Below are 111,162 nucleotides of genomic sequence, written 5' to 3'. Positions count from 1 at the left end.
GCGCGGCGAACGCGCTCCGGCGGAACCGTCGACAACGCCGTTCCCCCCACCAGCGGCAACGGTGCCGTGCACGCGGCGCAGACCGGCCGCGCGGTGTTCCTGCGGGCACTGCTCACCGACGTGCTCAACCCCAAGGTCATGCTGACCTTCCTGACCCTGCTGCCGCAGGCCATGGACCCCGGCGCAGCGCCGATGCCGCAGGCCGCCCTGCTCAGCGCGGTCGCGGTGAGCGCCTTCGCCTCGTGGTGGCTCGTCGTCGTGCCCTCGGTGCAGCGGCTCTCCGCGCTGCTGGCGAAGCCGCGGCGGCGGCGCGTGTTCGAACGCTGCTGCGGCGGTGCGCTGCTGGTGATGGCCGGGTCCATCGCCATGGGCTGAGCGGCCGCCCCGGGCCGGCGGCGCCGTTCGCGGCGCCGGCCGGTCGCTCCGCCGCGGATGCGACCGCCCCGATCCGCGGGAGCTCCCGCGGGGGCTGCTGGAACGCCGCACCCGCGCGGGCGCTCCCGCGGGCTCCCCGACGCGGTGGTGGCCGTGTTGTTGACCACGCTCCGGGGACGTGCTTCGGTGAGTCGCCGACGGTGGCGGGCTCCTCGGAGAGGGTGTGCGATGCGAACGCGGTGGAACTGGGCGGGGGTCGCCGGTCGTTCCCCTCGTGCGGCGGAGGGCGCGGTGCGCGCGAAGAACGGGCTGCTGAGCGGGGTGTCGGCGTTGCCCGGCTGCGTCGCGGCGGCACGCGGACGTGATCCGGTGTTCGCGGTCGTGCTCAACGACTTCGTCACACCGCGGGCGCCGAGCGAGGCGGAAGACGCCCTCGCGCCCCGGCCCGCTGCGTACGGTGGAGAGCGTGACCGCCTCGCCTCCCCCGCGGTCTCCGGGCACCGTTCGGAAGTGGAGAGGGGCGAGGAGGTGCGCGCACCCGTGCCGTGAGGGCACCGCGAGCCGCGCCACCGCGGCCGCACAGCCGGAGAAAGTCGGGAACGTTCCCCGTGCGCGGTGTCCGGGCGGATCCGTGCCCAGGTGGGGGACATCCCTGAGTGTGCTCGAGCACGTGGCCGGTAGCGTTGCGGGAAGATGCCTGCCGGTGTGCTCCCCGAGGTGATTGCGTGGCGTTCATCAGCGACTTCCTGGCCCTCGTCGCCGGGTTGCCCAGACCACTGCTGGTACTGGTGACAGGTGGGCTGGTCCTCGCCGAGTGCACGCTGGGCCTCGGGTTCCTCGTGCCCGGGGAGAGCGGGCTGCTCATCTCGGCGGCCACGGTCGACAGCTGGGGCTTCTTCCTCACCCTCGCGTTGGTGGTGACCCTCTGCGCCGCCGTCGGCGACAACATCGGCTACTGGCTGGGCAGGCGCTACGGCATCCGCGTGCGCGAGACCAAAGCCGTGCGCAAGCTCGGCCAGCAGCACTGGGACCGGGCCACCCGCCTGCTGCGGCGCTTCGGCATCGGCGCGGTGCTCGTGGCCCGCTTCCTGCCGGTCGTGCGCACGCTCGTGCCCGCCGCCGCGGGCACGAGCCAGCTCGGCTACGGCCGCTTCCTCCTCGCCTCCGTGGTCGGCGCCGCCGGCTGGTCCGGGATGCACGTGGGTGTCGGCTGGGCGGCGGGCACCTCGGTCAAGGCGATCGAGCACGCGCTGGGGCAGGCGAGCTGGCTGTTCGCCACGGTGCTGGTCGTCGGGGGCGTGTCGATCTGGTACTGGCGCCACCGGCGCGCCCGCAAGCAGGAGGCCGCGCTGCAGCAGGAGACCGGTGGACCCGTCGCGGCCGACGAGGACGTCGAGCAGGCCGCCTGAGCGCGGTGCCCGCCGCTGCGCTTCGGCCCCGTTCAGCTGGGACGCACGCCGCGCGTGCGGACCGCTCGCGGGCGCGACCCCACCGGCCGGCGCGCCTCGGGCGGGTCGACCGCCGGCCGAGCTCTGCGAGGAGCTCGCCTGATCAGCTCTTGAGCCGCGCCGTGTTGCCGCTGAGCTGCATCAGGGTTCGCCGCAGCTCGTGCGGTGGTGGTGCGTCGGCGCCCAGCGGCACGAACAGGCCGTTGCACCGGGCGCTGCCCCGCGGGGCGTTCAGCCGCACGTGCAGGGAGGTGCCGAGCACGGGCCGGTGACCGAGGCGGATCCAGCGCACGTCCGGCCAGCGCACGGTCCGCCGGGTCTCCCGCGTGCGGTAGGTCAACCCGCCGGCGGTGAACGTGATCGACAGGTCCCGCATCCGCAGCACCGGCAGCCACGCGACGGCCTGCAGCACGGCTGGCAGGGCGGTGCAGAGGAAGGCGAAGATGCCGAACCACCACCCGTACGACCAGGTCTCGCCCTGCTGCGAGGTGATCAGCAGGCTCGCGGCGAAGCAGGCGGCCAGAGCGGGTCCGCCGACGGCCGTTCCCGCCAACCACCACATCCGCCGCGCGGCGGAGGGCTCGCGCGCGATTCGCACGTCGGGGGTGATCGTCTCCATGGCGCGTCAGGATGGCACCCGCGACCACGTCCGCGGGGCGTTTCGCGGGCGATGTCGTCGAATCGTCCCGCGATCGAGGCCGCGCCCCCGGTCGGGAGCGCGGCCCCGCCACGATCGGGCCGCGGTCCCCTCCGGTGGAGCGGAGGGGACCGGCAGATCAGCAGCTGTTGCTCACGGCCTCGGGCGGATCACAGGCCCGGGTAGAGCGGTTTGGCCGCGGCGAGGGCCTCGACGCGGGCCCGCAGCTTCTTCGTGCTCGCCTCGTCGAGGTTCGGCTGCAGCGCTTCGGCGATGACGTCGGCGACCTCGCCGAACTCCTCGGCGCCGAAGCCGCGGGTGGCCAGCGCGGACGTGCCGATCCGCAGCCCGGAGGTCACCATCGGCGGCCGCGGATCGTTCGGCACCGCGTTGCGGTTGACCGTGATCCCGATCTCGTGCAGCCGGTCCTCGGCCTGCTTGCCGTCCAGCTCGGCGTTGCGCAGGTCCACCAGCACCAGGTGCACGTCGGTCCCACCGGAGACCAGCTGCACCCCCGCGGCGGTCGCATCGCCCTGCTGCAAGCGCTGCGCCAGGACCTGCGCCCCCTCGACGGTGCGCCGCTGCCGGTCGACGAACTCCTCGCCGCGTGCGGCCTTGAACAGCACCGCCTTGCCCGCGATCACGTGCTCCAGCGGACCGCCCTGCTGCCCCGGGAACACCGCCGAGTTGAACTTCTTGGTGAGCTCCTCGTCAGCAGAGAGGATCACCCCGCCCCGCGGACCCCCCAGGGTCTTGTGCGTGGTGGTGGTGACCACGTGCGCGTGCGGCACCGGGTTGGGGTGCAGCCCCGCGGCGACCAGACCGGCGAAGTGCGCCATGTCCACCATCAGGTACGCCCCGACCTCGTCGGCGATCTCCCGGAAGCGGGCGAAGTCCAACTGCCGCGGGTACGCCGACCAGCCGGCGATGATCATGTTCGGCCGGTTCTCCCGCGCCAGCCGGGCCACCTCGTCCATGTCGATGCGGTGGTCCGACTCGTCGACGTGGTACGGCACGACGTTGTAGAGCTTGCCGGAGAAGTTGATCCGCATGCCGTGGGTGAGGTGGCCACCGTGGGCCAGGTCCAGCCCCATGATCGTGTCGCCCGGCTTGAGCAGCGCGAACATCGCAGAGGCGTTGGCCTGCGCACCCGAGTGCGGCTGCACGTTCGCGAACGACGCGCCGAACAGCTCCTTGGCCCGGTCGATCGCCAACTGCTCGATCACGTCGACGTTCTCGCAGCCGCCGTAGTAGCGCTTGCCCGGATACCCCTCGGCGTACTTGTTCGTCAGCACCGACCCCTGAGCCTCCAGGACGGAGCGCGGTGCGAAGTTCTCCGAAGCGATCATCTCCAACGTGTTCTGCTGGCGACGCAACTCAGAACCCACCGCAGCAGCGACCTCCGGGTCGACCGCGGCAAGCTGGTCGTTGAACAGGTCCGGTGTGGACATTTGGTGTTGCCTCCTGTTTTCTGTCTGCGACGGCCCTGCGGATCGGTCGAACGGCGCGGTTGTCACGTGCCGCGGCGGTAGAACGGCAGTTCCACCACCTCCACCGGCAGCGACCTGCCGCGCACGTCCACGTTCAGCGCCGTGCCCGGTTGGCTGTGCGCGCGGTCCACATAGGCCATCGCGATCGGGTGCCCCAGAGTGGGGGAGGGCGCACCGCTGGTGACCTCGCCGATCTCGTTGCCCCCGGGGTCGAGCACGGAGTAGCCGTGCCGCGGCGCGCGCCGCTGGTCGGTGCTCAGCCCCACCAGTGTCCGGTCGGTGGGAACTTCGGCGACCTTCGCCAGCGCGGCCTTGCCCACGAAGTCGTCGGGTTTGTCGAGCTTGACCACCCGGCCGAGATTGGCGTGGTACGGCGTCAACTCGGCGCTGAGCTCGTTGCCGTACAACGGCATACCCGCTTCCAGCCGCAACGTGTCCCGGCAGGACAGTCCGGCGGGCTTGAGGTCGTGGTCCGCGCCGGCCTCGGCGAGCGCCCGCCAGATCGGCTCGGCGTCCTCCGGCGCGGTGAACAGTTCGAAACCGTCCTCGCCGGTGTAACCGGTGCGGGCGAGCATGACCTCGCGACCAGCCACGGTGCTGTAGTACCCGGCGAAGTACTTGACGGTCGACAGGTCGGTGTCGGTCAGCGGCCCGAGGATCGCCGCCGCGTTCGGCCCCTGCAGCGCGATGAGCGCGTACTCGTGCGAGGTGTCGTGGAACTCGACCTCGAAGCCGGAGACGCGGTCGGCCAGCGCTTCGGAGACGGTGCCGGCGTTGGCGGCGTTGGCGACGACGAGGTACTCGTCCTCGCGCAGCCGGTAGACGATGAGGTCGTCGAGCACGCCGCCGTCGCTGTTGCAGATCATCGTGTAGCGCGCGCGGCCGGGCGTGATCGCCGAGGTGTTGGCCAGCAGGGCGTAGTCCATGGCCTCCGCGGCCTGCGGCCCGCGGATGTGGAGCTCACCCATGTGCGACAGGTCGAACAGGCCGGCGCTGTTGCGCACCGCGTTGTGCTCGGCGGTGTCACTGGTGTACCGCACCGGCATGTGCCAGCCGGCGAAGTCGGTGAACGTCGCACCCAGCTCCTCGTGGACCTGGTGCAGGGGCGTCTGCCTCGGTGAGGTCATCGTGTCTGACTCCTCCTGGGGGCGGCGCCGGTCGGCGGTCGCGGGTCCGGAACTGCACGCAATCGGATCCTGCCAGCGTAGCCGGACCACTTCGATCGCCACCCGCGCGGTCGTACGCACGTCGGGCGATCTCCCCTGGAGTCATGGGCCTGAGAGTTTCACCGTCGCTGGACGGCTTGCACCGTGGGCGAGAAGCGGTCCGCTCCTGCTTTCCTCCCGTTCCGCCTCGTACCGTGCGGTAGGTGGTGCCTGAGAGTTTGCTGGGGAGTGCTTGCTCCTTCGGCGTCCCGACGGGCCGGGATCTCTCCCGCACGGAGTCAACGGCGCGGTATTCGGTTGTGCGGTCTGCTGTCCGCTGCTGTCCGGTTGTGGCCTGGTCAGAGCGTGACGCTACGGAGGACCCCGCGGGCAGTCAACCGCAACGCGAGGCTGATCTCACTCGGTTGCGCGTGCAGGTCAGCGCGGGGTGTGCGGCATCGCCGCTCCGCCCTCGCGCGCCGCTGCGGTGAGGGTGCGGTGGACCTCGCGCAACCCGTCGATGAGCGCTCCGAGGGCGAGTTCGAAGCTGTCCGCGTCGATCTCGGTGTGCTGCGGCAGCAGGTGGGCGCGGTCGAGGTGGGGGAACCGCTCGTCGTAGACGCTCGCGTCGGCGGGGAAGCCCTCGGCGAACGAGGCCATGGCCGAGCCGACGACGAGGTACTTCGTCGACGCGCCGATCATCGTGGCGTACCGCTGCGGCCAGCCGGCGCGCACGAGGCCGCCGTGCACCCGGTCGGCGCGGCGCAGCGCGTTCTCCCGGCGGGCCGGTCCGCCGGCCAGGAACGGCACGAGGTTGGGGTGCGCGCGCAGGGCGGCGCGGTAGGACCGCGCCCACGTGCGCAGGCCGGTGGGCCAGTCGACCTCGAAGCCGGAGACGTCGACCTGGGCCATGACCTCGTCGGAGATCGTGTGCAGCAGGTCGTCCTTGTTCGGCACGTGGTTGTACAGCGACGCCGCGCGGACGTCGAGGCGCTCGGCCAGGCGGCGCATGGACAGCGCCTCGAGCCCCTCGGCGTCGATGATCTCGAGGCCGACCCGGGCGATGCGCTCGGTCGTCAGGCGGGGACGGCTCGGACGGGGCACGGTTTCTCCACGGTCGGGACGGGGTGGCCTGGGGTGGACGCCTCTTGCGAAGGCTGCGCGGCCGACTCTAGGCTGCCATAAAACTAACGTTGTTAGTTAGTAGCTCACGCGGAAGGGTGCAGGTCAATGGTCGACTTCTCGTTGTCCGATACCGAGCGCGACGTGCGCGACTGGGTGCGCCAGTTCGTCCAGCGCGAGCTCATGCCGCTGGAGCAGCAGGTGCTGCACCGGGAGCGCGCCGGTGAGCGGGGGCTGACCGAGCAGGAGCAGGCGGACCTGCGGAACAAGGCGCGCGAGGCGGGGTTCTGGGGCGTGCAGACCCCCGAGGAGTACGGCGGGATGGGCCTGCCGGCCGTGCTGACGGCGCTGATCCAGATCGAGCTGGGGCGCACGTTCGTGCCGTTCCAGTTCGGCGGTGACGCGGACAACATCCTCTACCGCGGCAACGAGGAGCAGCAGCGGCGCTACCTGCTGCCCACCATCGAAGGCACCCGGAAGTCCTGCTTCGCCATCACCGAGCCCGGTGCCGGATCGGACGCGAAGAACATCCGCACCACCGCCCGCAAGGAGGGCGGCGAGTGGGTGATCAACGGCGAGAAGACCTTCATCACCGGCGGCATCGACGCCGACTTCGCCATGGTGTTCGCCGTCACCGACAAGTCCAAGGGCGCCGACGGCGGAGTGACCTGCTTCCTCGTCGACCGCGACATGGGCTGGACCTCCGAACCCATCGACATCATGGGCGAGTGGGAGCGCCAACCCGCCTCGCTGGTGTTCGACGAGGTGCGCGTGCCCGAGGAGAACGTGCTCGGCGAGGTCGGTCAGGGCTTCCAGCTCGCGATGCAGTGGATCGGCCGCGGGCGCTACATGCTGCCCGCGCACGCGCTCGGCGCCTGCGAGCGGCTCGTCGGGATGGCCACCGAGTACGCCAACAACCGCCAGACCTTCGGCGCGCCCATCGCCGACCGGCAGGCCATCCAGTGGATGATCGCCGACTCGGCCGTGGAGATCGAGGCGCTGCGGTGGCTCGTGCTGCAAGCGGCCTGGCAGGTCGACCAGGGGATGGACTCGCGGCACGCGCAGTCCATGGCCAAGCTCTACGGCGGGACCCGCGCCAACGAGATCGTCGACCGCGTGATGCAGATCCACGGCGGCATGGGCTACACCCGCGAGCTGCCGGTCGAGCGCTGGTTCCGCGACCTGCGGTTGCTGCGCATCTTCGAGGGCACCGACGAGATCCAGCGCCGCACCATCGCCCGCAACATCCTCAAGGGGCACAGCTCGGTCAGCGGGGTGCTCGGCTGAGGTCCCCGCGCCGGGGCCCGCCGCGCGCGGTGTCGTCCCCGCGATCACCTCGGTAGGCTGGTGGACGCCTGATCCCCAGGTGACGCGCCGGTCTGCCGTTCGACGGGCAGGACTTCGGCGGACAGGCCGCGTGCTGAGGACCGACCAGGAGCGGACATGTCGCTGATGAAGAAGATCGTCGGACTCGCCAGCAGCCCCCAGGGGCGCCGGGCGATCCGGCAGGCGAAGAAGTACGCCCAGGACCCCAAGACCCGGGCCAAGATCGACGAGGCGAAGAACAAGCTGCTCAAGGGCAACAAGCCGAGCCGGTGACGCCCTGCGGCCCGCCGTTCCCCGCGGATCGGCGGGCCGTTCTTCCGCGCGGGCAGCGCGGACGTGACCGGTGCCGCGGCCGTGTTCCCGGGCGCTTCCGGGCACGGCACCATGGGCGCGATGTCATCCGAGACCGTGCGCTCCGAGAACGCGGGGAGCGCCGCTCCTCCACCGCTGGCGAAGTGGGAGCAGCGCACCGAGTGGCCGCTCATCGCGCTGTCGGTGCTGTTCTTCGCGCTGTACGCGTGGACGGTGCTCGAACCCGGCATGCAGCCGGGCGTGCGCCGCGGCGTCGGAGTGGCCATGTGGGTCACGTGGGGCGCGTTCGCCGTGGACTACGCCGTGCGCCTCGCCCTGGCCAGGCAGCGCGGCCGGTTCGTGCTGCACAACCTGTTCGACCTGGTGGTCATCCTCGTCCCGGTGCTGCGCCAGCTGCGCGTGCTGCGGCTGGTGACGGTGCTGGTGCTGATGAACCGCAGGATCCAGGCGCGGGTGCGCGGGCAGGTCGTGCTGTACGTCTCCGGCGCGACCGCGCTGCTCGGCGTCTCGGCCGCCCTCGCCGTGCTGGACGCCGAACGCGGCGCCGGCGAGGCCACGATCACGAGCTTCGCTGATGCGCTGTGGTGGACCATGGCGACGATCACCACGGTCGGCTACGGCGACTACTACCCCGTGACCGGGCAGGGCAAGCTCATCGCCGTGGGGTTGATGCTCGCGGGCATCGCCCTGCTCGGCGTCGTCACCGGCAGCATCGCCTCCTGGTTCGTGGAGAAGTTCGGCGGTGTGGAGAACTCCGTCGAGCGCGCCGGCCGGGCCACGGCCGACAGCGCCGCGGAGGCCGAACGGCTGCGCGGCGAGGTCGCCTCCCTCAAGACCGAGATCACCGCGCTGCGCGCGCAGCTGCCCGCCGTCCCGGACGAGGGCCGGTCGTCGTGAGCCGCTGACGCGGCGGACGCGCGCCTCTGGGCAGAGCAGGCGCTGGCGCAGTAGCATCCGCGATGATCACGCAGCCGTGTACGGAGGGCGCCGTGACCGGAGGGCACCGCACGCCGAGGGCCTACGTGGTGGGCACGTTCGACACGAAGGGGGACGATCTGCGCTACGTGGCGGAGCTGCTCGCCCCGCACTGCGCCGTGACCACCGTCGACGTCGGCACCGGCCCCGCTGCGCGGAGCGCGGCACCGGACGTCCCCGCCCGGGACGTCGCCGCGCACCACCCCGAGGGGGCGGACGCGGTGTTCACCGCCGACCGCGGCACGGCGGTGGCCGCCATGGCCCTCGCGCTCGAGCGCTTCCTGGCCGAGCGGCCGGCGGACGGGGTGCTCGGCCTCGGCGGCTCCGGCGGCACCGCGCTGATCTCCCGCGGTCTGCGCGCCCTCCCGGTGGGCGTGCCGAAGATGATCGTGTCCACAGTGGCATCCGGTGACACCTCCTCCTACGTGGACTCCTCGGACCTGGTGCTGTTCCCCTCGGTGACCGACGTCGCCGGGCTGAACCGCATCTCCCGCCGCGTGCTCGGCAACGCCGCGCACGCGCTGCTCGGCGCGCTCACGCACGAGGTCCCCGAAGCCGAGCACGAACCCGCGCTCGCGCTGAGCATGTTCGGCGTGACCACCCCGTGCGTGACCGCCGTCGCCGACAGGATGCGCGCCACCCACGACCCGCTGGTCTTCCACGCCACCGGGACGGGCGGGCGGGCCATGGAGAAGCTCGTCGACGACGGCTACGTCGAAGCGGTCGTCGACATCACCACCACCGAGATCGCCGATCTGCTCGTCGGCGGTGTGATGAGCGCCGGCGAGCAGCGCCTCGACGCGATCGCGCGCACCCGGGTGCCCTACGTCGGCTCGTGCGGTGCGCTGGACATGGTGAACTTCGGTGCGCGCGGCACCGTGCCGGAGGAGTTCCGCGACCGGTTGCTGTACGAGCACAACCCGCAGGTGACGCTGATGCGCACCACCGCCGAGGAGTGCGAGCGCATCGGCGAGTTCCTCGCCGGCAAGATCAACGCCTGCGCGGGGCCCGTGCGGTTCCTGCTGCCCGAGGGCGGGGTGTCCCTGCTGGACTCCCCCGGTGCCGCGTTCCGCGATGCCGCCGCCGACGAGCGGCTGTTCGGCGCGATCGAGCGGAACGTGCGCGACGCCGAGCGGGTGCGGCGCGTGCCGCACAACATCAACGACGCGGAGTTCACCGACGCCGTGGTGGCCGCCGCGGCGGAAGTGGGCATCGGTACCGCTCCGCGGTCGTCGTGAACGACCGAGGCACCGGCCCGCGCGGGGACGCCCCCCGGGGGATGACCCGTGCACGGGGAGGGAAGGGGATATGACGAAGCGTGTCGAACGCCCGGAACTGCTGTCCCGGCTGCGCGGCAAGGTCGACCGCGGAGAGCCGGTCGTCGGCGGCGGCGCGGGCACCGGCCTGTCCGCCAAGGCCGAGGAGAGCGGCGGCATCGACCTGATCGTGCTGTACAACTCGGGGCGCTACCGCATGGCCGGGCGCGGCTCGCTGGCCGGGCTGCTGGCCTACGGCAACGCCAACGACATCGTCGTGGAGATGGCGCGGGAAGTGCTGCCGGTCGTGCGCAGCACCCCCGTGCTCGCCGGTGTCAACGGGACCGACCCGTTCCTCATGCCCGAGCGCTTCCTCGGCCAACTCGCCGACCTCGGCTTCTCCGGTGTTCAGAACTTCCCCACGGTGGGGCTCATCGACGGCACGTTCCGGACCAACCTCGAGGAGACCGGCATGAGCTACGACCGCGAGGTCGAGCTCATCGCCACGGCGCACGAGGCCGGCCTGCTGACCACGCCGTACGTGTTCTCCGCCGCGGACGCGCGCGAGATGACCCGCGCCGGCGCCGACGTCGTCGTCTGCCACATGGGGCTGACCACCGGCGGCAGCATCGGTGCGGAGACCGCGCGCACCCTCGACGACTGCGTCGCCGACATCGACGCCTGGGCGCGCGCGGCCCGGCAGGTGCGCGAGGACGTGATCGTGCTCTGCCACGGCGGCCCGATCTCCGAGCCGGAGGACGCCGCGTACGTGCTGTCGGCGACCAGCGGTTGCCACGGCTTCTTCGGCGCCTCGAGCATGGAGCGGCTGCCCGCGGAGAAGGCGATCGCCGAGACGACCCGGTCCTTCACCCGCCGGAGCGGCGAGTAGCTCCGGCCCGATCCGAGGAGGAAACCCCATGGCGCGTTCGTACGCCAGTGCCACCGTCGACGCCCCGGCCGACGCGGTGTGGCGGGTGGTGCGCGACTTCGACGGGCTGCCGCAGTGGCACCCGGCGATCGCGACCAGCCGCATCGAGGACGGCAGGCCCGCCGACGCGGTCGGCTGCGTCCGCCACCTGACGATGCCCGACGGGTCCGTCGTCCGGGAACGGCTGGTGGACCTCGACGACGTGGCGCGCTCCTACACCTACGAGATCGTCGAGGGGCCGTTCCCGGTGCGGAAGTACCGCGCGACCCTGCACGTCGCCCCCGTCACGGTCGACGACGCCTCGTTCGTCGAGTGGTACGCGGACTTCGACGCCGAGGCGGCCGACGAGGAGGAGCTCGACGGGACCTTCAGCCGCGACGTGTTCGCAGCGGGGCTGCAGGCCCTCCGCGCGCACTTCGAGCGGTGAAGTGCGCGCGGAGGGCGGATCACACGCCGAGGACGAGGTGGGCCATGAGGAAGTAGATGATCAGCCCCGTCGCGTCCACGAGGGTGGTGACCAGCGGAGCGGAGACGACCGCGGGGTCGATCCCGACGCGCTTGGCCAGCAGCGGCATGGCCGCGCCGACCATGGCCGCCCACGTGCAGATGACCACGATGGACAGCGCGACGGTCAGCGTGACCTGGAAGCCGACCAGCAGCGTGCCGATGACCAGGCCCACGGTGGCGAGCATGACGCCGAGCAGCACCCCCACGCGGCACTCGCGCCAGACCACCCGCAGCACGTCGCCGGTGCGCAGCTGGCCCACCGCCAGTGCGCGGACGGTGGCCGTGGCGGCCTGCGCCCCCGCGTTGCCCCCCGTTCCGGTGAGCAGCGGGATGAACAGCGCCAGCGCGGTCACCTCCGCCAGCGTCGCCTCGAAGAACTGCATCACGTTGACCGTGAGCGTGGCGGCGACCAGCAGCAGCAACAGCCACGCGATGCGCGAACGGGCGATCTGGAAGACGCTGGCGGCCACGTAGTGGCCCTGCCACGGCGTGGTCGCCGACTGCCGCACGAAGTCCTCGGTCTCGGCCGATTCCAGCACTTCCATGGCGTCATCGATGGTGAGCAGCCCGACAACGCGCTGTTCACTATCGACGACGGGAAGGGCCAGCAGGTTGGACTCGCGCATCAGCCGCGCTGCCTGCTCGGCGTCGTCGGTGGCGGTGGCGGCCACCGGCTCCTCGCCGAGGAGCTCCTGCAGGGGCCGTCCGGGGGCGCTGAGCACCAGGTCCCGGAGGCTGACGACGCTGACCAGGCGCCGCTCGTCGTCCACCACGGGCAGGGTGTAGACGGTCTCGGCGCTGAGCCCCTTGCCGCGGACGACGTCCAGGGCCTGGCCGGCGGTGAGGTCGTGGCGGACGATCACCACCTCCGGGCTCATGTACCGGCCGACCGAGCCCTCCGGGTAGCCGAGCAGCTCGGCCGTGGTGTCGCGTTCCCGCTGGCTGAGCCCGGCCAGCACGCGCTGGGCCACCTTGGCGGGGGCCTCGCCGAGCAACCGCACCCGGTCGTCGGGGTCCATGGCCTCGACGAGCTCGCGGAAGGCGTGGTCGCGCAGGCCGTCGAGGATCTTCTGCTGGGCGATCGGGTCCAGCTCCTCGAAGACCTCGATGGCCTCGTCCTTGCTCAGCAGGCGGAACAGCAGCACCGCCTCGACCGCGTCCTGGCGGCCGATCTCGTCGGCGATCTCATAGGGCCTCCGTTCGGAAATCCAGTGCTGCATTCCCGCGATGTCGTTGCGATCGAGCAGAGTCTGCAGCGACTCGGTGGACATGGGGCAACCTCCCATCCGGCGGCGCGCGTCCGGCGGCACCGGGGCGGGCACCGCTTCGCGCCGTGCCCGCATTCGCCGGAGGCGCTGCCGCCCTGTTGCGACCAACAGCGGTTAGAGTTTGGCCGTGCCAACCATGAATCCGTCCAAAACTGACACCCCCCAGGCAAGCCGCGTCGTGGTCACTGGTGGTTCCGGGTTCGTCGGACGTGCCGTTGTGCGCGCCTTCGCCGAGCGCGGCACCCCGGTGACCCTCGTCGACCGCGTGGAACCACCCTGCCTGGAAGGCCGGGGTGACGATCCGGAGCGTCCCGGAAGTGATCTCGTCACGTTCCTCCACGGCGATCTGCGCGACCCGGAGGTCCGCGAGGCCGCCGTCACCGAGGACACCGCGGGTGTGGTGCACCTCGCGGCGATCACGTCCGTGCTGCGTTCGATGGATCACCCGCAGGACACCTACGAGACTAACGTGGCCGCTACCCAGGGGTTGCTCGAGGTGGCCCGACAGCGCGGCGTGGGGCGGTTCGTGCTGGCCTCCACGAACGCGGTGGTCGGCGACATCGGGCACGGGACCATCTCCGAGGAGCTGCCGGTGCGTCCGCTCACCCCGTACGGCGCGACCAAGGCCGCGGCCGAGATGCTGCTGGCCGGTTACGCCGGGGCTTACGGGATGAGCACCTGCGCGTTGCGATTCACCAACATCTACGGCCCGGGGATGGGACGCAAGGACAGCTTCGTGCCCCGGCTGATGCGCGCGGCGCTGGCCGACTCGGGCGTCGAGGTCTACGGCGACGGCGGGCAGCGCAGGGACTTCGTCCACCTCTCCGACGTCGTGCGCGGCGTCCTCGCCGCGTGGGACCACCAGTACAGTGGTACGGCGATCATCGGGGCCGGCCGGTCGGTGTCGGTGCTCGAGCTGATCGACGCGGTCCGCGCGACCACCGGGCGCGCGGTGCCGAGCACGCACGTGCCCGCCAAGCAGGGCGAGATGCCGGCGGTGATCGTGGACGTCGGCCGGGCGCGGCGGGAACTGGGGTTCGCTCCGGTGACCCCGCTGAAGGAAGGGCTGCGCACCGTCTGGGACGACTTCACCGCCGCGGAGTAGCGCCGGGCCGCTCGTCCGGTGGTCGCGCTCGGCGCCGGCGGTGTCGACGAGGAGGAGGGCTGGATGCTGCGACGGCACTGGTTGCTGGGTCTGCTGCTGCTCGCGGGACTGGCGCTCCGGGTGGTGGCGCAGCTGGCCTACCAGCCGGCGCTGCTGTACATCGACTCCTTCCGCTACCTCAACGACCTCGGCGTCTTCTTCCCCGGCGGGATCAACCCCATCGGCTACGAGGTGCTGCTGCTCGGGCCGGTGCTGCTGGTGGGCGACCTCGCCGGGGTCGTCGCCGTGCAGCACCTGCTCGGGTTGGCCCTCGGTGCGGGGATCTACGCCCTGCTGCGGCGGCACGGCGTGCGCACGTGGCTCGCCGCCGCGGCCGCCGCACCGGTGCTGCTCGACGCGTACCAGCTGCAGCTGGAGCAGATGGTCATGTCCGACCTGCTGTTCCAGGTGCTGCTGCTGCTCGCGGTCTACGTGCTGACCTGGTGGGGCACTCCCGGGCCGCGGTTGGCGGCGCTGGCGGGCGTGGTGCTCGCGGTGTCCATGATCGTGCGCATCGTGGGGATCACGCTGGTGGTGCCGGCGGTCGTGTTCGTCGTGCTCGCCGCGGGGCTGCGCCCCGCGGACGGATGGGGGCGGCGGCTGCGCGCCGGCGGTGCGCTGGTGCTCGGCTTCGTCCTCGTGGTGGGCGGGTACGGGGTGTACCACCTGGCCTGGACGGGGTTGTTCGCCTTCGGCGGCGGCACCGGCAACGTCGTGTACGGGCGGACCGCCGTCGTCGCGCGCTGCGAGCAGCTCGACCTCACCCCGCGGGAGCAGGTGCTGTGCCCGGACGAGTCCGTGCCCGAGCGGCACGCCCGGGGCATCGACTACTACATCCACCACTACAAACCGGTCGAGGAGTTCCACAGCGCGCCGGGCGCGGAGTCCCTCGTGCAGGCGCAGGGCACGTTCGCGCGCAAGGTCCTGCTGCACCAGCCGGGGGACGTGATCTACGGTGCGGCGCACGACTTCCTCAAGGGGTTCGCGCCGCTGCGCACGCAGGTTCCCGGGGACGTTCCGCTGGAACGGTGGCACTTCCAGGCGGAGTACCCGATGTACGGCGAGGAGTGGTACGTGGCCGAGTGGGTGGAGGTCGCAGGCGGCGGCCCGATCACCGCGGATCCCGGCCTGGCCGCGTTCCTGCGCGGATACCAGCTCAACGGTGGTTACACGCCGGGGATCCTGCTCGGTGGGATGGGAGTGCTCGCGGTGGTGGCCGTGTGCGGCGCGGGAGCCGCCCGCGGATCCGGCCTGCGCGGTGCCTGTCTGCTCACGGCGGGGTTGGCGGTTACCGTTGTCGGCACTGCCGCGGGGATGGAGTTCTCGTGGCGGTACCAGCTGCCCGGGCTGGTGCTGCTGCCGCTCGCCGGGGCGTTCGCGCTCACCGCGGTGACCGGCTACCGCGATCCGCGCGGGAGCGGTGCGCCGACCACGGCGGTCGGGAGTGCGGAAGGGGAGAGGGATGCTTGAGGAGTTCCCGGACACCGTGGACCGCGAGGCTCTCGACGAGTACGAGCGCAGCCACGGCGCGCACCGGTTCGGGCCGGTGGTGGTCGTCATCGCCGCCTACGACGAGCAGGACGCGATCGGCGGCGTGCTCCGGCAGCTGCCCGAGCAGTGCTGCGGCCTGCCCGTCGAGCCGCTCGTCGTCGTGGACGGGGCCACCGACGCGACGGCCGAGGTGGCGCGGAGCTGCGGCGCGCAGGTGTGCGTCGCACCGGTGAACCGCGGTCAGGGGGCCGCGCTGCGCCTGGGTTACCACATCGCCGCCACTCGCGGGGCGCAGTACGTCGTCACCACCGACGCGGACGGGCAGTACGACCAGGCCGAGATCGCCACGCTGCTGCGGCCGCTGATCGCCGACGAGGCCGACTTCGTCACCGGTTCGCGCCGGCTCGGCCGCAACGAGCGCCCGGCCCTGCTGCGCCGCATCGGCACGCACGTGTTCGCCGGCTTAGTCAGTCTGCTCACCAGGACGCAGCTGACCGACACCACGTTCGGGTTCCGCGGCATGAAGGCGGAGGTGCCGATGAGCGTGGCGCTGCGGCAGGAGCAGTACCAGGCGTCCGAACTGCTCATCGGCGTCCTGCTGCGCGGCTACCGGGTGGCCGAGCAGCCGATGACGATGCGCCCGCGCGCTGCCGGCGAGAGCAAGAAGGGCGGTGACCTGCTGTACGGCGTCCGGTTCGGCCGGGTGGTGCTGGCGACCTGGTGGCGGGAGAGCCGGGCCGCGGGGGTGCGTTCTAGCGCGTCGAGGACTCCGAGCGCTGCGCACGGCGACCGGGGAACACGAGATGGTCGATGAGCAGGAACTTCACGACGAACATCGCGGCGTAGGTGCCGGCGAAGGCGCTCCAGACGATGGCCACGCGGATGGCGTGGGCATCGGACAGCCGCACCGCGAGCACCTCCGCGCCGCTGGTGGCCAGGGCCGCCACAACGGCGGTCGCCGCGGACACGAGGGCGAAGCGCAGGACTTCCCCGCCCAGCGCGCCGCGCCCGCCGCCGCCCCACGTGCGGCGGTTGAGCAGGAAGTTGGGCACGGCGCCGGAGATCTGGGCCAGCACGGTCGCGACGGCGGGCGCTGCTCCGAGGGCGTAGCTGCTGAGGAAGACCAGCTGGCTGATCGCGGTGGCGAGGAGGGAGGCCGCGGCGAAGCGCGTGACGAGCCGGCGGTAGCGACCGCCGCGTCCGCGAGCGGTTCCCGCCCCGCCAGGACGCGGCGTGCTGCCGGTGCTGTCCTGCGCCATCATTGTCCTCTCAGGGTAGGGAGGGCACGTGCTCGTCGCACCGGAGGGTGTCGTGCCGGACCTGCTGGGACGGTCGATGCGAGGGGAGTGCCCGCACAGGCCCGCGGGGATGAGATTATCTTCCCGCCTCATCTGATCGGCGAGGGCATGTCGGGTGCTCGGGGAATCACGCACCCGGTGTGCGGGAAGCCGCATTACGACGCGAAGGAGTAGGCGTGCGAATTCTCGTTCTCGGGGGAGACGGTTATCTCGGGTGGCCGACCGCTCTCCACCTGTCCGACTGTGGTCACGAGGTCGCGATCGCGGACAACTGCGCCCGGCGCGGTTACGATCACGAGCTCGGTGTGCAGAGCCTGGTGCCGATCGAACCCATGCGCACGCGCGTCGACGCGTGGCACGAGGTTTCCGGCAAGACCATCCAGTGCTACTACGGGGACCTCGTCGACGACGAGTTCACCGTCGAGTTGCTTCGGGATTTCCGCCCGGACACAATTGTGCATTTCGCGGAGCAGCGGGCTGCGCCCTACTCCATGATCGACCGCAAGCACGCGGTGTACACGCAGCACAACAACGTGATCAACACGTTGAATCTGCTGTTCGCGATTCAGCAGGTGGACCCCGAAATCCATCTGGTGAAACTGGGGACGATGGGGGAGTACGGCACCCCGAACATCGACATCGAGGAGGGCTGGCTGGAGGTCACCCACAACGGGCGGACCGACCGCGTGCTCTACCCGAAGAAGCCGGGGTCCTTCTACCACCTGAGCAAGGTGCACGACAGCCACAACATCGAGTTCGCCTGCCGCATCTGGAACCTGCGGGCCACGGACCTGAACCAGGGCATCGTCTACGGCCAGGAGACGCCGCAGACGACGCGGGACGCCCGCTTGACCACGCGGTTCGACTACGACGCCGTGTTCGGCACGGTGCTGAACCGCTTCGTCATCCAGGCCGTGCTGGGACACCCGCTGACCGTCTACGGCAGCGGCGGGCAGACCCGCGGCATGATCGACATCCGCGACACGGTGGAGTGCATCCGCCTGGCCGCGGAGAACCCGGCTGACCGCGGCGAGTTCCGGGTGTTCAACCAGATGACCGAGAGCTTCTCGGTCGAGGAGATCGCCAAGGTCGTGGCCGAGAGCTACGGCAGCGAGGTCAAGATCGAGTACCTGGACAACCCGCGCGTCGAGCAGGGCCAGCACTACTACAACGTGCGGCACACCGGCCTGGTGGACCTCGGTCTGCAGCCGCACCACCTGTCGAACACGCTCATCGACTCGCTGTTCGGCGTCGTGGACAAGCACCGGGACCGCGTGGACCTCGCGGCGATGCGTCCGACGGTGAACTGGCGGAGCGCCTCGAGCCCCGTGCGCGAGGAGGGCTGACCGTCCGGGCGGACCGCGGCAGCGGTGCGCGGGCCGCCGTCGGCGGCCTCCAGCGCTGAACCCGCCTGCGCTGCGTGCGCGGCCGGTTCCCGCGCGGCGCACCGCGCCGCGGGTGTCCGCCGTTCGGTGCAGAGCGCACCCCCGTGCGCCGGTGAGCCTGACTCCGGCGCGGGGGAGCTGTGTGCGCCGGCCGGGGGACTGGAATATTCCACAGGCCCGGGGCAGACTGACGTCACGGCCGCAGCCCGCGCTCGGCCGGCGGCCGGTGGTCACGCGGTACGGGGAGCGGTGTCCCGGGCACGGACGGCGGTCCGGTACCCGGGGCGCCTACCGCGGCCGGACCGCTCCAACTCCTCTTCCCCCGTCCGCAGCGGACGAGTGCTGCCCTGCGAATCCTCTTGTCACCACGGCTTTTTCGCCGCCCGCTCGGTCTGTTCTGCGATGTCGCCGGGCCGGGTTTCGCCCGATCGGGCAGATTCTCCGAGCGGTTCCGTTTCCGGTTGCCGCCGGCTGCGCGCCGTGATCCGATGTTCCCCACGACGGCAACTCTGAGTAGTTGATCTGTCGTCGCGAGTGGGCGTGATCTGCATCAACATTGATCAGTTTGCGCTAGTTGATAACTCTCAGCTACTTTCACGACGCGATATCACGGTTCGGTTACGAATGCGTCTCGATCCCCCGCGAGGCGCGCCCGCCTCCCCCGACGGGTAGTGGCCGGCCGTGCCCCCGAAATCGAAAGGTGAACATTGGGCAAGCACCGGATGGAGGCGGACCATCCCCCGACTGGCCGCCTCCACGTCTCCGAGCTGACAGGAACAACCGACGGTGCCCGCGAGCGGACCCCCGGGTCCCGGCGCGGCCGCAGCGGGCTGCCCGCGCGCAACAAGCTCATGGCCGCCGTCGTCGCCACCGGTGCCTTCGCGGCGATCGGGCAACCGTTCGCCCACGCCGCGGGCGGCTCCGCCGAGGGCGTCGAGCGGCAGGCGCACGAGCAGCAGGCCCAGGCCGAACCGCAGCACCAGCTGCAGGACGCGGTCACGGGCAACCGGTACGGACCAGGTTCGGTGCGGCTGCTCGCGCTGCAGCAACCCACCGACGGCAACTTCGAGCTGCAGCGCCTGGTCAAGAGCAAGGCCGTCCAGCAGGAGCGGGAACGGGCCGCGGCCGAACGCCGCGCCCGGGCCGAGGCCGAGCGGAAGGCGCGGGCCGAGGCCGAACGCCGCGCCGAGCAGCAGCGGCAGGCGGAGGCCGAGCGGCAGGCCGCCGAGGAGCAGGCCGCCGAGCAGAGCAGCGCCGAGTTCGTCAAACCGACGGAGGGCGAGCTCACCTCCACCTACGGCATGCGGGGCGGCAGCATGCACAACGGGATCGACCTCGCCAACTCGATCGGCACCCCGATCCACTCCGTCGCCGCCGGCGAGGTCATCAACGCCGGTCCGGCCAGCGGCTTCGGCCAGTGGGTGCGCGTGCAGCACGACGACGGCACGATCACCGTCTACGGGCACGTGGCGTCGTTCACCGTGAGCGTCGGCGAGCGCGTCGAGGCCGGTCAGCAGATCGCCACGATGGGCAACGAGGGGCAGTCCACCGGCCCCCACCTGCACTTCGAGGTGATCGAGGACGGCACGAAGATCGACCCGCTGCCGTGGCTGGAGGAGCGCGGCATCACCGTCTGACGAAGCGGGACGGGACTCCCGGAACGCGGGGCGCGCACCTCGCACGAGCGGTGCACCCCGCGTTCCGCCCCCGGTGCCGGGCGTCGAGGAGTGCGGCTGCCGGGCAGCGGCAGGCCGGCAGCGGCAGGGGCCGGCAGCAGGGCGGGCTCGGCCGCCGGGCTCAGTCCTCGGCCGGGGCCGGCGTCTCCTGCTCGAGCCGCTGCCGCAACCAGGCGAGCGTGCGAGCCAGCAGCCGGGAGACGTGCATCTGCGAGATCCCCACCTGCTCGGCGATCTGGGTCTGGGTCATCCCCCGGAAGAAGCGCATGAGCACGATCCGGCGCTCCCGCTCGGGCAGTTCGCGCAGCAGCGGGCGGATGACCTCCCGGGTCTCGACCTCGGCCAGCTCGGCGTCATCGGTGCCGATGGCCGAGCCGAGCGGGATCTCGTCGGTGTCGCTGAGCAGCTCGTCCAGCGATGCGCTGCGGTAGGCGTCCCCGGCCTCGAGCCCCTTGTAGACCGCGTCGGTGCTCAGCCCGAGATGGGTGGCGATCTCGCTGGGCGTGGGCGCGCGCCCGAGGTTCTGCGACAGCGTGGCGATCGCGGCGGAGACGGACAGGTGCAGCTCCTGCAGGCGCCGCGGCATCCGCACGGCCCACCCCGTGTCCCGGAAGTGCCTGCGCACCTCGCCCATGATCGTGGGCACCGCGTAGGACAGGAAGTCCACCCCGCGGCCCGGGTCAAAGCGGTCGACCGCGTTGATCAACCCGAGGGTGGCGACCTGCATGAGGTCCTCGTGCGACTCCCCGCGGTGGCTGAAGCGCCGCGCGATGTGCTCGGCCACCGGCAGGTGCTCGGTGACGAGCCGGTCCCGCAGCTCCTCGTAGCGGGAGTCCTGCCTGCTCAGGTCCGAGAGCTCCCGGAACAGGGGGACCAGTTCGTCGTAGCGTTCGTCGCGCGAGTGAACAGCTGGTTCTGAATCCGCTCGCTTCACACGTGCGCCGTCCGTCCCTTGGTCAGCTCGATGCGTACCCGGTACCGACCGTTGGTGCTGGTGTCGGCCTCAACCGAGGCTGACACACTGTCGGCCAACGCGCTGAGTACGCGCCAGCTGAACGTGTCCTTCCGCGGTCCGAAGCCGTCCTCGCTGGCGACTTCGGCGCTCAGGGACAGGGCGTCCTCCCAGGTGCGGAACCGGCAGTGCAGCTGGGTGTCGCTGTTGGCCAGCCGAACCAGGCAGGAGCAGGCTTCGTCGACGGCGAGGCGCAGGTCGGCGACCGAGTCGACGTCGAAGTCGGCGCGCATCGCGAGGTCGGCGACGACCGCCCGCAGCACGGGCAGCTGCGTCGGGTCAGCGGCCACCCGGACCTCGACGAGGTTCGTCGTCGACTCCGGTTCGACCTGCACGGTCTCCCGTTCCACGCTCATTCCCGGGCCACCTCTACCTCGGTCGTGGCGAAGGTGCTCGCGCACCTCACTCGCAGTCATCTGGTACCCATCGTGAACATCGGACAAACGAAGATCGTCGACTCCGTCGTCCGCGCCACATGATCCACGCCGAGTGGGCCGAGTTGAAACCGGGCGCGCGAAGCGCCCGGCCGCCGGGTGTCACACCAGGGTGATCCAGAAGTCCCAGAACCGCTGCAGGATCAGCACGACGATCACCAGGAACCACACCGCCAGCACCAGGCTGTGGAACCGGGCGAGCACCGCGCCCGCGGCGCGGCCGCCGCCGAAGTTCCCGGCGCGCAGGTTGTGCAGCGTCGTGTACCAGAAGGTCGGGATGACCACGACCCACACGACCATGCAGTAGGGGCACAGCGCGCCGATGCTGTACAGCGTGCTCCAGATCAGCCAGTGGATGAAGACCAGGGCCAGCGTCGTGCCCGCCTGCATGCCCAGCCAGAACCACCGGGGAGCGGCGTAGCCGGAGAGCAGGGCCACACCCGCGGTGACGACCACGGGGAACGCGGCGATGCCGATCAGCGGGTTGGGGAACCCGAACAGCGCGGCCTGCGAGCTGTCCATCACCGAGCCGCAGGAGACGATCGGGTTGACGCTGCACGAGGGCACGTAGTCCGAGTTCGTCAGCGAGTGCAGCTTCTCGATGATCAGCGCGAACGAGGACACCAGCCCGATCGCGCCGCCGACCACGTACAACCAGCCGAGCCCCGCGGGCCGCGCCGGCGGCGTGGCCGGCGCGGCCTCCGAGCGGGCGGACGTCGTCATGCTCGCGGTCACTTCTGCAGCTCCTGGTCCAACCGGTCGGTGAAGGACTGCTTCAGCTGCTCGTAGTTCTGCGCCTGCGGTTCGAACTTCTTGCCGTTGATGAATATCGTCGGCGTGCCGCTGACCTGGGCCTTGTTCGCGTCGGCGAGGTCGGATTCGATGCGCTGCTTGACCTCGTCGGACTTGCGGTCGGAGTTGAAGCGCTGCACGTCCAGGCCGATGCTCTGCGCGTACTGCGTGAACTGCTGGTTCGCGCGCGCGGCGTCACCGGAGGGCTTGCCGTCCGAGCCGACGGCCCAGGACTGGTAGTTGTCGAACAGCTGGTGGTACATCTCCGTGAACTTGCCCTGCAGCGCCGCGGCCTCGGCGGCCTGCGCGGCCGGGCGCGCCAGCGGGTGCATCTGGTCCATCGGCTTGTTGCGCACGACGAAGGTGATCTTGCCGTCGTACTCCTGCTCGATCTGCTTGGTCAGGCCCCGGTAGTACTGGTAGCAGGCGGGGCACTGGTAATCGAGGAACTCGGTGACGACGACCTTGTCGTCCTGCGAATCGAGGACCTTGTTCGCGTTCGGCGGGTTGAGCACTTCGGAGGAAACGGTCTCGCCGTTCGCGCCGCCTCCCCGGTTGAACAGCAGGATGCCACCGATCACCAGCACCGCGACCACCACGACGATCACGGTCAGGAGGATGTTGGTGGACAGGCCGCTCTTCTTCGTCAGCGGGTTCGTCGTTTTCGACATCGGGGACTACACCTTCGTCTGTCGGCTCGCGCGGCGGACGTCCACGCGGGGTGACAAGAGCACGTTCAGTCTCGCGCACTCACCCGATCGGTGATGGCACTGGGGTGCGGTTTCACAGGTGATGCACAGCGAAATCTCAGGAAACCGGATTCCGGGGCGAAACGGGCTCGTTCCGCCTCCGCCGCGCGCCCGGGCGTGATCGCGGAGCGTGGTGGTTCCCCGGGCGATCGGCAGCGCGTTCCGCGGCCAGCGGCGGCGCGGCGGGTCGTGTCGGGCGGGCGCCCGCACCCGGGAGCGTTCACCGCCGGGCGGGCGCCCGTTCACCGGGGCGGCTCGGGGGGCGTCAGGAGGCCCAGAAGCCGCTGAGGATCGTCAGGGCGACCATCGACATCGTGCCGATGATGGACAGCGCCGTGCTGTTGAACCGCGCCATGACAACCCCCGGGATGCGACTCGCCGGTCTCCGCCGGACCTCTCACCGTTGATGTCGCCGCGCCGGGGTGCGGCGTTACCGCCGCGAGGGGCGAGAAGGAGCGGATCTCGGCCGTGCCGACCGGTACCGTGGGAGGGGTGAGAGCGGAGCGCGCGAACGACGAGGACGCGGGTGGGGACGCGGTCGCCGGTGCCCTGCCCGGTGCGGCTGACGGGGTTGTCCGCGCGGCTGACGGGGTCGCCCGCGCGGACGGTGTGACCCACGCGCTCGCCGCGGCTCGGCTGGACGACGTGGAACCGCTGACCGAGCAGCTCATGGCGGCGATCTTCACCGACAACCCGGAGTGGACGGACTACAGCCCGGTCCCCCGCGAAGAGCTGTGGGAGGGCTGCCTGCACTACCTGGAGCGGGTGCTGCAGATCCTCTCCGGCGAGGCCCGCGGCCCCGAGGGCGACGACGTGGCCGCGGAGATCGGCCGGCGTCGCGCCGAGCAGGGGGTGCCGCTGGAGGTCATGCTGCGCACCTTCCGCCTCGGCGGGCGCATCGTCTGGGAGGCGCTCGTCGAGCAGGCCCACCGCGACGGCGCCGACCCGGATGCGGTGCTCGGGGTCGCCACGGCGATGTGGACCGTGATCGACGGGCTGTCCTCGACGCTGTCCACCGCCTACCGGACCACGGAGCTGGAACGGCTGCGCCGCAACGACCAGCGCCGCCACGCCCTGGTCGAGGACCTGCTCAGCGGGCGCGCCCGGGACACGGCGTTCGCGCAGCGCACCGCGAAGGAGCTCGACCTGCCCACCGGGGGGCGCTACCTCGCCGTGGTGGCGGAGATGTGCGGGGACGGCGGGTTCGCCCTGCGCGGTCAGCAGGACGCGCTGACGGCGGGGCACGTCCGCTCGGTCTGGCAGGTCCGCGCCGACACCCTGGTCGGTCTGGTCGCCCTGGAGCAGCGGGAGCCGCAGCAGGCGCTCGACGTGCTGCGCCCGCTCGCCCGCGGGCGCGTGGGCGTGTCACCGCAGGTGCGCGGTCTGGCCGAGGTGGGGCTGGCGCACCAGCTCGCGCTGACCGCTCTCGGCACCCAGTCGTACGGCGACGTGGGCCTGGTGGCGTTGGAGGAGCGCTTCCCGGAGGCGCTGCTGGTGCAGTCGCCGGACCTCGCCCAGCGGTTGCTCGAGTCCCAGCTCGGCCCGGTGCTGCGGCTCCCCGTCAAGGAGCGCGAGATGCTGCTGGACACGCTCAGCGCGTGGCTGGAGGAGAACTGCTCCACCGCGAACGCGGCTGTGCGGCTGCACTGCCACCGCAACACGGTGCTCAACCGCCTCAACCGCATCACCACCCTCGTGGGGCGACCGCTGCACGGGCGGGCCGCGTACGTGTCGCTGTCGCTGGCCCTGTCGGCGCTGCGGCTGCGCGAGTGACCCGCGGCGCGGACGCGCTCCGCTGAGCAGGGGGTCCTCTCCTCCGGCGCTGCCCGCGCGGCGGTCGCGCCGGCTGTTCCGGCCCGCGCGGAGGTCCGGTGCCCGGGCCGCGCGGTGTGACGAGACTCCCGCCCACGGTGCGTGGCGGATCGGCGCCGCGCCGGGCCCGGCTCCGGGGCGAATGTGCGTTCTGCACAGTTGCGCCGCCCGAACTCTGGGCGAGCGGGCATGGCGCGCACGTGGGCGTTGTCACGACACTCGTCCCGAGGATCGCCCGGCTGCGCGCCGGGTCGGAGCGCAAACGACGCGTGCGGCACAAAAGGAGCACAGCGAAGTGCAGGAGTTCGACCTTCTCGTGGTGGGCGGCGGCCCCGGTGGGTACGTCGCCGCTATCCGGGCCGCGCAGCGCGGCCTGTCGGTCGGGGTCGTGGAAAAGGAGCGGCCCGGCGGTGTGTGCCTGAACTGGGGGTGCATCCCGACCAAGGCGATGTTGCGCTCGGCCGAGGTGTACGAAACCGTGCTGCACGCGGCCGAGTTCGGTGTGCAGGTGGACGGCGTCAGCCTCGACTACGGCACCGTCACCAAGCGCAAGGACAGCGTCGTCAAGGGCCTCACCGACGGCGTGGCCGGGCTGCTCAAGGCCAACGGCGTCACCGTGATCAACGGCCACGCGCGGTTCACCGGACCGACCACGGTGGACGTGCACGACGTCGGTGAGCCGGAGTCCGGCCCCGACGCCCCGCGCTACGCCACCGAACCGGCCGGATCCGTGAAGGACCGGGTGCGCGCCTCCGACGTGATCATCGCGACCGGCTCCGTCCCGGTCCGCCTGCCGCTGCCCGGTGCGGATCTGCCCGGGGTGATCACTTCGGACGGTGCGTTCGGGCTCGAGGAGGTGCCGCGGCGGATCGCCGTCATCGGCGGGAGCGCGGTCGGCGCCGAGTGGGCGAGCCTGTTCGCCACGCTCGGCAGCGAGGTCAGCCTCATCGAGATGCAGTCCACCCTGGTCCCCGCTGAGGACGCCGAGGTCGGCAAGGCCCTCGGCCGCTCCTTCAGCAAGCGCGGCATCAAGGTGCTCACCGACTCCACCGTTTCGCGCATCGACGAGGGCGAGGACGGGCTGCGGGTTTCCGTCGACGGCAAGAAGCCGCAGGCGGTGGACGCCGACGTGGTGCTCGTCGGTGTGGGCCGCAAGCCCAACACGGCGCAGCTGGACCTCGAAGCGGCCGGCGTGGCGACCGACGAGCGCGGTTTCGTCCCGGTGGACGGCGCGCTGCGCACCAACGTCGAGCACGTCCACGCGATCGGCGATGTCACCGGCAAGGCGCTGCTGGCGCACGTCGCCTCGCACCAGGGCGTGGTGGCCGCCGAGACGATCGCCGGCAACCACGCGGCGATCGACTACGGCGTCATTCCCGCGGCGACGTTCACCCACCCCGAGATCGCCAGCGTCGGGCTGACCGAGGCCCAGGCGACCGAAGCGGGCCACGAGGTGGTCACCGCGCGGTTCCCGTTCGCCGCGCTCGGGCGGTCCCAGACCTTCGGCGACACCGAAGGATTCATGAAGATCGTCGCCGGCAAGCAGTACGGCGAGGTTCTCGGCGTGCACATCATCGGCCCGTCGGCCAGCGATCTGATCACCGAGGGCGCGCTCGCGCTCACGCTCGAGGCCACGTTGGACGAACTGGCCGACACCATCCACGCCCACCCCACGCTCGGCGAGGTCGGCATGGAGGCATCGATGGCCGCACTGGGACTTCCCATCCACACCGCGCCGGCCAAGCAACGCTGAGGCGAGCTCACCGAAAAGGAGCGATCCGAGATGGCACAGACGGCTACTCGCAGCAAACCGTCCTCCACCCGCTCGAAGAGCCGCCGCAGCGGCTCGGCTGCCCGCTCCGGCGGCCGGTTCACCGGTGAGTCGCCGGAGATGCTGCAGGACTACTACCGGGAGATGGCCCTGATCCGGCGGTTCGAGGAGCGCGCCGCGCAGGGCTACACCCAGGCCAAGATCGGCGGCTACTGCCACCTCAACCTCGGTGAGGAAGCCACAGTCGTGGGGCTGATGCGCACGCTGCGCAAGACCGACCTGCTGTTCACCAACTACCGCGAGCACGGCTACGCCATCGCCAAGGGCATCGCCCCCGGCCGCGTGATGGCCGAGCTGTACGGCCGCACCACCGGTACCTCCAAGGGCTGGGGCGGCTCGATGCACATGTTCGACGTGGACAACGGACTGCTCGGCGGGTACGGCATCGTCGGCGGCCAGATCCCGCTGGCCACCGGCGCGGCGATGGCCGTGGACTACCGGGGCGGCGACCAGGTCGTGATGTGCCAGATGGGCGACGGCACGACCAACATCGGTGCCTTCCACGAGGCCCTGAACATCGCGTCGCTGTGGAAGCTGCCCGTCGTGTTCGTCGTCGTGAACAACCAGCTCGGCATGGGGACCACCGTGGACCGCTCCTCGGCCGAACCGGAGCTGTTCAAGCGCGGCGAGGCCTTCCGCATGGAGGGCGAGCGCGTCGACGGCACCGACCTGCTGGCCGTGCGCGACGCGTCCAACCGGCTCGTGGAGAAGGCCCGCAACGGCGGGGGACCGGTGCTGCTGGAGACGGTGAGCGACCGGATGAAGGGCCACTCGGTCGTCGACCCGCAGAAGTACCGGGACGAGGATGAGGCCGCGCGGGCCCGCGAATCCGACCCGGTGGCGAAGTTCCGCGCCGAGCTCGTCGAGGCCGGCGTCCTCGACGAGGACACCGCGGCGGAGATCGAGAAGTCGGCGGAGGCCGAAGCGGACGAAGCCGTCGCGTTCGCCGACGGGAGCCCGCACCCGGACCCGGCCACGCTGTTCGACTACACCTACGCCACGCCGGTGAACAACGATTCCCGGCGCCTGCCCGCGGATCCGGTGTTCTGACCGCCGACTCCCCGTGCCGCGCCCGCCGTTCGCCCCCGCGCGCCGAACGGCGGGGCGCGGAACCGTCCACTCGCAACGACACCGCGGGCCGCGCGTGCACCGCGCGCCGGCCCGCAGTCCATCCTGTCCAGGAGAACGATCTTGGCCGTCATCACGTACCGCCAAGCGTTGCACGACACGCTTCGCGAAGAGATGCTGAAAGATGAGGAGATCTTCCTCATCGGCGAGGAAATCGGGGTCTTCGAGGGCTCCTACAAGATCACCGCCGGATTGCTGCAGGAATTCGGCGAGAAGCGGGTGCGCGACACCCCGATCGCCGAGGAGGGTTTCGTCGGCGCTTCGGTCGGCGCCGCCATGATGGGCCTGCGGCCCGTCGTGGAGCTCATGACGATCAACTTCTCGCTGCTGGCGCTGGACCAGATCGTCAACCACGCGGCGAAGATCTACGGCATGTTCGGCGGGCAGACCAGCGTGCCCATGGTGATGCGCACGCCCGGCGGCGGCGGGCAGCAGCTCGGCGCGACCCACTCGCAGAACATCGAGCTGTACTACGCGTTCGTGCCGGGTCTGAAGGTCGTCGCCCCGAGCACGCCGGCCGAGGCGAAGTCGCTGCTGCTGGCGTCCATCCGGGACAACGACCCGGTGCTGTTCCTGGAGAACCTCGCGTTGTACAACACCAAGGGCGAGGTGCCGGACGAGGTCGAACCGGCCGAGATCGGCAAGGCGAAGGTCACCCGGCAGGGCAGCGACATCACGATCATCGGCTACTCGCGCATGGCGATGATCGCCGACCAGGTCGCGGACAAGCTGGCCGAGGAGGGCATCAACGCCGAGGTGGTCGACCTGCGGAGCCTGCGGCCGCTGGACCGGCAGACGCTGGTGGAATCGGTGCGCAAGACCGGGTGCGCAGTCATCGCCGAGGACGACTGGCTGACGTACGGTATCGGGGCGGAAGTCGCCGCTTCCATCTCGGACGGTGCGTTCGACCACCTCGACGCGCCCGTGCGGCGCGTGGCCTCGGCCGAGGTCCCGCTGCCCTACGCGAAGCCGTTGGAGCGCGCCGCACTGCCTTCCGCGGACTCGCTGATCGAGGCCGCGCACCAGACATTGGACGCCGTGGGGCACCGTCGTTGACGCCCTCTTCGCAGCCGAGGAATAACCGATGACCGAGATCCAGATGCCGAGGCTCTCCGACACGATGGAGGAGGGCGTCATCTCGACCTGGCGCAAGCAGGTCGGGGACGCGGTCGACCGCGGAGACGTGTTGGCCGAGATCGAGACGGACAAGGCCGTCATGGAAATGGAAGTCTACGACGCCGGCGTGCTGGAGAAGATCCTCGTCGGTGAGGGCGAGACGACGCCGATCGGCACGCCCATCGCCGTGCTCGGCGACGGCTCGGGCGCCGCGGCCGAGGCCGCGGCCGGCGGTGGGGGGACCGCATCGGCCGCACCCGCGCAGGCCGAGGAGCCCGCCCCGCAGCAGGGCGCGGCCGCGGAGGAGCCGGCCCCGGCCGCCGCCTCCGAGCAGGACGGCGAGCGGACGGTCAACGGGCAGAAGCCGAAGGCCTCGCCGCTGGCCAAGGCCATCGCCCGGGAGCAGGGCGTGGACCTGAGCACGGTGCGGGGCACGGGCCCCGGTGGGCGGATCATCCGCGTCGACGTGGAGGCCGCGGCGAGCTCCGCCGCGGAGAGCCCGGCGCCCGCCGCCCCCGCGGCGGAAGCCCCGGCCGCGCCGCAGCAGTCCTCCGCCGCGCCGCAGACCGCGGCCGACGAGGACGTCGAGGAGCTGCCGCTGAACCAGATCCGCAAGGTCACGGCCAAACGGCTCACCGAGAGCAAGCAGAACGCGCCGCACTTCTACCTGACCAGCGCGATCGACGTCACCGACCTGGCCGCGTTCCGCGCCGACCTCAACGCCCGGCTGCAGGCCGTCGGCGGCAGCAAGGTCAGCATGAACGACCTGGTCGTCAAGGCCGTGGCGGGTTCGCTGCGGGCGCACCCGGCGGTGAACTCCTCCTTCGGCGGGGACAAGATCCTGCAGCACAAGCGGGTCCACCTGGGTGTGGCCGTGGCGATCGACTCCGGCCTGGTGGTGCCGGTCGTGCGCGACGCGGACCGCAAGAGCGTCTCGCAGATCGCCGAGGAGAGCCGGGAGATGGCCGGGCGCGCCCGGGAGGGCAAGCTCAAGCCGGACGAGATGTCCGGCGGCACCTTCTCGATCTCGAACCTGGGCATGTTCGGCGTGGAGCAGTTCTCCGCGGTGATCAACCCGCCGGAGGCCGGGATCCTCGCCGTGGGCGCGGCCAAGGACGAGGTGCAGGTGCGCGACGGCGAGTTCGTCGCCCGCACGATCCTGCGGGTGACGTTGTCGGCCGACCACCGCGCGGTGGACGGTGCGGTCGGTGCGGCGTTCCTGCAGCACCTCACCGCGCTGCTCGAGGACCCGATCCGGATCGTGGCCTGAGAGCCCGGTCCCTCCGCCGGCCCCGGCCGCCGGTCCGGGGTGCCCGCGGTACCGGTCCGCGGGGCCGGTCTTCGGGCGGTGCGGGCGCTGCCGTGCCGCCGCGCAGGACGACCCCTCCCGCGATGACGCGGCCTCTCGCGGGAGGGGTTCTTTTCCGTCCGCTGCTGCTCCGGCCGGGGGGCAGCAGCGGACGGAGCCGCGGTCACCCCAGCGCCCGGGAGAGTCTCCGCGGCAGCCGTTCGAGCACCCACGGGATGCTGGAGACGGTGGCCGAGCCCAGCGCCATGGTCAGGTCGTAGTCCTCCAGCAGCACCAGGGAGCCGCGCTTGGCCGCCGGCAGGTTGTTCAGCAGCGGGTCCGCGCGGACGGTCGCCACGTCCGCGGGCTGCGCGGTGGTCACCACGACGACGTCCGCGTCCAGCAGCGAGACCTGCTCCTTGGAGATCTTGACGTTGAACTCGCCCCCGTCGTCGAGCTGCTGGATCGCGGGGGAGAGCGTCAGGCCGAGCTGCTCCAGCAGGGCGGTGCGCGCGTCCTGCCGCGTGTAGGCCGCGTAGGTGCCCTGGGCGTCGGTGCGCACGGTCACGTGCGTCCTGCCCTCGAACTCGGGGTGCTGCTCGCGGGTCCGGTCGAGCGCGCCCTGCGTGTCGGTGATGAGCCGGGAGGTCTCCCCGCGCATGCCGACGGCCCTGCCGATGGTCTCGGCCTGCTGCTTCCACGGCACGCCGTAGTCGATGCTGTTCGGCGGCTGGGCCACGACCGGGTTGAACGAGCTCAGCCGCTGGTACTCGTCGCGGGTGAGCGCGCTCTGCACGCCGATCATCACGTCGGGCTCGAGGCCGATGACCCCTTCCAGGTCGAGTTCGCTGCCGAACAGGCGCGGTTCCTCGCCGCCGTTCGCGAGCTGGTTGTCGAGCTCGTCCCGCACCCACGGCCCGACACCGCTGTCCCACGGGCCCCACCGGGTCAGCCCGGCGGGCAGGATGCCGAGCATGAGCAGCACGTCGTGGTCGGTGATGCCGAGGCTGGCGATCGTGCGCGGCCTGCCGGGGATCTCCGCCCGGCCGTAGCGGTTCGGGATCGTCACCGGAAAGCCCGGTCCGCCCCGGGGCGCCTCGCCGGAGCCGCTGCCCCCTGCGCAGGCAGCGAGGCCCGCGGCTGCCGCGCCGACGGTCCCGGCGAGGAACCCGCGGCGGCTGAGGGAGGGGGCCGGGGAGCGCGCCGCCCGCGTTGAGGAAAGACTCATCACCGCATCCTTCTGCGTCGATCACCGGAAAAGCAAGGCTAACCTTAGTAATCGGGCGGAGGCGTGCCCAGTCCGGTTCGCGGCGCGGTGAGAGGGATCACGAGTGCGCCGCACGGCCTCTCCGCGCGGCCCCGAAGTGGTCACGATGCGTCATCCGGCGAGGTACCGTGGGTGGTGCGGCGCCACGCGATGCACCCGGAGGCCGTCATGAACGACGAGGGCGTGTTCGAACGACGCTGGCAGCTCACCGAGGACGAGCTCCTGCGATTGCTGTGGGAGTGCCACGCGGGGGAGAACCCGGACGTCGCGCTGCTGCGCCTGCACGCCTCGCGCCCGGCCGAGCAGGAGTGGGGGAGCACGCGGCGGGCGCGCAGCGGCGCCGGGGCGACGCGCGTGACGCGCCACGTGCGCCGCACCCGCCGCGTGTCCAGGTGACGTGCCCCGCTCTGCGGGGTGACCCCGCCCTCTGCGGGGCGACCTCGTTCTCGGGGCAGGCCTCGTTCTTGGGGCAGGCCTCGTTCTCGGCGTGATCGCGTCCGCCCCTTCCGGCAAGACCACCCCGCACGACGCGCCGATCCTCGATCGGGTGGGGAGCATGTTTACTGCGGACGTGTGGGGACAACTTCCAATTTTCATGAAAATTGCGCTCTCTGGAACGGATCCAGAAAACCGGGGTGCGGTCGGGTCCGGCGCGTGCGTGGGGGTAGCGGCGGGGGTCCGTGCTATTAGAGTCGAGTCCGTGCGACGCGAACCCACCACGCCCGACGACTCGTACCTGCGCTCGGTCCGCGCGGCCACCGAGCGGGCGGCAGCCGAGGCCGAACCCGTCCCCTCCGCCTTCACGGGCGTGTCCGAGGCCACGCGGTCCACGGTCGAGCGCTGGATCGACCGGCACGCTCCGGAACTGGTGCAGCTCAGCCACACCATCCACGAGCACCCGGAGGAGGCCTTCGGCGAGACCGAAGCGATCGCCCGCATCGCCGATGTGCTGCGGCACTACGGATGCGCGGTGCACACCGGGATCGGCGGGCTGGGCACGTCGCTGCGGGCCGCGGTGGGCAGCGGGCACCCGCACGTGGCCGTGCTCGCCGAGTACGACGCGCTGCCGGGCATCGGCCACGGCTGCGGGCACAACATCATCGCCTCCAGCGGTGTCGGCGGGTTCCTCGGCGCGGCCACGGCGGTGGACGACCTGGGCGGCCGGGTCAGCCTCATCGGCACGCCGGCCGAGGAGGGCGGCGGCGGCAAGGAGCTGCTGGCCCGCGAGGGCGTCTTCGACGACGTCGACGCCGTGGTCATGCTGCACCCGTTCTCGCACGACATCGGCGCGCACCCGTTCACCGGCCGCCGCCAGGTCGAGGTCGTGTTCCACGGCATCGCCGCGCACGCCGCTGCGGAACCGTTCATGGGCCGCAACGCGCTGGATGCGCTGGTGGCGACCTACCAGGGCGTGGCAGCGCTGCGGCAGCACCTGCCGCCGTCGGACCGCGTGCACGGGGTGATCACCGACGGCGGGCGGCGCCCGAACGTCGTCCCGGACCGGGCGGCCGGGCTGTTCTACCTGCGCTCGGCCGAGCTGGGCGCGCTGCAGGACCTCGCCGCCCGGTTCACCGCGATCGCGGACGGTGCGGCCGAGGCCACCGGCTGCGGTGTCGAACTGCGCTGGGACCCCCAACCGGGCTACCTGCCGATCCGGCACAACCACGCGCTCGTCGGCCGGTGGGCCCAGCACCAGCGGCGCCGCGGGCGGACCGCGCTGCCGCAGGGCGTCGTGCCCGAGTACCTCACGGGCTCGAGCGACCTCGGCAACCTGAGCCACCGCGTCCCGGCGATCCACCCGATGATCGGCCTCGCCGGCGACGGGCTCGCCCTGCACACGGAGGCCTTCGCCACCGCGGCCCGCGGTGAGTCCGGGGACCGCGCCGTCGTCGACGGCGCCGTCGGCCTGGCCCTGACCGCGTTGGACTACCTCGCCGACGAGCAGCTGCGCCGGGCGGTGGACGCCGAGTTCCGCGCCGGCGGGGACGTCGACCCCGCGGGCGTCTTCGACGCGTGAACGCGCACCGCAGCGGGACACCGGCCACCGGAACCGCCGGGGAGGCCGGACCGCCGGAACCCGCCCGACCGGAACGATTGAGTGCCTGAAGTGGATGATCCCGTGACCGGCCTGCTGTCGACAGCGGGCCTGCCCGAACTGCTCACCGGACTCGTCGCGCTGGTCATGGTGACCTACCGCGCGCTCTGGCTGGTGCTGCGCAACGTCGTCACCATCGCGCACGAGGGCGGGCACGCCCTGGTCGCCCTGCTCAGCGGCCGCAAGCTCAACGGCATCCGGTTGCACTCCGACACCTCGGGGCTGACCGCCTCCACGGGCAGGGGCACCGGCCCCGGCATGGTGTGCACGCTGCTCGCGGGCTACCCGGCGGTGTCGCTGCTCGGGCTCGGCGGTGCGTGGCTGGTCGGCGAGGACCGGGTGCGGCTGATGCTGTGGATCGCGATCGGCGGCCTGGCCCTCGTGCTCGTGGCGGTGCGCAACGTCTACGGCGTGCTGTCCGTGCTCGCCACCGGAGGGGCGCTGTTCGCGCTGTCCTGGTACGCGAGCCCGGTCTGGCAGGGCTGGTGCGCGGCGGTGCTCGCCTGGTTCCTCCTGTTCGGCGGGATCCGGCCGCTGCTCGAGCTGCAGCGCAAACGCCGGCGCCGGCGCGCACCGGACTCCGATGCCGACCAGCTCGCCCGGCTGACCGGGGTGGCCGGCGGTGCGTGGCTGGCGCTGTGGGGCCTCATCGCCTGCGCCGCGCTCGTGCTCGGTGCGCGGTTCCTGCTGCTGGCCCCTACCGTTTAGCGGAAACGCCGGGAAACGATCTGACCACGCCCCGTCGATGCCGGAGTGTTCGCGCAGTAGGGTGATCACCGCACACCGAAGTGAGGGTGAGGACTCGAGCGATGAGCGAATCCGTGACGACCTGGGAGTCCGCCGGCGTGGATGAGGAGACCCCGTGCGCTGCACGCGTCTACGACTACTTGCTCGGCGGTCGGCACAACTTCGCCTCCGACCGCCGACTGGGTGACAAGTTCCTGGGGGCCCTGCCGAGCGCGCGGGACGTCGCGCGGCTGAACCGGGCCTTCCTGCGCCGCGCCGTCGTGTTCATGGCCGAGCAGGGCGTCCGCCAGTTCCTGGACGTCGGTTCGGGCATTCCCACGGTCGGCAACGTGCACGAGATCGTCCAGGAGATCGACCCCGCCGCGCGCGTGGTCTACGTGGACTACGAGTCGGTGGCGGTGGCGCACAGCGAGATGCTGCTGGCCGACAACGACGACGCGACGATCGTGCAGGCCGACATGCGCGATCCCGACGCGATCCTGCAGGCGGCGGAGACGCGACGGCTGCTGGACTTCTCCCGGCCGATCGGTCTCATCATGGCGGGAGTGTTCCACTTCGTCCCGCGGGAGCAGGACGCCCCCGCCATCATGGCGCGGTACCGGGAGGGTCTGGCCCCGGGCAGCCACCTGGCGCTGTCGCACTTCACCGCGGACATCAGCCCCGCGGAGATGGAGGGCGTCGTCGAGGTCATGCGCAGCAGTGCCGATCCGGTGCACACCCGCAGCTACGCCGAGGTGAGCGAGCTGTTCACCGGTTTCGACCTGGTCGAACCGGGCATCGTGGGCACGGCGATGTGGCGCCCGGAGTGCGCGGACCTGGCTCCGCACGAGCCCGGTGGCAACCAGATCTACGCAGGCGTCGGAGTCCGGCGGTGAACACGCGGGGTGGACCGGGACACGGGTGATCCCCGACTGGCACAGTGGTGCCGGTCGCTGCGAGGTGGAGCAACGGACAGGTGAGGTGACGGTGGGCGAACCGCGCAACCCCGTCGCGGGGTTCGACGACCGGCGGCGCGAGGAGATCGCGCGCCGCTGGGCGCGGCTGCTCAGCACCACGGCCTACATCCCCCTCTCGCGTCGGGATCTCGAGAGCGCGCTGCGCGAAGTGCTGGACGCGCTGCTGGCCGCCCTGGACGGCGAGTCCGAGATGGACGACATCGGTTCCTGGGTCGGCAAGCGCCTGGTCGGGATGCACGCCACCGGCGAGCGCTGCCTGTCCTCGAGCCTGGGGCTGCTGCGCGACGAGCTGGTCCCCGGTGCGGACAGCCGCAGCAGCGCGCTCATGGCGCTGCTCACCTCGGTCGCCGCGGGCTACGTCTCCGCCGACCGGGAGAGCACGTTCCAGCAGCAGGAAACGCTCAAGCGCGCGCTGCTGCGGTCGAAGTTGCAGGCCGACCGCAACCTGGCGGCCAGCGAGGCGCGGTTCACCGAGGTCTTCCGCAGCACGCCGGTCGGCGTGGCGATCTGCCAACCGGACGGGACGTTCCTGCAGGCGAACGCCGCCCTGGTGCGGAACCTCGGGTACTCCCGCGAGCGGCTGCGCACGATGCGCATCCACGACTTCTTCCACGAGGAGGACGCCGAGCAGCTGGGCGCCGTCTACGGCGAACTCGTCGAATCCGGCGGATCGGCGCGGCTCGACGACGACCGCCACCGCCTGGTGCGCGCCAACGGCGAGCTGTCCTGGGTGTACCTGGCGCTGTCGGTGCTCGCGCAGGACGACGGACCGCAGGTCGTCACGATCGTCGAGGACGTCACCGACCTGCACCTGCTGCAGAAGCGGTTCAAGGACCAGGCCCTGCAGGACCCGCTGACCGGCCTGTCGAACCGGCAGCACTTCACCACGCAGCTGCAGGAGCAGCTGGCGAACCTGCCGGCGAGCGCGCACGTCGTCGTGTACCACCTCGCGCTGGACAGCTTCGACCTCATCAACGACGGTCTCGGCTACGAGAGCGGTGACGAGGTCATCAAGGCGGTGGCGCGGCGGCTGAGCGGTCTCCTCGCGGGCGAGGACGCGGTCGTCGCGCGGTTCGGCGGCAACGAGTTCGGCGTCTTCGTGGTCGAGGGACCGGACACGGCGCCGGTCTCGGAGTTCCCGGCGATCATCAACCGCGTGCTGGACGATCCGATCTACCTCGGCGACCAGGGCGTCGCGGCTTCGGCGAACATCGGCGTGGTGCGCCGCAGCGTGGCCGAGGCCGACCACACGGACATGCTGTGGGCCGCGGACGTGGCGCTGCGCCGGGCCGAGGCCACCGGCAAGCGCCAGTGGGCGCTGTTCGACCCCGACCGCGCGTCCGAGGAGCGGATCCGGGCCAAGCTCGCCGCGACGATGCCCGGCGGTCTCGCGCTCGGCGAGATCGACGTGCTCTACCGGCCGCTGCTGTCGCTGGACTCCCGCGAGCTGGAGGCCGTCGAGGCCGAGCTCGTGTGGGAACCGGCCGAGGACGGGCCGGTGGACCACCACGAGTGCCTGCGGCTGGCCGAGCGCTCCGGTGCGAACCTCTCGCTGCGCGACTGGTTGCTGCGCGCGGTCACCGAGCAGCTCGGCGACTGGCACGCGGAGGGATCGCCCGTGCAGGTCGTGGTGTCGCTGAGCGAGAACCAGGCCGTGGACCCGGACCTGGTGCGCGTGGTGCGCGGCGTGCTGGAGGCCGACGGGGTTCCGTCCGCCGCGCTGCGGCTGAGCGTGCCGACCGACGCCCTGCTCGGCGAGAGCCGCGACGAGGTGCGGGAGAACTTCGGCCACGTGGGTTCGTGCGGAGTGCAGACCTCCGTGCACGGTTTCCGCGGAACTCCGGAGGAGTTCCGGATCCTGCGCGAGTTCCCGGTCGGAGTGGTGCGGCTGGGGAGCGAGTTCGTCCGCGTCGCCAACGAAGCCGAGTCGAGCGGGGCTCCGGAAGTGCGCCTGGCGCGGAGGCTCGTGCCGCTGATCCGCGAGATGGGCCCGCGGGTGTGGGTCGGCGACCTCGCCGCGGAGCAGCACGCCGCGCGGTGGCGGGACCTGGGCTGCGACGTCGGCGGTGGTGACCTGTTCGGCCCCGCGGTGCTGTCGTTCGACGTGCCCGAGCTGCTGGAGAGGATGCGGCAGGCCGAGCCGAGCCGCTCCGAACAGGGGTGATTTTCGAGCGCCCTCCTGCGAGAGCTGTCGTGCGTGCGGAATGCTGCGGCGCACCGCCCGGAGGCGGTGCGCCGCCCCGCCGGCTGGGCGCGGGGGAGTGCGCGTCCGCGCGTCGCCGGCGGTGGTCGCCGCTGACCAGCTCGCCGCTGATCAGTACACCGGCTGCGTCTGCGGGTTGAACTGCTCGTAGGTCACGTCCTCCGCCGGGTCGGTGCGCCGGTCGTCGAGTTCGAGCACGTCGAGCCCTTCCTGGATGCCGCTGGAGTAGATGCGGCCGTTGTAGTAGTACGCCGACCAGGAACCCGCCGTGTGCAGCTCCTCCCGGTCGTAGGGCACGCGGTCGAAGTGGGCGATCTCGCGCGGGTTGCGCGGGTCGGTGAACTCCCACACGGACACGCCGCCCTGGTACCAGGCCTGCACCATGATGTCCCGCCCGGGGACGGGGACGAGCGATCCGTTGTGCGCCACGCAGTTCTCGGTCTCGGCCTGGTGCCGCGGGATCTTGAAGTAGCTGGCGAACTCCAGCCGGGCGTTGCTCCCGGATCCGGTGAGGCGGTAGATCCCGTTGGCCCCGCGCTTCGGCCCGACCTGCTCGTTGCAGGTGGCCGCGGTGCCGCCGCCGAGCTCGTCGGTGAACACCACGCGGTCGCCGCTGTTGTTGAACGTGGCCGAGTGCCAGAACTCGAAGTTGCGGTCGTCGCGGGTCCGGTGGATCACCCGCGGGTTGTCGCGTTCGGAGATGTCGAGCAGGATCCCGTCGCCCATGCACGCGCCGGCGGCGATGTCCTTGTCCGGGAAGGCCGTGATGTCGTGGCAGCCGGTGGTTTCCCGCGAGGCCGTCTCACCCGGGTTGCCGCCGCCGGGGAACAGCACCGGTGCGTCGACGAGCTCCGCGGCCGCCGGGTCGGCGTGCGGCACTGCGACGACGGAGATCCTGTCGTGCGGTGGCCGGCAGTTGGGGAACTCCTCGGCCGGTCCGTAGGAGGAGACGTACAGGTAGTCGGTCCTGCCGTCCTCGCCGGGCACGAGCGTGTGCGTGTGCGAGCCGCACGCCGTGGGCACGGCGGAGACGTACTGCGGCCGCGCGGGGTCGCTGATGTCGAACACCCGGATGCCCGCCCAGCCGCCGGGGTCGGCTTCGGTGGTCTCCTCGCCCTGGCACGTGTTGTCCGTGCGCGGGTAGTCCACGGACAGGTACAACCGGTCCCCGGAGACCGAGACGTCGCCCTGCCCGCCGGGGCAGTGCACCTGCGCCACCGGGGCGGGGTCGTCCGGGTCGGAGATGTCGACCACGCTGAACCCGTCGTAGTTGCCGATGTAGACCAGGTCGCCCTGGAAGGCGAGGTCGGTGCCCCACGCCTCCTCCCCGTCGAACGGCGGCTGCTTGGGCAGTTGCGCGGTCTGCTCGATGTTGTCGCTGGAGAGCGTGTCGCGCTCCACGGCCGAGTCGGGGACGCGGTGCTCGTCCGGCGCGTCCCCGCCCGCGGCGGGCTGCCGCGTCGTGGACGGGGCCACGACGAGCACGATCAGCAGCGGAACGGCCACCACGAGGCTGACCAGGAGCCGTGCCCGGCGGCTGAATCGGCTGCGCATGCCACCACCTTGTCTCCGGCATCCGTGGGGTCCGCCCGTGCGGAGGTACCCGGGCGGGCGTCATCCTCAGTATCGTGACGACGCGCCGCCTCACCAATCGACCGGGCGGGCGTATTTGTCCTTCGACAGGAGGCGCGGATGCGGGGCGGACGGATCGCGGCGGTCGTGCTGGCCGGTGCGCTGCTCGGCGGGTGCGGGGGCCAGTCGGCTCCGGTGGTGCAGCCCGGTGCCCCGGGCGGGGAGTCGCGGGTGGTCGACGAGGCCGAAGTGGACCGCATGTACGAGCCGTCCGAGGCCGGTGCGGAGGAGGTGGGCTACCTGCGCGGCATGATCCCGCACCACCAGCAGGCGCTGGAGATGACCGCCCTGGCGCGCGAGCACGCCGAGAACGAGCGCGTGCGGACGATGGCCGCGCGCATCGACCGCGCCCAGCGCCCGGAGATCGGCATGATGCGCGCGTGGCTGGGCAACCACGGCATCGAGCACGGCGGCGGGCAGGACCACGGCTCGCGCGAGCGGATGCCGGGCATGGCCAGCACCCGGCAGATGGAGCAGTTGGCGCAGGCGCGCGGCGGTGATTTCGACCGGATGTTCCTGCGGCTGATGATCCGGCACCACGAGGGCGCGCTCGTCATGGCCAAGGCCTACCTGGAGGAGGGCAAGGTCGAGCAGGTCAAGGCGATGGCCCAGGACGTGCTGACCACGCAGACCGGCGAGATCGCTCAGATGCACGAGATCGACCGGGAACTGGGTGCGTGAGCAGCGCGTTCGCGGCGTTCTCGCGGAGTTTCGGCGTCGTCCTGCGGTGCTTCGCCGCTCCGCGCGACGGTGGCTTCGCGGTGCTGTTCTGCGGTCGCGCTGGGATCGCCGTGGTTTTCGGACGAGGGGGAGTCCACTGCGGATCCCTATCGAACGCGGCGAGACCACGCCGGGGCCTGCCGAAGTGATCGCTCTGGCGACCGTCTACCGAGTCGACGAGTCCGGGCGCGACGAATGTGCGGCGCTCGCAGCCCAGGTGCGGCAGCGCGGCTGGTGGAAGAAGTACGGTTCCGATGCTGCGCCGACGGGCTTCGAGGAGTACATCGGACTGGAGTCCGAAGCCGTGTCGGTGCGGAATTTCGAGATCGACCTGGTTCCCGGTCTCCTCCGAACCTCCGCTTACATGCAGGCTCTCGGTCGAGGCTGGCTTCCGAGCGCGGGCGAGGAAGCGGTCCGCCGCCGGTGGCAGCTCCGTCGCTCCGGTCCCCGCGGAGACGATGAACGTGCTCGAGAACAGGATCGACGAACTCGCGAGCGAGTGAAGGAGCGAAAGAGATGGCGGAGTTGGACGCCGTGTCCAGTGCGGTGTGGTGCAAGAGCAGTCGCAGCAACGGCGGAGGCGCTCAGTGCGTCGAAGTCGGCTTCGCATCCGAGGCACGTGGGGTGCGCGATTCCAAGCTCGGCGAGGACAGCCCGGTGGCTCGCCTTCGAGCGTAAGGGGATCAGCTCGAATTCGACCTCGACGAGGCTGGTGTCGTCACGGTCCGCGGAACGACCACGATCCCGGCCGATCAACGGTGGTTCTGGCAGGCCGATTGGCAGGCCGGGGAGCGGGAGGCCTCCGAGCAGATCGCCGCAGGCGAGACCACGACCTACGACGACGTCGAGGCGATGTTCGCCGACCTGGATCAGTGACCGCCCGTGCCGACGTTCGAAACCGCGCCGCGCTTCGCCCAGGACTGCGAAAAGCTCACCGATGAGCAGCGAGCGCGGTTCCAGCGGGTGGTCGAAGACCAGTTCGTGCCTGATTTGGAGGCCGGCCGGTTCCGGCCGGGCCTGCGAGTCGAGCGTGTCCAGGCGGCCCCCGGGGTCTTCGAGGTGAGCTGGCACCGGACGGGCGGGCCACCTGGCAGTACGGCTCTGCGAAGCATGCTGGCGTGCCGCACGTGACTGGCGTCGAGTCAGTGCGCACGCCATTTTCGACCCTGGCCCACCCTGACGGGCAGTCACGTCGTCCGGAAGGACGTGCGACGTGGCGGACGCCATCGATCCGATCGCGCGGAACGTGGGACGCGCTCGAGGTCGGTTCGTTGCCGTCCTCGCCGGTCCGCGCCACGCGCGCGGGACGGTGCGTCGAGGGAAGGTGGCTTGCGATGGCGAACCAGCCGGCACTGCTGGATCCGGACGAAACCGACTCCAGGTCGGAGCTGGTCTCCGTGGTCTGCCGTCCCGAAGCCGCGCCCGCCCCGGATCACCGCGCCGCTTCGGGGGCCGGCTCAGCGACCGCGCGCCGCGCGGTCGCGGCGCGCTGCGCGACGTAGGCCCCGACGAGCACGAGCGCCCCGCCGGTGAGCTGGACGGCGCCGAGGTGCTCGCCGAGCAGCCACCAGGCGAGCACGGTCGCGACGACGGGTTCGAGGTAGGCGATCGCACCGGCGACCGGCGCGGACAACCGGCGCACGGCGATGATTCCGGTGAGGTAGGCGAGCGCGGTGCACAGCAGCACGATCCACGCCACGGCGAGGACCGCGGGGAAGTTCTGACCGCTCAGGGTGACCGCGCCGCCGAGCGCGGACCAGTCGACGGACCAGGGCCGCACGATGAGCGTGACCACCGCCGCTCCGACGAGCAGGCCGTAGGCGGCCAGCCCGCGCGGATCCACGTCCGCGCTGGTGTCGGCCAGGACGAAGTAGGCCGCCTGGCAGCACGCCGCACCGAGGGCCAGCAGCAGCCCGACCGGGTTGAAGCTCAGCCCGGACCAGACCTCCACCACCCCGGCCAGGCCCGCCACGGCCAGTGCCACCCCGATCGCCGCGCTGCGGGATACCGGTCTGCGCAGCACGAAACGGGTCCAGCCGAGGACCATCACCGGGCCGAGGAACTCGATCAGCAGCGCCACGCCCACCGGGATGCTGGCGATCGCGGCGAAGTAGAAGCCTTGCACGCCGGCGATCGCCACCAGGCCGTAGGCCAGCAGCAGTTTCGGTGCGCGCCGGACCACGGAGGCGTGCCGGACCGCGAACGGCAGCATCAGCAGCGCGCCCCCGGTGATCCGCAGCCACGTGACGCTGAGCGGGCTGAGGCCGGCTTCGATCAGCGGTTTGGCGAACGGGCCCGAACCACCGAAGCAGCAGGCCGAGGCGACGGCGATGAGGACGCCGGCGAGCTTGGGGTCGCGGGCGCTCAGCGATGCCCCGGACCGCGCCGCGTGTTCGCGTGAACCAGCCCGCATGCCGTGTCCTCCCGTCCGCTCCGCAGGGCTTCGATGATCTGCTGGTGCTGGTGGTGCGACTCCAGGCCCGGTCGCCGGTCCTGGAAGTAGGTGGTTTCGAGGCGGCGCGCGTGCAGGGCGATCACGTCCAGCGAGGCGCTCAGGTACGGGTTGTCCGCCCGCCGGACGAGCACGGCGTGGAACTCCTGGTCGGCCTCGCGGGCGGCGGTCGCATCGCCGGAGTCGATGGCGGCGCGCATCCGGTCGTTGGCCGCCTGCATCTCGTCGAAGTCGGCGGTCGTCAACTGCGGCAGGGCGCAGCGCGCGGCGAACTCGTGCAGCACGCCCAGCAGCGGGAAGACCTGCGCGGCATCGGTTTCCTGCACACCGGTGACGCGGGTGTGGCGGCCGGACGCGGTTTCCACGGCGCCCTGGTCGACGAGCCTGCGCAGCGCCTCGCGGACCGGGGTGCGGCTCACCCCGAGCTCCGCGGCCAGCTCCCCGTCGGCCAGCTGCTCCCCGGGCGCCAGCGAGCCGTCCTCGATCTTGGCGCGCAGGATGCGGTAGACCTGCTCGGCCGCGCTCTGTCGGGAAACCGACTGCCCCAGCTTCGCCATGGCCGCTCCCTCCTCCGGAATGCAATATATTGCATCCTGGACGCCGGTTCAACACCCAGTGCGTCCGGTACATCCCCCGAACGTGGTCGGACGAGATCGTGCGGCAGACTGCGGCGGCGCGCAGCCGCTGATCGCAGCGCAGGCAGCAGCACCGCGAACAACAGGGAGGACCCGCCATGACCGCACCCGCCTCCGCCGAGGCCCCGGCAGTACCGCGCCACGTGCGCACCACGCAGTGGATCTGGCTGATCGGCACCGCGCTGACCGTGCTCAGCAGCCTCTACCTCGTCGTGCTCGCCGCGACACCGGTGACGCTCACCGCCCTGGTGGTCACCCTGGTCCAGGCCGCCCTGGCGGTGCCCGCGGCGCTGGCCCTGCCGCGCGGCAAGCGCTGGGCGCGGATGGTGCTGCTCGTGCTCGCCGCCATCAGCATCGGCTCGCTGTACAACGCGCTGAAGATGCAGGCCTGGGCCACGCTCGTGATCAACCTCGCGCTCGGCTCCACCCTCGGGCTGCTGCACGAGGCGGGCGTGCGCGCGTTCTTCGGCCTGCCCGCCGAACCGTGGCTGCGGCGGCGCGTGCGCGGGCGCAGCTGAGCGGTCTCAGGAACGGCCCCACTCGGCGTCCAGGGCCGCGGTGGCGATGTCGCCGGCCTGCTGCCGGTCCAGTCCCAAGCTGCGCGCCCACCGCGCGTACTCCGCGGCCGCCTCGGCCGCGCGGCGCCGGCTGCTGTCCTCGGCCGCTGCGACGAACGTGCCGGACCGCCCGCGGGTTTCGATCAGCCCGGCCTGCTCCAGCTCGCGGTAGGCGCGGGCCGCGGTGTTCGCCGCCACGCCGGTCTCCGCGGCCAGGGCCCGCACCGTGGGCAGCTTCGCACCCACCGGCAGCCGGCCGTCGTTGATCCGCTCGGCGATGCCCGCCCGCAGCTGCTCGAACGGGACGACGGGGGAGTCGGGGTCCACTTCGACGAGCATGCGTCAATCCTGCCGGAAGGCGTCGAGCAGCCGTTGGGCGGCCGTGCCCGCGTGGATCCGCCCCGCCCGCACCTGCTCCTCGACCTCGCCGAGGATCGCGCGCACCCGCGGGTGCGCGGTCAGCTCGCCCATCAGCTGCTCGGACACCAGGCTCCAGGTCCACTCCACGCGCTGCTCGCTGCGCTTGCGGTCCAGCTCGCCGCTGTCCGCCAGCGCCGCGCGGTGCTCGCGCACCTTCTCCCACACGGCGTCCACAGCGGACCCCTCCAGGCCGCTGCAGGTGAGCACCGGAGGTGTCCACGTCGGATTCGCCGGCGTGAGCATCCGCATCGCGCTGCGCAGCTCGCGCGCGGCCTTGCGCGCGCGGTCGGCCTGCTCGCCGTCGGCCTTGTTCACCGCCACGATGTCGGCCAGCTCCAGCGCGCCCTTCTTGATGCCCTGCAGCTGGTCCCCGGCCCCGGCGAGGCTGAGCAGCACGAAGCAGTCCACCATGCCCGCCACGGTGACCTCGGACTGGCCCACGCCGACGGTTTCCACGAGCACCACGTCGTAACCCGCGGCCTCGAGCAGCACGATCGTCTCGCGCGTGGCCCGGGCGACGCCGCCGAGCGTGCCCGCCGAGGGGGAGGGGCGCACGAACGCGTGCGGATCGCTGGCCAGCGCGCTCATGCGCGTCTTGTCGCCGAGGATGCTGCCGCCGGTGCGCGTCGACGACGGGTCGACGGTGAGCACGCCGACGCGGTGCCCGGAACCGGTGAGCATGCCGCCCAGCGCCTCGATGAACGTGGACTTGCCGACACCGGGCACGCCGGTGATGCCCACGCGGTGCGCACCCCCGCTGCGCGGCAGCAGCCGCGTGACCAGCTCCTGGGCCTGTCGGCGGTGGTCCTCGCGGGTGGACTCGACGAGCGTGATCGCCCGCGCGAGCATCGTGCGCGACCCGGCGAGCACGCCGTCGGCGTACTCGCCGATGTCGATGGAACGGGGCATGGAGCTGTTTCACCTCACCAGTGGGGTGCGTGCGCGGCCGCGACGGCCCGCCGCGGCCGGGGCCGGCGCCGGGCGCCGCGCGGCAGGAGCAGCCCGCGGACTCACCCGCCGGCGAGCTGCGCGCGCAGCTGCACCAGCACGTCGCGGGCCGCATCGGCGATCACGGTGCCCGGGCCGAACACGGCGCTCGCCCCGGCCTGGTGCAGCGGTTCGTGGTCGGCCGGCGGGATCACGCCGCCGACGACGATCATGATGTCGGAGCGGCCGACCGCGTCCAGCTCCTCGCGCAGCGCGGGCACGAGCGTCAGGTGCCCCGCGGCGAGGCTGGAGACGCCCACCATGTGCACATCGGACTCGGCGGCTTGCAGCGCGACCTCGCCCGGGGTCTGGAACAGCGGCCCGACGTCGACGTCGAAGCCGATGTCGGCGAACGCGGTGGAGATCACCTTCTGCCCGCGGTCGTGGCCGTCCTGGCCCATCTTGGCCACCAGGATGCGCGGGCGGCGCCCCTCCTCGGCCGCGAACTCGTCCACTTCGGACTGGGCGCTCTCCAGGGAGCGGGTCGGGCCGGACTCCTCGCGGTACACACCGGAAATCGTACGCACCTGGCCCGAGTGCCGGCCGAACGCCGCCTCCAGCGCATCGGAGATCTCGCCGACGGTCGCCTTGGCGCGGGCCGCGTCCACCGCCAGCGTCAGCAGGTTGTGCTCCAGGTCGTCCGGCCGCTGCCCGTCCACCGCGGCCTCGGCGGCCGCGGTCAGCCGCCGCAGCGCGTCGGAGCAGGCCTCGCCGTCGCGCTCGGCGCGCAGCCGCTGCAGCTTGTCCACCTGCTCCTGGCGCACCCGGGCGTTGTCCACCTGGAGCACGTCGACGGGCTCTTCCCCCTGGAACGGGTACTTGTTCACACCGATCAGCGGCTGGCGGCCGGAGTCGATGCGCGCCTGGGTGCGGGCGGCGGCCTCCTCGATGCGCAGCTTGGGGATGCCCGCGTCGATGGCGGCGGCCATGCCGCCGGCCTCCTCCACCTCGGTGAGGTGCTGCCAGGCCCGCTCGGCCAGGTCCTGGGTGAGCCGCTCCAGGTAGTAGCTGCCGCCCCACGGGTCGATCACGTCGGTGGTGCCGGACTCCTGCTGCAGCACCAGCTGGGTGTTGCGGGCGATGCGCGCGGAGAAGTCCGTCGGCAGCGCCAGTGCCTCGTCGAGGGCGTTGGTGTGCAGCGACTGGGTGTGCCCCTGGGTGGCGGCCATGGCCTCCACGCAGGTGCGGACGACGTTGGTGAACACGTCCTGCGCGGTCAGCGACCACCCGGAGGTCTGCGAGTGGGTGCGCAGCGACAGCGACTTCGCGTCCTGCGGGTCGAATTGCCCCAGCAGCTTCGACCACAAAAGCCGGGCGGCGCGCAGCTTCGCGATCTCCATCGCGTAGTTCATCCCGATGCCCCAGAAGAACGACAGGCGCGGGGCGAACGAGTCGATGTCCAACCCGGCCTGCCGCCCGGCCCGGACGTACTCCAGCCCGTCGGCCAGCGTGTAGGCCAGCTCCAGGTCGGCCGTCGCGCCCGCCTCCTGGATGTGGTAGCCGGAGATCGAGATGGAGTTGAACTTCGGCATCTTCGCCGAGGTGTAGGCGAAGATGTCGGAGATGATCCGCATCGACGGCTGCGGCGGGTAGATGTAGGTGTTGCGGACCATGAACTCCTTGAGGATGTCGTTCTGGATGGTCCCCGCCAGCTTCTCCGGAGCCACGCCCTGCTCCTCGGCCGCGACGATGTACAGCGCCAGCACCGGCAGCACCGCGCCGTTCATCGTCATCGACACGCTCATCTTCTCCAGCGGGATGCCGTCGAAGAGCTGCCGCATGTCGTAGATCGAGTCGATCGCCACACCGGCCATGCCCACGTCCCCGGACACCCGCGGGTGGTCCGAGTCGTAGCCGCGGTGCGTGGCCAGGTCGAAGGCCACCGACAGGCCCTTCTGCCCGGCGGCCAGGTTGCGTCGGTAGAACGCGTTCGACTCCTGCGCCGTGGAGAAGCCGGCGTACTGGCGCACCGTCCACGGCTTGTTCACGTACATCGTCGGGTACGGCCCGCGCACGTACGGCGGCAGCCCCGGGTAGGTCCCCAGGAAGTCCAGCTGCTCGGTGTCGGCCGCCGTGTACAGCGGTTTGATGCCGATGCCCTCGGGCGCTTCCCACTGCAGCGCGTCGGGCGCCTTGCCCGTCTCGGCCAGCACGGCGGCGCTCCACGCCTCGGGCGCCTCCGCCGCGGCGGGCGAATCCAGGTCGACGTCGGCGAAGTTCGGGATCTGCCGGGTCATCGGGGTTTGCGGGTCCACAGGGGTTCGCTGGCTCATCACGCCACTCCCAACTCGCGCTGGACCGCGCGCAGCACGCCCAGCGCATCGCAACCGGAGAAGATGCAGCCGTCGACGCCGTCCGGCAGCTCGGCCGGTTTCCCGGCCAGCAGCACGTGCGCGGCGCCGGCGCGTTTGAGCTCCCGCGCGGTCTCGGCCGCGCGCTCGGCGTAGGTCGCGTCCGAGGAGCACAGGCACACCACGGGGCTGGGGGAGCTCCGGTAGGCCGCGACCACCTCCTCGGTGGTTTCGGTGGCCCCGGCTTCGGTGGTGGCCAGGCCGCCCGCGGCGAGCAGGTTCCGCGTGAACGAGGCCCGCGCGGTGTAGGTGGCCAGCGAACCCAGCGTCGCCAGGAACACCGCCGGCCGCTGCCCGGAGGCCTGCTGGGCGGCGTCGGCCGCGTCGCGCAGCGCCTCGAAGTCCTCCGCGTAGCGGTGCCGCGGCAGCCCGCCCGCCGGCTGCGGCGGTGCCGGGGTGCGCTGCACCGGCTCCTCCTCCAGCTCGGGGAACTCGCTCACCCCGGTGATCGGGGCGGTGCGGTGGGCCAACGCCTCCACCCGGGCCTGCCAGGAGGACTCGAGGCGCTCGGCCAGCAGCCCGGAGTCCCATGCGGCGGGCCACCCGCCGGCAGCCTCGACCTCCTGGAACCGGCTCCACGCCTGCCGGGCCAGCTCGGCGGTGCGCGACTCCACGTACCAGGACCCGCCCGCGGGGTCGACGACCTGGGCCAGGTGCGACTCGTCCAGCAGCACGGCCTGGGTGTTGCGCGCCAGCCGGCGGGCGAACGCGTCCGGCAGGCCCAGCGCGGCGTCGAACGGCAGCGTCGTCACCGCCTGCGCACCGCCGAGTCCGGCGGCGACGGTGGCGATCGTGTTGCGCAGCAGGTTCACCCACGGATCGCGGCGGGTGAGCATCGCCGGCGAGGTGACCGCGTGCTGGTGCTGCGCCGCGCCGGCCAGGCCGCAGGCGCGGGCGACCCGGTCCCACAGGCGCCGGGCGGCGCGGAACTTGGCGATGGTGGCGAACTGGTCGGCGGTGGCGGCGAAGCGGAACTCCAGCATCCCGGCGGCCGCATCGACCGGCACGCCCGCCTCGGTGAGCCAGCGCAGGTAGGTCACCGCCGCCGCCAGGGCGGCGCCGACCTCCTCGGCGTCCGAGCCGCCGGCCTCGTGGTACGGCAGGGCGTCGACGACGAAGGCGCGCATCCCCGGGTGGGTCTCGGCGCAGCGGCGCGCGAGCGCCACCGCCGCCTCCCGGTCACCGGGCCGGCCGGTGCGGGCCTGCGCGCCCAGCGGGTCGAGCCCGAGGTTGCCGGTCATCGCGCTGGGGCGCACGTCGCGGTCGGCGGCGAGCTGCAGCAGGGCCTCCGCCGCGGCCGGGGCTTCGTGGTCGGCGTCGAGGACGATCCCGGCCATGCCCAGCTCCACGTCGGCCAGGGCGTCGGCGAGCCCGTCGACGGGCAGCCCGGCGGAACCCGCGCGCAGCCACAGCGAGGTCACCCCGCCGCGCAGGTCGGTGAGGATCTCCTCGTTGGCGCCGGCCGGATCGGGCCGGCCGTGGTGCTGGCGCACGTCCCAGCCCTCGGTGACGCACCCCTGCGCCCGCGCTCCGCGGGTGTGCGGGGAGAGCCCCGGCGTCCCGGGCGGCTCGGGGGCCTCGGTGTACAGCGGCTGGAGCGTGCAGCCGTCGTAGGTGCTGGTGGCGAGCAGCTCCTCCGGGGCCTCCGGCGCCGCGGCGGAGGAGCTGAGCTGCCCGGTCCTGCGCAGCGCCGCCGCGACCTGCTCGCGCCACTCGGCGCGCGTCGCTGCGCCGAACTCGGCGCCGAGCGCGAGTCCGGGGGCGCGGTCCGCGGGACCGCTGCTCGACATTGAGTGCGTCACCATGGCTGTGATGGTAGGCGGCGGCAGCGCGCCGGGAAGTGCGCAGTTCTGTGAGCCGCGCCCCACCCGTACGGCCGCGGGATGCCCGCGCGGCCGGTGTGCGTTGTTCCCGGCGCAAGCGCGCTGCCCGGGGGTTAGTTCTCGGGTGCGGGGCCGCGGAAGTGGTACTCCCAGCCGTCGCCGGGGGTGTAGCGCAGTTCGTACTGCGTCACGATCTTCGGGCCGTCGTGCAGGTGGATGTGACGTAACACACGGCCGCTGCTGGCTTCGGACTCGCGCAGCTCCTGCCGGCGGCCGTCGAGCGGGCCGCCCACGAACAGCACGGTTCGGTCGGTCATCGACGCTCCTCCCTCGCCGGGACTGCTGCTCCCCGATTCTCCCCGCAGGTCACCACCCGTGGCGAGTCCTGCGCACCCGGAGGGCGCGGGGAGGCGGCCGCGACCCCGGGTGCGCGGAGCCGAAGCTGACCGGGGACGATTCCTGCACGATGACGCTGACCGACCAGTTGCCCGCCGACACCGATCCGGACGCCCTGCTGGACGCGTTCACCACGTGGACCGCCGAGCAGGGCGTCGAGCTGTACCCGGCGCAGGAAGAAGCGCTGATGGAGGTGGTCACGGGCGCCAACGTGATCCTGTCCACGCCCACCGGATCCGGCAAGAGCCTGGTCGCCACCGGAGCGCACTTCGCGGCCCTGGCCACCGGCCGCCGCACCTTCTACACCGCGCCGATCAAGGCGCTCGTCTCGGAGAAGTTCTTCGCGCTCGCCGAGACCTTCGGTCCGGACAACGTCGGCATGATGACCGGCGACAGCAGCGTCAACGCGGACGCGCCGATCATCTGCTGCACCGCGGAGATCCTCGCCAACATCGCCCTGCGCGACGGCGCGGACGCCGACGTGGACCAGGTGGTCATGGACGAGTTCCACTTCTACGCCGAGCCGGAGCGCGGCTGGGCGTGGCAGGTGCCGCTGCTGGAGCTGCCGCGGGTGCAGTTCCTGCTCATGTCGGCCACGCTCGGCGACGTCTCGTTCTTCCGGGACGACCTCACCCGCCGCACCGGTCGGGAGACCAGGGTGGTCAGCTCCGCGGAGCGGCCGGTCCCGCTGCACTTCCGCTACGCCACCACGCCGCTGCACGAGACGATCGAGGAACTGCTCGGCGGTCACCAGGCCCCGATCTACGTCGTGTACTTCAACCAGAAGCAGGCCGTGGAGCAGGCGCAGGCGCTGATGAGCGTCAAGGTCGCCGGCCGCGAGCAGCGCGACCGCATCGCCGAGGCGCTCGGCGGCTTCCGGTTCAGCGCGGGCTTCGGCAAGACGCTGTCGCGGTTGGTGCGGCACGGCATCGGCGTGCACCACGCGGGGATGCTGCCGCGCTACCGCCGGCTGGTCGAGCAGCTCGCCCAGCAGGGGCTGCTGAAGGTCATCTGCGGCACCGACACGCTCGGCGTGGGCATCAACGTGCCCATCCGCACCGTGCTGCTGACGGGGCTGACCAAGTTCGACGGCAAGCGCACCCGCCACCTCAAGGCCCGCGAGTTCCACCAGGTCGCCGGCCGCGCCGGGCGCGCGGGCTACGACGACGCGGGATTCGTCGTCGCCCAGGCGCCGGAGCACGTCATCGAGAACGAGCGCGCGCTGGCCAAGGCCGGCGACGACCCGAAGAAGAAGCGCAAGGTGGTGCGCAAGAAGCCGCCGGAAGGCTTCGTGTCGTGGAGCGAGAAGACCTTCGACAAGCTCGTCGAGTCCGAACCGGAACCGCTGCGGTCGAGCTTCTCGGTCAACCACGCCATGCTGCTCAACGTCATCAACCGCCCCGGTGACGCGTTCACCGCGATGAAGCGGCTGCTGACCGACAACCACGAGGACCGGCCCGCGCAGCGCAAGCACGTCCTGCGCGCCATCGCCATCTACCGCGCCCTGCTCGCCGCCGGGGTGGTGGAGCAGCTCGACGAGCCCGACGGGAGCGGGCGGCGCGTGCGGTTGACCATGGACCTGCAGTTCGACTTCGCGCTCAACCAGCCGCTGTCGCCGTTCGCGCTGGCCGCGATCGAACTGCTCGACGAGGAGTCGCCGAGCTACGCGCTCGACGTCGTCTCCACCATCGAGTCCACAGTGGAGAACCCGCGGCCGGTGCTGTCCGCGCAGCAGTACAAGGCGCGCGGCGAGGCCGTCGCGCGGATGAAGGCCGACGGCCTCGACTACGAGGAGCGCATGGAGCAGCTCGAGGAGGTCACCCACCCCAAGCCCCTCGAGGAGATGCTCGAAGCCGCCTACGAGACCTACCGCAAGGGGCATCCGTGGGTGGGTGAGCACGAGCTCAAACCCAAGTCCGTGGTCCGCGACATGTACGAGCGGGCGATGAACTTCGTCGAGTTCGTCCGCCACTACGGGCTGGCGCGGTCGGAGGGGCTCGTGCTGCGCTACCTCGCCGACGTGTACAAGGCGCTGCGGCACACCGTGCCCGACGTGGAGAAGACCGAGGAGCTCACCGACATCGTCGAGTGGCTCGGCGAACTCGTGCGCCAGGTCGACTCCAGCCTGCTCGACGAGTGGGAGAAGCTGCGCAATCCCGAGGACGAGGCCGAGGCCCACGTCGGCGGCACCGTCGAGTCCGATGCGCAGCCGCCCGCCCGCGTCACCGACAACAAGCGGGCCTTCCGCGTGCAGGTGCGCAACGCGATGTTCCGCCGGGTCGAGCTGTGCGCGCGGCAGCGCTGGGACGAACTGGCCGAACTGGACGGTGGCGACGGCTGGGGCGCCGACGACTGGGCCGCCGCGCTGGAGGACTACTTCGCCGAGCACGACGAGATCGGTACCGGCGCCGACGCCCGCGGGCCGCACCTGCTGCTCATCACGGAGGAGGAGCAGCGGTGGCTGGTGCGGCAGATCTTCGCCGATCCGGCCGGCGACCACGACTGGGGCATCAGCGCGGAGGTCGACCTCGCCGAGTGCGACGAGGTCGGCTACGCCGTCGTGCACGTGACCGCGGTGGACCAGCTCGCCGCGGTGTAGGCCGCGGGCGCGCTGACCCGCTGGGCCCGGAGCCGCCCCCGGAGCGCTCACGGCGCGATCGGCGCAGCACCCCGGGAGTGCGTCCCGGGACGCGCGCACCGGCAGGCGCACCGCAGGCGGACCCTCGCGCGCGCTGATCAGCTGACCTATGCTGCACGCCCGCGGCGGGTCCCCGCCGCGGTGCGCCCCGGAACCGGGGTGCACCGGTCGCTGCACGAAGGAGTTCGCATGGTTCCGCAGACCGTTGGCGTCGGCATCGACGGTTCCCCCGAGTCGGCCCAGGCCCTCCGCTGGGCGGCGCAGTACGTCCGAGGGACTGGCGGCATCGTGCACGCGATCTCCGTGTGGCACCAGCCGGTGCAGCTCGGTTACCGCCTGCCCTCCTCGGAAGGGGATCTGGAGAAGCAGGCGCGCAGCGGGCTCGACGGCGTCGTCGAGCCGCTGCGCGAGGAGTTCAGCGACGTCGACCTCCGGCCGCGGCTGCTGCGCGGGCACCCGGTCGACGAGCTCGTCGTCGCTTCCAAGCAGGTCGACCTGCTCGTGCTCGGCCACCAGGGGCACGGCGCGTTCACCGGGATGATGGTCGGGTCGGTGGCCTCGAAGCTCGTCCACCACGCCAAGTGCCCGGTCCTCGTGGTGCGGTAGTCGCGCGGAGCGAGCACGTCCTCCGCCCGGTGCTCCCGCCGGACGAGCAGCCGGCGCGCGTGCTGCAGCGGGGCTCGGGAACCGCGGAGCGGTAGCGCCGGAACCTCTTCCCACCCGTGCCGGGTTGGCGGTGCGCTGCTGCGCGCGCTATTATCAGGTCAGTCGTACAGGACGATCGTTCAGGTCGCCTGGTCAGGTCGGTCGAGCCGAACGGCTGGCCGGAACGGCGGCCCGGTGGAGGTGGCAGCGGTGACATCGCCGGCGGCGGAACGGGGAAGCGCGGTGCGGCAGCGGCTGCTGCGAGCCGCGGTCGAGCTCGTCCCGGAGCGGGGCTGGTCGGCCGTGAGCACGCGGGTGCTGGCCGAGCGCGCCGGCGTGACCCCGAGCGTGGTGCACTACCACTTCCCGTCGCTGCAGGACCTGCTCCACCAGGCCGTCACCGCGCTCATCCGGCAGGTGCTCGACGAGACCGCAGCGCAGCTGGACGCGGCGCGCGGTCCGCGCGAGGTGATCCGCGCGCTGTTCGCCTCCGTGGCGGACTACACCGGGGACGACCCGGCCTCGCTGGTGTTCGTCGAGGTCTACCTCGCCGCCACGCGCGACGAGGACCTGCGGGAGCGCGTCCGCGGCGAGCTCGACCGGATCCGCCAGCAGGTCGCCGCCGTGCTCCGCGCGCACGAGGTACCGGCCCCGGAGGAGACCGCCGCGGTCGCGCTCGCCGCGCTCGACGGGGTGCTGCTGCACCGCGGGCTCGGCGCCGGTTTCGGCGGTGCGGAGCAGGTCCTGCTGCGGCTGGTCGAACCGGATGCGCAGGAGGGAGCGCGGACATGCGAGTGATCATCTGCGGAGCCGGGATCGCCGGGCTGGCCCTGGCGAACCGGGTCGCGGCGCTGGGCGGCGAGGCCGTGGTGCTCGAACAGGCACCGGGCCCGCGCCCGCAGGGGTACATGATCGACTTCTTCGGGCCGGGCTACGACGCTGCCGAAGCGATGGGACTGCTGCCCGCCATCGCCGAGCGGGCCTACCGGGTCGAGGAGGCGTGCTTCTTCGACGACCGCGGCCGGCGCCGGGCCCGCATGCGCACCGCGCAGGTGGCCGGTGAGCGGCTGTGCAGCATCATGCGGCCCGATCTGGAGCGCGTGCTGCGCGAAGCCCTGCCGGAGGCGGTCGACCTGCGGTTCGGCGCCCGGCTGACCGGTGTCACCGACGGTGCCGGCGAGGTGCGGGCCCAGCTCGACGACGGCACGGAACTCGCCGCCGACCTGCTCGTCGGCGCCGACGGCGTGCACTCCTCGGTGCGCGAGCTCGTCTTCGGGGAGGAATCCCGCTTCCTGCGCGACCTCGGGTTCCACACCGCGGCGTTCACCTTCGACGCGCCGCAGATCCACGCGGCCGCGCGGGGGCGGTTCTGCCTGAGCGACACCATCGACCGCCAGGTGGGCTGCTACGCGCTGCGCGACGGCCGGGTGGCGGCCTTCGCCGTGCACCGCCCGCAGGACCCGGCACTTCCGGCCGACCCGCGGTCGGCCGTGCTCGAGGCCTACAGCGGCATGGGGTGGGTGGTGCCCCAGGTGCTCGACCGGTGCCCGCCGGCCGCGGAGATCTACTACGACGAGGTCGCGCAGGTCCGCATGCCGCGCTGGAGCTCGGGACGCGTGGTGCTGCTCGGCGATGCCTGCTACGCCGTGTCGCTGCTGGCGGGGCAGGGCGCGTCGCTGGCCATCGCCGGGGCGTACGTGCTGGCCGACCGGCTCGCCCGGGCGGATTCCGTACCGGCGGCGCTGGCCGACTACGAGCGGCTGTGGCGACCGGTCGTCGACGAGAAGCAGGAAATCGGCCGCGCGACCGCGCGGTGGTTCCTGCCCGGGTCCCGGCGGGACCTGTGGCTGCGGCGGGCGATGCTGGCACTGACCCGGCTGCCCGGGTTCGGGCGCTACATGGCGGGCAAGCTGGCAGGCAAGCCCAACGCGCTCGTCGCGAGCCTGCGCCAGAGCCCGAGAACGCCGCAACTGTCCGGCCGCAGCCGCCCGTGAACCGCGACGGTGCCGCGCCGATCGCGGAGCGACGAGCACGTGCGCAGCAGCGCGGCGGACGCGACGCGTCCGCCGCGCTGCTGCGGGCAGCGGGAGGCGCCTGCGGATCCGGTCGGGCGGGCCGCAGGTACCTCCCGCGTGCCGCTCAGCTCAGGCCGAGGACCTGGCCGTGCTCGTCGATGTCGATGTGCTCAGCCGCTGGAGATGACCCCAATCCGGGCATGGTGCGCATGTCACCGCAGATCGGGTACACGAACCCGGCGCCGACGGAGGCGCGCACCTCCCGAACCGGCAGCGTCCACCCGGTCGGTGCGCCGAGCAGCTTCGGATCGGAGCTCAGCGACAGGTGCGTCTTGGCGATGCACACCGGCAGGTTGCCGAAGCCGTTGGCCTCGTAGCTGTCCAGCGACCGCTGCGCTGCCTGTTGGAACGACACGCCGTCCGCGCCGTAGACCTCCCGCGCGATCGTTTCGATCTTGGTGCGCAGATCCGCCTCGTCCGGGTAGAGCAGCTGGAACTCGTGCGGTTCCTCCGCGGCCTCGACCACCGCCTCGGCCAGTTCCACAGCTCCCTTGCCGCCCTCGCTGAAGTGGTCGCTGACGGCGACCCGGGCGCCCTCGGCCTCGGCGATCTCGCGGATCCTGGCGTGCTCGCTCGGGTGGTCGCCAGGGAAGGCGTTGATCGCCACCACCGGTGAGACCCCGTGCATCCGGATGTTCCGGATCTGCTTGCGCAGGTTGTCCGCCCCCGCGGAGACGTCGTCCGGGTTCTCCTGCAGCAGCTCGGGAGGCAGCGGTTTGCCCGCCACGACGCGGAAACGTCCCGAGTGGGCCTTCAACGCGCGCACCGTCGCCACGAGCACCGCCGCGTCCGGCCGCATGCCGGAAGCGCGGCACTTGATGTTGAAGAACCGCTCCGCGCCCATGTCCGCCCCGAACCCGGCCTCGGTGATCAGGTAGTCGCTGCCGCGGCTGGCGATGAGGTCGGCGACGATCGAGGAGTTGCCGTGGGCGATGTTGCCGAACGGGCCCGCGTGCACCAGCACCGGCGTGTTCTCGGTGGTCTGCATGAGGTTCGGCTTCAGCGCCTCGCGCATGAGCACCGTCATCGCGCCGGCGGCCTTGAGCTGCTCGGCGGTGACCGGCTCGCCCTCGCGCGTGTAGCCGACGACGATGCGCCCCATGCGCTGCCGCATGTCCTGCAGCGAGGTGGACAGCGCCAGGATCGCCATCACCTCGCTGGCCGCGGTGATGTCGAAACCGGTCTGCCGCGGCTCGCCGTCGGACCTGCCGCCGAGCCCGCTGACGATGTTGCGCAGGTCCCGGTCGTTGACGTCGAGCACGCGCCGCCACGTGATCCGGTGCGGGTCGATGCCGAGCTCGTTGCCCTTGTGCAGGTGGTTGTCCACCATCGCGGCCAGCAGGTCGTGCGCCGAGGTGACCGCGTGCATGTCGCCGGTCAGGTGCAGGTTGAGCGATTCCATCGGCACGACCTGGCTGTAACCGCCGCCTGCCGCGCCGCCCTTGATGCCGAACGTCGGCCCCATCGACGGCTGCCGCACCGCCACGGCGCTGCGCTGGCCGAGGTGGTGCAGCCCCTGGCCCAGACCGACGGTCGTGGTGGTCTTGCCCTCGCCGAGCGGAGTGGGGGTGATCGCGCTGACCACCACGTACCGCCCCCGCGGACGGTCGGCGAGTTCCTCGATGGCGTCCAGCGAGATCTTCGCGACGTTGTGCCCGTACGGTTCGAGGAGGTGCCGACCGATGTCCATGTCGGCGGCCACGTCGGTCAGCGGTTTGAGCTCGGTCGCCCGGGAGATGTCCAGGTCGTTGGGAATGCTCATCGTGACTCCACTGCGGTTGGCGGGGTGTTGGGGGTGGTGGGCGCCCGGCGCGCCCACCACCCGCGGCGTCAGGCCGGGACCTCTCCGATGCGCCGGGCCGCTTCCTGCCGCCATTCGACCGTCTTCGCCACTTCGTTGAACGTGTACAGGTGCCAACCGGCGATGCCGTGCTCCGGATCGTCCAGGTAGGGCATGAGCCCGTCCACGATGTCCTGTGGCGTGTAGCGGGTGAGCAGTTTGCTGACCACCCCGGACTGCTTGCGCAGGAAGCGCATCGACTCGCCCAGGCCGATCTTCAGCGAGATCCGCATGAGCTTGCGCGCGTCCACCGCACCCGGCATCCCGACGTAGACCGGCTGCGTCAGCCCCCGCTCGCGGAGGTCCTTGACCCACGCCAGGATCGTCTCCGTGTCGAAGCAGATCTGGGAGACGATGTAGTCGGCGTAGCGGGACTTGTCCGCCAGCGCCTGCGCGAGCACGTCGTCCGGGATGGACGCGTGCCGCTCCGGGTAGCCGCCGATGCCGACGCGCTGCGGTCGGCGCCCGGTGCGCTCCATCGCCTGCAGCAGCGACAGGGCGTCCGGGAACTCCCCGCTCTCGGCCGCGTCACCCCCGATCACGAACACCTCGTCGATCCCGGCCGCGGCGAGGCGGTCGAGGATCCGCTCCAGGTGCGGGCTGTCCCGGACCAGGCGCGCGGCCAGGTGGGGCACCGGCTGGAGATCGCGCCGGGCGAGCTGCTCGGCGGTCTCCAGCGTGGCGTCGATGCCCTTGGCCTGCGCGGAGGTGACGGTCACGCACGTGCCCGGGGACAGGTGGGCGACCTCGTCGAGCACCCCGCGCAACGGCAGGACCTCGTAGCGCGCCGCTTCCAGCGAACGGGAGAACCGGTCCTGGGTGGTCATCGTGCTCACCCCTTCCCGCTATGCGGCCGTCTCGCGCAGGGCGCGCTTCGGGATGTCCTTGGTCGGGTCGAGGAACGGCTTTTCGACCACGATCGCGTCCTGCCGACCGTGCTGCGTGGCCACCACGAGCTCGGTCCCGAGCTGGTGGTAGGCGATCGGCACCATCGCGAACCCGATGTTGCGCTCCAGCCGGGGGGAGTAGCAGGCCGAGGTGACCTCGCCGATGCGCAGGCCGTTGGGGTCGTGCACGTCGAACATGTCGATCATCCGGCCGTCGTTGAACGAGCCGACACCGGGCCCGCCGATCTCCACGCCCACCAGCTTGCGGGAGATCCCCTGCTCCTTGACCTGCTGCAGCGCCTGCTTGCCGATGAAGTCGGCCTCCTGGTCCAGGTCCACCATCCAGGTCTTCTCGAAGCCGTAGCCGACCTCGAACGGGTTGGTGTTCTGTGTGATGTCGCAGCCCCAGGACAGGATTCCCGCCTCGATGCGGCGGATGTGGCAGGGACCGATGACCCGCATGCCGTGCGGCTCGCCGGCCTCCCACACGGTGTTCCACAGCTTCGTCCCGTCGCGGCTGGCGTTGTGCAGGTAGATCTCGTAGCCGAGCTCCGCCGTGTAGCCCGTGCGGGAGACGACGACCTGCATGCCGTTCAGCTCGCGGTCGACCGCGTAGTAGTAGGGCACGTCGAGGATGTCCTCGCCGAACAGGTCGACCATGACCTCCCGCGACTTCGGCCCCTGGACCTGCACCGGCCCGACGTCCGCCTCGCGGATCGTGACGTCCATGCCGAGGCTGTAGGCCAGCCCGCGGGCCCACAGCAGCACGTCCGAATCCGCCAGGGACAGCCAGAAGTGGTTCTCACCGAGGCGCAGCAGCACCGGGTCGTTGATGATTCCGCCGTGCTCGTCGGTGACGAACACGTACTTGCACTGCCCGACCTTGCACTTGGTCAGGTCGCGCGGCACGAGCATGTTCGTGAAGTCGAAGGCGTCCGGGCCGGTGATCTCCACCTGCCGCTCCACGCCGACGTCCCACAGCGTCACGCCTTCCAACAGGGCCCAGTACTCGCCGACCGGATCGCCGTAGTGCCGAGCGTGGTAGGTGTGGTTGTAAACGCTGTAGAGCCCGACGCCGTGCTGACGCGAGGCGTAGAAGAACGGCGACTTGCGGATCCGCGGGTATTGCAAAATGCCCGGGTTGGGGTTGACGCTCATCGGGCACTCCTTGAGGTCCGTGCGGGATGTTTATCGGGTGCGATGTGCGGTTGTGCCCTGTTTTCAGTTGTAAGTCCGCATTGGACTCCGATATTCCCGGAGATCACCGCGTCCTCCGGGCGTGGCCGGTCCGGTGTCGGGTCTGCCGTCCGGTCCGGGGTGTTGGGCACAGGCGGGCGGGTGTGCTCGGGCCGGGGGTCCTGCCCGGAGCGCGTGCGGCACCCGGGGCCGGCGCGGTGGGGCGGTTTCCGCATCACCGCCGCGTGGCTCGGGTCGTCGTCCGCGCGGGGACGGGGCTCAACAGCGCATTCTGGTCATCGCGGGGTCGAACGCCGCATCCGCGAGCGCGGCCGCGGAGCGTGGTCGTTCGGAGCGGGAGGCCTCGACGTCGGGGGCGGCGGAGGACTCGGCTCCGCTCGTCCGGTGGAAGCGGGGATGCTCGTCGAGCTCCAGGTCCGCGGCGGTCGCGGCCGCGTCGGCGGCCACTCGGCTCGCGCTCCGGTCGGAACCGGTTCGGAGCACCGGCGCGTGCGAGGACTCCGGTGTGTGCGAGGTGGATCCGCCGGTGGCGAGCAGCGGGAGCTGCTCCGCTGCGGCCACGTCGGCGATCCCGAGCCGGGCGAGGTCGTGCGCGGTGCCGCATCCGGGGATGCCGGCACCGGTGACGGGTACCTGGACGCTCGAATCCATAACTGCCGCCCCATTGCGTCAGCGTTGGCCTATTGCGCCAGAGGTGGGTGGTGTTGCGCGTACCACAACCTTCTGCGTGTAACGCAACAGTGCGCCTCGAGGGCGGGGTTCGTCAAGGTCCCGGCGAGGCGTTTCCCCCGGGGCTGGCAAGGAGAATCCGAGCGGGTGACAGGCGGTCGGGCGGGGTCCTTGCGAAACGGGTGAGTTCCGGTTAGAGAACGTTCCGGATCCGCTGCTCGAAGTGATCGACGTGGGCGACCGCGGTGCGGTCCGCGCGGTCGGCATCCCCGGCGACCACGGCCTCGAGCAGTTCCCCGTGCTCGGCCACGTGGTCGTCCATGGCCGGCAGCCGGTCGGAGAACAGGTACCAGATCCGCAGTGCCAGGTTGTAGTAGTGCCCCAGCGTACTCTCGAGGTAGTGGTTGTGCGCGCAGCGGTAGATCGCCCGGTGCACGCGCGCGTCCACGTCCATCACGCTCGGGCCCCCGGTCCCTGCTGGCCCCCCGCTGCCGGCTGATCCCCCGGTCCCGCGCGCGGCCCCGCTGCCGGGCGGGGCCGCCTCGGGCGAGGGCCCGGGGAGCTTCCGGAGATCGTCCAATTCGGACCGCTCGGCCTCCGTCGCGCGCTCGGCCGCGCGGCGTGCCGCGTGCCCCTCCAGTTGCAGGCGCACATCGGCGATCAGGGCGTGATCGGTGATGTTGACCTCGGTGACGAAGGTCCCGCGGCGCGGGTAGATCGCCACGAGCGAGTCCAGCTGCAGCCGTTTGACCGCCTCCCGCAGCGGGGTGCGGCCGATGTCCAGCTCGGAGGTGAGCTCGTCCTCCTGCAGGGGGCTGCCCGGCGCGAGGTCCAGGGTGAGGATCCGCTCGCGCAGCGTTCCGTAGGCGCGTTCCGCCTGCGAGCTGCGGTTCCGGCGGGTGCGCCGCGCAGCCCCGCGCCCGGTCGAGCGGCCGCGCCCCGCCCGCTCGACGGATGAATTGACGCCACGAGCCATGCCTCGTAGTCTAACCTACACACTGGCATATCAGTTGTTGGTGAGTCTTCACCCCGCTTGAGTCCTTCCCGCACTTGAGTTCTCGCGAACGCTCGCCCCGGCGCACCGCCGTCCCGGCGGGGCGCCCACCCGCCGCAGATCCCGTCGCCCGTCCCCGTGGAGGCCGCGGTGGTCACGACACGCTCCTCGCCCGCGTCGCCGGAGCGCCTCCGGTGCCGCCCCACCCCCGAGGCGCACTACGACGTGGTCCTCGTCGGTGCCGGGGTCCACGGCCTCGCCACCGCGCACTACCTCGCGTCCCGGCACGGCATCCGGAACGTCGCCGTGCTCGAGGACGGGTGGTTGGACGGCGACGGGGCCCGCGGCGCCGCGGTCATCAGCTCCCGCCGCGGGTCCGGCGAGAGCGCGGCGCTGGACGAGCACGCGCTGGAGCTGTGGGAGCAGCTGCCCGCGGAGCTCGAGGACGAGCTCCTGCTCGAGCAGCGCGGGGTGCTCACCGCGGCGCACACCGAGCAGGAAGTCCGCGACGGCCGCCGCCGCGCGTTCGCCGACTGGCTGGGCGGTGCCGATGCCGAGTGGCTCACCCCGGCCGAGATCCGGGACGTGTGCCCGATCCTGCACACCGGTGACGACGTCCGGTACCCCGTGCTCGGCGCGACGTTCCAGCCGCGGGGAGGCATCGCCGAGCACGACCGCGTGGCCCGGGCCCTGGCGCGCAAGGCCGAGGAGCTCGGGGTGGACCTCGTCCAGGGGTGCACCGTCACCGGCCTGCGCACCTCCGGCGAGAGGGTCACCGGTGTGGAGACCTCGCTCGGGCCGATCAGCGCGGGACGGGTGGGGCTGGCCGCCGCGGGGCGCACCACCCGGCTGACCGACGCGCTCGGTCTGCGGCTGCCGCTGCGGAGCCACCCCTCGCAGGCCGTGGTCTCGGAACTGCTCGAGTCGGTGCCCCCGTGCGCGGTCGTCTCCGAGCACGTGCACTGCTGCTGCAGCGGGACGCACGAGGGAGAGCTCGTCCTCGGCGCCGGCACCGGGGCGTGCAGCGGAGTCGCCCGGCCGGGACCGGAACGGCCCGGGGCTGAACGGCCGGGGCCCGCGCACGTGATCGAGCGGCAGCTCGCCGCCGCGATGGAGCTCTTCCCCGTGTTCGCCAAGGCCCACGTGCTGCGCACCTGGAGCGGCCTCGTCGACATCACCCCGGACTCCTCGCCGATCACCGGCCCCGCGCCGCACGAGAACCTGTTCGTCAACTGCGGCTGGGGCACCGGGGTTTTCCAGGCCGCTCCGGCAGCCGGCCACCTCTTCGCGCACACCATCGCCACCGGGCGACCGCACCCGCTCGCCGCCGCCTGCGGCCTCGAGCGCTTCGGCACCGGGGCGCTCGCCGGCGAGCACCGGGCGGCGGTGCCCGCCCGCTGAAATCGCGGAAACTTCCGAGCGCGCTCCTCGTTCGCGCGGAGCGCGCCACCCGCTCGGCAAAGGAGCCACAGATGCTGCGGATCCCGTGCCCGTGGTGCGGACCGCGGGACGACGTCGAACCCCGCTGCGGGGGACGGACCGATGTGGACCGTCCCGAGGCCTCGCACGCGCGCTCGAAGGCGGTGGGACCATAACGAGACTGCGCTCCGGCGGCCGCGTCGACCGCTCCCGGTCCGCGCGCTTCACCGTGGACGGGATCGCGCTGACCGGGCACCCGGGGGACACCCTCGCCTCGGCGCTGCTGGCCAACGACCGCATCGAAGTGGCGCCGTCGATCCACCGCGACCGCCCGCGCGGGATCCTCACCGCCGACGAGACCGAACCGAACGCGATGGTGCAGGTGCTGGGCGGCCGCCCCGAGCCGATGGTGCCGGCCACCCGCGTGGAGCTCGCCGACGGGCTGCAGGTCGCCACCCTCTCCGGCGTCGGCTGGCTGTGCCCGGCGGAGGACGAGCACACCTACGACAAGAAGCACGTGCACGTCGACGTCGCCGTGGTCGGCGCCGGCCCCGCGGGCATCGCCGCCGCCCGCGCGGCCGGCCGGTCGGGAGCGCGCGTGCTGCTGGTCGAGCAGGACACCGAGATCGGCGGGGGACTGCTCGACGGGCACCACGGCGTCGACGGGCGGAGCGCGACCGACTGGCTCGCCGGGGTTTCCCGCGAGTTCGTGGAACTCGACGAGACCCGCGTGCTCACCCGCGCCACCGCCGTCGGCTGCTACGAGGGCGGTCCCCTGCTCGTGGCCGAGCGGCGCGGTGCGCGGCAGCGCCTGTGGCACGTGCGGGCCCGGCACGTCGTGCTCGCCACCGGCGCGCACGAACGCCCGCTCGTCTTCGCCGACAACGACCGCCCCGGCACCATGCTCGCCGGGGCGGTGCGGCGCTACCTGCACCGGTTCGGGGTGCTGCCCGGCCACCGCGCCGTCGTGGCCACCACCTCGGACAGCGCCTACCGCACCGTGTTCGCCCTGGCCGAGGCCGGTGCGGACGTGCGGGCCGTGGTCGACAGCCGCGCCCACCCGCCCGAGGAGCTCGCGCGGCTCGCCGAGGAAACCGGCGCGGTGGTGCACCGGGGAGCGGCCGTCGTCGGCACCGAGGGGGACCGCCGGGTGTCGGCCGCGCGGATCGCCCCGCTCGACGGGGACGGGCACCCGGCGGGCCCGGCCGTGCAGCACGACTGCGACCTGCTGGCCGTCAGCGGCGGGTGGGACCCGGCGACCCAGCTGTTCGGCCACGCCGGCGGGCAGCTGCGCTGGGACCCGGTGATCGCGGCGTTCGTGCCGCAGCAGGGCGAGGACCTGCCGCGCGTGATCGGTGCCGCGCGGGGGACGCTCGACCTCGCCGGCTGCCTGGCGCAGGGCTACGCCGCCGGGGCGGAACTGGCCACGGCCAGCGGTTTCCGCACAGCACCACCGCCGGTGCCGCCCGTGCGCGGCGATCGTCCGCCCACCCGCCCGCGGCCGCTGTGGCTGGTCCCGGGCGAGTCCGGTGAACCGGCCCGGTGGTGCGACCACTTCGTCGACCTGCAGCGCGATGCGAGCGTGGCCGATGTCTGGCACGCCCTCGGCACGGGCGTGCGTTCGGTGGAGCACGTCGAGCGGGCCACGACCATCGGAACCGGCAGCGACCAGGGCAAGACCTCCCGGGTCAACGCGGCGGCGCTGGTCGCCGAGGCGCTCGGCGCGCGGGATCCGGGCGAGGTGGGCGCGACCACCGCGAGCTCGCCGTACGCCCCGGTCCCGATGGCGCTGTGGGCCGGGCGGGAGCGCGGCCGGCTGCACGACCCGGCGCGGGTCACGCCGATGCACCCGTGGCACGTCGCGCGCGGGGCGGTGTTCGAGGACGTCGACCAGTGGAAGCGCCCCCGGTGCTACCCCCGGGACGGTGAGGACGTGGACCGGGCCGTGCAGCGGGAGTGCCGCGCCGCGCGCACCGGTGTGGCCGTGCAGGACGTGACCCCGCTCGGCAAGATCGAGGTCGCCGGGCCGGACGCACCGGAGTTCCTCGACCGGATCTGCACCAGCGGTCTCGCCGGTCTGCCCGTCGGCGAGGCGCGCTGCGGGGTGATGTGCACCCCCGACGGGGTGGTCTTCGAGCACGGGGTGGCCGCGCGGCTGGCGCCGGACCGGTACCTGATGAGCACCACCACCGGCAACGCCGCGCACGTGCTGGACTGGCTGCAGGAGTGGCTGCGGACCGAGTGGTTCGAACTGGCGGTGTACTGCACCCCGGTGACCGAGCAGTGGGCGGCGGTGGCCGTGGTCGGCCCCGACTCGCGCGCCGTGGTGGCCCGGCTGGCACCGGACCTGGACGTCGCGGCCGGGGCGTTCGGACCCCTGGAGTTCCGCTGGGCGGTGCTGCGCGACGGCGTCCCCGCGCGGATCTCGCGCGTGTCGTTCTCGGGTGAGCTGGCCTTCGAGATCCACGTGGAGACGTGGTACGGCCGCGCCCTGTGGGAGGCGGTGCACGCGGCGGGGGAGGACCACGGCATCACCCCGTACGGCACGGAGGCGATGCGCGTGCTGCGGGCGGAGAAGGGGTTCGCGATCGTCGGGCAGGACACCGACGGCACCGCCACCCCGCTCGATCTGGGCATGGACCGGGTGGTGTCCGCGCGCGCGGACTTCGTCGGCAAGCGCTCGCTCTCGCGCGCGGACGTGCGGCGCTGCGACCGCAGGCAGCTCGTCGGGCTGCTGCCGCGGGACCCGGAGGAGCGGCTGCCGGAGGGGGCGCACCTGGTGGAGCCGGACGTGCCCCGCGAACCGCCGGTGCCGGTGCTCGGCCACGTGACCTCCAGCTACCGCAGCGCGGCGCTGGAGCGGACCTTCGCGCTGGCGCTGGTGCGAGCGGGGCGCAGCCGCGTCGGCGAAACCCTGCACGTTCCGCTGCGGGGCCGGTCCGCGCCGGTGGAGGTGGCCGAACCGGTGCTCTACGACAGGGAAGGAGCCCGCCGTGACGGTCGTTGACGAGGTCGCGGGCACCGCGGTCGGTGCCCGCGAGTTGCGCCGCAGCCCGCTGGCGCACCGCACCGCCGAGCTCGCCGAGCGCAGCGCGGAGGGGCTGCGCGGAGTGCGGCTGGCCGAGGAGCCCTTCCTCACCCAGGTCGACCTGCGCACCGACCCGTCCGGCGCCGCGAGGGGGCGCGTCGAGCGGGAGCTGGGGACGCCCCTGCCGCACCGCACGCCGGACCGGGTCACCGGGGACCGGCGGCACGCGGCGCTGCGGCTCGGGCCCGACGAGTGGCTGCTCGTCGCCCCGGACGGGCAGGCGGGGCGCGTCACCGCGGCGGCGCGGGAAGCGCTGGGCGGGTCCTCCGGCACCGTCGTGGACGTGTCGGCGCAGCGCACCACGCTGCGGTTGTCCGGGGCGCGGTCGCGGGACGTGCTGGAGAAGCTGTGCTCGACGGACCTGCACCCGCGCGCGTTCGGCCCCGGCCAGTGCGCGCAGGTGCTCGTGGGGCGCGCGCAGGTCGTGCTGTGGCAGGTCGCGGACGAACCGGCCTACCGGATCATGGTGCGCTGCTCGTTCGCCGAGTACCTCGCCGATCTCCTCGTCGACGCGATGGCGGAGTTCACCGCGGGGTGAGCACCCGTGCGTCCGCAACGGGCGGGACGACCCGGCGAAGTGACCGCTACTCCCGGCGCAGCGCCGCGGACAGGCGGCGGCGGTGCCGGGAGAAGGCCTTGGGGCTGTTGCACGCGCACACCGCCACGGTGCGCCCACCGCGGTGGTAGGTGGCCACGAAGCGGTGCGAGCGCAGGGACCCGTCGACGACGCGGACCTCGTCCTTCGGGCCGGGGAACCCGGCGAACTGCAGCAGGTTGCCGTACTGCCGCGACCAGAACCGGGGGATCGCGGCGTAGTGCGAGACGGTCCACCCGGCGAGCAGGTTCCGCACCGCCACGGGCGGCTGGTTCATCGCCGTCCACCAGTGGTCGCTGCGCGCGGTGCGGCCGCGCCGCGCGGGCAGGTAGCGGGCGAGATCGCCGACGGCCACCACATTGGACACGGCGGTGACGCCGCCCGGGTTGGTCACCACCCCGTCGCGGACCTTCACGCCCGAACCGCGCAGCCACTCGGTGACCGGGCGGCTGCCGACCTCCACGACGACCAGATCGGCGGGCAGCACCCGGCCGTCGGCGAGTTCGACCCCGGTGGCGCGGTCCCGGCCGAGCACCCTGCTGGCCGGGGTGCCGCAGCGCATCCGCACGCCGTGGTCCTCGTGCAGCGCGAGCCAGGTGGGGGCGAGCTCGATGCCGAGCGTGCGCGCCAGCGGCATGTGCTGAGCCTCGACGAGGGTGACGTGCGCTCCGCGGCCGCGGCAGGCGGAGGCGATCTCGGTGCCGATGAGCCCGCCACCGATGACGACGACGCGCATGCCCGGTGCGAGTTCGGTGCGCAGCGCGTGCGCCTGGTCGAGCGTGCGCAGGTAGTGCACGCCGGGGAGGTGTTCCGTTCCGGGCAGGGTGATGGGGCGGGCGCCGGTGGCCAGCACGGCGCCGTCGACGGCGACGGTGGTGCCGTCGTCGAGCGCGATGCAGCCCTGCCGGGGCCGCAGCCCGACCGCCCTGGTGCCGGGACGCCACTCCGCTTCGAGGGCGTCCTCCTCCTTCTCGGTGGCCAGCGCGAGCTCGTCCGAGGACTGCCCGTCGGTCAGGAAGTCCTTCGACAGCACGGGCCGGTCGTAGGGGCGGTGTGACTCCTCGCCGATCATGACCAGGCGCCCGTCGAACCCCTGCTCCCGCAGCTCCTGCGCCGCGCGCCAGCCCGCGATCGAGGTTCCGACGACGGCGACCGCCTTCATACCGCCAGCCCGGATCCGCCGGGCCCACCGGGAGAACGCACACGTACCTCCGTTGCATCACACGAAACCGGGAGTAATATGTGCAACAAATTTCGCTCTCGGGTTCCGACAACGTCAAGAGGGATCACAGATGGTTCCGGAAATGGCACGTGGAACGGATACGGTTGGACCGTGGGTAGTTCAGCGGAGACACACGGAAGGAGCTCGGGCGCTCTGGTGCAGTCCGTCGACCGGGCTGTCACCGTCTTGGAACTGCTGGCGCGGAGCGGAGAAGCCGGCATCACCGAGATCGCCTCGGAACTGGGAGTGCACAAGTCCACGGCCTCCCGGTTGGTCAGCGTGCTCGAGTCACGCGGCCTGGTGGAGCAGCTCAGCGAGCGAGGTAAGTACACGATCGGGTTCGGCGTCGTGCGGCTGGCGGGGGCGGCGACCGAGCGCATGGACCTGCCACGGCTCGGGCGGCCGTTCTGCGACTCCCTGGCCTCCGACCTCGGGGAAACGGTCAACATCGCGATCCGCGACAACGACGTCGCCCTGAACATCAGCCAGGCCCGCGGCACCGCCGCGGTGACCGCGCACAACTGGGTCGGGCAGCGCACCCCGCTGCACGCGACCTCGAGCGGCAAGGTCCTGCTCGCGCACGCCCCGCAGGAGGACCAGGACGCGATCCTCGGGGAACCGCTGCAGCGCTACACGAACCGGACGGTGGTCGATGCCGGGCAGCTGCGCAAGGACTTCGACGTGATCGCGCGCGACGGGTACGCCGCCTCCTTCGAGGAACTCGAGCTCGGCCTCAACGCCGCCGCCGTGGCGGTCTACAACCAGGAGGGTTCCGTCGTCGCGGCGCTCAGCGCCTCCGGGCCGTCCTACCGCTTCTCGCGCCGCCGCGTCCGCGACGTCGTCGGCGCGATGCGCGTGGCGGCCAAGGAACTCTCCTCGCAGCTCGGCTACCTCGGGGTGTGAGGAGGCCGCGCGGTCACGCGGAATCTCGAGCGGAGGTTGCACGTGACAGCGCGGTACTCCGCGCAACGACCGCCCGGCCGGACCGATCCAGCCCCGGGAGGAGTGCTCAGCGGCCGCGCCGCCGCTCGTCCGCGCGGCGGGTCGGTTCGGCGGCGGAGGCCCCGTCCGCGGTGCGGGGGGTACCGCCGCTCACCTGCGTCGGCCCCGCCGGCAGGTCCTGGCGGGTGCGCGGTGCCGCGCGAGCGGGCGCTTCGGCACCGGTGGGCAGGCCGGGGCGCGTGCCGTGCCGCGGCCGGTGTTCCGCGCGCGCACCGGCGGGAGCGGCTTCCGCCGGGCGCTCCGATCGCTGGGCGGCGATGTAGCGGCCCTGGGCGAGGAGGACGAGGAGTCCGACGACGAGCGCGGCGACGGCGAGCACCAGTGCGAACGCGAGGGACTCGTGCCACCACAGGGCGGCTGCCACGCCGCAGCCCGCGCCGCACGCGGCCGCCAGCACGTGGAAGAGCAGATGGACGCCGTAGCCCTGCACGATCAGTGACCTCCTGCATCGGTGTCCCGTGGAGCGGTGCACCCGGACCGCCGGAGCGCGCCGCCTGCGCGTTGCTCCGGCGTGCGCCGCCGCGGTGGGGCATCGCCCGCGTTCCCGCCGCTTCGTGCGTGCGGCGGCGGAGGACGGTGACGAAACCGTTATCCCATCGTACTCGCCCGGATTGATCTCCTCGTCCGCGCTGAGCGGACGGTTGAGCGGATGCGGTGGGGATCTCCGCCGCGTCCGCCCCCGCTCCTCCGCATCCCGGGTCACTCGTCCGTGGGGTGAGCCGGCTTCGTCTTCAGCGGGATCTCCGCGCAGGCCCTACCGTCGACGCGAAAGGCCGAACGCGCCGAAAATCCGCTCACCGGAACCGGCCCGCTGCCGCGGCGCGGCCGGTCGCACGCGGACGCGCGGGGCCGGGCGCCCGCCGATCCGCCGGGTGTCCGGAGAACGAGCTGCTGAACTTCGGGGGGTGAGGCGAGTGCTCAACTCGCTGGCCGCGTTCGCCGCGTTCGCGGGGGTGCTGATCACGGTCATCATCGGGGCGTCGCTGGCGATGTGCTGGTACGAGCACCGCATGCTCGGCACGCGCCCCGCGCAGCGCAGCCGCCTCCGCCGCCCGCCCAGCTCCGGTCCCGGCGCGCCGGAGCCGGCGCCGGGGCACGCCGCCGAACCACCCGCACCGCTCGCCGAGCAGGAGCCGGGCCGTCCCGCACCGGACCGCCGCGTGCCCGGCGCCGACCGCACACCGCCCACCGCGGTGCCGCCGGGGGCCGCGCGCCGCATCACGCCGGCCGCCTCCGCCGGCGTCGCGCTGCTGGTCCTGCTGCTGACGATCGTCTCCCGGAGCGGGCAGGCGCACCCGCTGATCGGCACCGGCCAGGGCGGCGGCACCGGGAAGCGGCCCGTCCGCTCGCCAGCGCGGTCCGCCGCTGCCGCCCGCGGGACCGGCCTCAGGCGTCCTCGTTGAGCACGTGGAAGTCGGCGAAGTCGAACCCGGGGGAGACGACGCAGCTGACCAGCGTTTCCACCGTGGGCGCGGCGCTGGCGCACTGCCACGTGCGCGCCGGGACCAGGGCCTGCGGGCTCTGACCCGCACCTGCGCCGAGCGAGATGTGCTCCGGGTGCTCCGCGGGCCGCTTCCCCTCGCCGCCGAGGTGCAGGTTGAGCGGCCCGCCCCGGTGCCACATCCACAGCTCCTCCGACTCGACCGTGTGCCACCGGGACGTCTCCCCGGGGGTGAGCAGGAAGTAGATCGCCGTCGCCGAGGGGCGCGGGGACCCGTCCCGGGAGAGCGCGAACGGGCTCGTCCACGTGCGCCGGTACCAGCCGCCCTCCGGGTGCGGCAGCAGGTCGAACTCCTCGGCGGTGTGGCTGCGCGTCTCCAGCGAGAGGAACGTGCCGTCCGGGCCGCGGCGCGCGTAGTACACGTCGACCACCGCCGAGCGGTCCAGCGGTCCGTAGACGTGCGGGAACGGGGTACCGGGGTCCACACCCGGCGGCGGGGCGGGAGCGGCGGCCTCCCAGCGCAGCGGGGAGGTGATGCGCTCCGGGTCGAGTTCCGCTGCGATCATCGGCTCGTTCTCGGCCCGGTACAGGCTGTTCGCCACGGCCAGCGCGGTGGTCAGGTCCGGCGAGCAGTGCGCGAAACCCTCGTGGTCGAGCGACGCGGGTCGCAGCGGTTCGGTGCGGTCGGCCTGGAACACGCTCAACGGCAGCAGGTGCAGTACGGTCGGTCCGATCACGGTGCCAGTCTCCCCCGGCGGTCAGCCGCGGGCCACGCAGGGTGTGCCACGGCGCAGGTACGGGCCGGCACCGAGCGCGGCCGGTTCCGGTCGGTGGTGGCACGCCCGGTGCCGCCGCACGCGCGGTGTCCCGGGGAGGCCGGCCCGACCGGAAGAGGAACGTCAGCGGAGGTGCGTGCGGTGCGAATCGCGGTGCTCGACGACTACCAGGACGTCGCGCGGGAGTACGCGGACTGGGGATCCCTGCCCGCCGGGGCGGAGTTCTTCACCGATGCCGTCGCCGGTCCGGGCGAACTGGTGGAACGGCTCCGGCCGTTCGAGATCGTCGCGGCGATGCGGGAGCGCAGCGGGTTCCCCCGCGAGGTGCTGGAGCGCCTGCCGAACCTGCGGCTGCTGGTGACCACGGGCATGCGCAACGCGGCGATCGATCTGGACGCCGCGCGGGAACTGGGCATCACCGTCTGCGGCACCAGCAGCGGCACCCCGGAGGCCTCCTGGGTGCCGACGACCGAGCTGACGTGGGGCCTGATCTTCGCGCTGCTGCGCAACATCCCGCAGGAGGACGCACGGGTGCGCGCCGGCCTGTGGCAGGGCAGCGTGGGGCTGGAGCTGCACGGGCGCACGCTCGGCGTGCTCGGGCTGGGGCGCCTGGGCAGGCAGGTCGCCACGATCGGCCGCGCGTTCGGCATGCCGGTCATCGCGTGGAGCCAGAACCTCACCGAGCAGGACGCGGCCGCCGTGGGGGCGCACCGGGTGGACGAGGACGAGCTGTTCGCCAGCGCCGACGTGCTGACGATCCACTCGGTGCTCAGCGCTCGCACGCGCGGGCTGGTCGGCGAGCGCGAGATCGGGTTGATGCGCCCCGGGGCGTACCTGGTCAACACCTCGCGCGGGCCGATCGTCGACGAGGCGGCGCTGCGCGAGGCGCTGCACGCGGGGCGGATCGCCGGGGCCGGGATCGACGTGTTCGAGCGGGAACCGCTGCCGGCCGACCACCCGTGGCGGAGCACGCCGCGGACGGTGCTCACGCCGCACCTCGGCTACGTCACCGAGGGCACTTACCGCGCCTTCTACACCGAGACCGTCGAGGACATCCGCGCGTACCTGGACGGAGCGCCGGTGCGCGTGCTCAACGCGACGAACACCTGAGGCGCTCGCGCCGCGGCGGTACGGGGAGGTGCGGCCGGTAGCCGGCCTCCTCGCCGCGGCGGCGGCTTGCTGACCGGGGACGACATCGCCCTTCGGGGAGGCGGTGACCGGCGGGCGCCGAACCGGCCGCTCCCGGCTACCGGAAGCGTGGTTGACGCGTGGTGAGACGTGCATCACGGTCATACCAACCAGTCGGTCCGCCGATCCGCAGTGGAGCCCGCAATGACCGCGAGCCACCAGCAAGCCCCCCGCAAACTCCTCGCCGCAGCACTCGTCGCCAGTTCGATCGAGTGGTACGACTTCTTCATCTACGCCACGGCGGCCGCTCTCGTGTTCGGTCCGCTGTTCTTCCCCGCGAGCACGCCGCTGATCGGTGTGCTGCTGTCCTTCGCCACCTTCTGGGCGGGGTTCGTCGCCCGGCCCATCGGCGGGCTGCTGTTCGGCCACTTCGGGGACCGCGTCGGCCGAAAACCCGCCCTCGTCACCTCGCTGGTCCTCATGGGAGCGGCGACGTTCCTCATCGGCCTGCTGCCGACCGCCGGAACCATCGGCATGGCCGCGCCGATCGTCCTCGTCACGCTCCGGTTCCTGCAGGGACTGGCCGTCGGCGGCCAGTGGGGCGGCATCGTGCTGCTGCTGACGGAGAACGTGTCGTCCTCCCGTCGCGGGGTGGCCGGATCGTTCGGCCAGGTCGGCGTGCCGGTGGGCGTCTTCGCCGGCAACGCCGCCTTCCTGCTCATGGGTGTGCTGGCCCCGGGCGACGCGTTCCTGAGCTGGGGCTGGCGGGTGCCGTTCCTCGCCAGCGCCGTGCTCGCCCCGGTGGTGCTGTTCATCCAGCTCCGCGTCGAGGACACCCCGGTGTTCCAGCGCCTCCGCTCGGAGAAGGAGCAGGCCGAAGCCGCCCGGCCCAAGGCCCCGCTGCTGGAGGTGCTGCGCACGCACTGGCGCACCGTCCTGCTCGGCTCGGGCCTGCTGTTCGCCTCGAACTCGATCTTCTACATCAGCATCTCCGGGCTGCTGGACTACACCACCCGGGAACTCGGCATGGAACGCACCTCGATCCTCACGGTGACCCTGTTCAGCTCGGTCGTCGGCGTGGCGGTCATCTTCGTCGCCGGACGGCTGGCCGATTCCTGGGGACGGCGACCGCTCGTGTGGCTCGGCGGCGGGCTGCTCGTGCTGTGGGCGTTCCCGTTCTTCTGGCTCGTGGAGACCGCGACCATGGTGGGCGTGACGCTCGCCGCCGTGATCGGCAGCGTCTGCTCGGGCTTCAACTACGGACCGCTGGCCGCCTACATGAGCGAGCTGTTCGCACCGCGCGTGCGCTACTCGGGAGCCTCGATGGCCTACCAGCTGGCGGCGATCCTCGTCAGCGGCGGCACGCCGTTCCTGATGACGGCGCTGCTGGCCACCACCGGCACCACGGCTTCGGTCTCGGCTTTCCTCGTGCTGATGGGGTTGATCACCTTCGCCTCGGCCGCACTGCTGCCGGAGACGCTGGCCGAGCGGCGCCGTTCGGCGGCGGTGGCGGACTCGCCCGCGCACTGACCCCGTGCGATGTCCCCGCAGGGCGGGGAGCACGACGGCGGCCGCGGACCGCCCGGTGCGTCCGGGCGGTCCGCGGTGCGCCGGACGCCGGTCAGTCGGCTGCTCCGGGCGCGGCGGGCTCCGCCGCCGGGTCCGGGCAGCCGCAGCTGCGGCGCGGGACCAGCTGCGCAGCGGGAGCGCGGTCGCCCGCTTCCGGGGAGTTCAACAAGGCCACCGCCTCCTCGGCAGCGGCCGCCAGCGGCTGCTGGACAGCCGCCAGGGCGGGCACGGTGAAGGCCGCCTCGCCGGTGCCGTCGCAGCTGATCAGGGCGAGCTCGCCGGGAACGGCGACTCCGCGGGCACCGGCCGCGGCCAGCACGCCGATCGCCTGCTCGTCCGTGGCGACCACCAGCGCGGACGGGAGCTCGCCGCGCGAGGCGAGCTCGGCGGCGAGGTCGCGGGCTGCGGCGCGGTCAGCGGCGCACCGCAGCAGCGGTCCGGCGGGGCGGGTGTCCTGCCAGGCGGCCCGTCGCTGCCCGAGCGGTCCGCGGTCGCGCTCACCGGCGAGGAAGCCGATCTCGGTGTGCCCGTGGTGCCGCAGGTGCTGCACCGCCGCGGTCACCGAGGCGGTGTTGTCGGCGGCCACCAGCGGCAACCGGGAGTTCTCCGGCCGGTGGTGCACGTACACCGCCGGGGTTTCGCCCGCGTCGACGGTTCCGTCGACCTCCTCGCCCGTGGGGACGAGCACCAAGCCGTCCACCTGCGCCGAGCGGAACGCGCGCACCGCCGCGTCGTACTGGGCGGGGTCGAAGTCGGCGTTCGCGATCACCGTCAACGCGCCCGCGTTCCCGAGCGCCCGCTCCACGTGCCGGCCGAGCGCGGCGAAGTGCGGGTTGAGCGTGTCCGGCAGGACCAGGCCGACCATTCCGGAGGATCCGGACCGCAGCGCTGCGGCGATCCGGTTGCGGCGGTACCCGAGCTCGTCCGCCGCGCGCAGCACGCGCTCGCGCGTCGCCGCCGCCACCGGCCGCGGCCCACCGCTGAGCACGTAGCTGACCACGGCCGCCGAGGTTCCGGCGCGCCGCGCCACATCGCTCATCGTCACCGCCACAGCCGTCCCCTTCCGCCGTTCCCCCTGTGAGTCTAATCGATTAGACTCACTCGCACCGAACGGGAGGTGCGTCATGCGCGAAGAGGAGACCCCGGGGCACGGCGGTGCGGTCCCCGCCGGGGTGCCGCGGTGCGGTGCGGGTCGGTGCGACCTGCCCCGCTACGACCTGCACTGCCACCTGGACTGCAGCGTGCGGCCGGACACGGCGGTCGAACTGGCCGCCGCGGGGGGAGTGCCGGTGACGCGGCCGGCGCGGGAGCTCGTGGTCGCCCCGCCGGAGTGCGGCAGCCTGCCCGCGTTCCTCGCGCACGTCGAGTTCGCGGTCAGCGTGCTGCAGTCGGCGCGGGCGCTGCGGCGCGTGGCGCGGGAGCTCGTGCACGACTGGCACGCCGACGGGGTCGTCCACGGCGAGGCGCGCTTCGCCCCGCAGCTGCACACGCGCGCCGGACTCGGCATGGAAGGGGCGATCACCGCGGTCGCGTCCGGGCTCGCCGACGGCGCGGCGGAGACCGGGGTGCGCACCGGGCTGCTGCTGTGCTGCATGCGGGACGGTTCGCCGGAGACGAGCAGGCGGGTGGCCGAGCTCGCGGTGCGGCACCGCGACGTCGTCGCCGGGATCGACCTGGCCGGTGACGAGCGCTACCCGGGCGCGCCGCACCGCGCGGCCTTCGACGCGGTCCGGGAGGCCGGGCTCGGGATCACGATCCACGCGGGCGAGGGAGCGGGCCCGGAGAGCGTGTGGGAGGCCCTCGACGTGCTCGGCGCCGATCGCATCGGACACGGCGCGCGCTCCGCTGCGGACGCAGCGCTGCTGCGGCGGCTGCGCTCCGACGGGATCGCGGTGGAGGCCTGCCCGACGAGCAACGCGCAGACCGGGGCGGTGGCCGGGTTCGCCGCGCACCCCGCCGACCGGATGCTCGCCGACGGCATCGCGGTGACCGTCAACACCGATGCGCGTTCCACATCGGACACCACGTTGGGCCGCGAATTCGCGCGCATGGCCGAGCACTTCGGATGGACGGCCGAGCACGAACGGCGTTGCCAGGACAACGCCCGCGACGCCGCTTTCCGCTCCGCCGCGGCGGAGCGGCCCTGCTAGCGCCTCGTTGCGGTGCTGGCGCTCGCCGTTGCGGGAACGGTTGCCGCGCAGCACCGATCGGGGGCCGCTCGCACGTCCCCGGTTCGACGCGGCGCCGAGGGCGCTGGGGCGGCGTGGTGCAGGCAGCCGCGCCGCGCGATCCGACACCGACCGCGAAAGGACCTGGCATGCCGCAGAACCTCCTCTTCGACGCCGACGACACCCTCTGGGAGAACAACGTCCTGTTCGAGCGGGCCGTCGAGCGCGTCCTCGACGAGGTCGCCGGTCCCGACCTGCCCCGGGAGCAGCTCCGCGCGCAGCTGGACGCGATCGAAGCGGTCAACAGCCGGCGCCACGGCTACGGCGTCGACGTCTTCGAGCGCAGTCTCGGCGAATGCCTCGCCGTCTTCCGCGAGCCGGACGAGGCCGACCGGAGGCTGGTCACCGACGCGTGCGCGCCGATCCGGCAGCAGCGCGTCGAACTCCTCGACGGGGTTCGCGGGACGCTGCACGAGCTGCACCAGCGGCACCGGCTGTTCCTCGTCACCAAGGGCGACCGCGCCGAGCAGTCCGGGAAGGTCGACGTCTCGGGGCTGGCCGGGTTCTTCGACGACGTCGTGATCGTTCCGGAGAAGGACGCCGCGGTCTACGCCGACTTCGTCGAGGAGCGCCGGTTGGACGCGGCGCGGACCTGGATGATCGGCAATTCCCCGCGCTCCGACATCTGGCCCGCCCTCGAGGCCGGGATCGGCGCGGTGCTCGTGCCGCACCCGATGACGTGGTCGCTGGAAACCGAGGAGGTCCCCGAGGGGCACGCGAGGTTCCGCGCGGTCGAGGCCTTCCCGCTGTTGCGCGAGCACTTCTGAAAGGCGCCCTCCCGAAGGTGACCCGCTCGGTGGTGCACGCGTCCGGTCAATGCCCGACACGGCCTGCGTTGTGGACAACTTGTCGCCCGACCGCGTGGGGATGAATTCCAATTTTCATGAAAATTGAATCGTCTGGAACGGTTCCAGAGTGGCGGGGTCGCGTTCGGGAGCGGGCCGCAGCAGCCGGTGCCCGGCCGTCTTCGGCATCCGGTGCGCTCGCCGCAGCAGGCCCACCGCGGCGAGGGGCCACCACAGCTGTGCCCACCGCAACCGGCGTCGCGCTCGGGTGCCCACCGCGGCGGGTCCCCGAGCGCGCACCGGCGGATCACGCCTCGTCGGCGAGCTGCTTGACGCGCTCGATCAGCCGCGCCCGCTCGGTGGCATCCTGGGCCACGGGGGTGACGTTGAGCGTGGTCACGCCGGATTCCTTCATCGCGGCGAGCCGCTCCTTGACGTGCCCCTCCGAACCGACGAGGGAGGTCTTCTCGAGCAGTTCGCGCGGCACCGCCGCGGCGGCCTCGTCCTTCTTGCCGTCCAGGTACAGGTCCTGGATGCGCTCGGCCTCCTCCTCGTAGCCGTAGCGGCGGGCGAGGTTGTTGTAGAAGTTGCGGCCCTTGGCGCCCATGCCGCCGATGTACAGCGCCAGCTGGGGACGGCCGAGGTCGAGCAGTTCGTCGAGCCCCTCGCCGATCGCCAGCGGCGCCTGCACCACCACGTCCAGCGGCGGCAGGTTCGGATCGCGGCGCTGCCGGCCCTCGCGCAGCGACTCGCCCCAGACCATGTCGGCCTTCTCCGGGACGTAGAAGATCGGTTCCCAGGACTCGGCGATCTCCGCGGTCATGGCGACGTTCTTCGGCCCGATCGCGGCGATCATGATCGGGATGCGTTCGCGCACCGGGTGGTTGATCAGCTTCAGCGGCTTGCCCAGGCCGGTGCCCTGCCCCTCCGGCAGCGGGATCGCGTAGTTCTTGCCCTGGTGCTGCACCCGCTCGCGGCGCCAGACCTGCCGGCAGATGTCGACGATCTCCCGGGTGCGCCCCAGCGGCGCCTGGTAGGGGATGCCGTGGAACCCCTCGATGACCTGCGGTCCGGACGCGCCGATGCCGAGGGTGAACCGCCCGCCGGAGACGTAGTCCATGCCGGCGGCGGTCATCGCGGTCAGCGTGGGCGTGCGGGTGTAGATCTGCAGGATCCCCGAGGCGATCTCCAGGCGTTCGGTGCGCGCCGCGATGAAGCCCATCTGGCTGACCGCGTCGAAGGAGTACGCCTCGGGCACGTAGACGATGTCCAGCCCGGCCCGCTCGTAGGTGTTCAGCTCCGCGACCGTCTCGTCGAAGCCTCCGCTGTAGTTCAGCGGCATTCCGATGCGCATGCTCGTCCTCTCGTCCCGTCGGAAGGGGTGCGACTGCCTCGTTGCGCGCAGGCTACCGGTGAGTAAACGTGTGCGGGAGCCCCGAAACGCGGTCCGCGCGCCCCGCCCGGGTGCGCCTGCCCGCCGCGCCGAGCAGGGGCGGGTGCGCGATCGGTAGCGTCGGAGGTGTTCCGAGTCGTCGAACGGGGAGGCTGAGCGAGCGTGGTAGTCATCCTGCACATCCTGATCACGGCGGTGTCCGTCTGGATCGCGACCGTGCTCCCCGGGATCACGCTGGAGGGCGAGAGCACCGCCGCCAAGATCGGCACGCTCATCGCCGTCGCCGTGGTCTTCGGCGTCGTCAACGCGGTGCTCAAGCCGATCGCGAAGACGCTCGGGTGCGTGCTCTACGTGCTCACCCTGGGGCTGTTCGGGCTCGTGGTCAACGGACTGCTGTTCTGGCTGACCAGCTACATCGCAGGTCAGCTGTCCCTGCCGTTCCACGTGGGCGGTTTCTGGCCCGCGTTCTGGGGCGCGCTGATCGTGTCCCTGGTCAGCACGGCCCTCGGTGGCCTCGTCCGGGAGCGCGAGGTCGAGCGGGTCTGAGGAGGATCGGGCCGGGCGGTCTGCGAGGATGATCGCCGAGGCGCTGTTGGAGGACGCCGCCGGGGCGGGAGGACACCGCCAGCGGGGGCGCGCTGCGGGAGGAGGCCGCATTGGAGGGCGCGGGCACCGCGGACCTGCTGCTGCTGTCGAGCGGGGCCAAGCACGGCTCCGGGTTCCTCGAGTACGCCCTGGACGCGGTGGCCGAGCTGCTGGCCGGGCGGAAGGACCTGCTGTTCGTGCCCTACGCCCAGCGCGAGCACGACGCCTACACCACCCGCGTGGCCGAGGCCCTGGTCGACCTGGACGTGACCGTGCACGGCCTGCACCGCTGCGCGGACCCGCACGCAGCGCTGCGCGAGGCCGAAGCGGTCTTCGTCGGTGGCGGGAACTCGTTCCGGCTGCTGACCGCGCTGCACGCGCAGGAGCTGGTGGGACCGCTGCGGATGGCGGTCGAGCACGGCGCCTCCTACCTCGGGGCCAGCGCCGGCACGAACATGGCCTGCCCGTCGCTGCGCACCAGCAACGACATGCCGATCGCGCAGCCGCGGTCGTTCGCGGCGACCGGGCTGGTGCCGTTCCAGATCAACCCGCACTTCCTCGACGCCGACCCGGACAGCACGCACATGGGGGAGACCCGGGAGCGGCGCCTGCTGGAGTTCCTCGAGGACAACGACGTACCGGTGCTCGGCGTGCGCGAGGGGTCGTGGGTCCGGGCCCGCGAGGGGCGCGCGGTGCTCGGCGGCACGACCGGGGCGCGGCTGTTCCGGCGCGGGGCCGAACCGGAGGAGGTCCCTCCCGAAAGCGATGTCTCCTTCCTCCTCGACACGGTCCCGCGGTTCGATATCGATTGAGCATGTCCCTCGAACGGGTGGGATTGTGCGGTGATCTGACTCGACGCGGGCCCTTGCGAACTCGCGTGCGGTGTGCTCCTGCCCGGTGGGCTGCGTCCGGTTCGCGCGGATCCCGCGCGGGGTGCGGGCCGCCTGAGCAGGAGTTGATCTCGCTGTGCGGTGGCCTTATCACGCACCGCAGCGAGCGCTGCGGTGCGGGAGCCGGACCACCGGCTCCCGGCCCGCACGCGGCGGTGCTCGCGGAAGCACCGCGGAAGGCCCCGGCCACCGGCGCGATAACCTGGCCGCCCCGCTGCGGGGAACCGCCGCACAAGGCCGACAACCGAACAGGTCGAACCTCGCGCAGGTTCGACACCACGACCGCGTGCGTACCGACGCTGAAGGGGTGGCCGGGAATGTTCGAACGCAACGACGAGCTCACGTACCTCCTGGACGATCTGGTGCACCGCGTTGCGGGAACCTGGCACGCCATCGCTCTGTCCCTCGACGGGCTGCTCGCCGGGTCCTCGAGCGGGTTGGCGGCCTCCTACGGGGAGCACCTGGCCGCTCTCGCCTCGACGCTGCAGAGCGTCGCCCGCGAAACCGGCCGGCGCTTCGCAGGCGGGGGAGTGCGCCAGACCCTCGTCGAGATGGACCACGGCTTCCTGTTCGTCACGTCCACGCGCTCCGGTGCGTGCCTGGCCGTGCTGGCCGACGCCGACGTGGATCCGGGCGAGATCGCCTACGAGATGAACCTGATCGTCGACCGCGTGGCCGAGTGCGTGCACACGGCTCCCCGGCCGGTGCTGGGCGCGGCGCACGCGTGACCACCCGGCCGGTGCGGTGACCACCGGGCGGGGCGAACCGCCCGGCGGTCACCGGCGGACCGGCCACCGGGCGGTGGTCACCCGGCGGGAGCGTCACGCATCCGGGACGCGCGGATCGGTCCCGGGCACGGCGCGTGTCGTGATCGCGATGCGATTCCACGCGTTGATCGCCACGATGCCCCACACCACGGCGGCGAGCTCGTCCTCGTCGAGGACCGCCCGCGCCCGCTCGTACACATCGTCGGGAACCTGGTCCCGGTGCACGAGCGTGATCGCCTCGGTCAGCTCCAGCGCCGCCCGCTCCCGCTCGGTGAAGAACGGCGCCTCCCGCCACGCGCACAACGCGTGGAGGCGCTGCTCGGTCTCACCGGCCGCCCGCGCGTCGCGGGTGTGCATGTCGAGGCAGAACGCGCAGCTGTTGATCTGCGAGGCGCGGATCTTGACCAGCTCGTGCAGCACCGGGTCGACCGCTTCCTGCGTCCGCTGCGCCAACTCCCCCATCGCCCGGTAGATCCCCGGCGTGCGGCCCGCCAGGTCGACGCGTTCACCCATGTCGTCCCTCCTCGGTTCGCGCGGCTGCGCGCAGTTTCTCCGGATCTGCCGACGAGTCCCCGATCGAGGCCGGCCTCGATCGGGGACTCGTCGCACCGGGGAGACGTCCGTAGCAGGAGGAAACGTGACAGCTCCGCGCTGTGATCGCGCGCACAGCGCAGGTGGTCGGGTGCGGCGCTGCGGCTCGCCCGGCCGGTCCGGGAACGCCGTCCCGGTGCAGGCCTGGAGCGCTGACCACCGCGCGGTGCCGGATCCGTCGTTCGTCCGGAGCGCCGCGGGGACAGCTCCGCAGGCGGAGAACGGGCGGGTGGCCGCCCCGCCGCTGGCGGGCTGGTGGGCGCCGCCGTCCGAGAGGGCGCCCACCAGCAGGGAGTCACCGCTTCGCCGCTGCCGCGTGCAGGGTCCGCGCGGCGGTCGCGAGCCCCTCCGCCGTGTCGTAGGCGGCGTCCTCGTGCTCGATGTTCACCGGCATGTCCGGTGACACCTCGGCCAGCGCGGCCAGGAACCCGGCCCAGTACTCGGCGTCGTGGCCGACGCCCACGGCGACGAACCGCCACGCCGGATCCTCCGGCCAGGAGCTGCACCACGTCCCGATGCCGGTGGGCACCTTGTCCGGCGAGTCCGCGGGGACGCGGCCGAACGACGTGTCGAGCACACCGCGGACGTCGACGCCGGGGCAGAGCGCCACGTCCTTGGCCGCGGCGTGGAACACGCGCGACCCGAGGTGGCGGATGCAGGCCTCCACGTCCATGCCCTGCCACATCAGGTGCGAGGGGTCCATCTCCGCACCGATGTGCTCGGATCCGGTCAGCTCGATCAGCCGGGTCAGCGTCACCGGTGAGAACACGAGGTTGTGCGGGTGCATCTCGACGGCGACCCGCACGCCGCACTCGGCGGCGAGCGCGGCGATGTCGCCCCAGAACCGCGCGGCCACGTCCCACTGGTAGTCGAGCACGTCCATGTACGCGCCGTCCCACGGGTTCACCACCCACGACGGGTACTTCGCGTCCGGGTCGGAACCGGGCGTGCCGGACATGGTCACCACCGTGCCGACGCCGAGCTCGCCGGCGAGCCGGATGGTGCGGCGCAGGTCCTCGGCGTGCTTCGGCCCCGTTCCGGGCAGCGGGCTCAGCGGGTTGCCGTTGCAGTTGAGGCCGGTGAGCTCCATTCCGCGGGAGCGGAAGCGCTCGAGGTAGTCGCGCCGCGCCTCGGGCGAGGCCAGCAGCGCGTCCACGGGGCAGTGGGGCGCGGGCAGGAAACCTCCGGTGTTCACCTCCACGGAGGTGAGGTCGTGCCCCCGGAGGGCGTCGAGCGCCTGGTCGAGGTCGCGGTCGTGCAGGCAGGCGGTGTAGGCACCGAGCTTCAGCGGCATGGCGGATCCTTCCGGTGGAGTGGACGGGGCGGGTGAGGGTGCTCAGGCGATGTCGACGGCAGCACCGCTGCGCTGCGCGGATTCGACGACGGCGCGGATGACGCGCATGGTGCGGCGGGCGTCGGCGAACGACGCGCACGCGGGCAGCGGATCGGGCGCGTCCGCCACCGCGTCGAGGAACGCGCGGGCCTGGTAGACGAACAGCTCGGCGTTGCCGCCGCCGTTGCCGGGCGCTTGCATCGGGTACCCGCCGGCGAAGTACGGCAGCTGCGGACCGGCGATGACCTGGCGCGCGCCGCGGGTGCGCGAGGCCGGTTGGGGGTCGTCGAAGGTGTACTCGGCGGGACGGTGCCAGTCGAAGGCGGCGCGTCCGGAGCGGCCGCACACGTCGAAGGCGAGCCCGTTGGGCATCCCGAAGGCGGTGCGCGACACCGACAGCGAGCCGCTCAGACCGCTGCGGAAGTGCGCGGTGAACACCGCCGTGTCCTCGTTCTCCACCGGGCCGGTCTCCGAGCTCACGGGTGCTGCCTCGTGCCCGACCACGTTGCCCAGCGGCAGCGGCCGCTCCGGGATCTGCGTGGTGAGCACCCCGCCGGAGACGGCGGTGATCGGCCCGCAGACGTACTCGGCCACGTCGATGAGGTGCGCGCCGATGTCGCCGAGCGCACCGCTGCCGGGTTCGCCGGCGAAGCGCCAGGTCAGCGGGCCGTTCGGGGCGGTTGCGTAGTCGGCCCAGTAGCGGCCCTGGAACAGGGTCGCCGCGCCGATCTCGCCGTCGCGCACGTGGTCGCGGATCGCGGTGATCGCGGGGGAGCGGCGGAAGGTGTAGCCGACGGTGGTGACCACGTCCGCGGTCTCCTCGGCGGTCACCATGGCTTCGGCGTCCTCCATCGAACCGGCGAGCGGTTTCTCGCACAGCACGTGCTTGCCGGCGCGGACGGCGGCCTCGGCGATCGGGCGGTGCAGGGCGTTCCCGACGACGATGCTCACGGCGTCGATCGACGGGTCCGCGATGACTTCTTCCCAGCTCGTCAGGGCTTTTTCGAAGCCGTAGCGGCGGGCGGCGTCCTGGGCGAGGGAGGCGTCGGCGTCGGCGACCGCGGCGAGCCGCACGGGTGGGAGCCCGTCGCCGAAGACGGTGTTGACCTGGCGGTACCCGGCGGCGTGGCTGCGTCCGGCCATGCCGGCGCCGATGACGGCCACGGACAGGGGTTGCTGTGCCATGGGGCAGTCCTTCCTGGGAGTCGCGCTGCGGGCGGTGGTGCTCGCGGTGCGATCCGCGGTGGCGTGGGAGGCTGTGCACTGGGCCGAAACGTTCCGGTTTTCGGTGATTCGGAACACTAGGGATGCAGTGGTCCGTATGTCAAGACATAATCGGGGGCTGTGGAAGGAGCCGTGTGACGAGCAGGAGCACCAGAGCGACGATCGCCGACGTGGCGCGGGCCGCGGGAACCGCCGTGTCCACCGCCTCCGTGGCGCTGCGCGGGGAGTCCGGGGTGTCCGAGCGCACCCGGGTCCACGTCCTCGAGGTCGCGCGCCGCCTCGGTTACCGCCCCGACCAGCGCGCCCGGCACCTGCGGCAGCGCGATCCGCAACTGATCGGGGTCACGTTCGCGGCCGGGCAGGTCTTCCACGTCGACGTGCTCGACGAGCTCTACCGCGCCACCGACGAACTCGGCTACGACCTGGTGCTCAGCGCCACCACTGCCGAGCGGTCGGCCGAACGCGCCGTCGACGACCTGCTGCGCGACCGGTGCCGCACGCTCGTGCTCATCAGCCCCGAGCTCGACGAGCAGCAGCTGGTCGCCGCGAGCGAGCAGGCCACCGTGGTGGCGATCGGCTCCGAGGTCTCAGCCCCCGGTGTCGACTCCGTGCGCTCCGACGACCGGCAGGGCATCACCGACGCGGTGGACCACCTCGTCGGCCTCGGGCACCGGTCGGTGACCTACATCGACGGCGGAACCAGCGCCATGAGCGGCACCCGCCGCGAGGCCTACCGCGCGGCGATGGAGCGGCACGGCCTCGGCGACGCGGTCCGCGTGGTCGGCGGCAGGCCCACCGAGGAGTGCGGAGTCGACATCGCCGCGAGCTACGTCGACGGCACGGCCGCGCTGCCGGGGGCGGTCCTCGCGCACAACGACATGATCGCCATCGGGCTGGTGCTCACCCTGCGCGCCGGCGGAATCGCCGTGCCCGGCGACGTCTCCGTCATCGGCTACGACAACACCGCCACCGCAGCGCTGCGGACGGTGCAGCTCACCTCCGTCAGCCAGGACAGCGCGGCCCTGGCGCGCAGGGCCGCGCGGCGGGCCGTGCTGCGCGCCGAGGAAGCCGGGGAAGCCGCTCCCGCGGAGGAGATCGTCACGCCGGTCCAGCTGGTCCAGCGGACCAGCTGCGGAGCCCCGGGCGCATCGGCGCACGAGTGACGGGTGCCCTCGTCCGTCGTCCGCGTGCTGCGCCCGCGACCCCGAGCAGGGCGATCGCCTCGCGTTCCTCGAACGACAGGTACCTGCCGGTGGTGGCCGGCTCCCCGTCGCTCAGCACCCCGCCAGCTTCCTGGAACCAGCGGTCCCGACTCGCCGGGAAACCCCGGCCGTGGCCGAGGCCACCGCGATCGTCCGGCCGTCTCGGACCCCGTGCCAGAACGCCTGCCGCACCGGCCGCGGGTCGTCCCGGCCGCCCGGCACGTGCCCTCGCAACTCCTGCCGCCAGGGCCGGCGCGACCCCTGGAACCCACGTCGGCCATTTCTCGGGAGACGTCCGCGCCCCCCGGTGAGGACGAGGTCCGCGGCGGACGAGTCAGCTTCCGACCGAGCTGCGCGCGACCGGGAAGTCGAAGTAGGTCTCGGGGAACGGTTCTGCGGACAGCGTGAAGTGCCACCACTCGTTGGGGTAGTTCTCCATGCCGACCGCGGCGAGCGTGCTGCGCAGCAGGTCCCGGTTGTGCCGCGCTTCGTCGGTCACCCGCGGGTCGTCGGTGTGCGCGAGCGGGTCGAAGCAGTCGAAACCGGTGCCCATGTCCACGCTGTTGTCGTCGAAGCGCTCGTGCTCGGGTGCGTAGCAGGGCTTCAGCGGCTCGCCGGGGATGTACGGCCGCTGGGGAGCTGCGGGCAGTTCCACGAGGGTGAGATCGACCGTGCTTCCACGGCTGTGTCCGGACCGCTCGGCGATGTAGCCGTCCTCGAACAGCGTCGACTTGTCCGTGCGCGGGTAGAACTCCTCCTTCATCCGCTGATCGCCGAGCCGTTCGGCCCAGGAGACGAACTGGTCGACCGCGCGTTGCGGGCGGAAGCAGTCGTAGACCTTGAGCGTGTACCCCTTTCGCAGCAGTTTCCGCTGCGCCGCGTGCAGTGCTTCCGCCGCAGGCCGGGTGAGCAGGCACATCGGCTGGCGGTACCCGCGGATCGGGTGTCCCACGAAGTTGTGGTGCCCGGCGTAGCGGATTTCTTCGAGGACCGTCGGGGCGACGTCGCGCAGCGCGACGAACTCCTCCGGTGCCGGTTCGGAGCGCCCGTGCGCAGCGGCCGCGTCCGCCTGCCCGGGCGTGGCCGGTGACCCGGTGGCGGAGGTCGGGCCGCGCGCGGCCGTTGTCCCGGCCGTGTCCACCGGAGAGGGCGCGACGCCAGGACCGGACGCGGCGATCGGGGCGGACGCGGCGGCCGGACCGGATGCGGCGGCCGGACCGGATGCGGCGGTCGGACCGGATGCGGCGGTCAGAGCGAACACCACCGCTGTGCCGAGGACGGTGGCTCGCAAACGGGGCGCTGTCCGGAGTTTCCGATGGCTCAGCATGGATCGGTCGTAGCACTCCGCCGCATCCGGGGCAATCGCTTCGTCCGCCGCGGCGGTCTTCGGGGAACATTTCCCGCGCAATGTTCCACCACTCTTCAGGGGGAGCTCCTTGACGGAGGAGTCAGGTATCCGCCCGAGCTGCTCCTCCAACGCAGCAGCTCACGAGTGCCACGGAAGGCGAAATTTCCTCGCGAACAGCGTGATTCGCTCCTCCCTTCGCTCGATCGCGTGGGGATGGTTTGTGCTCTACCCGTGTGGGGATAACTCACAATTTTCATGAAAATTGCGCTCTCTGGAACGAGTCCAGAAAATCAGGAGGGATCCCCGCTGAAGCAGTAGGAGTCGGAGGAAGCGTCCCCGCCCTCGAGCCGGACCTGGTGCACCCGCAGTCCACCGAAGTCCGAACCGCGCAGGAAGAACCGCCGGTCCGGGACGAGCCCACCGCCGCCGTCCGGGTCCGTGTCGATCTTGGCCATCCAGGCGCCCACGCCGTCCGGGTAGAACTGGTCGTCCCACGCTCCGTACAGCGAGTTCGTCAGGTAGATCCGCCTCCCGTCGCGGCTGACCTCCACCATCTGCGCTCCGCCGGACAGCGGCTCGGAGGGGGCGGCCGGGTGGGCGGCGCGGTCGACGATGCCGCCGAGCCGGACCGATCCCGTCTGGCGCGGATGCGCCGGATCGGTGACGTCGAACTGCTTGAGCTCGCCCGTTCCCCAGCAGGAGACGTACAGGAACCGGTCGTCGACGGAGAGGTTGATGTCGGTCACCAGCGGTGGAACCGCGCCGAACGGGCGCAGCAGGGGCGGCAGGGCGTCGACCTCGGCGGGTTCGGCCGGGATCGTGATCACCTTCTCGGCGCGCCACTGCGCGCCGTCGCGGTACCAGCGCCAGACCGAGGCCGAGAGGTCCTCGGTGCTGATCACGACCCCGGCGAAACCCCACGTGGCGTCCGGGTCGTGCGAGGGGCGCAGCTCGAGCACCATCTGGTGCTGTTCGCCCAGGTCGACGCGCTGCTCGTGGCGTCCTCCGGCGAGGTCCCAGAAGTGCAGCGCGTGGCCGTACTCGTTGCCGAGCAGCTGTTCGGCGACCACGCCGTCCTCGATCATCGACGGAGTCCCCCACTCGCTGCTGATCAGCGTGTTCCGGTTCAGGTGCCACCACGCGTCGTAGGCCAGGTACTGCGGCCCGCGGTCGGTTTCCCACGAGCGCAGGACCTCGAACGTGTCGTGGTCGAGTACGGCGATCCCGCCGGGGCCCTCGGACCCGTCGGCCGCGCCGAGGCACGACAGCAGGATGCCCTCCGGTCCGCAGTGGAGGGTGTGCGGCCGTGAGTAGCCGGCCTTCGAGGCGAGCTCGGCGGCCGGAACGGTGCGGCTCAACCGGGGCTGCCGCGGATCCGGACGGGTGTCGAAGACGTGGATGTCGGAGGAGCGCAGCCCGGGGAGCAGCAGGTACCGCCGTTGTAGTCCGTCCGAGTGGTGTCCGGCGTGGGCGAGAGCACTGCTGCAGGCGTTCCACCCGAAGTGGTGCAGTTCGCCCCCGTGCGTCGGCAGCTCCGACCGGCCGACGACGCGGCCGTACTCCGGCGCGGACGGATCGGTGCCGATCACGAACAGCGCGTCCGGCTGCTGCGCCGCGCGGTCGAAACCGACCACGTAGGCGAGGGTTTCGGCCGGACCCGAGATGGCTTCGCGCGCGCTGCGGTAGAACGTCGGGTCGATGTCTGCGGAGTGGTTCATCGGAGCTCCTCGGTCAGCGGCTACCACCCCCAGCCTCCCACGGTTGCGCCGCTGTCGAGACGTGGCGCACATCGTGGGACGCCCGACCTGCTGCACCTCCCCGGCAGGACCGCGGGGACACCGGAGACCACCTGCGATCCCCCGGCCCGGAGGCGTGGGAAGCGGTGCTCGGTGACCCCCGCACCGGGGGAAGCGCTCCGTTCCACCGGGTCCTGCCTGCCGGGCCGCCTCACGGGGCCGCCCACCGGCCCGCTCACCGGGCCTGTCCACCGAGGCCTGTTCCGCTGGTGGACGGGTCCGCCGCGACCGCGCGCACTCCGCGGTGTCAGACGACGTGCGGGCTTCCCGCTCCGTGCCGCCCCGCACCGGCGATCGAGGCGGCCGCGAGCGCGAGGCGCGGGACGGCCTGCCGCAACGTGTCCGGCGGGAGCGAGAAGGGGAGCCGGAGCGCCCGCTCCAGCCCGCCGTGCACGCCGAACCGGGACCCCGGAACCAGGCGGAGCCCGTGGTTCTCGGCCGCCACCGCGAGCCGGGTGGACACGGGCTCGTCGAGCTCGCACGACAGGGAGAGCCCTCCGGGAGGTGCGGTGATCGTCCACTGCGGACAGTGCTGGTGCAGTTCCGCCACCAGGATGTCGCGGCGGCGCGCGAATTCGGTGCGCCGGTCGCGCATCGCGTTCCCGTCGTGGGCGAGGAGCTCGGCGAGGACGAGCTGTTCCAGCGCGGGGGAGCCGAGGTCCACGGTCGCCCTCGTCGCGAGGAGCCGTTCCACCAGGTTTTCCGGCGCCCGCAGCCAGCCCAGCCGCAGCCCGCCCCAGTGCGACTTGCTGGCCGAGCCGATCGCGATGACGTTCCCCGGTGCGTACGCGGCCAACGGCAACGGGGCTTCTCCGGGGGCTCCGCTGAAGTCGAACTCGACCATCGTCTCGTCGGCGACCGCGACCGTGCCGGTGGCAGCCAGGGCCTCCCCCACCTGCTGCCGGCCCTCCGCGCCCATGCGCATCCCCGTGGGGTTCTGGAAGTCGGGGATGAGGTAGGCCAACGACGGTCGCGTCTGGCGCAGTCCCGCGGTGATCGCGTCGATCCACCCGTCCTCGCCGTGCACCGGCGCCGGCACCGCGATCGCGTTGCGCGCCCGCACGGCGTCGAGCGCGTTCGGGTAGGTGGGCTGCTCGGTCAGGACGCGTTCCCCGGGGTGCACGAGCGTGTGCAGGATCCAGACGAAGCCGGCGTGCCCGCCGGAGGAGACGAGGATCTCCGCCGGCTTCGTCGGCAACCCCCGCGCCGTGTAGCGCTGGGCGAGCTGCTCGCGCAGTTCGCCCACCCCACGTTCGAAGTAGCCGGTACCGCCGAGCAGCTCCGGCAGCCGGGCCCGCGCCGCGTCCACGGCGGGGACGAATCCGGGGACCGCTTCCGGGGCCGCCCGGGCGAAGTCGATCAGCTCCTCCGCGGCCGCCGCTTCCCGCGGGCGCCCGGGAGCGGGCGGGGAGACCCAGGAGCCTGCGCCGCGGCGGCTCGTCACGAGCCCCTCCTCGCGGAGCGCGTCCAGCGTTCTGCTGATCAGCGTCCGGCTCGCGCCCAGCGCTTCGGCCAGCTCGCGTTCCGCGGGCAGCTGCGTACCCACCGGCAGCTTGCCGTCGAGCACCTGCAACCGGATCGCCGCCGAGAGGTCGTCGACGGCGCGGCGGTTCCCCGAGTTCCGCCACTCGCCGAGCAGCGCCGCGATCCGCCTGCCCGAGATCTGCACACCACGAGTCGCCATGAAAACCAATATATCAATATTGGCTCTCGAATCGAATTCCAATCCTTGCCAACATGCTCCCATGCTTCGTCCTCCCCGCAGACCAGCGAGGTCCTACTCACTCCACCCCGCATCGATCACGAGCGATCCGTGGCGCCGGTTGCCGCAGCTGTTCGCGGGGCTGGCGCTGTACGGCGCGAGCCAGGCGCTCATGATCCGCGGGCAGCTCGGGCTCGGCCCCTGGGACGCGCTGCACGCGGGGCTGAGCGAGAAGCTCGGGCTCAACTTCGGGGTGACGGTGATCCTCGTCAGCGTCGCCGTCCTCGTGCTGTGGATCCCGCTGCGGCAGCGCATCGGCGTGGGCACGGTGGCGAACACCGTGTGCGTCGGCCTCGCGGCCGACGCCGCGCTGGCGCTGATCCCGCCGGTGGCCGCGTTGGGGCCGCGGATCGCCCTGCTCGTCGCGGGGGTCGTGCTCAACGGCATCGCGACGGCGTACTACATCGGCGCCCGGCTCGGGCCGGGTGCCAGGGACGGACTGATGACCGGGCTCGCCGAGCGCACCGGTGCGTCGCTCCGGCTGGTCCGCACCCTGATCGAGATCACCGTGCTGGCCGCGGGATGGCTGCTGGGCGGGACGGTCGGCGTCGGCACCGCGCTGTACGCGGTGGCGATCGGACCGGTGGCGCAGTTCGCCATGCCGCACGTGGTCTGGCGGGAACGGCGGGTGTGACGCCGCGGCGGGGGAGAGCCCTTCGCAACGGGCCCGCCGTGTGCCACCCTTCCGCGGGAAGAACGGAGGGGAGCGCATGGGTGCGGAGGGGCAGCAGGAGTTCGGCGAGATCGACGTCGAAACGCCGAACGCGGCGCGGATGTACGACTACTACCTCGGCGGGTCGCACAACTTCGGCGCCGACCGGGAAGCCGCCGAACGGGCCGTGGAGATCACACCGGCGATGCTCCCGGGCGCGCGGGCCAACCGGGCGTTCCTGCAGCGCGCGGTGCGCTTCTGCCTGGAACGGGGCGTGCGGCAGTTCCTCGACCTCGGCTCGGGGATCCCCACGGTGGGTCACGTGCACGAGATCGCGCACGCCCGCGACCCGCGGGCCCGCGTGGCCTACGTCGACAGCGATCCCGTGGCGGTGGCGCACACCCGGCAGATCCTCGGTGACGCGGACGCGGCCACGATGACGCAGGCGGACCTGCGCCGTCCCGCGGACGTCCTCGCCGCCCCCGGCGTCAGCGGCTTCCTCGACTTCGAGGAACCGGTGGCCGTGCTCCTCGTCGCGGTGCTGCACTTCATCGGCGACGACGAGCGCCCCGCGGAGGTGGTGCAGGCCTACCGCCGCGCGGTCGTTCCGGGCAGCTTCCTGGCCGTCTCGCACATCACCGACCACTACGACGACCCGGAGCGCGTCGACGAGATCGACCGGCTGTACCGGAAGACCAGCCACCGGGCCAACCACCGCTCGGTCGAGGAGTTCCGGGCGCTGCTCGGCGATCTCGCGCTGGTCGACCCCGGTCTGGTGCACGCCACCGAGTGGCGCCCGGAGCCGGATCCGGTGCCCGAGGCCGCCCGCACCGCGTTCTGGGCCGCCGTCGGCCGGTGCTGACTCACCGCCGCGCGGCGCGCGAGAGGGCGGTCGCCGCCTCGGCGGTGGAGTCCAGGAGCTCGTCGGGAACACCCGGTTCCGCCGGTTCCGCCTCGGCGAGGAACACGGTCCTGCGCTCGCGGTGCGAGTCGTAGTGGTGCCCGGTGAAGCGGGGGTGCGGCAGGACGGCGCGGACATCGCCGGTGCCGTGCCGGTCGATGAGGCCCTTGAACTCGACCGCGTCCCACGTGGACCGGAAGCGCACCCGCGAGGTCAGCACCGACATCGAGCCGCCGTCGTAGGACACCCGGAACTGCCGCGGTGCACACCGCGGCAGGGGTTCTCGATGAGGAACTCCTGCACCTGGCCGTAGGTGAAAGTGACGCACTCCGCGGGTTCCTGCGCGGTGCGCCGCGTCTTCTGCCCCCGGCGCAGGCCGAGGCGCTGCCAGGCCTTCTGCGATTTGCCGCGCCGGGCCGTCTTCTTCGCCGATCGTAGGTTCGTGCGCGCCTGCTGCACGATCTGCGACTCCGCCTGCGACAGCGCCGAGGAGCCGACCGTCCCGCCGACCGAGCTGCCGAGGCCACCCGCGCCGCCGGCGTACAGCACGAACCCGCCGAGCAATGCGCCGGCGACGACTTTGCTCCTTCCGCTTCCCTTCGGTTCATGAATCGGGTGGGACTTCCCGTTGCGATTCTTGGCCCAGCCGAGGATCTTCGAGTCCGCCACGAATCCCCCGAGCGCTGCGCTTCGTGATCATCTCCCCAGTTCGGCGGGAGAGCCTCGCGGACGCAGCCGGCGGACGATACCGCCGATCCGGTGATTCCGGGCGGATCGGTGTCCCGCGTGCTCGTGGAGAGCAGCATCGACCGCGCACCCGCCACGCGGCCGCGCCGGCGGAGGCCGGTGCGCGCGCGCCCCGACCGGCGGCGGAACCGGGCCGGGGCGTGCGTCGGCGATGCGCGGCGGTCGGTCGGCGGAGCCGGAGCGGCCGGGCCGAGCGGTCGGCGCCGGTGCTGCCCCGCGGCACGTCACCGCGCCGTCTTGCGCTCGGGCCACCAACCGGCCTCGACCACGGGGGTGGCCGGGTGGCCGGTCAACCGGGGCACGACGTCGGTCACGCGGTCCAGCTCGCCGCCGGCGATGGCCTGGTACCAGGTGATCCACGCTTCGATCTGCTCGCCGCTGATGCCGAGGTGCCACCGCCGCGCGAACGCCTCCTCGAGGGATTCGTCGACGAAGTGGTACGGCTCGCCGGTCGCCTCGGCGATCCGCGCGACGCCCTCCTCGAGGGTGAGCGATTCGGGGCCGGTCACCTCGAGGACCTCCCCGTCGTGCTCCGGGCTGTCGTCGAGCGCCACGTTCGCGATCGCCTCGGCGATGTCGTCGTGGGTGACGAAGGCGACCCGGCCCGCGCCGCCCGGCCCGCGCACGGCCATGCCCTCGTCCGCGAGAGCGGCCGGGGTGGAGGCGTAGATCCCGGAGCGGAAGATCGTGTGCCGCACGCCGGAACCGGCCAGGAACTGCTCGGTCAACCAGTGGTCCCGCGCGTTGCGGTAGGTCGCGGTGGGCGCCGCGCCGATCAGCGAGACGTACAGCACGCGGTCGACGCCGACTTCCATGCCGGCGCGCACCGCGGCGGCGTGCTCCTCGAGGCGCTTGCCCGTCGGGTGCGAGGAGATCAGCACGAGCGTGGAGGCGCCCTCCAGCGCTGCGCGCATCGCCGGCTCGTCGTCGTACACCGCCGGACCGCGGACCTCGGCACCGGGCAGCTCGGGCACCCGGGACGGGGTCCGCGACAAGAGCAGCTGCGGCGCCCCGCGGTCGGCGAGGCGTGCCGCGATCCGGCTGCCCAGCGCCCCGGTGGCGCCGGTGACCGCCACGGCGGTGCGGTCCTGCTGGGACATGTTCGCTCCTCTCGCTCGGGGTGCGATGCGATCCCGCGCGTCGCGAACGCATCACCCCGAGGGTAGGTGAGCGGTCGCGGGCGGTCGCCGCGGTCGGGGAGAGGTGCGACACCCCGGCGGCTCGCGCCTCGGCGCGCACGAGCTGGAAGCTCCGCAGTGGACGCTCGGGGCGCGGTCAGCGGCGGTGTCCCGCACCGTCCACAGTGATCGCCGGAGTGAGCCCGATCACGCGCTGTTCCCCCGCCGCGCCTCCGAAGCACCGCCCGAGCCCCCGCGGCAGCGCCCGCGCCAGTACTCGATGCTGTCGGAAGCAGCGGCCAGCGCGCGGCAGTACGCCTTCGCCGCCTCCCAGAAGGTCGGCGTGGCACGTTCGGGGAGCTCTCGGCGGTGCGCGCACGACGGCGCGTCGGCGTGGCCGAGGACCCGAGCGAGCTCGACGAGGGACTGGCGGGGCCAGGTGCGCAGTTCCTCCCAGGGGCGAGCGGGCGCGGGGATGCTCTCCTGCGTCAGGTGGACCCACCCGCCGTTCGAGGACTTGATGACGCGGCGGGCACGGGGGGCGGTCCGCTCGTCCGCCGGATGCACCCGGACGGTGCCGACCGCGTCGTCCAGGGGGTCGCCGTCGTGCGGTGGACGTCGACGGCTTCCCGGGTCGCGCTCGCTCGTCGTTCCACCGCGGTCCTGGCCGATCATCCTGCTTCCTCCGTTCCGGCGCGGTGGTGCGCCGAACAGGACCGCGCCGCTGCCAGGATGATCGATCGCGCCGACGGTGCCGAGCCGCTGATCGCGTGGTACTTGCGGCGTTCGCGGGAAGCCGGGGCCATCCCGCGGAGGCCGGGGCCCTCCCGGTACCGCGCCACCCGGAAACCGCGCGAAACCGCGCGGAATCCGAGTGCCCCGGCACCGGCCGGGTTCACCGCGCGCCGGGGCGCGGTGCGTAGCGTTGCAGGTCGAACACGCGCCGCACGTGGGAGCGCAGCGCCTCCAGGCTGCCGGACAGCAGGCCGGCGGCGCGGGCCTGCACCAGCACGTTGCCGAGCGCGGTGGCCTCCACCGGCCCGGCGACGACCTCGCGTCCCGCGCGGTCGGCGGTGAGCTGGCACAGCAGCGCGTTCTGCGCGCCCCCGCCGACGAGGTGCACTGTGGACACAGTACGTCCGGTGAGGTGTTCGACGGTGTCGAGCGATTCGGCGTAGGCGGCGGCGAGGCTCTCCAGGATCGAGCGCACGCACTCGGCGCGGCTGCGCGGAACCCTGCGGCCGTGCTCGTCCAACCACGCCGCGATGCGCGACGGGACGTCCCCGGGCGGCAGGAACCGGGCGTCGTTCGGGTCGAACACGCCGACCTCGCCGTCGGGAACCGCGGCCGCCGCGGACAGCAGCTCCTCCAGAGAAACCGACGGGTCGCCGCGGCGCCACGTCTCGAGCGACTCGCTCAGCAGCCACAGCCCCATCACGTTGTGCAGGAACCGGATGCGGTCGTCGACGCCGCGCTCGTTGGTGAAGTTGGCCGCCCGGGCCTGTTCGGACAGCACCGGGCTGTCCACCTCCACCCCGACCAGCGACCACGTGCCGCAGGAGACGTAGGCGGCGGACTCGTGCGCGGCCGGCACCGCCACCACCGCCGAGGCGGTGTCGTGCGAGCCCACCACCGTGACCGGAACCGGACCCGTGCCCAACTGCTCGGCGACCTCCCCGGTGAGCGGGCCGAGCTGCTCCCCCGCGTCGACCACCCGCGGCAACATCCCGACGTCGAACCCGAGCCGCTGCAGCAGCGGTTCGGCCCACTCGCCGGTGGTCGCGTCGAGCAGCCCCGTCGTCGACGCGTTCGTGCGCTCGGCGACCTGCCCGCCGGTGAGCCAGTAGCCGAACAGATCCGGCATGAGCAGCAGCCCGTCGGCCGCCTCCAGCAGACCGGTGCTCCGGTCGGCTGCGAGCTGGAACACCGTGTTGAACGGCAGGTGCTGCAGCCCGTTGATCCGGTACAGCTCGGCCGGGCCGATCAGGTGGTGCACGGCCTCGGCCGCCGCGGGGTTGCGCTCGTCGCGGTAGTGCATCGGCGCGGCCAGCATCCGCCCGCTGCGCAGCAGCCCGTAGTCCACGCCCCACGAGTCGACGGCGATGCTGGCCAGTGGCGCCTGCGCTGCGGCCTGCGCCAGCCCGGAGCACATGTCCCGGTACAGCTCCAGCGCGTTCCACTGCAGCCCGTCGCGGGTGCGCACCGGCCGGTTGTCGAACCGCGCCACGGGCTGCAACCGCAGCTCGTCCGGCCCGACGTGGCCGAGCATGACCCGCCCGCTGGTGGCGCCGAGGTCCACCGCGGCGACGGCCTCGCCCATCGAACCTCCCCTCAACGCAGGAACGCGGCGGCCACGCCCGAGTCGACCGGCACGTGCAGGCCCGTGGTGCGGCTGAGATCGCCACCGGTCAGCGCGAACACGGCGTCGGCCACGTTCTCCGGCAGGACCTCGCGCTTGAGCAGCGTCCGCTGGGCGTAGAAGGCGCCGAGCTCCTCCTCCGGCACTCCGTAGTGCGCGGCGCGCTGCGCGCCCCAGCCGCCGGCGAAGATGCCGCTGCCGCGCACCACCCCGTCCGGGTTGACGCCGTTGACGCGGATGCCGTGCTCGCCGAGCTCCGCGGCCAGCAGCCGCACCTGGTGCGCCTGGTCGGCCTTCGTGGCCGAGTAGGCGATGTTGTTGGTGCCGGCGAACACGCCGTTCTTCGACACGACGTAGACCAGGTCGCCGCCGAGCCCCTGCTCGGTCATCACCCGCGCGGATTCGCGGCTGACCAGGAACGAGCCCTTGGCCATCACGTCGTGCTGGCGGTCCCAGTCGGCCTCGGTGGTCTCCAGCAGCGGCTTGGACAGGGACATGCCCGCGTTGTTCACGACCAGGTCGAGCCCGCCGAAGGCCAGCACGGCCTGCCGCACCGCCGCGGCCACCTGCTCCTCGTCGGTGACGTCGGCCCGCGCGCCCGCGGCCACGTCGGTCGAGCCGATCTCCGCGGCCGCCTGCCGGGCCTCGTCCAGGTCCAGATCGGCCACCACGACGTTGGCGCCCTCGCGGGCCAGCCGCTCGGCGGTCGCCTTGCCGATGCCGGAGGCGGCGCCGGTGACCAGCGCGATGCGCCCGGCCAGCGGCTTCGGCGCGGGACGGCGCTTGAGCTTGGCCTCCTCCAGCTCCCAGTACTCGATGCGGAACTTCTCCCGCTCCTCGATGGGGGAGTAGGTCGACAGCGCCTCCGCGCCGCGCATCACGTTGATCGCGTTGACGTAGAACTCGCCGGCCACGCGAGCGGTCTGCTTGTCGGCGCCGTAGCTGAACATGCCCACACCGGGGATCAGCACGATCGCCGGGTCGGCACCCCGCATCGGCGGCGAGTCGGGCTCGGCGTGGCGCTCGTAGTAGGCGGTGTAGTCGGCCCGGTACTGGTCGTGCAGCTCCCGCAGGCGGGCGGTGCACTCCTCGACCGAGGCCGTGGCCGGCAGGTCCAGCACCAGCGGGCGGACCTTGGTGCGCAGGAAGTGGTCGGGGCAGCTGGTGCCGAGCGCGGCCAGCCGCGGGTGCTCGCCGCGGGAGAGGAAGTCGAGCACCTCCTCGCTGTCGGTGAAGTGGCCGACCTGCCGCTTGTCGGTGCTGACCAGGCCGCGCAGGACCGGTGCGAGCGCGGCGGCCTTGGCGCGCCGCTGCTCCTCCGGCAGCGGCTCGTAGCCGTCGAGCACCGGGCCGAACGGTTCCGGCTCACCGTGGCGGGCGATGTAGTCGGCCGCGGTGTCGATGATCCGCAGCGAGTTGCGCTCGCACTCCTCGCTGGTCCCGCCCCAGGCGGTGATGCCGTGCCCGCCGAGGACCGTGCCGACCGCCTGCGGGTTCTGCCGCTTGACCTCGGCGATGTCCTCGCCGAGCTGCCAACCGGGGCGGCGCCACGGGATCCAGACCACTTCGTCGCCGAAGATCCGCCGGGTCAGCTCCGGCCCGTCCGCGGCGGTGGCGATGGCGATGCCGCTGTCCGGGTGCAGGTGGTCCACGTGCGCGGCCTCCACGAGCCCGTGCATCGCGGTGTCGATGGACGGGGCCGCGCCGCCCCTGCCGTGCGTGGTGTGGTCGAACGCGGCCACCATCTCGTCCTCGCGGTCGACGCCGGGGTAGACGTCCGAGAGCGCGCGCAGCCGGTCCAGCCGCAGCACCGCGAGGCCCTGCTCGGTCAGGGTGCCCAGGTCGCCGCCGGAGCCCTTGACCCACAGCAGCTCGACGGGACCGCCGGTGACCGGGTCGACGTCGCTGCCCTTGGCCGAGGCGTTGCCACCGGCGAAGTTGGTGTTCTTCGGCTCGGAGCCGAGCCGGTTGCTCCTGCTGATCAGCTCCCGCTTGACGCGGTCGGCGTCGGAGACCATTCCGTCCTCTCCTCCTGTGCTCGCTGCCGCCGTTCCTCGAACTCCCCGGGTCTCGAACTCCCAGGGCCTCAAGCTCCCCAACCCGCCTGGACCCCGCCGACGCGCGCGTCGGCGAGGTACTGCTGGTGCCCGGATTCGACGTAGGTGCGCATCGGGTCCGCCGGCAGGCCGCGCGAGGCCCGCCACTCGGCCAGCGCCGGGCGGACGTCGGTCTGGAACGCGTCCATGAGGACCTCGTTGGCCCCGAGCACGTCGTGCCGCTGCTGCGCCGCGGCCAGCGCCTCGGTGTCGACCAGCAGCGCGCGGGCGGTCATCTCCTGGACGTTGAGCACCGAGCGGATCTGGCCCGGGATCTTCTCCTCGATGTTGTGGCACTGGTCGAGCATGAAGCGCACCGGCGAGTCCGCGTCGAGGCCACCGCCGGCGATGACCTCGTGCAGGATGCGGAAGAGCTGGAACGGGTCGGCGGCGCCGACGATGAGGTCGTCATCGGCGTAGAACCGGGAGTTGAAGTCGAACGAGCCGAGCCTGCCCAGCCGCAGCAGCTGCATGACGATGAACTCGATGTTGGTGCCCGGTGCGTGGTGCCCGGTGTCCAGGCACGTGAAAGCCCGGTCGCCGAGCGCGCTGACCTGGGCGAACGAGGTCCCCCAGTCGGGCACGTCGGTGTGGTAGAAGGCCGGTTCGAAGAACTTGTACTCCAGCACCAGCCGCTGCTCGGGGCCGAGCCGCGCGTAGATCTCGGCCAGCGACTCGGCCAACCGGTCCTGGCGGGCGCGCATCGAGTCCTGGCCGGGGTAGTTGGTGCCGTCGGCCAGCCAGATCTTCAGGTCGGTCGAGCCGGTGGCGTGCATGATGTCGATGCACCGGAAGTGGTGCTCGATCGCCGTGCGCCGCACGGTCGGATCGGAGTGGGTGAGGCTGCCGAACTTGTAGATCTCGTCCTGGAACGTGTTCGAGTTGATCGTGCCCAGCTGCACGCCGAGGTCTTCGGCGCGGGTGCGCAGCTTCCCGAAGTCGTCCACCTCGTCCCACGGGATGTGCAGCGCCACCCGTGGTGCCAGACCGGTCAGCTCGTGCACCTTCGCCGCGTCGGCGATCTTCTCCTCGGTGCTGCGCGGGGTGCCCGGGGTGCTGAACACCTTGAACCGGGTGCCCGCGTTGCCGAAGGCCCAGCTGGGCAGTTCGATCGACATCCGGGAGAGCGCGCCGGTGATGTCGGCGAAACGGGGCGGGGTGCTCATCGTCCTCCTTCGTCGTCGGAGTTTTCGACGTCCTCGGCGTCGTGCGGACCGGACAGCTGGTCTTCGAGGTGGAAGACCTCCTCCAGCGGCGCCGCGGCCTGATCGGCCCTGCCGCCGGTGTCGACGAACAGGTCGGACATGTGCGCCTCCCAGCGCGCGGCCACGGCGGAGGCGTCGAGGTGGGCCTGGGAACCGGTCACCGACTCGGTCTCGTAGTAGCCGATGAGCAGCCCGTCCTCGCGCAGGAACAGCGAGTAGTTGCGCCGGCCGGAGGCTTCGAGCGCGCGGAGCATCTCCGGCCACACCGCGGCGTGCCGGCGCCGGTACTCCTCGAGGCGGCTCGGGTCGACCTGCAGTTGGAAGCACACGCGCGTGGTCACGACCGGACCTCCGCGGGTTCCTCCTCGGCGGTGGCGGCGCCGTAGCGCTCGCGCTCGATCTGGCGCAGGCTCTTGCCCCGCGTGGCCGGGGACCACACCGTGCCGATGAGCAGAGCGGCCGCGAGCAGCCCCAGGATGAGCAGCCCGAGGCCCCGCAGCCCGATCTCGGCCAGCAGCACCGGGAACCACACGCTGAGCGCCCCCACGAGCACGCGGGAGGACAGGAACAGCACGCCCTGGGCGCTGGCGCGGTACGGGGTGGCGAACAGCTCGCTGGTCCACAGCCCGTAGAAGGCCTGGGCACCGACACCTGCGGAGAGGCCCCAGCCGATGGCGAAGAACAGCATCGTGCCCGTCGTCGGCGGCGCGTAGATCAGCGCGGCCCACGCGGCGATGCCCAGCGCGGCGCCGCCGAAGTACAGCCAGCGGCGGCTGACCCGGTCGGCCAGCAGCATGAACCCGAGGTAGGTGGCCAGGCTGGTGCAGCCCCAGACGAGCACCTGCAGCAGGTACTGCTCGGTCTCCGCGGTGACGCCGGCGGATTCGTACACGCGCGGCTGGAAGATGCCGGTCTGGCCGGCGACCGTGTTCCACAGCGCGTAGACGCCGAAGAGGAACAGCAGCGCGGTGAGGTTGGCCCTCTTGCTGAACAGCGCGCCGAGACCGCTGAGGAAGGAGGCGCGGCCCGGCCGGTCCTGCCGGTCGGTCCACATCCGCGACTCGGGCAGGCCGCGCCGGACCCACCAGGTCACGGCGGCGACGACGAAGAGGTGCGCGAAGATCAGCCGGCTGCCGAGCAGGCCGAGCGGGGCGACGACCACGGCGAGCAGGTAGCCGACCGTCGGACCGATCGACCAGGCGAGCTGGGCGGTGCCCACGTGGGCGGCGCGCTGGCCGGGTGGTGCTTCTTCGGCGATGTAGGTCCACGAGGCGGTGACCCCGGCGCCCACGGCGATGCCGGTGAGCACGAAGCCGGTGAGCAGCATGCCGTAGGAGGCGGCGAAGACCGCCAGCAGCACGCCGAGCATGTACAGCAGCAGGTCGTAGGTGTAGATGAACTTCCGGCCGTAGCGGTCGCAGAGGGGACCGCCGATGGCGGCACCGGCCGCGGCGCCGAAGGCGTTGGCGCTGAGCGAGGCCAGCAGCCCGACGGCGAGGTTGTCCAGGCCGAACCGCTCCTGCCACAGGCTCAGGCTGGTGGCGATCGCGATGATCGAGCCGGCCTCGATGTAGTTCGACATGGCCACGGCGATCGTCGCCCGCCAGCCCGTCGTGGGCTTGCGCCCCGCTCGGACCCCCATCGGTCCTCCCGTCCATCGACGTTGGCGCCCCAGCCTGAGGTGCCCCGCTTGGCCTTAAATCGTTTAAAGAACGGTAAGGGTGGTGCCCCGGGAACACAAGGGTTCGCCCGAAAACGGTTCACCCGAGTTGGCGCGCGGTCGGGGTCGACCGGGCGTGGAGGGGCGGGAGAGGGGACCGGCCGGGCTCGGGAGAGGGGCCGACCGGAGGTGCCGCGCGGCGACGCGGGACCCGCTCACTCTGGACCCGTTCCAGAGAGCGCAATTTTCATGAAAATTGGACGCCATCCCCACACGAGTGGAGTACCTGTTGTCCACAGGGGTGCGGCTTGTCCCCAGGTTTCCGGCGTGTCGGTGGGATCACGAACGGGGGAGATGTGTTCGGCGGTGTTGGACGGGCGGGACCGGGCTGGGCCGGGTCGGCACGCGGACGCGTACGGGAAGCGGAGGAAGGCGCGCGGAGAGCGCAGCGCGCAGGGGCCTCCGTGCAGGGGGCGCGACCGCCGAGCGCGTGCGGGGCGGGACGTGCAGGAGCCGTGCAGGAGAAGGCCGGAGCTCCCGCCGCGGTCAGCGGCGGAGCGTGGACTCGCGGACGATCAGCTCGGGCTGGTACACGACGTGGCGGTGCTCGTGCTCGGCGTCCTCGTGGAGCAGCAGCTCGGTGGCGGTCTCGCCCATGCGGAAGGCGGGCTGGCGCACGGACGTGAGCGGGACGGCGGCGGCCGAGGCGAAGTCGATGTCGTCGTAGCCGACGAGGGACACCTCGTCCGGCACCCGCACCCCGGCCGAGACCATGGCCTGCAGCACGCCGAGCGCGAGCAGGTCGTTGGCGCAGAACACCGCTGTCGGGCGCGGCCGCATCCCCAGCAGCCGCGCCCCGGCGTCCCGCCCGGTTTCCACGTCGAGGCTGGTGGTCTCCAGCAGCGCGACCGCCCCCCGGTCCACGCCTGCGGCGTCGCAGGCCTGCCACGCGCCCTGCTGGCGGTCGCGGCACTGGGCCAGCGTCATCGGGCCGGAGACGTAGGCGATGTGCTCGTGGCCCTGCTCGAGGAGGTGGCCGACCGCGAGTTCACCGCCGCTGACGTCGTCGACCGAGATGGAGCAGGCCTCGTCCTCGTTCGCGACCCGGTCGACGTAGACGTAGGGGATTCCGTGCCGCCGCAGCGGGTCCAGGTTGTGCGCGGAGACGTCGGTGGGCGTGACGAGCACGCCCCGCACGCGCTGCTCGGCGAACAGCGACAGGTACAGCTCCTCGGCGGAGGAGTCCTGCGCGCTGTCGCAGAGCATCACTCCGAGGCCTTCGGCCCGGGCGGCCCGTTCGGCCCCGTGGGCCACGCCGACGAAGAACGGGTTGCGCATGTCCAGCACGAGCAGGCCGAGGATCCGGCTCTGCCCGGCGCGGAGCTGGCGGGCGGACTCGCTGCGCACGTAGCCGAGCTCGTCGATCGCGCCCACCACGCGGGAGCGGGTGGCGGCGGACAGCAGCTCGGGGCGGTTGAGCGCGTTGGACACCGTCGCGATCGACACCCCGGCGTGCCGGGCCACGTCCTTGATGCTGACGGTCCGACTGCCGTCACCGCTCGTCGACACCCGTCCTCCGCTGCTCACCGGAAATCCGCTTCGCGTCCAGTATATAACGATTCAATCACCGGTCGTGCCCGGGGTGCGGCGCTGCGCGGTCGCGGCAGCGGTCATCGGCAGCGCGGCGAGCTCGGGTCCGCCTCGGCGAGGCGGTGCGCAGCGCGAGGAGGACGTGGCGACCGCTGTTCCGCGCGGGCGGGGCGCGGTCGATGGCGGAGGCCGCCTCAGCCTCCCGGGGAGCCGGCTGCACCGATCTCGCACTGGCGCAGATCGGCGGTGCGGGAAGCGCGGGGTGAGTTCTTCGTCGCCGCCGCGGCGGAGGTGCTGCCCGCCTGCGCGAGCGTCCGGACGGGTCCGTCGCCTCTCCGGGTTGCGCAGCAGTGACCTGCAGCGGAGAGCGGTTCCAGCAGTCGGTGCGAAAAATCCCTCGACCCCGCCCCGGAGCGCGATCAAGGGATTTCAGAAGTGCGCGATGCTGGGATCGAACCAGCGACCTCTACCGTGTCAAGGTAGCGCTCTCCCGCTGAGCTAATCGCGCGAGGCGGAGACGGGAATCGAACCCGTGTACAGGGCTTTGCAGGCCCTTGCCTCAGCCACTCGGCCACTCCGCCGAAAGTCACGGCGCGCGTGACAAGACGTGAACCCGTAGAGCGGATGACGGGATTCGAACCCGCGACCCTCAGCTTGGCAAGCTGATGCGCTACCGCTGCGCTACATCCGCCTAGCCCGCGGCGCTCGACTCGCGGGGACACCCTCGGGTGAACCGACCGCGGCCGTGCACCGCCTGCACCAAGTACCTTAGAACACCGGCTGAACGGTGATCAAAGGGGGGTCGGTTCCGCTCCGGAGCATCCCCGCGGTGCGGCACCCGCGGTCCGCTTCTTTCGAGGTCAGCCCAGGTCGTGCGGGAGCATGCGGGTGAGCGCCTCGTCGACGTCGACCCACTGGTTCTCGTTGCCCGGGACCACGACGTCGTAGGTGCGGTCGAGGAAGTCCGCGAGCTCCTGCGCCGAGGCCTCGAACATCGCGTGGCCGGACGGCGAGCTCAGCTCCACGACGACGACCTCCGGATCGTCCGCCGCCGGGCGGATCATGACGTCGCCCTCGCCCGCGTTCGCGATCAGTCCATCAGCCAACAGGTCACGTGCGAAGACCCATTCCACCCAGCCGGCACGCCCGGTCCGGAACGCCGCGACGACGGCGTACGGATCGCGGGTGTCGTAGCGCAGCTCCACCTGCACGGGAACCGCAGGAGCTTGCGGCGCGAGCAGATCGAAAACTGCCGTGGAACGCAGGGTCACGTGATCGTTGCGCATTGTCCTCCCCTTCCTGCTGCCGCCCGGCCGATCTCCCGGCCAAGCTTCACAGTTGTGACGCCGTATCCCGCCCGCACACTCGCCGAAACGGCAGAGATCACCCGGATGGGGCAGGAACGTGGTTGCCGATCCACCGACTCGACTGTTGTTCATCGGGGCGGTGGCACGCGTTCTGTTCTGCTGTGCTGGATGCCGGTGGGTACGCAGTGCCGTACGGCCCCCAGGGGCGCATCCGACTCCGCCCGCGGTGGAGTGCTGAGAACCATCGATCACGCGCCCCGGATCCCGCAACGCGCTGTGACGGTTTTGCCCGGTGTCGTGGTGTTGGCAGTCACGCTGTGCACACCCCGCCGTGGACGCCGACCGGCGGTCGATCGCGTACCGATGTCGCACGTCATCGACTCGCCGAACGCTACGTCCAGGATAGGGGGCTTGTCATCAGGGCACACTTCCGAGCGCGCACGCACCTGAGATGCTGACCACGGAGTTTCATCAGAACGGGTTAACGGCATGCTTCGCTCTGGAGTCACACAGGGCCGCCACAAGCCCCATGAGTGAGGTCGAGGTCACAATGTGATGAGAATCGAACTCCGCGCGTCGTGGCCGTTGCGGGGGCGTGAACGCGCCTGCGGGCCCTGCCGGCGGCAGTCCCGGTCGCGCCCGACGCTGCGCCCCCGGTGCTCGAGTGCCCGCGGGCGAGCATCCCGTGGCCGGTACCCGCGTGCTCGAATGCCCGGCCGTGGTCGAGCACCCCGCTCCGACACTACGCTGGCGTCATCCGATTGTCCCAGCACCGGCCGACGGGAGGACGTGCTGAACGAGCCGAGCGAGCGCCGCGGAGACGACTCGCCGGAGCACGCCGCGACGCGGGCGGGCGCCGGCGCGGGGGACGCCGGTGCGGGAAACGAGGGCGTGCGGGCCGCGCGGGCGCGCTTGCGCCTCCACCGGGAGCGCATCCGCCGCAGGCCCGCCCTGAACGTGAGCTACCGCTTCCTCGTCGGCGTCCTCGGCGTTGCGGTGCTGCTGTGCGGGTTCGTGCTGATCCCGTACCCGGGGCCGGGGTGGCTCATCGTGTTCGCCGGTCTCGGCATCCTGGCCACGGAGTTCAAGGCGGCCCACCGGGTGAGCGCCTTCGCCGGGCGGCAGTACCGCCGCTGGGTGCACTGGCTCGGGCGGCAGCACGCCGTCGTGAAGTGCGGCGTCGCGGCGGGCACCGGTGTGGTCGTGCTGGCCACCCTCTGGGCAGTGGGTGCGTTCCAGCTGGTCGGGGCGTGGTTCGACCTGCACTGGACGTGGTTGGCCTCCCCCCTGTTCGGGGCCTGAGATCGATCGTGTAAAGTTGTCCATGTCGCCAACGGGGAGGCGGCGGAAAACAGAACGGCCCGCGCGGCCGATGAGGGCGATTAGCTCAGCGGGAGAGCGCTTCGTTCACACCGAAGAGGTCGCTGGTTCGAACCCAGCATCGCCCACCTGGCAAAGGGCCTGGTCAACGCCTCAGCGAGAGGTGAAGACCAGGCCCTTTCTCCGTTCCGGCGACGGGGTCAGTCAGCACACAGTCAGCATCAGGATCAGCAGGGCCCCGGCTCAGGTGTCCCCGAGGGCTCGCAGGATCCGGTCCCCGCCGTCCGTGCGGCGAGTGTAGAGATCCAGGGTGGTGGACGACCGTTCGTGCCCCACGACGCGCTGAACCATGTTCACGGGGACGCCATCGTCGACCAACCATGTGGCGTACGAATGCCGCAGATCGTGGAACGTCGGAGCGTCGCCCGCGCGCCGCGCTACGTGGCTGACGGCGGCTTCCCGCGACTGGAACCATTCCGACACCCGGCGGCCTTCCCGATCCGTCCACTCGGCTAGGAAGCCGTATCGGTGGGGGTCAGGTGCCCCAGCAAACCAGCCCGCACCAGGGACGGCTTCCACACGCGAGTGCGAAAGAGAGTTCGACGCAGTGGCTTGCCGACCGTGTTCGGGAAGATCAAGCCACCCTCCTCAGGAGGCCAGGTGGCCACGTGATCACTGATCACGGCGACCAACCACGAGGGGAGGGGAACGGTGCGGATGCCGGCAGTCGTCTTCGGGATCGCCTTGAACGACGTATGGCCCTTCACCTCGATGACCGTTCGCTTCACGGTGAGGGTGGCGTTGTCCAGATCGACGGCGTCGGTGCACAAGGCGGCGATCTCACCCCAGCGCAGACCAGTGCCCGCCGCAGTCGCGACAACCCCCTTGTAGTACTCGGGAATGACGGGCAAGAGCTTGTCGAGGACATCCGTCCGGTTCATGATCCGCTGCCCCCGCTTCTGCCGTTTGGGGAGTCGTACTCCCTCGCACGGGTTGTGCTGGATCATCTTGTTCTGCACCGCAGATCGCAGCACCGCCGATGTGAGCCGGTGGCATTCGACGATCGTGGCGTGAGCCAGCGAGTCGGTCAGGTCGCTGACCCAGGTCTGCACAGCCATGTGATCGATGTTGCCGAGAGGCCCATCGCCCCACTGCGGCAACACGTGGTTGCGCATGATCGATTCGTCCCGTGCTGCTGTGGTGCGCTCGGTCGTCCAGGACTCCATCCAGCGTTGCGCGTAGTCGCGGAAGGGGACTCGACCGGAGTGCGGTGAGACGTAGCTCCCGTGAGCCATGTCGGTCTCGATCTGCGCAACGAAGGTCTTGGCCTCACGCTTGGTGCGGAACGTCTTCGCGCGCTGGTTGCCCGCGGGATCGCGCCAATTCGCGCGCCACTTTCCGCTGGGAGTAGTGGTGATGAACGCCATCAGGAAACCTCCCCGTCCAGCCAGGCGTGGAACCGTGAACACGGAATGACCCATCGCTTGCCGAGTCGGAGCGATGGGATCACGCCCTGCCTGACCTGCTGGTAGGCGACGCTTCGCGATACCCCCAAACGACCAGCTACTTCGTCCACTGTGTACGTTTCACGTTGAATCATCTTCAATCCTTCCTTTCGTTGGCGTATTTGAGTTTTCGGAGTTCGCGGGTGCGGTCGCCGATGGCTTCGGCGAGTTCGCGCTCGTCGTCGCTGGCGTGGCCGATGTGGGTCATGTGCCAGTGGTTGACCACGAGCACGGAGTCTTCGGCGACGCCGAGTTCGGCGAGGTTCTCCTCCAGGCGGAAGCGCTGGCGATCGCCGCGGAGGCGTTTGAAGGTGGTGGAGTAGCGCTTCGATTTGGTGAGGAAGTGGCCGCGGAAGGCGAGCATGTGTGCCCAGTGGCGCAGCTTGAGCTCGGCCAGGTCTTCGTTCTCGGCGAGGTCCCAGGCGGTGCGCATGATCCGCCGGTGGTGCTCGCTGGTGGGGATCAGCTCGATGTGCGACCGGGAGCGCAACCGTCGGTCGGCGGCTTCGGACTTGCCGGTGCCTTTGGTGGCGTACTTGGCCACGTACGAGGCGATCCGGTCATCCGAGATTGCCCCGGAGGTGTCCTCGAACCGGCTCACTTCGGCCTGTTGGACGGGGCGGACGTCGAGCTGCTCGCCCCAGGTGAACTCCCGGGAGTGTCCGTCCACGTCCGGGGCGGGAAGCCGGGCATCGCGGTGGGCCCCGCGGATGGCCTCGGTGATCAGGGCTGTTGTGGCCCACGGAGGGGTCTCATCGTCGGGGCCGGCCGGACCGTCGATACGGATCACGGCGTGGAAGTGGATGAGCCCCCGCCGTTGGAACTCGGCGACCTTGGCGTAGGACAGCCGGGCGTGCTCACCGAAGTCCCGGACTCGCAGTCCGGCGGCGCGAGGTGCCGGCGCAGGGCGATGGTGAAGCGGTGCCAGAGCTGGGAGGCGTGGGCTTGCCAGAGGACGTGGCCGTGTAGTCGTAGGAGTCGGGGTCGAGCGGTTGTCCGAGCCGCGAGTCCGCTTCGTGGTGGGAGGTGCCGCAGCGGCACGGCCGGGGCTTGCCGGTCTTCGTGGTGGGGCGGTTGTGCACCGGGCCGAACGAGGGCGCGGTCAGCGTGACGAACAGCCGCGGCTTGCCCGAGACCTCCTCGGGCACGCCCTTGGAGCCGCCCGCGAGACCCGAGCGCAGCAGGTGGAAGGCATCGGCGGCGTAGCGATCCGAGCAGGCGGGGCAGACGGATTCGCGGCGGTTGCCGCAGGGGGCGAGGATCTGCCCGCGGGTTTCCTTCAGGGCCGCGCCGGTGGTCGCGTCGGTGATGGCCCACCGGCCGGACAGGTGCACCGGGTTGAGACACCCACCGGTGGCCTGAACTTTCGAACGCCAGATGTCGTAGTCAGGAGCCTGCAGCCTGCGGGTCAGCGGGTCAGTGGTCGAAAGCGGCGGTAGGGCCACGAGCAGCGGTCACCTCCCAAACGTCGAGGGCGGGAGGCACCGCCAGGTGCTCGGCGCGTGCTCCCGCCGAGCTGGATGCGGAGTCGATTACGGGGTGGCCACCGGGTGGCCGTCGTGGGTGGCCAGTTCCGTGACGATGCGCTGGGCCATCGCGTCGGGCAGTTTCACCGCCTGCTGCACGTCGGCCGTGGTGATCTCCCGGCCTTGGGCAGCAGCGCCCTGGTAGGCCTCGCGGAGCTTGGCCACCACGGAGTCCGGCAGCTTCAGCGAGCGCACGGCGGCCAGATCGGTGATGTCTGGCACTGTGTCGCTGCCGGTCGCGGCCGATGGCGGTGGGTAGGTTCCCGCTCCGGCCCCGGGGACCGCTGGTTGAGCGGCCTGGGAAAGCTGTCGGGGAGCAGACCCCGGTGCCGACGGGGGTGCGGTCTCCGGGGCCACCTGGGAACCGGATTCGCTGTCCTCGGCGACCGGTTCCGGTTCGGCCCCGGATGAGGCCTCAGGCGCCGAGTCCTGGGACAGCGGTTGCTCTGTCCCCTGGTCGTTGACTGCCCGGATGATCTGGCGGGTGCGGGCCTGGATGACGGGGATGACTTCGGCGACGCCGTAGACGATGATCGGCACGATCGCGTGCACCGCCAACGAGCCCAGGTTGAACACCCCCTCCCCGAGCAGGGGTGCCAGCTGGGGGATGACGTTCATGGCCGGCGTCGAGGCCAGCAGCGTGTGCTTGAGCCTGCCCCACCAGGCGTGCTCCGGCTTGACCCCGTGGGAGAGGATCACCGCTTCGAAGTTGAGCAGCGTGACGAGCAGGCCGGCGAACATCGGCTCGACGCACCAGGCGGCCCACCACAGCGGATCGGCCGGGGTGGTGCCCGTGGCGAGGAAGCGTTGCACCCCGGTGGTGGTGAACACCAGCCCGAGGCAGAGGAAGATCCACAGCCCGATGAGAGTGCGGCGGGCGTGGCGTTGCATCACCACCGCGACATGATCCGGATCAGAAAGCAGCGGGCGCAGACGGCGGGATTCGGCGATGTCGTATTCGAGGTCGGCTACCCGCCGGGTGCGCCCATCGGCGTTCTTGGCATCGCGAAATGCCATGGCACAGCGTCCTTTCTGGTCACTGCGGCGGGGTGAACAGAGCCATCAACCCGCGGATCAGGCCGATCACCGACAATGTGGCGAGCACGGCCGCACCGGGGCCGAAGATCAGCCAGACTCCGGCGATGCCGGCCAGGGTGAGCAGGGTGATCAGCAGGGTCAGGGCGATGCCGCGGCCGGTGACGTGGACGAAGAGCAGCGTGTTCATCGAGCAGCCTCCACGGAGTTCGAGCGGGCAGGGGTGCGGGTGGGTTTGGCCTGATACATCCGCGCATCGGCGCGGGAGAGCACGTGTGTCAGCGCGGCGTGCGGGGTGATCGGGATGGTGGCCGCGCCCCACGAGGTGGCCACCTCGACCGGTTGGCCGTCGACGACGCGGGTGCCCGACAGGGCGCGGGTGATCTCGACAGCGCGGGACTCGGCGGTAGCAGCCCCGTCGCCGGTGAGGAGCACGGCGAACTCGTCACCGTGCAGCCGCACCACCAGCTCACCCGTTCCGCGTATTTCGTCGAGGTCAGAGGCGAGGGTCTGCAATACTCGATCACCGAACCGGTGGCCGTAGGTATCGTTGAGCGCCTTGAAGCGGTCCACGTCGCCGAGCAGCAGCGCCACCGGTTCCCGATTCCGGGCGAACAGGCACAGGCGGCCGAAGCGGCGGTAGAGCTCGGCACGGTTGCCCAGCCCGGTCAGCGCGTCGGTGTGCAACCGGCGGAACAGGGTGGCCGCGTAGTAGGCGGCTCCGCCACCAGCGAGCGAGGTGGCCAGTAAGGCCAGTTCCGTCAACACGGGATAATCCACTCCTCTCGGGCATGACAACGGCCCGCCGGATCAGGGCGGGCCGAGATGGGAAAAGGCAGGTCAGGCAACGTCGTCTTCGTCGTCGCCGTCGAAGACCTCGATGTGTTCGAGCTCGGCGAGGTCGAGCAGTACGTCCCCGTCCTCGCTGTCTTCGGGGATCTCCTCGTCCTCGGTGTCGGCGTACTACATCGACGTGCATCCGGTGAGCAACGTCGAGTACGCGCGGTTCGTCGCCGCGACCGGTCACAGCTCGCCGCAGCACTGGACCGGCGGCACGTATTCGGCCGAGCTGGCCGAGCACCCGGTGGTGTTCGTGACGTGGAAGGACGCCGCCGCCTACGCCCAGTGGGCCGGCAAGGAGTTGCCGAGTGCGCAGCAGTGGGAGAAGGCCGCCCGCGGTACCCGCGGCACGGTTTACCCGTGGGGTGATCAGCCCACGCCGGCCAAGTGCAACGTGCGCGAGAGCGGCATCGGGGCGAGCACGCCGGTGGACCGGTATCAGAGCGGGGCGAGTCCGTACGGGGTCTACGACCTGTGCGGCAACGTGTGGGAGTGGTTCTCGACCTCCTCCCGGCCGGGCCGGCGGGAGCTGCGCGGCGGTGCGTGGACGAGTCCGTTCGAGCGGGCCACGCCGTCCTCGTTCAACGACGCCGCCGAGACGATGTGCGACGACGACACCGGGTTCCGCTGCACCGTGACCGCCGAGGAGATGGAGCGCCTGCTCAGCCGGTAGGCGCGACGGCGCGAGAGTTTAAGATGGCGGTGCGCAGCCGAGTTGATGAGTTGAACTCATGCCGAAGCAGGACTACTGCGATGATTCGCATGCGCCGGCGGCGAACAGCCTGGTCGTGGCCGTGGCTGTCGTCGTGCGCGATTCCGGGGGCCACGTGCTGCTCATCGAGCGCACGGACAACGGGCTGTGGGCCCTGCCCGGCGGGTCCCAGACCTCGGCGAGAGCACGCGTGAGGCCGCGATCCGGGAAGTCGAGGAGGAAACCGGGTTCACGGTCGAGGTCACCGACGTCATCGGGATCTACTCCGACCCAAGCACGTGATCACCTACGACGACGGCGAGGTCCGCCAAGAGTTCTCCATCGTCTTCCACGCCCAGGCGAGCAGCGGCCAGTTGCGGACGAGTTCGGAGACCCGCCGGGGGCACTGGGTTTCGCCGGCTGAGGCGACCGCCCTGCCGATGCACGAGTCCATGCGGCTGCGCCTCGAACGCGGCCTGCAGGACCGCACATGGCCTTACTTCAGCTGACCGCGGCTCGAGTCGTGCACGAGTGCGATCGACAGCGGCGAGAGTGCCGCTGAGTGCCGATTCGGTTGACTTCACCTGATGCGTGACGTGAGAGCTATCAGTTCGTCCTATACCTCTAGCAATTCGGGATCCAAGAACGGTTCCGAATCAAGTGGTACCCCCGCGACGTAACGAAGACGGCACCAGAAGGGCCGAGAACCTTACCTTTCAGCGAGGCGAGCGCGAAAGTCGTTAGCGGGCAGGGGATGGGACAAGAAGTAGCCCTGGTAGGCGTCGACGTTCAGGGCTTGCAGTGTGTGGAGTTGCTGGGACGTTTCGATGCCTTCGGCGACGCAGGTGTGGCCGAGCGCGTGGGTCATGGTGACGATGGCGTGGGCGATGTCGTGGTCGACCGGGTCGGTGTCTATGGTGTTCACGAAGCTGCGGTCGAGTTTGAGGATGTGCACGGGCAGGTTCTTCAGGCGGGTGAGAGTGGAGTAGCCGGTGCCGAAGTCGTCGAGAGCGAAGCGCACGCCGCGCTCGGCAAGGCGGGTCATGGCCTCGTGGGCCTGAGTAGTGAGATCGACCAAGGCGGTTTCGACGACTTCGAGCACCACGCGGCGGGGATCGATGCCGGACTCGTCGAGGAGATCGGTGATCTCACTGAGGAAGTGCGGGGCATCGGGCAGTAGTTCGCTGAGGTTGACCGCGACAGCAGGAGGTGCGTTCCCGGTCGGTCGCCAGCTGGCGGCTTCGGCCAGGGCGGTGCGCAGGACCCACCGGTCGAGCTCGCGGGCGAGGCCGCCTTGCTCGGCTGCTGGCAGGACCACACCGGGGCTCAGCAAGCCGTGTTCGGGGTGGGGCCAGCGCAGCAGCGCTTCGGCAACCATGATCGTGCCGCTGCTGTCGATGACGGGCTGGTAGTGCAAGGCCAGAGCGTTGGTGCGCAGTGCCTGGCCCAGCTCGCCCTCGAGTTGCAGTTGGCTGTCCACGGCAGTGATCAACTCCGGGTCGGCCAGCGAAATCCGGCCCGGACCGCGGCTTTTCGCGTGGAACATCGCCACGTCGGCATAGCGCAGCACGTCTTGACTGGTCATGGCTTCAGTGAGGAACGCACCCCCGATGGAAGTGGAGATGCTGACCAGCTGGTTACCGGCCGGCACCATCGTGCGCAGCGTCTCTGAGACGCGTTGCGTCAGCGCGTGCAGCCCGCCGAGCGCGTGCAGATCGTTGGCGATGATGAGGAACTCGTCACCGGAGAGCCGACCGACCGTGCACCCGGCGGGCAGGGAGGCGGTGAGTTGCCGCGCCAGGGCGAGGAGGACGTTGTCTCCGGTTTCATGCCCGAGCGAATCATTGATCCGTTTGAAGTTGTCGATGTCGCAGAAGATCACTCCGACGGGTTCGGAGTTGTCGACGGTGAGGTCGGTCAGCAGCTCGTTGATGCCACGTCGGTTCAACAATCCGGTCAACTCGTCGCGACGGGCCTGATCGCGCAGCGCCTGCTCGGCCTGCCGCAGCGCGGTGACGTCGTGCATGAGCACCTGAAAGGCCGGCTGGTCATTCCACGTCGTGCGCACCGAGACCGACTCGACGAGCACCGTGCTCCCGTCCAGGCAGGTCAGGCGCACCTCGGTGGGCTCTGAGGCCATTCCCGGCTCGGTGAGCCCCTCCACCCGCCGACGCAACGCGCGCAGGGAGGGCTCGGCGATGAACTCGTCGATGGAATGCCCGAGCAGTTGCTGATCCGAGTCGGCACGCATCAGCCGCACGGTAGCGGGGTTAACGTAGGTGAGGATGCCGTCTTGGTGCACGCAGACCGCATCGGGGCTGAGTTCGACGAGCAA

The 111,162-nt window shown here is 71.9% G+C and carries 106 protein-coding genes, 4 tRNA genes, 2 pseudogenes and 2 riboswitches (2 of these 114 only partly in view); of the genes and pseudogenes, 54 read left to right on the top strand and 58 right to left on the bottom strand.

Translation table 11 applies throughout. The annotated features are described in order from the left end of the window. The 3 genes from ACVGV0_RS17175 to ACVGV0_RS17165 all read left to right on the top strand — a co-directional run. On the top strand, positions 1 to 375 hold the 3' portion of the coding sequence (locus ACVGV0_RS17175; RefSeq protein ID WP_459156708.1) for a LysE family translocator. Its footprint begins 273 nt before the window's first position; the window shows 375 of its 648 coding nt (coding positions 274-648); its start codon lies beyond the left edge, outside the window; the stop codon is at positions 373 to 375. Positions 376 to 432: 57 nt separating this feature from the next. Beyond that, positions 433 to 924, top strand: a complete 492-nt coding sequence (locus ACVGV0_RS17170) for a D-alanyl-D-alanine carboxypeptidase (protein ID WP_459156707.1) — start codon at positions 433 to 435, stop codon at positions 922 to 924. A gap of 176 nt (positions 925 to 1,100) precedes the next feature. Then, positions 1,101 to 1,784, top strand: coding sequence for a DedA family protein (locus ACVGV0_RS17165; protein WP_459156706.1), 684 nt, complete (start codon positions 1,101 to 1,103; stop codon positions 1,782 to 1,784). Positions 1,785 to 1,926: 142 nt separating this feature from the next. On the opposite strand, the gene ACVGV0_RS17160 is transcribed toward ACVGV0_RS17165, so the two are convergent. The 4 genes from ACVGV0_RS17160 to ACVGV0_RS17145 all read right to left on the bottom strand — a co-directional run bounded on the left by ACVGV0_RS17160 (position 1,927) and on the right by ACVGV0_RS17145 (position 6,199). Further along, on the bottom strand, positions 1,927 to 2,442 hold the full coding sequence (locus ACVGV0_RS17160) for a hypothetical protein (RefSeq protein WP_459156705.1): 516 nt from the start codon (positions 2,440 to 2,442) through the stop codon (positions 1,927 to 1,929). Positions 2,443 to 2,630: 188 nt separating this feature from the next. Continuing rightward, positions 2,631 to 3,911: a serine hydroxymethyltransferase gene (glyA, locus tag ACVGV0_RS17155; RefSeq protein WP_459156704.1), complete on the bottom strand. Its 1,281-nt coding sequence runs from the start codon at positions 3,909 to 3,911 to the stop codon at positions 2,631 to 2,633. A gap of 62 nt (positions 3,912 to 3,973) precedes the next feature. Further along, the gene (gene gcvT / locus ACVGV0_RS17150; protein ID WP_459156703.1) at positions 3,974 to 5,077 is read right to left on the bottom strand and encodes a glycine cleavage system aminomethyltransferase GcvT; all 1,104 of its coding nucleotides are present in this window, start codon (positions 5,075 to 5,077) and stop codon (positions 3,974 to 3,976) included. A 128-nt stretch (positions 5,078 to 5,205) separates the two neighbouring features. After that, positions 5,206 to 5,303, bottom strand: a riboswitch (glycine riboswitch). Further along, a riboswitch (glycine riboswitch) is annotated at positions 5,304 to 5,397 on the bottom strand. A gap of 136 nt (positions 5,398 to 5,533) precedes the next feature. After that, positions 5,534 to 6,199: a TetR/AcrR family transcriptional regulator gene (locus tag ACVGV0_RS17145; RefSeq protein ID WP_459156702.1), complete on the bottom strand. Its 666-nt coding sequence runs from the start codon at positions 6,197 to 6,199 to the stop codon at positions 5,534 to 5,536. 126 nt (positions 6,200 to 6,325) lie between these two features. Between ACVGV0_RS17145 and ACVGV0_RS17140 the strand changes: the two genes are divergently transcribed. From ACVGV0_RS17140 to ACVGV0_RS17115, 6 genes are all read left to right on the top strand, one after another. Beyond that, a complete protein-coding gene (locus ACVGV0_RS17140) occupies positions 6,326 to 7,504 on the top strand; it encodes an acyl-CoA dehydrogenase family protein (RefSeq protein WP_459156701.1) in 1,179 nt (392 codons plus the stop codon). A 156-nt stretch (positions 7,505 to 7,660) separates the two neighbouring features. Continuing rightward, positions 7,661 to 7,816 (top strand): hypothetical protein, encoded by a 156-nt coding sequence (locus ACVGV0_RS17135; protein ID WP_459156700.1) that lies wholly within the window; start codon positions 7,661 to 7,663, stop codon positions 7,814 to 7,816. 120 nt (positions 7,817 to 7,936) lie between these two features. Further along, positions 7,937 to 8,752 (top strand): potassium channel family protein, encoded by an 816-nt coding sequence (locus ACVGV0_RS17130; RefSeq protein ID WP_459156699.1) that lies wholly within the window; start codon positions 7,937 to 7,939, stop codon positions 8,750 to 8,752. A gap of 62 nt (positions 8,753 to 8,814) precedes the next feature. After that, positions 8,815 to 10,068 (top strand): Tm-1-like ATP-binding domain-containing protein, encoded by a 1,254-nt coding sequence (locus ACVGV0_RS17125; protein WP_459156698.1) that lies wholly within the window; start codon positions 8,815 to 8,817, stop codon positions 10,066 to 10,068. Positions 10,069 to 10,138: 70 nt separating this feature from the next. Then, positions 10,139 to 10,975, top strand: a complete 837-nt coding sequence (locus tag ACVGV0_RS17120) for a phosphoenolpyruvate hydrolase family protein (protein ID WP_459156697.1) — start codon at positions 10,139 to 10,141, stop codon at positions 10,973 to 10,975. 28 nt (positions 10,976 to 11,003) lie between these two features. Further along, on the top strand, positions 11,004 to 11,441 hold the full coding sequence (locus ACVGV0_RS17115; protein ID WP_459156696.1) for an SRPBCC family protein: 438 nt from the start codon (positions 11,004 to 11,006) through the stop codon (positions 11,439 to 11,441). 19 nt (positions 11,442 to 11,460) lie between these two features. Here ACVGV0_RS17115 and mgtE read toward each other — a convergent pair whose 3' ends face one another. Then, positions 11,461 to 12,792, bottom strand: a complete 1,332-nt coding sequence (gene mgtE / locus ACVGV0_RS17110; protein ID WP_459156695.1) for a magnesium transporter — start codon at positions 12,790 to 12,792, stop codon at positions 11,461 to 11,463. A 133-nt stretch (positions 12,793 to 12,925) separates the two neighbouring features. Here mgtE and ACVGV0_RS17105 point away from each other — a divergent pair, with 133 nt between their 5' ends. From ACVGV0_RS17105 to ACVGV0_RS17095, 3 genes are read left to right on the top strand one after another with little or no spacing between them, the layout of a single operon-like run. Then, positions 12,926 to 13,894: an NAD-dependent epimerase/dehydratase family protein gene (locus tag ACVGV0_RS17105; RefSeq protein WP_459160040.1), complete on the top strand. Its 969-nt coding sequence runs from the start codon at positions 12,926 to 12,928 to the stop codon at positions 13,892 to 13,894. Positions 13,895 to 13,912: 18 nt separating this feature from the next. Next, positions 13,913 to 15,403, top strand: a complete 1,491-nt coding sequence (locus tag ACVGV0_RS17100; RefSeq protein ID WP_459156694.1) for a hypothetical protein — start codon at positions 13,913 to 13,915, stop codon at positions 15,401 to 15,403. Next, a complete protein-coding gene (locus ACVGV0_RS17095; RefSeq protein WP_459156693.1) occupies positions 15,396 to 16,238 on the top strand; it encodes a glycosyltransferase family 2 protein in 843 nt (280 codons plus the stop codon). The genes ACVGV0_RS17100 and ACVGV0_RS17095 overlap by 8 nt, the downstream gene beginning before the upstream one ends. Here the strand turns inward: ACVGV0_RS17095 and ACVGV0_RS17090 are convergent. Then, a complete protein-coding gene (locus tag ACVGV0_RS17090) occupies positions 16,177 to 16,686 on the bottom strand; it encodes a GtrA family protein (protein ID WP_459156692.1) in 510 nt (169 codons plus the stop codon). The two genes, ACVGV0_RS17095 and ACVGV0_RS17090, sit on opposite strands and share 62 nt — an antisense overlap. Before the next feature lie 212 nt (positions 16,687 to 16,898). On the opposite strand from ACVGV0_RS17090, the gene ACVGV0_RS17085 reads away from it, so the two are divergent. Together ACVGV0_RS17085 and ACVGV0_RS17080 are read left to right on the top strand one after the other, a co-directional pair. Further along, positions 16,899 to 18,068, top strand: a complete 1,170-nt coding sequence (locus tag ACVGV0_RS17085) for an NAD-dependent epimerase/dehydratase family protein (RefSeq protein WP_459156691.1) — start codon at positions 16,899 to 16,901, stop codon at positions 18,066 to 18,068. Between the two features lie 746 nt (positions 18,069 to 18,814). Then, complete coding sequence (locus ACVGV0_RS17080) at positions 18,815 to 19,744, top strand: M23 family metallopeptidase (protein WP_459156690.1); 930 nt, start codon at positions 18,815 to 18,817, stop codon at positions 19,742 to 19,744. 160 nt (positions 19,745 to 19,904) lie between these two features. Here ACVGV0_RS17080 and ACVGV0_RS17075 read toward each other — a convergent pair whose 3' ends face one another. The 4 genes from ACVGV0_RS17075 to ACVGV0_RS17060 all read right to left on the bottom strand — a co-directional run bounded on the left by ACVGV0_RS17075 (position 19,905) and on the right by ACVGV0_RS17060 (position 22,692). Next, positions 19,905 to 20,717 carry an RNA polymerase sigma factor SigF gene (locus ACVGV0_RS17075; RefSeq protein WP_459156689.1) on the bottom strand — a complete coding sequence of 271 codons (813 nt, stop codon included), beginning with the start codon at positions 20,715 to 20,717 and terminating at the stop codon, positions 19,905 to 19,907. Beyond that, positions 20,714 to 21,151 carry an ATP-binding protein gene (locus ACVGV0_RS17070; RefSeq protein ID WP_459156688.1) on the bottom strand — a complete coding sequence of 146 codons (438 nt, stop codon included), beginning with the start codon at positions 21,149 to 21,151 and terminating at the stop codon, positions 20,714 to 20,716. The genes ACVGV0_RS17075 and ACVGV0_RS17070 overlap by 4 nt, the downstream gene beginning before the upstream one ends. Positions 21,152 to 21,331: 180 nt before the next feature. After that, a complete protein-coding gene (locus ACVGV0_RS17065; protein ID WP_459156687.1) occupies positions 21,332 to 21,964 on the bottom strand; it encodes a vitamin K epoxide reductase family protein in 633 nt (210 codons plus the stop codon). Continuing rightward, positions 21,961 to 22,692 (bottom strand): DsbA family protein, encoded by a 732-nt coding sequence (locus ACVGV0_RS17060; protein ID WP_459156686.1) that lies wholly within the window; start codon positions 22,690 to 22,692, stop codon positions 21,961 to 21,963. Before ACVGV0_RS17060 ends, ACVGV0_RS17065 begins: the two co-directional genes overlap by 4 nt. A gap of 570 nt (positions 22,693 to 23,262) precedes the next feature. Here ACVGV0_RS17060 and ACVGV0_RS17055 point away from each other — a divergent pair. The 5 genes from ACVGV0_RS17055 to ACVGV0_RS17035 all read left to right on the top strand — a co-directional run bounded on the left by ACVGV0_RS17055 (position 23,263) and on the right by ACVGV0_RS17035 (position 29,927). Continuing rightward, positions 23,263 to 24,543, top strand: a complete 1,281-nt coding sequence (locus tag ACVGV0_RS17055; RefSeq protein WP_459156685.1) for a PucR family transcriptional regulator — start codon at positions 23,263 to 23,265, stop codon at positions 24,541 to 24,543. Positions 24,544 to 24,877: 334 nt separating this feature from the next. Then, complete coding sequence (gene lpdA / locus ACVGV0_RS17050) at positions 24,878 to 26,335, top strand: dihydrolipoyl dehydrogenase (protein WP_459156684.1); 1,458 nt, start codon at positions 24,878 to 24,880, stop codon at positions 26,333 to 26,335. A gap of 30 nt (positions 26,336 to 26,365) precedes the next feature. Beyond that, positions 26,366 to 27,463 (top strand): pyruvate dehydrogenase (acetyl-transferring) E1 component subunit alpha, encoded by a 1,098-nt coding sequence (pdhA, locus tag ACVGV0_RS17045; protein WP_459156683.1) that lies wholly within the window; start codon positions 26,366 to 26,368, stop codon positions 27,461 to 27,463. Between the two features lie 141 nt (positions 27,464 to 27,604). After that, a complete protein-coding gene (locus ACVGV0_RS17040; RefSeq protein ID WP_459156682.1) occupies positions 27,605 to 28,597 on the top strand; it encodes an alpha-ketoacid dehydrogenase subunit beta in 993 nt (330 codons plus the stop codon). Positions 28,598 to 28,625: 28 nt separating this feature from the next. Further along, a complete protein-coding gene (locus ACVGV0_RS17035; RefSeq protein WP_459156681.1) occupies positions 28,626 to 29,927 on the top strand; it encodes a pyruvate dehydrogenase complex dihydrolipoamide acetyltransferase in 1,302 nt (433 codons plus the stop codon). Between the two features lie 202 nt (positions 29,928 to 30,129). Here ACVGV0_RS17035 and ACVGV0_RS17030 read toward each other — a convergent pair whose 3' ends face one another. Next, positions 30,130 to 31,173, bottom strand: a complete 1,044-nt coding sequence (locus ACVGV0_RS17030) for an ABC transporter substrate-binding protein (RefSeq protein ID WP_459156680.1) — start codon at positions 31,171 to 31,173, stop codon at positions 30,130 to 30,132. A gap of 171 nt (positions 31,174 to 31,344) precedes the next feature. Here ACVGV0_RS17030 and ACVGV0_RS17025 point away from each other — a divergent pair, with 171 nt between their 5' ends. The 5 genes from ACVGV0_RS17025 to ACVGV0_RS17005 all read left to right on the top strand — a co-directional run bounded on the left by ACVGV0_RS17025 (position 31,345) and on the right by ACVGV0_RS17005 (position 37,174). Further along, positions 31,345 to 31,608, top strand: a complete 264-nt coding sequence (locus ACVGV0_RS17025) for a hypothetical protein (protein ID WP_459156679.1) — start codon at positions 31,345 to 31,347, stop codon at positions 31,606 to 31,608. A gap of 304 nt (positions 31,609 to 31,912) precedes the next feature. Further along, entirely contained in the window at positions 31,913 to 33,229 is a 1,317-nt protein-coding gene (locus tag ACVGV0_RS17020; RefSeq protein ID WP_459156678.1) for a M20 family metallopeptidase, read from the top strand. A gap of 81 nt (positions 33,230 to 33,310) precedes the next feature. Next, on the top strand, positions 33,311 to 34,015 hold the full coding sequence (locus ACVGV0_RS17015; protein ID WP_459156677.1) for a M50 family metallopeptidase: 705 nt from the start codon (positions 33,311 to 33,313) through the stop codon (positions 34,013 to 34,015). 101 nt (positions 34,016 to 34,116) lie between these two features. Further along, on the top strand, positions 34,117 to 34,929 hold the full coding sequence (locus ACVGV0_RS17010) for an SAM-dependent methyltransferase (RefSeq protein WP_459156676.1): 813 nt from the start codon (positions 34,117 to 34,119) through the stop codon (positions 34,927 to 34,929). Between the two features lie 91 nt (positions 34,930 to 35,020). Then, on the top strand, positions 35,021 to 37,174 hold the full coding sequence (locus ACVGV0_RS17005; protein ID WP_459156675.1) for a diguanylate cyclase domain-containing protein: 2,154 nt from the start codon (positions 35,021 to 35,023) through the stop codon (positions 37,172 to 37,174). A gap of 150 nt (positions 37,175 to 37,324) precedes the next feature. On the opposite strand, the gene ACVGV0_RS17000 is transcribed toward ACVGV0_RS17005, so the two are convergent. Then, positions 37,325 to 38,767 carry an LVIVD repeat-containing protein gene (locus ACVGV0_RS17000; protein ID WP_459156674.1) on the bottom strand — a complete coding sequence of 481 codons (1,443 nt, stop codon included), beginning with the start codon at positions 38,765 to 38,767 and terminating at the stop codon, positions 37,325 to 37,327. A 138-nt stretch (positions 38,768 to 38,905) separates the two neighbouring features. Between ACVGV0_RS17000 and ACVGV0_RS16995 the strand changes: the two genes are divergently transcribed. From ACVGV0_RS16995 to ACVGV0_RS16980, 4 genes and pseudogenes are all read left to right on the top strand, one after another. After that, positions 38,906 to 39,526, top strand: coding sequence for a DUF305 domain-containing protein (locus ACVGV0_RS16995; RefSeq protein WP_459156673.1), 621 nt, complete (start codon positions 38,906 to 38,908; stop codon positions 39,524 to 39,526). Further along, positions 39,519 to 39,992 (top strand): annotated as a pseudogene (locus ACVGV0_RS16990) (Scr1 family TA system antitoxin-like transcriptional regulator); the annotation flags it as partial. The gene ACVGV0_RS16995 and the pseudogene ACVGV0_RS16990, both read left to right, overlap by 8 nt. Positions 39,993 to 40,081: 89 nt before the next feature. Next, positions 40,082 to 40,243, top strand: coding sequence for a DUF397 domain-containing protein (locus ACVGV0_RS16985; protein WP_459156672.1), 162 nt, complete (start codon positions 40,082 to 40,084; stop codon positions 40,241 to 40,243). Positions 40,244 to 40,447: 204 nt separating this feature from the next. Continuing rightward, complete coding sequence (locus ACVGV0_RS16980; RefSeq protein ID WP_459156671.1) at positions 40,448 to 40,696, top strand: hypothetical protein; 249 nt, start codon at positions 40,448 to 40,450, stop codon at positions 40,694 to 40,696. A gap of 301 nt (positions 40,697 to 40,997) precedes the next feature. Here the strand turns inward: ACVGV0_RS16980 and ACVGV0_RS16975 are convergent, their stop codons facing one another. Further along, positions 40,998 to 41,978: an EamA family transporter gene (locus ACVGV0_RS16975; RefSeq protein WP_459156670.1), complete on the bottom strand. Its 981-nt coding sequence runs from the start codon at positions 41,976 to 41,978 to the stop codon at positions 40,998 to 41,000. Then, on the bottom strand, positions 41,930 to 42,574 hold the full coding sequence (locus ACVGV0_RS16970) for a GntR family transcriptional regulator (protein WP_459156669.1): 645 nt from the start codon (positions 42,572 to 42,574) through the stop codon (positions 41,930 to 41,932). The genes ACVGV0_RS16975 and ACVGV0_RS16970 overlap by 49 nt, the downstream gene beginning before the upstream one ends. Positions 42,575 to 42,750: 176 nt before the next feature. On the opposite strand from ACVGV0_RS16970, the gene ACVGV0_RS16965 reads away from it, so the two are divergent. Next, entirely contained in the window at positions 42,751 to 43,170 is a 420-nt protein-coding gene (locus ACVGV0_RS16965) for a hypothetical protein (RefSeq protein WP_459156668.1), read from the top strand. 6 nt (positions 43,171 to 43,176) lie between these two features. Here the strand turns inward: ACVGV0_RS16965 and ACVGV0_RS16960 are convergent, their stop codons facing one another. The 5 genes from ACVGV0_RS16960 to ACVGV0_RS16940 form a co-directional block, all read right to left on the bottom strand. Continuing rightward, the gene (locus ACVGV0_RS16960) at positions 43,177 to 43,548 is read right to left on the bottom strand and encodes a GntR family transcriptional regulator (protein WP_459156667.1); all 372 of its coding nucleotides are present in this window, start codon (positions 43,546 to 43,548) and stop codon (positions 43,177 to 43,179) included. Between the two features lie 3 nt (positions 43,549 to 43,551). After that, complete coding sequence (meaB, locus tag ACVGV0_RS16955) at positions 43,552 to 44,538, bottom strand: methylmalonyl Co-A mutase-associated GTPase MeaB (RefSeq protein ID WP_459156666.1); 987 nt, start codon at positions 44,536 to 44,538, stop codon at positions 43,552 to 43,554. A gap of 101 nt (positions 44,539 to 44,639) precedes the next feature. Further along, positions 44,640 to 46,889 carry a methylmalonyl-CoA mutase gene (scpA, locus tag ACVGV0_RS16950; RefSeq protein WP_459156665.1) on the bottom strand — a complete coding sequence of 750 codons (2,250 nt, stop codon included), beginning with the start codon at positions 46,887 to 46,889 and terminating at the stop codon, positions 44,640 to 44,642. Then, a complete protein-coding gene (locus ACVGV0_RS16945; RefSeq protein WP_459156664.1) occupies positions 46,889 to 48,772 on the bottom strand; it encodes a methylmalonyl-CoA mutase subunit beta in 1,884 nt (627 codons plus the stop codon). Before ACVGV0_RS16945 ends, scpA begins: the two co-directional genes overlap by 1 nt. Positions 48,773 to 48,903: 131 nt before the next feature. Next, positions 48,904 to 49,107, bottom strand: coding sequence for a hypothetical protein (locus ACVGV0_RS16940; protein WP_459156663.1), 204 nt, complete (start codon positions 49,105 to 49,107; stop codon positions 48,904 to 48,906). Positions 49,108 to 49,256: 149 nt separating this feature from the next. Between ACVGV0_RS16940 and ACVGV0_RS16935 the strand changes: the two genes are divergently transcribed. The 4 genes from ACVGV0_RS16935 (at position 49,257) to ACVGV0_RS16920 (ending at position 54,463) form a co-directional block, all read left to right on the top strand. Next, entirely contained in the window at positions 49,257 to 51,785 is a 2,529-nt protein-coding gene (locus ACVGV0_RS16935) for a DEAD/DEAH box helicase (RefSeq protein ID WP_459156662.1), read from the top strand. Positions 51,786 to 52,013: 228 nt separating this feature from the next. After that, positions 52,014 to 52,430 (top strand): universal stress protein, encoded by a 417-nt coding sequence (locus tag ACVGV0_RS16930; RefSeq protein WP_459156661.1) that lies wholly within the window; start codon positions 52,014 to 52,016, stop codon positions 52,428 to 52,430. 249 nt (positions 52,431 to 52,679) lie between these two features. After that, a complete protein-coding gene (locus tag ACVGV0_RS16925; protein WP_459156660.1) occupies positions 52,680 to 53,267 on the top strand; it encodes a TetR/AcrR family transcriptional regulator in 588 nt (195 codons plus the stop codon). Then, a complete protein-coding gene (locus ACVGV0_RS16920; RefSeq protein WP_459156659.1) occupies positions 53,258 to 54,463 on the top strand; it encodes an FAD-dependent monooxygenase in 1,206 nt (401 codons plus the stop codon). The genes ACVGV0_RS16925 and ACVGV0_RS16920 overlap by 10 nt, the downstream gene beginning before the upstream one ends. Before the next feature lie 145 nt (positions 54,464 to 54,608). Here ACVGV0_RS16920 and ACVGV0_RS16915 read toward each other — a convergent pair whose 3' ends face one another. The 5 genes from ACVGV0_RS16915 to ACVGV0_RS16895 all read right to left on the bottom strand — a co-directional run bounded on the left by ACVGV0_RS16915 (position 54,609) and on the right by ACVGV0_RS16895 (position 60,113). Further along, the gene (locus ACVGV0_RS16915; RefSeq protein ID WP_459156658.1) at positions 54,609 to 56,306 is read right to left on the bottom strand and encodes a formate--tetrahydrofolate ligase; all 1,698 of its coding nucleotides are present in this window, start codon (positions 56,304 to 56,306) and stop codon (positions 54,609 to 54,611) included. A 68-nt stretch (positions 56,307 to 56,374) separates the two neighbouring features. Then, entirely contained in the window at positions 56,375 to 57,211 is an 837-nt protein-coding gene (locus ACVGV0_RS16910; RefSeq protein WP_459156657.1) for a methylenetetrahydrofolate reductase, read from the bottom strand. 18 nt (positions 57,212 to 57,229) lie between these two features. After that, positions 57,230 to 58,429 (bottom strand): glycine cleavage T C-terminal barrel domain-containing protein, encoded by a 1,200-nt coding sequence (locus ACVGV0_RS16905; RefSeq protein WP_459156656.1) that lies wholly within the window; start codon positions 58,427 to 58,429, stop codon positions 57,230 to 57,232. Positions 58,430 to 58,726: 297 nt separating this feature from the next. Continuing rightward, positions 58,727 to 59,119: a hypothetical protein gene (locus tag ACVGV0_RS16900; protein ID WP_459156655.1), complete on the bottom strand. Its 393-nt coding sequence runs from the start codon at positions 59,117 to 59,119 to the stop codon at positions 58,727 to 58,729. 211 nt (positions 59,120 to 59,330) lie between these two features. Next, positions 59,331 to 60,113, bottom strand: a complete 783-nt coding sequence (locus ACVGV0_RS16895) for a GntR family transcriptional regulator (RefSeq protein WP_459156654.1) — start codon at positions 60,111 to 60,113, stop codon at positions 59,331 to 59,333. Positions 60,114 to 60,281: 168 nt separating this feature from the next. On the opposite strand from ACVGV0_RS16895, the gene ACVGV0_RS16890 reads away from it, so the two are divergent. From ACVGV0_RS16890 to ACVGV0_RS16880, 3 genes are all read left to right on the top strand, one after another. Continuing rightward, positions 60,282 to 61,532 carry an FAD-dependent oxidoreductase gene (locus ACVGV0_RS16890; protein ID WP_459156653.1) on the top strand — a complete coding sequence of 417 codons (1,251 nt, stop codon included), beginning with the start codon at positions 60,282 to 60,284 and terminating at the stop codon, positions 61,530 to 61,532. 247 nt (positions 61,533 to 61,779) lie between these two features. Beyond that, positions 61,780 to 64,557 carry a glycine cleavage T C-terminal barrel domain-containing protein gene (locus ACVGV0_RS16885; RefSeq protein WP_459156652.1) on the top strand — a complete coding sequence of 926 codons (2,778 nt, stop codon included), beginning with the start codon at positions 61,780 to 61,782 and terminating at the stop codon, positions 64,555 to 64,557. Then, positions 64,544 to 65,176 (top strand): sarcosine oxidase subunit gamma, encoded by a 633-nt coding sequence (locus ACVGV0_RS16880; protein ID WP_459156651.1) that lies wholly within the window; start codon positions 64,544 to 64,546, stop codon positions 65,174 to 65,176. Before ACVGV0_RS16885 ends, ACVGV0_RS16880 begins: the two co-directional genes overlap by 14 nt. A gap of 46 nt (positions 65,177 to 65,222) precedes the next feature. Here the strand turns inward: ACVGV0_RS16880 and ACVGV0_RS16875 are convergent, their stop codons facing one another. Next, positions 65,223 to 66,395 (bottom strand): NAD(P)/FAD-dependent oxidoreductase, encoded by a 1,173-nt coding sequence (locus ACVGV0_RS16875; protein ID WP_459156650.1) that lies wholly within the window; start codon positions 66,393 to 66,395, stop codon positions 65,223 to 65,225. Positions 66,396 to 66,611: 216 nt separating this feature from the next. Here ACVGV0_RS16875 and ACVGV0_RS16870 point away from each other — a divergent pair, with 216 nt between their 5' ends. Continuing rightward, the gene (locus tag ACVGV0_RS16870) at positions 66,612 to 67,358 is read left to right on the top strand and encodes an IclR family transcriptional regulator (protein WP_459156649.1); all 747 of its coding nucleotides are present in this window, start codon (positions 66,612 to 66,614) and stop codon (positions 67,356 to 67,358) included. A gap of 106 nt (positions 67,359 to 67,464) precedes the next feature. Here ACVGV0_RS16870 and ACVGV0_RS16865 read toward each other — a convergent pair whose 3' ends face one another. Beyond that, complete coding sequence (locus ACVGV0_RS16865; protein ID WP_459156648.1) at positions 67,465 to 67,887, bottom strand: hypothetical protein; 423 nt, start codon at positions 67,885 to 67,887, stop codon at positions 67,465 to 67,467. 475 nt (positions 67,888 to 68,362) lie between these two features. Between ACVGV0_RS16865 and ACVGV0_RS16860 the strand changes: the two genes are divergently transcribed. Further along, positions 68,363 to 68,860 (top strand): hypothetical protein, encoded by a 498-nt coding sequence (locus ACVGV0_RS16860; protein ID WP_459156647.1) that lies wholly within the window; start codon positions 68,363 to 68,365, stop codon positions 68,858 to 68,860. Here ACVGV0_RS16860 and ACVGV0_RS16855 read toward each other — a convergent pair. Beyond that, complete coding sequence (locus tag ACVGV0_RS16855) at positions 68,844 to 69,635, bottom strand: cupin domain-containing protein (protein WP_459156646.1); 792 nt, start codon at positions 69,633 to 69,635, stop codon at positions 68,844 to 68,846. The two genes, ACVGV0_RS16860 and ACVGV0_RS16855, sit on opposite strands and share 17 nt — an antisense overlap. Positions 69,636 to 69,815: 180 nt before the next feature. Between ACVGV0_RS16855 and ACVGV0_RS16850 the strand changes: the two genes are divergently transcribed. Further along, complete coding sequence (locus ACVGV0_RS16850; protein ID WP_459156645.1) at positions 69,816 to 70,784, top strand: D-2-hydroxyacid dehydrogenase family protein; 969 nt, start codon at positions 69,816 to 69,818, stop codon at positions 70,782 to 70,784. A gap of 222 nt (positions 70,785 to 71,006) precedes the next feature. After that, the gene (locus ACVGV0_RS16845; RefSeq protein WP_459156644.1) at positions 71,007 to 72,332 is read left to right on the top strand and encodes an MFS transporter; all 1,326 of its coding nucleotides are present in this window, start codon (positions 71,007 to 71,009) and stop codon (positions 72,330 to 72,332) included. A 91-nt stretch (positions 72,333 to 72,423) separates the two neighbouring features. Here ACVGV0_RS16845 and ACVGV0_RS16840 read toward each other — a convergent pair whose 3' ends face one another. Further along, the gene (locus ACVGV0_RS16840; protein ID WP_459156643.1) at positions 72,424 to 73,410 is read right to left on the bottom strand and encodes a LacI family DNA-binding transcriptional regulator; all 987 of its coding nucleotides are present in this window, start codon (positions 73,408 to 73,410) and stop codon (positions 72,424 to 72,426) included. An 85-nt stretch (positions 73,411 to 73,495) separates the two neighbouring features. On the opposite strand from ACVGV0_RS16840, the gene add reads away from it, so the two are divergent. Together add and ACVGV0_RS16830 are read left to right on the top strand one after the other, a co-directional pair. Then, positions 73,496 to 74,521, top strand: coding sequence for an adenosine deaminase (add, locus tag ACVGV0_RS16835; RefSeq protein WP_459156642.1), 1,026 nt, complete (start codon positions 73,496 to 73,498; stop codon positions 74,519 to 74,521). 167 nt (positions 74,522 to 74,688) lie between these two features. Then, entirely contained in the window at positions 74,689 to 75,366 is a 678-nt protein-coding gene (locus ACVGV0_RS16830) for an HAD family hydrolase (protein WP_459156641.1), read from the top strand. 325 nt (positions 75,367 to 75,691) lie between these two features. Here the strand turns inward: ACVGV0_RS16830 and ACVGV0_RS16825 are convergent, their stop codons facing one another. After that, a complete protein-coding gene (locus ACVGV0_RS16825; RefSeq protein WP_459156640.1) occupies positions 75,692 to 76,738 on the bottom strand; it encodes an LLM class F420-dependent oxidoreductase in 1,047 nt (348 codons plus the stop codon). 201 nt (positions 76,739 to 76,939) lie between these two features. On the opposite strand from ACVGV0_RS16825, the gene ACVGV0_RS16820 reads away from it, so the two are divergent. The 3 genes from ACVGV0_RS16820 to ACVGV0_RS16810 all read left to right on the top strand — a co-directional run bounded on the left by ACVGV0_RS16820 (position 76,940) and on the right by ACVGV0_RS16810 (position 78,980). Beyond that, the gene (locus tag ACVGV0_RS16820; protein WP_459156639.1) at positions 76,940 to 77,323 is read left to right on the top strand and encodes a phage holin family protein; all 384 of its coding nucleotides are present in this window, start codon (positions 76,940 to 76,942) and stop codon (positions 77,321 to 77,323) included. Positions 77,324 to 77,433: 110 nt separating this feature from the next. Further along, positions 77,434 to 78,174 (top strand): dipeptidase PepE, encoded by a 741-nt coding sequence (gene pepE, locus ACVGV0_RS16815; RefSeq protein WP_459156638.1) that lies wholly within the window; start codon positions 77,434 to 77,436, stop codon positions 78,172 to 78,174. Between the two features lie 395 nt (positions 78,175 to 78,569). Then, on the top strand, positions 78,570 to 78,980 hold the full coding sequence (locus ACVGV0_RS16810) for a roadblock/LC7 domain-containing protein (RefSeq protein ID WP_459156637.1): 411 nt from the start codon (positions 78,570 to 78,572) through the stop codon (positions 78,978 to 78,980). Between the two features lie 93 nt (positions 78,981 to 79,073). Here the strand turns inward: ACVGV0_RS16810 and ACVGV0_RS16805 are convergent, their stop codons facing one another. The 3 genes from ACVGV0_RS16805 to ACVGV0_RS16795 form a co-directional block, all read right to left on the bottom strand. Next, complete coding sequence (locus ACVGV0_RS16805) at positions 79,074 to 79,532, bottom strand: carboxymuconolactone decarboxylase family protein (RefSeq protein ID WP_459156636.1); 459 nt, start codon at positions 79,530 to 79,532, stop codon at positions 79,074 to 79,076. A gap of 373 nt (positions 79,533 to 79,905) precedes the next feature. Further along, complete coding sequence (locus tag ACVGV0_RS16800; protein WP_459156635.1) at positions 79,906 to 80,904, bottom strand: sugar phosphate isomerase/epimerase family protein; 999 nt, start codon at positions 80,902 to 80,904, stop codon at positions 79,906 to 79,908. Between the two features lie 42 nt (positions 80,905 to 80,946). Then, positions 80,947 to 82,128: a Gfo/Idh/MocA family protein gene (locus ACVGV0_RS16795; protein WP_459156634.1), complete on the bottom strand. Its 1,182-nt coding sequence runs from the start codon at positions 82,126 to 82,128 to the stop codon at positions 80,947 to 80,949. A 173-nt stretch (positions 82,129 to 82,301) separates the two neighbouring features. Between ACVGV0_RS16795 and ACVGV0_RS16790 the strand changes: the two genes are divergently transcribed. Continuing rightward, positions 82,302 to 83,330, top strand: a complete 1,029-nt coding sequence (locus tag ACVGV0_RS16790; RefSeq protein ID WP_459156633.1) for a LacI family DNA-binding transcriptional regulator — start codon at positions 82,302 to 82,304, stop codon at positions 83,328 to 83,330. A 373-nt stretch (positions 83,331 to 83,703) separates the two neighbouring features. Here ACVGV0_RS16790 and ACVGV0_RS16785 read toward each other — a convergent pair whose 3' ends face one another. From ACVGV0_RS16785 to yczR, 3 genes are all read right to left on the bottom strand, one after another. Then, on the bottom strand, positions 83,704 to 84,510 hold the full coding sequence (locus ACVGV0_RS16785) for a M15 family metallopeptidase (RefSeq protein WP_459156632.1): 807 nt from the start codon (positions 84,508 to 84,510) through the stop codon (positions 83,704 to 83,706). 497 nt (positions 84,511 to 85,007) lie between these two features. Continuing rightward, positions 85,008 to 86,435 carry a selenium-binding protein SBP56-related protein gene (locus ACVGV0_RS16780; protein WP_459156631.1) on the bottom strand — a complete coding sequence of 476 codons (1,428 nt, stop codon included), beginning with the start codon at positions 86,433 to 86,435 and terminating at the stop codon, positions 85,008 to 85,010. 325 nt (positions 86,436 to 86,760) lie between these two features. Further along, a complete protein-coding gene (gene yczR / locus ACVGV0_RS16775; RefSeq protein ID WP_459156630.1) occupies positions 86,761 to 88,197 on the bottom strand; it encodes a MocR-like transcription factor YczR in 1,437 nt (478 codons plus the stop codon). Positions 88,198 to 88,336: 139 nt separating this feature from the next. Between yczR and yczE the strand changes: the two genes are divergently transcribed. Both yczE and ACVGV0_RS16765 read left to right on the top strand, forming a co-directional pair. Then, positions 88,337 to 88,909, top strand: a complete 573-nt coding sequence (yczE, locus tag ACVGV0_RS16770; RefSeq protein ID WP_459156629.1) for a membrane protein YczE — start codon at positions 88,337 to 88,339, stop codon at positions 88,907 to 88,909. A 76-nt stretch (positions 88,910 to 88,985) separates the two neighbouring features. Then, positions 88,986 to 89,789: an SAM-dependent methyltransferase gene (locus ACVGV0_RS16765; protein WP_459156628.1), complete on the top strand. Its 804-nt coding sequence runs from the start codon at positions 88,986 to 88,988 to the stop codon at positions 89,787 to 89,789. Between the two features lies 1 nt (position 89,790). Here ACVGV0_RS16765 and ACVGV0_RS16760 read toward each other — a convergent pair whose 3' ends face one another. From ACVGV0_RS16760 to ACVGV0_RS16695, 14 genes are all read right to left on the bottom strand, one after another. After that, positions 89,791 to 90,054, bottom strand: coding sequence for a hypothetical protein (locus ACVGV0_RS16760; RefSeq protein ID WP_459156627.1), 264 nt, complete (start codon positions 90,052 to 90,054; stop codon positions 89,791 to 89,793). Continuing rightward, positions 90,042 to 90,497 carry a hypothetical protein gene (locus tag ACVGV0_RS16755; protein WP_459156626.1) on the bottom strand — a complete coding sequence of 152 codons (456 nt, stop codon included), beginning with the start codon at positions 90,495 to 90,497 and terminating at the stop codon, positions 90,042 to 90,044. Before ACVGV0_RS16755 ends, ACVGV0_RS16760 begins: the two co-directional genes overlap by 13 nt. A gap of 302 nt (positions 90,498 to 90,799) precedes the next feature. Further along, positions 90,800 to 91,675: an NAD(P)H-binding protein gene (locus tag ACVGV0_RS16750; protein WP_459156625.1), complete on the bottom strand. Its 876-nt coding sequence runs from the start codon at positions 91,673 to 91,675 to the stop codon at positions 90,800 to 90,802. Between the two features lie 225 nt (positions 91,676 to 91,900). Further along, positions 91,901 to 92,368: a hypothetical protein gene (locus tag ACVGV0_RS16745; RefSeq protein ID WP_459156624.1), complete on the bottom strand. Its 468-nt coding sequence runs from the start codon at positions 92,366 to 92,368 to the stop codon at positions 91,901 to 91,903. 220 nt (positions 92,369 to 92,588) lie between these two features. Further along, positions 92,589 to 94,013 (bottom strand): rhamnulokinase, encoded by a 1,425-nt coding sequence (locus ACVGV0_RS16740; protein ID WP_459156623.1) that lies wholly within the window; start codon positions 94,011 to 94,013, stop codon positions 92,589 to 92,591. An 11-nt stretch (positions 94,014 to 94,024) separates the two neighbouring features. Beyond that, positions 94,025 to 96,070 carry a bifunctional aldolase/short-chain dehydrogenase gene (locus ACVGV0_RS16735; RefSeq protein ID WP_459156622.1) on the bottom strand — a complete coding sequence of 682 codons (2,046 nt, stop codon included), beginning with the start codon at positions 96,068 to 96,070 and terminating at the stop codon, positions 94,025 to 94,027. A gap of 68 nt (positions 96,071 to 96,138) precedes the next feature. Further along, on the bottom strand, positions 96,139 to 97,314 hold the full coding sequence (rhaI, locus tag ACVGV0_RS16730) for an L-rhamnose isomerase (RefSeq protein ID WP_459156621.1): 1,176 nt from the start codon (positions 97,312 to 97,314) through the stop codon (positions 96,139 to 96,141). Continuing rightward, on the bottom strand, positions 97,311 to 97,694 hold the full coding sequence (locus ACVGV0_RS16725; protein WP_459156620.1) for an L-rhamnose mutarotase: 384 nt from the start codon (positions 97,692 to 97,694) through the stop codon (positions 97,311 to 97,313). Before ACVGV0_RS16725 ends, rhaI begins: the two co-directional genes overlap by 4 nt. After that, entirely contained in the window at positions 97,691 to 98,995 is a 1,305-nt protein-coding gene (locus ACVGV0_RS16720) for an MFS transporter (protein ID WP_459156619.1), read from the bottom strand. Before ACVGV0_RS16720 ends, ACVGV0_RS16725 begins: the two co-directional genes overlap by 4 nt. Before the next feature lie 564 nt (positions 98,996 to 99,559). Next, complete coding sequence (locus ACVGV0_RS16715; protein WP_459156618.1) at positions 99,560 to 100,582, bottom strand: LacI family DNA-binding transcriptional regulator; 1,023 nt, start codon at positions 100,580 to 100,582, stop codon at positions 99,560 to 99,562. A 457-nt stretch (positions 100,583 to 101,039) separates the two neighbouring features. After that, positions 101,040 to 101,111 (bottom strand) — tRNA-Val (locus ACVGV0_RS16710). 1 nt (position 101,112) lies between these two features. Then, positions 101,113 to 101,184 (bottom strand) — tRNA-Cys (locus tag ACVGV0_RS16705). 38 nt (positions 101,185 to 101,222) lie between these two features. Next, positions 101,223 to 101,294, bottom strand: a tRNA-Gly gene (locus ACVGV0_RS16700). Positions 101,295 to 101,463: 169 nt separating this feature from the next. Continuing rightward, positions 101,464 to 101,889: an SsgA family sporulation/cell division regulator gene (locus tag ACVGV0_RS16695; RefSeq protein WP_459156617.1), complete on the bottom strand. Its 426-nt coding sequence runs from the start codon at positions 101,887 to 101,889 to the stop codon at positions 101,464 to 101,466. Between the two features lie 810 nt (positions 101,890 to 102,699). On the opposite strand from ACVGV0_RS16695, the gene ACVGV0_RS16690 reads away from it, so the two are divergent. After that, a complete protein-coding gene (locus ACVGV0_RS16690; protein ID WP_459156616.1) occupies positions 102,700 to 103,212 on the top strand; it encodes a TIGR02611 family protein in 513 nt (170 codons plus the stop codon). A gap of 74 nt (positions 103,213 to 103,286) precedes the next feature. Next, positions 103,287 to 103,358, top strand: a tRNA-Val gene (locus ACVGV0_RS16685). A gap of 115 nt (positions 103,359 to 103,473) precedes the next feature. Here the strand turns inward: ACVGV0_RS16685 and ACVGV0_RS16680 are convergent. From ACVGV0_RS16680 to ACVGV0_RS16645, 8 genes are all read right to left on the bottom strand, one after another. Next, positions 103,474 to 103,713 carry a tyrosine-type recombinase/integrase gene (locus ACVGV0_RS16680; protein ID WP_459156615.1) on the bottom strand — a complete coding sequence of 80 codons (240 nt, stop codon included), beginning with the start codon at positions 103,711 to 103,713 and terminating at the stop codon, positions 103,474 to 103,476. 29 nt (positions 103,714 to 103,742) lie between these two features. Continuing rightward, positions 103,743 to 104,657 carry a tyrosine-type recombinase/integrase gene (locus tag ACVGV0_RS16675; RefSeq protein WP_459156614.1) on the bottom strand — a complete coding sequence of 305 codons (915 nt, stop codon included), beginning with the start codon at positions 104,655 to 104,657 and terminating at the stop codon, positions 103,743 to 103,745. Next, entirely contained in the window at positions 104,657 to 104,830 is a 174-nt protein-coding gene (locus ACVGV0_RS16670) for a helix-turn-helix domain-containing protein (protein ID WP_459156613.1), read from the bottom strand. Before ACVGV0_RS16670 ends, ACVGV0_RS16675 begins: the two co-directional genes overlap by 1 nt. Before the next feature lie 2 nt (positions 104,831 to 104,832). Beyond that, on the bottom strand, positions 104,833 to 105,582 hold the full coding sequence (locus tag ACVGV0_RS16665; protein WP_459160039.1) for a replication initiator: 750 nt from the start codon (positions 105,580 to 105,582) through the stop codon (positions 104,833 to 104,835). Positions 105,583 to 105,592: 10 nt separating this feature from the next. Continuing rightward, complete coding sequence (locus tag ACVGV0_RS16660) at positions 105,593 to 106,180, bottom strand: replication initiator (RefSeq protein ID WP_459156612.1); 588 nt, start codon at positions 106,178 to 106,180, stop codon at positions 105,593 to 105,595. Positions 106,181 to 106,267: 87 nt separating this feature from the next. Further along, on the bottom strand, positions 106,268 to 107,278 hold the full coding sequence (locus tag ACVGV0_RS16655) for a hypothetical protein (protein ID WP_459156611.1): 1,011 nt from the start codon (positions 107,276 to 107,278) through the stop codon (positions 106,268 to 106,270). A 19-nt stretch (positions 107,279 to 107,297) separates the two neighbouring features. Beyond that, positions 107,298 to 107,486 carry a hypothetical protein gene (locus ACVGV0_RS16650; protein ID WP_459156610.1) on the bottom strand — a complete coding sequence of 63 codons (189 nt, stop codon included), beginning with the start codon at positions 107,484 to 107,486 and terminating at the stop codon, positions 107,298 to 107,300. After that, positions 107,483 to 108,064, bottom strand: coding sequence for a GGDEF domain-containing protein (locus tag ACVGV0_RS16645; protein ID WP_459156609.1), 582 nt, complete (start codon positions 108,062 to 108,064; stop codon positions 107,483 to 107,485). Before ACVGV0_RS16645 ends, ACVGV0_RS16650 begins: the two co-directional genes overlap by 4 nt. A gap of 184 nt (positions 108,065 to 108,248) precedes the next feature. Between ACVGV0_RS16645 and ACVGV0_RS16640 the strand changes: the two genes are divergently transcribed. The 4 genes and pseudogenes from ACVGV0_RS16640 to ACVGV0_RS16625 all read left to right on the top strand — a co-directional run bounded on the left by ACVGV0_RS16640 (position 108,249) and on the right by ACVGV0_RS16625 (position 109,336). Continuing rightward, the gene (locus ACVGV0_RS16640) at positions 108,249 to 108,809 is read left to right on the top strand and encodes a formylglycine-generating enzyme family protein (RefSeq protein WP_459156608.1); all 561 of its coding nucleotides are present in this window, start codon (positions 108,249 to 108,251) and stop codon (positions 108,807 to 108,809) included. 58 nt (positions 108,810 to 108,867) lie between these two features. Continuing rightward, positions 108,868 to 108,972, top strand: a pseudogene (locus tag ACVGV0_RS16635) (NUDIX hydrolase); the annotation flags it as partial. A gap of 23 nt (positions 108,973 to 108,995) precedes the next feature. Beyond that, on the top strand, positions 108,996 to 109,130 hold the full coding sequence (locus ACVGV0_RS16630; RefSeq protein WP_459156607.1) for an NUDIX domain-containing protein: 135 nt from the start codon (positions 108,996 to 108,998) through the stop codon (positions 109,128 to 109,130). After that, a complete protein-coding gene (locus ACVGV0_RS16625) occupies positions 109,127 to 109,336 on the top strand; it encodes an NUDIX hydrolase (protein WP_459156606.1) in 210 nt (69 codons plus the stop codon). The genes ACVGV0_RS16630 and ACVGV0_RS16625 overlap by 4 nt, the downstream gene beginning before the upstream one ends. Positions 109,337 to 109,536: 200 nt before the next feature. Here ACVGV0_RS16625 and ACVGV0_RS16620 read toward each other — a convergent pair whose 3' ends face one another. Then, positions 109,537 to 111,162 carry the 3' portion of a putative bifunctional diguanylate cyclase/phosphodiesterase gene (locus tag ACVGV0_RS16620; RefSeq protein WP_459156605.1) on the bottom strand. The gene runs 372 nt beyond the window's last position, so only the last 1,626 of its 1,998 coding nucleotides appear in the window; its start codon lies off the right edge, out of view — the gene reads right to left on this strand; it ends in the stop codon at positions 109,537 to 109,539.

Source organism: Salinifilum ghardaiensis (assembly GCF_054491345.1).
The sequence above is the reverse complement of the archived record's forward strand: the minus strand, read 5'-3'. Positions and strand labels throughout refer to the sequence as shown.

What these genes read in the sequence shown, in the direction of transcription:
- ACVGV0_RS17170 (WP_459156707.1), top strand. Translation starts at nt 433, where the DNA reads ATGCGACCGCCCCGATCCGCGGGAGCTCCCGCGGGGGCTGCTGGAACG.
- ACVGV0_RS17160 (WP_459156705.1), bottom strand. Translation starts at nt 2,442, where the DNA reads ATGGAGACGATCACCCCCGACGTGCGAATCGCGCGCGAGCCCTCCGCC.
- glyA (WP_459156704.1), bottom strand. Translation starts at nt 3,911, where the DNA reads ATGTCCACACCGGACCTGTTCAACGACCAGCTTGCCGCGGTCGACCCG.
- gcvT (WP_459156703.1), bottom strand. Translation starts at nt 5,077, where the DNA reads ATGACCTCACCGAGGCAGACGCCCCTGCACCAGGTCCACGAGGAGCTG.
- ACVGV0_RS17140 (WP_459156701.1), top strand. Translation starts at nt 6,326, where the DNA reads ATGGTCGACTTCTCGTTGTCCGATACCGAGCGCGACGTGCGCGACTGG.
- ACVGV0_RS17135 (WP_459156700.1), top strand. Translation starts at nt 7,661, where the DNA reads ATGTCGCTGATGAAGAAGATCGTCGGACTCGCCAGCAGCCCCCAGGGG.
- ACVGV0_RS17130 (WP_459156699.1), top strand. Translation starts at nt 7,937, where the DNA reads ATGTCATCCGAGACCGTGCGCTCCGAGAACGCGGGGAGCGCCGCTCCT.
- ACVGV0_RS17125 (WP_459156698.1), top strand. Translation starts at nt 8,815, where the DNA reads ATGATCACGCAGCCGTGTACGGAGGGCGCCGTGACCGGAGGGCACCGC.
- ACVGV0_RS17120 (WP_459156697.1), top strand. Translation starts at nt 10,139, where the DNA reads ATGACGAAGCGTGTCGAACGCCCGGAACTGCTGTCCCGGCTGCGCGGC.
- ACVGV0_RS17115 (WP_459156696.1), top strand. Translation starts at nt 11,004, where the DNA reads ATGGCGCGTTCGTACGCCAGTGCCACCGTCGACGCCCCGGCCGACGCG.
- mgtE (WP_459156695.1), bottom strand. Translation starts at nt 12,792, where the DNA reads ATGTCCACCGAGTCGCTGCAGACTCTGCTCGATCGCAACGACATCGCG.
- ACVGV0_RS17105 (WP_459160040.1), top strand. Translation starts at nt 12,926, where the DNA reads ATGAATCCGTCCAAAACTGACACCCCCCAGGCAAGCCGCGTCGTGGTC.
- ACVGV0_RS17095 (WP_459156693.1), top strand. Translation starts at nt 15,396, where the DNA reads ATGCTTGAGGAGTTCCCGGACACCGTGGACCGCGAGGCTCTCGACGAG.
- ACVGV0_RS17090 (WP_459156692.1), bottom strand. Translation starts at nt 16,686, where the DNA reads ATGATGGCGCAGGACAGCACCGGCAGCACGCCGCGTCCTGGCGGGGCG.
- ACVGV0_RS17070 (WP_459156688.1), bottom strand. Translation starts at nt 21,151, where the DNA reads ATGAGCGTGGAACGGGAGACCGTGCAGGTCGAACCGGAGTCGACGACG.
- ACVGV0_RS17060 (WP_459156686.1), bottom strand. Translation starts at nt 22,692, where the DNA reads ATGTCGAAAACGACGAACCCGCTGACGAAGAAGAGCGGCCTGTCCACC.
- pdhA (WP_459156683.1), top strand. Translation starts at nt 26,366, where the DNA reads ATGGCACAGACGGCTACTCGCAGCAAACCGTCCTCCACCCGCTCGAAG.
- ACVGV0_RS17035 (WP_459156681.1), top strand. Translation starts at nt 28,626, where the DNA reads ATGACCGAGATCCAGATGCCGAGGCTCTCCGACACGATGGAGGAGGGC.
- ACVGV0_RS17030 (WP_459156680.1), bottom strand. Translation starts at nt 31,173, where the DNA reads ATGAGTCTTTCCTCAACGCGGGCGGCGCGCTCCCCGGCCCCCTCCCTC.
- ACVGV0_RS17010 (WP_459156676.1), top strand. Translation starts at nt 34,117, where the DNA reads ATGAGCGAATCCGTGACGACCTGGGAGTCCGCCGGCGTGGATGAGGAG.
- ACVGV0_RS17000 (WP_459156674.1), bottom strand. Translation starts at nt 38,767, where the DNA reads ATGCGCAGCCGATTCAGCCGCCGGGCACGGCTCCTGGTCAGCCTCGTG.
- ACVGV0_RS16995 (WP_459156673.1), top strand. Translation starts at nt 38,906, where the DNA reads ATGCGGGGCGGACGGATCGCGGCGGTCGTGCTGGCCGGTGCGCTGCTC.
- ACVGV0_RS16985 (WP_459156672.1), top strand. Translation starts at nt 40,082, where the DNA reads ATGGCGGAGTTGGACGCCGTGTCCAGTGCGGTGTGGTGCAAGAGCAGT.
- ACVGV0_RS16975 (WP_459156670.1), bottom strand. Translation starts at nt 41,978, where the DNA reads ATGCGGGCTGGTTCACGCGAACACGCGGCGCGGTCCGGGGCATCGCTG.
- ACVGV0_RS16970 (WP_459156669.1), bottom strand. Translation starts at nt 42,574, where the DNA reads ATGGCGAAGCTGGGGCAGTCGGTTTCCCGACAGAGCGCGGCCGAGCAG.
- ACVGV0_RS16965 (WP_459156668.1), top strand. Translation starts at nt 42,751, where the DNA reads ATGACCGCACCCGCCTCCGCCGAGGCCCCGGCAGTACCGCGCCACGTG.
- ACVGV0_RS16960 (WP_459156667.1), bottom strand. Translation starts at nt 43,548, where the DNA reads ATGCTCGTCGAAGTGGACCCCGACTCCCCCGTCGTCCCGTTCGAGCAG.
- meaB (WP_459156666.1), bottom strand. Translation starts at nt 44,538, where the DNA reads ATGCCCCGTTCCATCGACATCGGCGAGTACGCCGACGGCGTGCTCGCC.
- scpA (WP_459156665.1), bottom strand. Translation starts at nt 46,889, where the DNA reads ATGAGCCAGCGAACCCCTGTGGACCCGCAAACCCCGATGACCCGGCAG.
- ACVGV0_RS16945 (WP_459156664.1), bottom strand. Translation starts at nt 48,772, where the DNA reads ATGGTGACGCACTCAATGTCGAGCAGCGGTCCCGCGGACCGCGCCCCC.
- ACVGV0_RS16940 (WP_459156663.1), bottom strand. Translation starts at nt 49,107, where the DNA reads ATGACCGACCGAACCGTGCTGTTCGTGGGCGGCCCGCTCGACGGCCGC.
- ACVGV0_RS16935 (WP_459156662.1), top strand. Translation starts at nt 49,257, where the DNA reads ATGACGCTGACCGACCAGTTGCCCGCCGACACCGATCCGGACGCCCTG.
- ACVGV0_RS16930 (WP_459156661.1), top strand. Translation starts at nt 52,014, where the DNA reads ATGGTTCCGCAGACCGTTGGCGTCGGCATCGACGGTTCCCCCGAGTCG.
- ACVGV0_RS16920 (WP_459156659.1), top strand. Translation starts at nt 53,258, where the DNA reads ATGCGAGTGATCATCTGCGGAGCCGGGATCGCCGGGCTGGCCCTGGCG.
- ACVGV0_RS16915 (WP_459156658.1), bottom strand. Translation starts at nt 56,306, where the DNA reads ATGAGCATTCCCAACGACCTGGACATCTCCCGGGCGACCGAGCTCAAA.
- ACVGV0_RS16910 (WP_459156657.1), bottom strand. Translation starts at nt 57,211, where the DNA reads ATGACCACCCAGGACCGGTTCTCCCGTTCGCTGGAAGCGGCGCGCTAC.
- ACVGV0_RS16905 (WP_459156656.1), bottom strand. Translation starts at nt 58,429, where the DNA reads ATGAGCGTCAACCCCAACCCGGGCATTTTGCAATACCCGCGGATCCGC.
- ACVGV0_RS16900 (WP_459156655.1), bottom strand. Translation starts at nt 59,119, where the DNA reads ATGGATTCGAGCGTCCAGGTACCCGTCACCGGTGCCGGCATCCCCGGA.
- ACVGV0_RS16895 (WP_459156654.1), bottom strand. Translation starts at nt 60,113, where the DNA reads ATGGCTCGTGGCGTCAATTCATCCGTCGAGCGGGCGGGGCGCGGCCGC.
- ACVGV0_RS16875 (WP_459156650.1), bottom strand. Translation starts at nt 66,395, where the DNA reads ATGAAGGCGGTCGCCGTCGTCGGAACCTCGATCGCGGGCTGGCGCGCG.
- ACVGV0_RS16845 (WP_459156644.1), top strand. Translation starts at nt 71,007, where the DNA reads ATGACCGCGAGCCACCAGCAAGCCCCCCGCAAACTCCTCGCCGCAGCA.
- ACVGV0_RS16840 (WP_459156643.1), bottom strand. Translation starts at nt 73,410, where the DNA reads ATGAGCGATGTGGCGCGGCGCGCCGGAACCTCGGCGGCCGTGGTCAGC.
- add (WP_459156642.1), top strand. Translation starts at nt 73,496, where the DNA reads ATGCGCGAAGAGGAGACCCCGGGGCACGGCGGTGCGGTCCCCGCCGGG.
- ACVGV0_RS16830 (WP_459156641.1), top strand. Translation starts at nt 74,689, where the DNA reads ATGCCGCAGAACCTCCTCTTCGACGCCGACGACACCCTCTGGGAGAAC.
- ACVGV0_RS16825 (WP_459156640.1), bottom strand. Translation starts at nt 76,738, where the DNA reads ATGCGCATCGGAATGCCGCTGAACTACAGCGGAGGCTTCGACGAGACG.
- ACVGV0_RS16810 (WP_459156637.1), top strand. Translation starts at nt 78,570, where the DNA reads ATGTTCGAACGCAACGACGAGCTCACGTACCTCCTGGACGATCTGGTG.
- ACVGV0_RS16805 (WP_459156636.1), bottom strand. Translation starts at nt 79,532, where the DNA reads ATGGGTGAACGCGTCGACCTGGCGGGCCGCACGCCGGGGATCTACCGG.
- ACVGV0_RS16800 (WP_459156635.1), bottom strand. Translation starts at nt 80,904, where the DNA reads ATGCCGCTGAAGCTCGGTGCCTACACCGCCTGCCTGCACGACCGCGAC.
- ACVGV0_RS16795 (WP_459156634.1), bottom strand. Translation starts at nt 82,128, where the DNA reads ATGGCACAGCAACCCCTGTCCGTGGCCGTCATCGGCGCCGGCATGGCC.
- ACVGV0_RS16780 (WP_459156631.1), bottom strand. Translation starts at nt 86,435, where the DNA reads ATGAACCACTCCGCAGACATCGACCCGACGTTCTACCGCAGCGCGCGC.
- yczR (WP_459156630.1), bottom strand. Translation starts at nt 88,197, where the DNA reads ATGGCGACTCGTGGTGTGCAGATCTCGGGCAGGCGGATCGCGGCGCTG.
- ACVGV0_RS16765 (WP_459156628.1), top strand. Translation starts at nt 88,986, where the DNA reads ATGGGTGCGGAGGGGCAGCAGGAGTTCGGCGAGATCGACGTCGAAACG.
- ACVGV0_RS16760 (WP_459156627.1), bottom strand. Translation starts at nt 90,054, where the DNA reads ATGTCGGTGCTGACCTCGCGGGTGCGCTTCCGGTCCACGTGGGACGCG.
- ACVGV0_RS16750 (WP_459156625.1), bottom strand. Translation starts at nt 91,675, where the DNA reads ATGTCCCAGCAGGACCGCACCGCCGTGGCGGTCACCGGCGCCACCGGG.
- ACVGV0_RS16745 (WP_459156624.1), bottom strand. Translation starts at nt 92,368, where the DNA reads ATGATCGGCCAGGACCGCGGTGGAACGACGAGCGAGCGCGACCCGGGA.
- ACVGV0_RS16740 (WP_459156623.1), bottom strand. Translation starts at nt 94,013, where the DNA reads ATGGGCGAGGCCGTCGCCGCGGTGGACCTCGGCGCCACCAGCGGGCGG.
- ACVGV0_RS16735 (WP_459156622.1), bottom strand. Translation starts at nt 96,070, where the DNA reads ATGGTCTCCGACGCCGACCGCGTCAAGCGGGAGCTGATCAGCAGGAGC.
- rhaI (WP_459156621.1), bottom strand. Translation starts at nt 97,314, where the DNA reads ATGAGCACCCCGCCCCGTTTCGCCGACATCACCGGCGCGCTCTCCCGG.
- ACVGV0_RS16720 (WP_459156619.1), bottom strand. Translation starts at nt 98,995, where the DNA reads ATGGGGGTCCGAGCGGGGCGCAAGCCCACGACGGGCTGGCGGGCGACG.
- ACVGV0_RS16695 (WP_459156617.1), bottom strand. Translation starts at nt 101,889, where the DNA reads ATGCGCAACGATCACGTGACCCTGCGTTCCACGGCAGTTTTCGATCTG.
- ACVGV0_RS16675 (WP_459156614.1), bottom strand. Translation starts at nt 104,657, where the DNA reads ATGGCGTTCATCACCACTACTCCCAGCGGAAAGTGGCGCGCGAATTGG.
- ACVGV0_RS16670 (WP_459156613.1), bottom strand. Translation starts at nt 104,830, where the DNA reads ATGATTCAACGTGAAACGTACACAGTGGACGAAGTAGCTGGTCGTTTG.
- ACVGV0_RS16655 (WP_459156611.1), bottom strand. Translation starts at nt 107,278, where the DNA reads ATGGCATTTCGCGATGCCAAGAACGCCGATGGGCGCACCCGGCGGGTA.
- ACVGV0_RS16650 (WP_459156610.1), bottom strand. Translation starts at nt 107,486, where the DNA reads ATGAACACGCTGCTCTTCGTCCACGTCACCGGCCGCGGCATCGCCCTG.